Annotated in this window: 106 protein-coding genes (2 of these 106 only partly in view); 43 read left to right on the top strand and 63 right to left on the bottom strand. The window is 71.5% G+C overall.

The annotated features are described in order from the left end of the window. From EIY87_RS27535 to EIY87_RS27520, 4 genes are all read right to left on the bottom strand, one after another. Positions 1 to 777, bottom strand: partial view of an acyl-CoA dehydrogenase family protein gene (locus tag EIY87_RS27535; RefSeq protein WP_125312764.1) — the 5' portion only. It extends 378 nt beyond the left edge of the window; only the first 777 of its 1,155 coding nucleotides appear in the window; the start codon lies at positions 775 to 777; the stop codon falls past the left edge of the window. Continuing rightward, on the bottom strand, positions 774 to 2,759 hold the full coding sequence (locus EIY87_RS27530; RefSeq protein ID WP_125312763.1) for an acetyl-CoA carboxylase biotin carboxylase subunit: 1,986 nt from the start codon (positions 2,757 to 2,759) through the stop codon (positions 774 to 776). Before EIY87_RS27530 ends, EIY87_RS27535 begins: the two co-directional genes overlap by 4 nt. A 2-nt stretch (positions 2,760 to 2,761) precedes the next feature. After that, complete coding sequence (locus tag EIY87_RS27525; RefSeq protein ID WP_125312762.1) at positions 2,762 to 4,375, bottom strand: carboxyl transferase domain-containing protein; 1,614 nt, start codon at positions 4,373 to 4,375, stop codon at positions 2,762 to 2,764. Between the two features lie 144 nt (positions 4,376 to 4,519). Then, positions 4,520 to 5,290: an SGNH/GDSL hydrolase family protein gene (locus EIY87_RS27520; RefSeq protein WP_125312761.1), complete on the bottom strand. Its 771-nt coding sequence runs from the start codon at positions 5,288 to 5,290 to the stop codon at positions 4,520 to 4,522. A 196-nt stretch (positions 5,291 to 5,486) separates the two neighbouring features. Here EIY87_RS27520 and EIY87_RS27515 point away from each other — a divergent pair, with 196 nt between their 5' ends. Continuing rightward, positions 5,487 to 6,077: an SACE_7040 family transcriptional regulator gene (locus EIY87_RS27515; RefSeq protein WP_191984288.1), complete on the top strand. Its 591-nt coding sequence runs from the start codon at positions 5,487 to 5,489 to the stop codon at positions 6,075 to 6,077. Between the two features lie 46 nt (positions 6,078 to 6,123). After that, positions 6,124 to 6,624, top strand: coding sequence for a hypothetical protein (locus tag EIY87_RS27510; protein ID WP_086862767.1), 501 nt, complete (start codon positions 6,124 to 6,126; stop codon positions 6,622 to 6,624). A 6-nt stretch (positions 6,625 to 6,630) separates the two neighbouring features. Here EIY87_RS27510 and EIY87_RS27505 read toward each other — a convergent pair whose 3' ends face one another. Continuing rightward, positions 6,631 to 7,260: a TetR/AcrR family transcriptional regulator gene (locus EIY87_RS27505; RefSeq protein WP_125312760.1), complete on the bottom strand. Its 630-nt coding sequence runs from the start codon at positions 7,258 to 7,260 to the stop codon at positions 6,631 to 6,633. A 69-nt stretch (positions 7,261 to 7,329) separates the two neighbouring features. On the opposite strand from EIY87_RS27505, the gene EIY87_RS27500 reads away from it, so the two are divergent. Both EIY87_RS27500 and EIY87_RS27495 read left to right on the top strand, forming a co-directional pair. Then, entirely contained in the window at positions 7,330 to 8,208 is an 879-nt protein-coding gene (locus EIY87_RS27500) for an AurF N-oxygenase family protein (protein WP_125312759.1), read from the top strand. Between the two features lie 14 nt (positions 8,209 to 8,222). Then, positions 8,223 to 8,480, top strand: coding sequence for a hypothetical protein (locus EIY87_RS27495; protein WP_125312758.1), 258 nt, complete (start codon positions 8,223 to 8,225; stop codon positions 8,478 to 8,480). Here EIY87_RS27495 and metX read toward each other — a convergent pair. Both metX and EIY87_RS27485 read right to left on the bottom strand, forming a co-directional pair. Next, positions 8,431 to 9,546, bottom strand: coding sequence for a homoserine O-acetyltransferase MetX (gene metX, locus EIY87_RS27490; RefSeq protein ID WP_125312757.1), 1,116 nt, complete (start codon positions 9,544 to 9,546; stop codon positions 8,431 to 8,433). The two genes, EIY87_RS27495 and metX, sit on opposite strands and share 50 nt — an antisense overlap. Then, positions 9,543 to 10,853 (bottom strand): bifunctional o-acetylhomoserine/o-acetylserine sulfhydrylase, encoded by a 1,311-nt coding sequence (locus EIY87_RS27485; protein WP_125312756.1) that lies wholly within the window; start codon positions 10,851 to 10,853, stop codon positions 9,543 to 9,545. The genes metX and EIY87_RS27485 overlap by 4 nt, the downstream gene beginning before the upstream one ends. Positions 10,854 to 11,024: 171 nt before the next feature. Here EIY87_RS27485 and rdmE point away from each other — a divergent pair, with 171 nt between their 5' ends. Beyond that, positions 11,025 to 12,557, top strand: coding sequence for an aklavinone 12-hydroxylase RdmE (rdmE, locus tag EIY87_RS27480; protein ID WP_125312755.1), 1,533 nt, complete (start codon positions 11,025 to 11,027; stop codon positions 12,555 to 12,557). Positions 12,558 to 12,563: 6 nt separating this feature from the next. Here rdmE and EIY87_RS27475 read toward each other — a convergent pair whose 3' ends face one another. Together EIY87_RS27475 and EIY87_RS27470 are read right to left on the bottom strand one after the other, a co-directional pair. Then, the gene (locus EIY87_RS27475) at positions 12,564 to 12,965 is read right to left on the bottom strand and encodes a hypothetical protein (protein ID WP_225440063.1); all 402 of its coding nucleotides are present in this window, start codon (positions 12,963 to 12,965) and stop codon (positions 12,564 to 12,566) included. A gap of 288 nt (positions 12,966 to 13,253) precedes the next feature. Continuing rightward, positions 13,254 to 13,874: a class I SAM-dependent methyltransferase gene (locus tag EIY87_RS27470; protein ID WP_125312754.1), complete on the bottom strand. Its 621-nt coding sequence runs from the start codon at positions 13,872 to 13,874 to the stop codon at positions 13,254 to 13,256. A gap of 50 nt (positions 13,875 to 13,924) precedes the next feature. On the opposite strand from EIY87_RS27470, the gene EIY87_RS27465 reads away from it, so the two are divergent. After that, complete coding sequence (locus EIY87_RS27465; RefSeq protein ID WP_125312753.1) at positions 13,925 to 15,481, top strand: PucR family transcriptional regulator; 1,557 nt, start codon at positions 13,925 to 13,927, stop codon at positions 15,479 to 15,481. Between the two features lie 163 nt (positions 15,482 to 15,644). After that, positions 15,645 to 16,559: a zinc metalloprotease gene (locus EIY87_RS27460; protein ID WP_125312752.1), complete on the top strand. Its 915-nt coding sequence runs from the start codon at positions 15,645 to 15,647 to the stop codon at positions 16,557 to 16,559. 296 nt (positions 16,560 to 16,855) lie between these two features. Here the strand turns inward: EIY87_RS27460 and EIY87_RS27455 are convergent, their stop codons facing one another. Next, positions 16,856 to 17,791 (bottom strand): zinc-binding dehydrogenase, encoded by a 936-nt coding sequence (locus EIY87_RS27455; protein WP_125312751.1) that lies wholly within the window; start codon positions 17,789 to 17,791, stop codon positions 16,856 to 16,858. Between the two features lie 172 nt (positions 17,792 to 17,963). On the opposite strand from EIY87_RS27455, the gene ald reads away from it, so the two are divergent. Further along, complete coding sequence (ald, locus tag EIY87_RS27450) at positions 17,964 to 19,079, top strand: alanine dehydrogenase (protein ID WP_125312750.1); 1,116 nt, start codon at positions 17,964 to 17,966, stop codon at positions 19,077 to 19,079. A gap of 1 nt (position 19,080) precedes the next feature. On the opposite strand, the gene EIY87_RS27445 is transcribed toward ald, so the two are convergent. From EIY87_RS27445 to EIY87_RS27435, 3 genes are read right to left on the bottom strand one after another with little or no spacing between them, the layout of a single operon-like run. Beyond that, positions 19,081 to 20,193 carry an acyltransferase family protein gene (locus tag EIY87_RS27445; protein WP_125312749.1) on the bottom strand — a complete coding sequence of 371 codons (1,113 nt, stop codon included), beginning with the start codon at positions 20,191 to 20,193 and terminating at the stop codon, positions 19,081 to 19,083. 45 nt (positions 20,194 to 20,238) lie between these two features. Beyond that, positions 20,239 to 21,591 (bottom strand): sensor histidine kinase, encoded by a 1,353-nt coding sequence (locus tag EIY87_RS27440; protein ID WP_125312748.1) that lies wholly within the window; start codon positions 21,589 to 21,591, stop codon positions 20,239 to 20,241. Beyond that, a complete protein-coding gene (locus EIY87_RS27435; RefSeq protein WP_125312747.1) occupies positions 21,584 to 22,249 on the bottom strand; it encodes a response regulator transcription factor in 666 nt (221 codons plus the stop codon). The genes EIY87_RS27440 and EIY87_RS27435 overlap by 8 nt, the downstream gene beginning before the upstream one ends. A gap of 483 nt (positions 22,250 to 22,732) precedes the next feature. Here EIY87_RS27435 and EIY87_RS27430 point away from each other — a divergent pair, with 483 nt between their 5' ends. The 4 genes from EIY87_RS27430 (at position 22,733) to EIY87_RS27415 (ending at position 29,302) form a co-directional block, all read left to right on the top strand. Next, a complete protein-coding gene (locus EIY87_RS27430) occupies positions 22,733 to 23,770 on the top strand; it encodes an ABC transporter ATP-binding protein (RefSeq protein ID WP_125312746.1) in 1,038 nt (345 codons plus the stop codon). Beyond that, positions 23,770 to 24,651: an ABC transporter permease subunit gene (locus tag EIY87_RS27425; RefSeq protein ID WP_086856912.1), complete on the top strand. Its 882-nt coding sequence runs from the start codon at positions 23,770 to 23,772 to the stop codon at positions 24,649 to 24,651. The genes EIY87_RS27430 and EIY87_RS27425 overlap by 1 nt, the downstream gene beginning before the upstream one ends. Positions 24,652 to 24,749: 98 nt before the next feature. Continuing rightward, positions 24,750 to 28,499: an ABC transporter transmembrane domain-containing protein gene (locus EIY87_RS27420; RefSeq protein WP_125312745.1), complete on the top strand. Its 3,750-nt coding sequence runs from the start codon at positions 24,750 to 24,752 to the stop codon at positions 28,497 to 28,499. Positions 28,500 to 28,696: 197 nt separating this feature from the next. Further along, entirely contained in the window at positions 28,697 to 29,302 is a 606-nt protein-coding gene (locus EIY87_RS27415) for a DUF4291 domain-containing protein (protein ID WP_125312744.1), read from the top strand. On the opposite strand, the gene EIY87_RS27410 is transcribed toward EIY87_RS27415, so the two are convergent. Then, the gene (locus EIY87_RS27410) at positions 29,299 to 29,571 is read right to left on the bottom strand and encodes a hypothetical protein (protein WP_125312743.1); all 273 of its coding nucleotides are present in this window, start codon (positions 29,569 to 29,571) and stop codon (positions 29,299 to 29,301) included. The genes EIY87_RS27415 and EIY87_RS27410 overlap by 4 nt on opposite strands. Before the next feature lie 258 nt (positions 29,572 to 29,829). Between EIY87_RS27410 and EIY87_RS27405 the strand changes: the two genes are divergently transcribed. Further along, on the top strand, positions 29,830 to 33,528 hold the full coding sequence (locus tag EIY87_RS27405) for a multifunctional oxoglutarate decarboxylase/oxoglutarate dehydrogenase thiamine pyrophosphate-binding subunit/dihydrolipoyllysine-residue succinyltransferase subunit (protein WP_125312742.1): 3,699 nt from the start codon (positions 29,830 to 29,832) through the stop codon (positions 33,526 to 33,528). 51 nt (positions 33,529 to 33,579) lie between these two features. On the opposite strand, the gene EIY87_RS27400 is transcribed toward EIY87_RS27405, so the two are convergent. Both EIY87_RS27400 and EIY87_RS27395 read right to left on the bottom strand, forming a co-directional pair. Continuing rightward, positions 33,580 to 34,284 carry a hypothetical protein gene (locus EIY87_RS27400; RefSeq protein WP_125312741.1) on the bottom strand — a complete coding sequence of 235 codons (705 nt, stop codon included), beginning with the start codon at positions 34,282 to 34,284 and terminating at the stop codon, positions 33,580 to 33,582. 55 nt (positions 34,285 to 34,339) lie between these two features. Beyond that, entirely contained in the window at positions 34,340 to 35,881 is a 1,542-nt protein-coding gene (locus EIY87_RS27395; protein WP_125312740.1) for a S8 family peptidase, read from the bottom strand. Positions 35,882 to 36,111: 230 nt separating this feature from the next. Here EIY87_RS27395 and EIY87_RS27390 point away from each other — a divergent pair, with 230 nt between their 5' ends. The 4 genes from EIY87_RS27390 (at position 36,112) to EIY87_RS27375 (ending at position 40,303) form a co-directional block, all read left to right on the top strand. Then, on the top strand, positions 36,112 to 36,630 hold the full coding sequence (locus EIY87_RS27390; protein WP_125312739.1) for a GNAT family N-acetyltransferase: 519 nt from the start codon (positions 36,112 to 36,114) through the stop codon (positions 36,628 to 36,630). A 14-nt stretch (positions 36,631 to 36,644) separates the two neighbouring features. Then, complete coding sequence (locus tag EIY87_RS27385; RefSeq protein WP_125312738.1) at positions 36,645 to 37,604, top strand: LLM class flavin-dependent oxidoreductase; 960 nt, start codon at positions 36,645 to 36,647, stop codon at positions 37,602 to 37,604. 339 nt (positions 37,605 to 37,943) lie between these two features. Continuing rightward, positions 37,944 to 38,549 (top strand): LysE family translocator, encoded by a 606-nt coding sequence (locus EIY87_RS27380; protein WP_125312737.1) that lies wholly within the window; start codon positions 37,944 to 37,946, stop codon positions 38,547 to 38,549. Positions 38,550 to 38,677: 128 nt separating this feature from the next. Then, the gene (locus tag EIY87_RS27375; protein ID WP_125312736.1) at positions 38,678 to 40,303 is read left to right on the top strand and encodes a GTP-binding protein; all 1,626 of its coding nucleotides are present in this window, start codon (positions 38,678 to 38,680) and stop codon (positions 40,301 to 40,303) included. On the opposite strand, the gene EIY87_RS27370 is transcribed toward EIY87_RS27375, so the two are convergent. Genes EIY87_RS27370 through EIY87_RS27355 form a run of 4 tightly spaced genes read right to left on the bottom strand, consistent with a single transcriptional unit; the run spans position 40,293 to position 43,604 of the window. After that, a complete protein-coding gene (locus EIY87_RS27370; RefSeq protein ID WP_125312735.1) occupies positions 40,293 to 41,177 on the bottom strand; it encodes an ABC transporter substrate-binding protein in 885 nt (294 codons plus the stop codon). The genes EIY87_RS27375 and EIY87_RS27370 overlap by 11 nt on opposite strands. Continuing rightward, positions 41,174 to 41,857: an ABC transporter permease gene (locus EIY87_RS27365; protein WP_125312734.1), complete on the bottom strand. Its 684-nt coding sequence runs from the start codon at positions 41,855 to 41,857 to the stop codon at positions 41,174 to 41,176. Before EIY87_RS27365 ends, EIY87_RS27370 begins: the two co-directional genes overlap by 4 nt. Continuing rightward, entirely contained in the window at positions 41,854 to 42,522 is a 669-nt protein-coding gene (locus EIY87_RS27360; RefSeq protein ID WP_125312733.1) for an ABC transporter permease, read from the bottom strand. Before EIY87_RS27360 ends, EIY87_RS27365 begins: the two co-directional genes overlap by 4 nt. Continuing rightward, entirely contained in the window at positions 42,519 to 43,604 is a 1,086-nt protein-coding gene (locus EIY87_RS27355) for an ABC transporter ATP-binding protein (protein ID WP_125312732.1), read from the bottom strand. The genes EIY87_RS27360 and EIY87_RS27355 overlap by 4 nt, the downstream gene beginning before the upstream one ends. 92 nt (positions 43,605 to 43,696) lie before the next feature. Between EIY87_RS27355 and EIY87_RS27350 the strand changes: the two genes are divergently transcribed. Then, positions 43,697 to 45,106, top strand: a complete 1,410-nt coding sequence (locus EIY87_RS27350) for a bis-aminopropyl spermidine synthase family protein (protein WP_125312731.1) — start codon at positions 43,697 to 43,699, stop codon at positions 45,104 to 45,106. A gap of 61 nt (positions 45,107 to 45,167) precedes the next feature. Here EIY87_RS27350 and EIY87_RS27345 read toward each other — a convergent pair whose 3' ends face one another. Then, positions 45,168 to 46,349 (bottom strand): NAD(P)-dependent malic enzyme, encoded by a 1,182-nt coding sequence (locus EIY87_RS27345; RefSeq protein ID WP_125312730.1) that lies wholly within the window; start codon positions 46,347 to 46,349, stop codon positions 45,168 to 45,170. A gap of 358 nt (positions 46,350 to 46,707) precedes the next feature. Between EIY87_RS27345 and rfbC the strand changes: the two genes are divergently transcribed. The 3 genes from rfbC (at position 46,708) to EIY87_RS27330 (ending at position 48,286) form a co-directional block, all read left to right on the top strand. Then, the gene (gene rfbC / locus EIY87_RS27340) at positions 46,708 to 47,313 is read left to right on the top strand and encodes a dTDP-4-dehydrorhamnose 3,5-epimerase (protein WP_125312729.1); all 606 of its coding nucleotides are present in this window, start codon (positions 46,708 to 46,710) and stop codon (positions 47,311 to 47,313) included. A gap of 68 nt (positions 47,314 to 47,381) precedes the next feature. After that, on the top strand, positions 47,382 to 47,855 hold the full coding sequence (locus tag EIY87_RS27335; protein WP_225440062.1) for an SRPBCC family protein: 474 nt from the start codon (positions 47,382 to 47,384) through the stop codon (positions 47,853 to 47,855). Next, entirely contained in the window at positions 47,852 to 48,286 is a 435-nt protein-coding gene (locus tag EIY87_RS27330; RefSeq protein WP_125312728.1) for a MarR family winged helix-turn-helix transcriptional regulator, read from the top strand. Before EIY87_RS27335 ends, EIY87_RS27330 begins: the two co-directional genes overlap by 4 nt. Here the strand turns inward: EIY87_RS27330 and EIY87_RS27325 are convergent. Further along, positions 48,276 to 49,886, bottom strand: a complete 1,611-nt coding sequence (locus EIY87_RS27325; RefSeq protein ID WP_125312727.1) for a GMC oxidoreductase — start codon at positions 49,884 to 49,886, stop codon at positions 48,276 to 48,278. The two genes, EIY87_RS27330 and EIY87_RS27325, sit on opposite strands and share 11 nt — an antisense overlap. Before the next feature lie 137 nt (positions 49,887 to 50,023). Here EIY87_RS27325 and EIY87_RS27320 point away from each other — a divergent pair, with 137 nt between their 5' ends. Beyond that, positions 50,024 to 50,680, top strand: a complete 657-nt coding sequence (locus EIY87_RS27320) for a hypothetical protein (protein ID WP_125312726.1) — start codon at positions 50,024 to 50,026, stop codon at positions 50,678 to 50,680. Here EIY87_RS27320 and EIY87_RS27315 read toward each other — a convergent pair. Next, positions 50,677 to 51,150, bottom strand: coding sequence for a hotdog fold domain-containing protein (locus tag EIY87_RS27315; RefSeq protein WP_125312725.1), 474 nt, complete (start codon positions 51,148 to 51,150; stop codon positions 50,677 to 50,679). The two genes, EIY87_RS27320 and EIY87_RS27315, sit on opposite strands and share 4 nt — an antisense overlap. An 83-nt stretch (positions 51,151 to 51,233) precedes the next feature. Between EIY87_RS27315 and EIY87_RS27310 the strand changes: the two genes are divergently transcribed. Then, positions 51,234 to 51,824: an acid phosphatase gene (locus EIY87_RS27310; RefSeq protein WP_125312724.1), complete on the top strand. Its 591-nt coding sequence runs from the start codon at positions 51,234 to 51,236 to the stop codon at positions 51,822 to 51,824. A gap of 1 nt (position 51,825) precedes the next feature. Beyond that, positions 51,826 to 52,308: a GNAT family N-acetyltransferase gene (locus EIY87_RS27305; RefSeq protein WP_125312723.1), complete on the top strand. Its 483-nt coding sequence runs from the start codon at positions 51,826 to 51,828 to the stop codon at positions 52,306 to 52,308. Here EIY87_RS27305 and EIY87_RS27300 read toward each other — a convergent pair. After that, entirely contained in the window at positions 52,305 to 52,775 is a 471-nt protein-coding gene (locus EIY87_RS27300; protein ID WP_125312722.1) for a hypothetical protein, read from the bottom strand. The genes EIY87_RS27305 and EIY87_RS27300 overlap by 4 nt on opposite strands. A gap of 311 nt (positions 52,776 to 53,086) precedes the next feature. Between EIY87_RS27300 and EIY87_RS27295 the strand changes: the two genes are divergently transcribed. Then, positions 53,087 to 54,013, top strand: coding sequence for a diacylglycerol/lipid kinase family protein (locus EIY87_RS27295; RefSeq protein WP_125313551.1), 927 nt, complete (start codon positions 53,087 to 53,089; stop codon positions 54,011 to 54,013). 274 nt (positions 54,014 to 54,287) lie between these two features. Further along, entirely contained in the window at positions 54,288 to 54,542 is a 255-nt protein-coding gene (locus EIY87_RS27290; RefSeq protein ID WP_072481920.1) for a WhiB family transcriptional regulator, read from the top strand. A gap of 245 nt (positions 54,543 to 54,787) precedes the next feature. Here the strand turns inward: EIY87_RS27290 and EIY87_RS27285 are convergent, their stop codons facing one another. Together EIY87_RS27285 and EIY87_RS27280 are read right to left on the bottom strand one after the other, a co-directional pair. After that, positions 54,788 to 56,308, bottom strand: a complete 1,521-nt coding sequence (locus EIY87_RS27285) for a sensor histidine kinase (RefSeq protein WP_125312721.1) — start codon at positions 56,306 to 56,308, stop codon at positions 54,788 to 54,790. A gap of 2 nt (positions 56,309 to 56,310) precedes the next feature. Further along, complete coding sequence (locus tag EIY87_RS27280; protein WP_125312720.1) at positions 56,311 to 56,523, bottom strand: biotin/lipoyl-binding carrier protein; 213 nt, start codon at positions 56,521 to 56,523, stop codon at positions 56,311 to 56,313. 100 nt (positions 56,524 to 56,623) lie between these two features. Between EIY87_RS27280 and EIY87_RS49285 the strand changes: the two genes are divergently transcribed. After that, positions 56,624 to 56,698 carry a 50S ribosomal protein bL37 gene (locus EIY87_RS49285; protein WP_098515123.1) on the top strand — a complete coding sequence of 25 codons (75 nt, stop codon included), beginning with the start codon at positions 56,624 to 56,626 and terminating at the stop codon, positions 56,696 to 56,698. Between the two features lie 62 nt (positions 56,699 to 56,760). Here EIY87_RS49285 and rsrA read toward each other — a convergent pair whose 3' ends face one another. Further along, complete coding sequence (rsrA, locus tag EIY87_RS27275) at positions 56,761 to 57,081, bottom strand: mycothiol system anti-sigma-R factor (RefSeq protein WP_125312719.1); 321 nt, start codon at positions 57,079 to 57,081, stop codon at positions 56,761 to 56,763. Further along, positions 57,078 to 57,701, bottom strand: coding sequence for a sigma-70 family RNA polymerase sigma factor (locus tag EIY87_RS27270; RefSeq protein WP_125312718.1), 624 nt, complete (start codon positions 57,699 to 57,701; stop codon positions 57,078 to 57,080). The genes rsrA and EIY87_RS27270 overlap by 4 nt, the downstream gene beginning before the upstream one ends. Before the next feature lie 194 nt (positions 57,702 to 57,895). On the opposite strand from EIY87_RS27270, the gene ybaK reads away from it, so the two are divergent. Further along, the gene (ybaK, locus tag EIY87_RS27265) at positions 57,896 to 58,372 is read left to right on the top strand and encodes a Cys-tRNA(Pro) deacylase (RefSeq protein WP_125312717.1); all 477 of its coding nucleotides are present in this window, start codon (positions 57,896 to 57,898) and stop codon (positions 58,370 to 58,372) included. A 282-nt stretch (positions 58,373 to 58,654) separates the two neighbouring features. Here ybaK and EIY87_RS27260 read toward each other — a convergent pair whose 3' ends face one another. Both EIY87_RS27260 and EIY87_RS27255 read right to left on the bottom strand, forming a co-directional pair. Continuing rightward, positions 58,655 to 59,263 carry an alpha/beta hydrolase family protein gene (locus EIY87_RS27260; RefSeq protein WP_125312716.1) on the bottom strand — a complete coding sequence of 203 codons (609 nt, stop codon included), beginning with the start codon at positions 59,261 to 59,263 and terminating at the stop codon, positions 58,655 to 58,657. Continuing rightward, positions 59,260 to 60,006, bottom strand: coding sequence for an SOS response-associated peptidase (locus EIY87_RS27255; protein WP_125312715.1), 747 nt, complete (start codon positions 60,004 to 60,006; stop codon positions 59,260 to 59,262). Before EIY87_RS27255 ends, EIY87_RS27260 begins: the two co-directional genes overlap by 4 nt. 117 nt (positions 60,007 to 60,123) lie before the next feature. Here EIY87_RS27255 and rsgA point away from each other — a divergent pair, with 117 nt between their 5' ends. From rsgA to EIY87_RS27240, 3 genes are all read left to right on the top strand, one after another. Beyond that, positions 60,124 to 61,146 carry a ribosome small subunit-dependent GTPase A gene (gene rsgA / locus EIY87_RS27250; RefSeq protein WP_125312714.1) on the top strand — a complete coding sequence of 341 codons (1,023 nt, stop codon included), beginning with the start codon at positions 60,124 to 60,126 and terminating at the stop codon, positions 61,144 to 61,146. A gap of 100 nt (positions 61,147 to 61,246) precedes the next feature. Then, a complete protein-coding gene (locus EIY87_RS27245) occupies positions 61,247 to 62,131 on the top strand; it encodes a LolA-like protein (RefSeq protein ID WP_125312713.1) in 885 nt (294 codons plus the stop codon). Between the two features lie 70 nt (positions 62,132 to 62,201). Beyond that, a complete protein-coding gene (locus EIY87_RS27240; protein WP_125312712.1) occupies positions 62,202 to 62,948 on the top strand; it encodes a hypothetical protein in 747 nt (248 codons plus the stop codon). A gap of 46 nt (positions 62,949 to 62,994) precedes the next feature. On the opposite strand, the gene EIY87_RS27235 is transcribed toward EIY87_RS27240, so the two are convergent. Next, on the bottom strand, positions 62,995 to 63,486 hold the full coding sequence (locus tag EIY87_RS27235) for a DUF6912 family protein (RefSeq protein WP_103348528.1): 492 nt from the start codon (positions 63,484 to 63,486) through the stop codon (positions 62,995 to 62,997). Beyond that, entirely contained in the window at positions 63,483 to 64,889 is a 1,407-nt protein-coding gene (locus tag EIY87_RS27230; protein WP_125312711.1) for a WS/DGAT/MGAT family O-acyltransferase, read from the bottom strand. Before EIY87_RS27230 ends, EIY87_RS27235 begins: the two co-directional genes overlap by 4 nt. Positions 64,890 to 64,923: 34 nt before the next feature. On the opposite strand from EIY87_RS27230, the gene EIY87_RS27225 reads away from it, so the two are divergent. Then, complete coding sequence (locus EIY87_RS27225; RefSeq protein ID WP_125312710.1) at positions 64,924 to 65,685, top strand: TrmH family RNA methyltransferase; 762 nt, start codon at positions 64,924 to 64,926, stop codon at positions 65,683 to 65,685. Positions 65,686 to 65,689: 4 nt separating this feature from the next. Here EIY87_RS27225 and EIY87_RS27220 read toward each other — a convergent pair whose 3' ends face one another. Beyond that, on the bottom strand, positions 65,690 to 66,064 hold the full coding sequence (locus EIY87_RS27220; RefSeq protein WP_125313550.1) for an HAD-IA family hydrolase: 375 nt from the start codon (positions 66,062 to 66,064) through the stop codon (positions 65,690 to 65,692). 187 nt (positions 66,065 to 66,251) lie between these two features. Between EIY87_RS27220 and EIY87_RS27215 the strand changes: the two genes are divergently transcribed. Then, positions 66,252 to 66,707, top strand: a complete 456-nt coding sequence (locus EIY87_RS27215; protein ID WP_125312709.1) for an Rv3235 family protein — start codon at positions 66,252 to 66,254, stop codon at positions 66,705 to 66,707. 219 nt (positions 66,708 to 66,926) lie between these two features. Here EIY87_RS27215 and EIY87_RS27205 read toward each other — a convergent pair whose 3' ends face one another. The 7 genes from EIY87_RS27205 to mtrA form a co-directional block, all read right to left on the bottom strand. Then, positions 66,927 to 68,129, bottom strand: coding sequence for a cytochrome P450 (locus EIY87_RS27205; protein ID WP_125312707.1), 1,203 nt, complete (start codon positions 68,127 to 68,129; stop codon positions 66,927 to 66,929). A gap of 65 nt (positions 68,130 to 68,194) precedes the next feature. Beyond that, positions 68,195 to 71,077 (bottom strand): preprotein translocase subunit SecA, encoded by a 2,883-nt coding sequence (gene secA / locus EIY87_RS27200; protein WP_125312706.1) that lies wholly within the window; start codon positions 71,075 to 71,077, stop codon positions 68,195 to 68,197. A gap of 205 nt (positions 71,078 to 71,282) precedes the next feature. After that, positions 71,283 to 71,969 (bottom strand): ribosome hibernation-promoting factor, HPF/YfiA family, encoded by a 687-nt coding sequence (gene hpf / locus EIY87_RS27195; RefSeq protein ID WP_125312705.1) that lies wholly within the window; start codon positions 71,967 to 71,969, stop codon positions 71,283 to 71,285. Between the two features lie 668 nt (positions 71,970 to 72,637). Next, a complete protein-coding gene (locus tag EIY87_RS27190) occupies positions 72,638 to 73,402 on the bottom strand; it encodes a ComF family protein (RefSeq protein WP_225440151.1) in 765 nt (254 codons plus the stop codon). Positions 73,403 to 73,469: 67 nt separating this feature from the next. Then, positions 73,470 to 75,179 (bottom strand): LpqB family beta-propeller domain-containing protein, encoded by a 1,710-nt coding sequence (locus EIY87_RS27185; RefSeq protein WP_125312703.1) that lies wholly within the window; start codon positions 75,177 to 75,179, stop codon positions 73,470 to 73,472. Beyond that, on the bottom strand, positions 75,176 to 76,900 hold the full coding sequence (gene mtrB, locus EIY87_RS27180) for an MtrAB system histidine kinase MtrB (protein ID WP_125312702.1): 1,725 nt from the start codon (positions 76,898 to 76,900) through the stop codon (positions 75,176 to 75,178). The genes EIY87_RS27185 and mtrB overlap by 4 nt, the downstream gene beginning before the upstream one ends. A 7-nt stretch (positions 76,901 to 76,907) precedes the next feature. Further along, positions 76,908 to 77,585, bottom strand: a complete 678-nt coding sequence (gene mtrA, locus EIY87_RS27175; protein WP_005150760.1) for an MtrAB system response regulator MtrA — start codon at positions 77,583 to 77,585, stop codon at positions 76,908 to 76,910. Positions 77,586 to 77,920: 335 nt separating this feature from the next. Here mtrA and EIY87_RS27170 point away from each other — a divergent pair, with 335 nt between their 5' ends. Further along, positions 77,921 to 78,706: an IclR family transcriptional regulator gene (locus tag EIY87_RS27170; RefSeq protein WP_125312701.1), complete on the top strand. Its 786-nt coding sequence runs from the start codon at positions 77,921 to 77,923 to the stop codon at positions 78,704 to 78,706. Between the two features lie 50 nt (positions 78,707 to 78,756). Beyond that, entirely contained in the window at positions 78,757 to 79,887 is a 1,131-nt protein-coding gene (solA, locus tag EIY87_RS27165) for an N-methyl-L-tryptophan oxidase (protein WP_125312700.1), read from the top strand. Here solA and EIY87_RS27160 read toward each other — a convergent pair. From EIY87_RS27160 to EIY87_RS27150, 3 genes are all read right to left on the bottom strand, one after another. Then, positions 79,876 to 80,529 carry a dTMP kinase gene (locus tag EIY87_RS27160; RefSeq protein ID WP_125312699.1) on the bottom strand — a complete coding sequence of 218 codons (654 nt, stop codon included), beginning with the start codon at positions 80,527 to 80,529 and terminating at the stop codon, positions 79,876 to 79,878. The genes solA and EIY87_RS27160 overlap by 12 nt on opposite strands. Positions 80,530 to 80,593: 64 nt before the next feature. Continuing rightward, the gene (locus tag EIY87_RS27155; RefSeq protein ID WP_125312698.1) at positions 80,594 to 81,349 is read right to left on the bottom strand and encodes a hypothetical protein; all 756 of its coding nucleotides are present in this window, start codon (positions 81,347 to 81,349) and stop codon (positions 80,594 to 80,596) included. Further along, a complete protein-coding gene (locus tag EIY87_RS27150; RefSeq protein ID WP_125312697.1) occupies positions 81,346 to 81,921 on the bottom strand; it encodes a papain-like cysteine protease family protein in 576 nt (191 codons plus the stop codon). The genes EIY87_RS27155 and EIY87_RS27150 overlap by 4 nt, the downstream gene beginning before the upstream one ends. A 247-nt stretch (positions 81,922 to 82,168) precedes the next feature. Between EIY87_RS27150 and EIY87_RS27145 the strand changes: the two genes are divergently transcribed. The 3 genes from EIY87_RS27145 (at position 82,169) to EIY87_RS27135 (ending at position 86,836) form a co-directional block, all read left to right on the top strand. Beyond that, positions 82,169 to 83,167: a hypothetical protein gene (locus EIY87_RS27145; protein WP_003085563.1), complete on the top strand. Its 999-nt coding sequence runs from the start codon at positions 82,169 to 82,171 to the stop codon at positions 83,165 to 83,167. Between the two features lie 210 nt (positions 83,168 to 83,377). Further along, positions 83,378 to 85,234 carry a hypothetical protein gene (locus EIY87_RS27140; protein WP_125312696.1) on the top strand — a complete coding sequence of 619 codons (1,857 nt, stop codon included), beginning with the start codon at positions 83,378 to 83,380 and terminating at the stop codon, positions 85,232 to 85,234. Between the two features lie 27 nt (positions 85,235 to 85,261). Then, on the top strand, positions 85,262 to 86,836 hold the full coding sequence (locus EIY87_RS27135) for an ABC transporter substrate-binding protein (protein WP_125312695.1): 1,575 nt from the start codon (positions 85,262 to 85,264) through the stop codon (positions 86,834 to 86,836). Here EIY87_RS27135 and EIY87_RS27130 read toward each other — a convergent pair whose 3' ends face one another. The 5 genes from EIY87_RS27130 to ahcY all read right to left on the bottom strand — a co-directional run bounded on the left by EIY87_RS27130 (position 86,837) and on the right by ahcY (position 90,004). Next, a complete protein-coding gene (locus EIY87_RS27130; protein ID WP_125312694.1) occupies positions 86,837 to 87,223 on the bottom strand; it encodes a YjdF family protein in 387 nt (128 codons plus the stop codon). Between the two features lie 129 nt (positions 87,224 to 87,352). Next, entirely contained in the window at positions 87,353 to 87,694 is a 342-nt protein-coding gene (locus EIY87_RS27125) for a VOC family protein (protein ID WP_125312693.1), read from the bottom strand. Further along, complete coding sequence (locus tag EIY87_RS27120; protein WP_125312692.1) at positions 87,691 to 88,140, bottom strand: type II toxin-antitoxin system VapC family toxin; 450 nt, start codon at positions 88,138 to 88,140, stop codon at positions 87,691 to 87,693. The genes EIY87_RS27125 and EIY87_RS27120 overlap by 4 nt, the downstream gene beginning before the upstream one ends. Next, positions 88,134 to 88,421 carry a FitA-like ribbon-helix-helix domain-containing protein gene (locus EIY87_RS27115; protein WP_086858448.1) on the bottom strand — a complete coding sequence of 96 codons (288 nt, stop codon included), beginning with the start codon at positions 88,419 to 88,421 and terminating at the stop codon, positions 88,134 to 88,136. The genes EIY87_RS27120 and EIY87_RS27115 overlap by 7 nt, the downstream gene beginning before the upstream one ends. Positions 88,422 to 88,531: 110 nt before the next feature. Continuing rightward, a complete protein-coding gene (ahcY, locus tag EIY87_RS27110) occupies positions 88,532 to 90,004 on the bottom strand; it encodes an adenosylhomocysteinase (protein ID WP_125312691.1) in 1,473 nt (490 codons plus the stop codon). Between the two features lie 92 nt (positions 90,005 to 90,096). Here ahcY and EIY87_RS27105 point away from each other — a divergent pair, with 92 nt between their 5' ends. Continuing rightward, entirely contained in the window at positions 90,097 to 92,355 is a 2,259-nt protein-coding gene (locus tag EIY87_RS27105; RefSeq protein ID WP_125313549.1) for a hypothetical protein, read from the top strand. 59 nt (positions 92,356 to 92,414) lie between these two features. Here the strand turns inward: EIY87_RS27105 and EIY87_RS27100 are convergent, their stop codons facing one another. The 5 genes from EIY87_RS27100 to EIY87_RS27080 all read right to left on the bottom strand — a co-directional run bounded on the left by EIY87_RS27100 (position 92,415) and on the right by EIY87_RS27080 (position 96,540). After that, the gene (locus tag EIY87_RS27100; RefSeq protein ID WP_125312690.1) at positions 92,415 to 93,128 is read right to left on the bottom strand and encodes an LPXTG cell wall anchor domain-containing protein; all 714 of its coding nucleotides are present in this window, start codon (positions 93,126 to 93,128) and stop codon (positions 92,415 to 92,417) included. Between the two features lie 197 nt (positions 93,129 to 93,325). Then, positions 93,326 to 94,846 (bottom strand): amino acid permease, encoded by a 1,521-nt coding sequence (locus EIY87_RS27095; RefSeq protein ID WP_125312689.1) that lies wholly within the window; start codon positions 94,844 to 94,846, stop codon positions 93,326 to 93,328. Between the two features lie 99 nt (positions 94,847 to 94,945). Then, on the bottom strand, positions 94,946 to 95,863 hold the full coding sequence (locus EIY87_RS27090; RefSeq protein ID WP_125312688.1) for a cation diffusion facilitator family transporter: 918 nt from the start codon (positions 95,861 to 95,863) through the stop codon (positions 94,946 to 94,948). A 96-nt stretch (positions 95,864 to 95,959) separates the two neighbouring features. Then, the gene (locus EIY87_RS27085; protein WP_125312687.1) at positions 95,960 to 96,277 is read right to left on the bottom strand and encodes a helix-turn-helix domain-containing protein; all 318 of its coding nucleotides are present in this window, start codon (positions 96,275 to 96,277) and stop codon (positions 95,960 to 95,962) included. Further along, the gene (locus EIY87_RS27080; RefSeq protein ID WP_125312686.1) at positions 96,274 to 96,540 is read right to left on the bottom strand and encodes a type II toxin-antitoxin system RelE/ParE family toxin; all 267 of its coding nucleotides are present in this window, start codon (positions 96,538 to 96,540) and stop codon (positions 96,274 to 96,276) included. The genes EIY87_RS27085 and EIY87_RS27080 overlap by 4 nt, the downstream gene beginning before the upstream one ends. Positions 96,541 to 96,625: 85 nt before the next feature. Here EIY87_RS27080 and EIY87_RS27075 point away from each other — a divergent pair, with 85 nt between their 5' ends. Beyond that, positions 96,626 to 99,556 (top strand): AfsR/SARP family transcriptional regulator, encoded by a 2,931-nt coding sequence (locus EIY87_RS27075; protein ID WP_125312685.1) that lies wholly within the window; start codon positions 96,626 to 96,628, stop codon positions 99,554 to 99,556. 623 nt (positions 99,557 to 100,179) lie between these two features. Here the strand turns inward: EIY87_RS27075 and manA are convergent. From manA to EIY87_RS27050, 5 genes are all read right to left on the bottom strand, one after another. Beyond that, positions 100,180 to 101,409: a mannose-6-phosphate isomerase, class I gene (manA, locus tag EIY87_RS27070; RefSeq protein ID WP_125313548.1), complete on the bottom strand. Its 1,230-nt coding sequence runs from the start codon at positions 101,407 to 101,409 to the stop codon at positions 100,180 to 100,182. A gap of 54 nt (positions 101,410 to 101,463) precedes the next feature. Beyond that, positions 101,464 to 102,558 carry a hypothetical protein gene (locus EIY87_RS27065; RefSeq protein ID WP_191984286.1) on the bottom strand — a complete coding sequence of 365 codons (1,095 nt, stop codon included), beginning with the start codon at positions 102,556 to 102,558 and terminating at the stop codon, positions 101,464 to 101,466. Next, positions 102,542 to 102,763, bottom strand: a complete 222-nt coding sequence (locus EIY87_RS27060) for a Trm112 family protein (RefSeq protein ID WP_086865627.1) — start codon at positions 102,761 to 102,763, stop codon at positions 102,542 to 102,544. The genes EIY87_RS27065 and EIY87_RS27060 overlap by 17 nt, the downstream gene beginning before the upstream one ends. Before the next feature lie 90 nt (positions 102,764 to 102,853). Continuing rightward, positions 102,854 to 104,209: a phosphomannomutase/phosphoglucomutase gene (locus tag EIY87_RS27055; RefSeq protein WP_125312684.1), complete on the bottom strand. Its 1,356-nt coding sequence runs from the start codon at positions 104,207 to 104,209 to the stop codon at positions 102,854 to 102,856. Positions 104,210 to 104,289: 80 nt separating this feature from the next. Beyond that, on the bottom strand, positions 104,290 to 104,643 hold the full coding sequence (locus EIY87_RS27050) for a DUF3499 domain-containing protein (protein WP_125312683.1): 354 nt from the start codon (positions 104,641 to 104,643) through the stop codon (positions 104,290 to 104,292). Between the two features lie 79 nt (positions 104,644 to 104,722). Between EIY87_RS27050 and EIY87_RS27045 the strand changes: the two genes are divergently transcribed. After that, complete coding sequence (locus EIY87_RS27045) at positions 104,723 to 105,187, top strand: metallopeptidase family protein (RefSeq protein ID WP_158641364.1); 465 nt, start codon at positions 104,723 to 104,725, stop codon at positions 105,185 to 105,187. A 19-nt stretch (positions 105,188 to 105,206) separates the two neighbouring features. Here EIY87_RS27045 and EIY87_RS27040 read toward each other — a convergent pair whose 3' ends face one another. After that, positions 105,207 to 108,491, bottom strand: a complete 3,285-nt coding sequence (locus EIY87_RS27040; RefSeq protein WP_125312682.1) for a glycosyltransferase family 2 protein — start codon at positions 108,489 to 108,491, stop codon at positions 105,207 to 105,209. A gap of 133 nt (positions 108,492 to 108,624) precedes the next feature. Then, positions 108,625 to 108,912 (bottom strand): WhiB family transcriptional regulator, encoded by a 288-nt coding sequence (locus tag EIY87_RS27035; protein WP_163046930.1) that lies wholly within the window; start codon positions 108,910 to 108,912, stop codon positions 108,625 to 108,627. A gap of 263 nt (positions 108,913 to 109,175) precedes the next feature. Here EIY87_RS27035 and EIY87_RS27030 point away from each other — a divergent pair, with 263 nt between their 5' ends. Continuing rightward, on the top strand, positions 109,176 to 109,937 hold the full coding sequence (locus tag EIY87_RS27030) for a site-2 protease family protein (protein ID WP_125313546.1): 762 nt from the start codon (positions 109,176 to 109,178) through the stop codon (positions 109,935 to 109,937). 150 nt (positions 109,938 to 110,087) lie between these two features. On the opposite strand, the gene EIY87_RS27025 is transcribed toward EIY87_RS27030, so the two are convergent. From EIY87_RS27025 to mshB, 3 genes are read right to left on the bottom strand one after another with little or no spacing between them, the layout of a single operon-like run. Further along, positions 110,088 to 110,867, bottom strand: coding sequence for a hypothetical protein (locus EIY87_RS27025; RefSeq protein WP_125312680.1), 780 nt, complete (start codon positions 110,865 to 110,867; stop codon positions 110,088 to 110,090). Continuing rightward, positions 110,860 to 111,249, bottom strand: a complete 390-nt coding sequence (locus EIY87_RS27020; RefSeq protein ID WP_125312679.1) for a hypothetical protein — start codon at positions 111,247 to 111,249, stop codon at positions 110,860 to 110,862. Before EIY87_RS27020 ends, EIY87_RS27025 begins: the two co-directional genes overlap by 8 nt. Beyond that, entirely contained in the window at positions 111,246 to 112,088 is an 843-nt protein-coding gene (gene mshB, locus EIY87_RS27015; protein WP_125312678.1) for an N-acetyl-1-D-myo-inositol-2-amino-2-deoxy-alpha-D-glucopyranoside deacetylase, read from the bottom strand. The genes EIY87_RS27020 and mshB overlap by 4 nt, the downstream gene beginning before the upstream one ends. Before the next feature lie 113 nt (positions 112,089 to 112,201). Between mshB and EIY87_RS27010 the strand changes: the two genes are divergently transcribed. Continuing rightward, positions 112,202 to 113,952, top strand: partial view of an ABC transporter ATP-binding protein gene (locus EIY87_RS27010; RefSeq protein ID WP_191984285.1) — the 5' portion only. It continues 31 nt past the right edge of the window; the window shows 1,751 of its 1,782 coding nt (coding positions 1–1,751); the start codon lies at positions 112,202 to 112,204; its stop codon lies beyond the right edge, outside the window.

Below are 113,952 nucleotides of genomic sequence, written 5' to 3'. Positions count from 1 at the left end.
CTGCGCCAGGCCGACGGACAGCGCGGCGATCGCGACGCGGCCTTCGTCCAAGATGGACAGGAACTGCGCGTACCCGCGGCCCCGCGTGCCGACCAGGTTCTCTACCGGCACCCGGACGTCCGAAAAGGACAGTTCGTGCGTGTCGGAGCAGTTCCAGCCGACCTTCGAGTACTTCGGCGCCACCTCGAAGCCCGGTGTGCCCGACGGGACGATGATCGCCGAGATCTCCTTGCGGCCGTTCTCCATCACGTCCGTCACCGCCGTGACCGTCACCAGCCGCGTGATGTCGGTGCCCGAGTTCGTGATGAACGCCTTGCTGCCGTTGATGACCCACTCGTCGCCGTCCTCGGTGGCGCGGGTGCGGGTCGCGCCCGCGTCCGAGCCGCCGCCCGGCTCGGTCAGGCCGAAGCCGCCCAGCGCCGTGCCGGCGCAGAGGTCGGGGAGCCACTTCTCCTTCTGCTCCTGGGTGCCGAACCGGAAGATCGGCATCGCGCCGAGCGACACCCCGGCCTCCAGGGTGATCGCGACCGACGAGTCGACCCGCGCCAGCTCCTCCAAAGCCAGGCACAGCGCGAAGTAGTCCCCGCCCATGCCGCCGAACTCCTCGGGGAACGGCAGGCCGAACAGGCCCATCTCGGCCATCTTCGCGACGATCTCGTACGGGAATTCTTCCTTCTCGTACAGCTCGCCGATCACCGGCGCGACTTCGGCGTGCGCGAAGTCCTCCACCGTCTTGCGGAGGGCTTCGTACTCCTCGTCCAGGCGGAAGTCGATCACTGCTGCTCCTCTTGGGGCGTCACTACGGCAAGGGTTTCGTCCAGCGCGACCTGTTGGCCGGCCCGGACGGGGAGTTCGCTGACCACGCCGTCGACCGGCGCGGTGACCGTGTGCTCCATCTTCATGGCTTCGACCACCAGCAACGGGGTCCCGGCCTTCACGACGTCACCGGCGGCGACCTTCACGACGAGCACCGTGCCCGGCATCGGGCTGGTGACCGGCCCGGCCCCGGCGGCCTCGCCACGCGACGAGAGCACGAACTCCTGCTCCCCGAAGGGAAAGCTCAGGCCGTCGCGGGCCAGCCAGACGGTCCGGTCGGGCCCGCAGGCCTGGCGGTAGCGGTGGAACCCGCCGTCGTGCCGGATCTCCAGGACGTCGCCGTCGCGCCGGGCCGAGACCTCGACCGGCTCCGCGTCGTCGACGAACACCGTCGCCGCGGCCGGCGTGCCCTGGACGCGGACCACCGCGCGGGCCGCGCCGGACTTCAGCCGGAACGTCACGCCGCCGGAGCCGCCCATCCGCCAGCCGTCCGGCACGTCCCACGGGTCCACTACGGACCCCGACGGCTGCAGTTCCAGGAACCGGTCCAAGGCGGCCGCGACGAAGAACTCCGCGGGCACGTCCGACGACACGAGGTCGGCCAGCCGGCGGTCGACCAGCTCGGTGTCGAGCCGCCCGGCGCGCACGTCGGCGTCGGCCAGCAGCCCGCGCAGGAACGCCGTGTTCGTGCCGACGCCCAGCAACGCCGTGTCCGCCAGCGCCAGGTCGAGCCGGTGCAGCGCCGCCGCGCGGTCCGGGCCCCACGCGATGACCTTGGCCAGCATCGGGTCGTAGTTCGAGCCGATCACCGCGCCGCGCGTCATCCACGAGTCGACGCGGACGCCGTCGCCGGCCGGTTCGTGCACCGCCAGCACCGTTCCGCCGGTCGGGATGAACCCGCGCGCCGGGTCCTCGGCGTACACGCGCGCTTCGACGGCGTGTCCATTGAGGACGACGTCTTCCTGCCTGACGGTCAGGTGTTCCCCCGCCGCGACCCGGACCTGCCACTCGACCAGGTCGAGGCCGGTGACCAGCTCGGTGACCGGGTGCTCCACCTGCAGCCGGGTGTTCATCTCCATGAAGAAGAACTCGTCCGGGTTGTGCGCCGACATGATGAACTCGACCGTGCCCGCCCCGACGTACCCCACCGACCGCGCGGCCTCGGCCGCGGCCGAGCCCATCTTCTCGCGGGTGGCCTCGTCGAGCAGCACCGACGGCGCTTCCTCGATGATCTTCTGGTGCCGCCGCTGCAGGCTGCACTCGCGCTCGCCGAGGTGGACGACGTTGCCGTGCCGGTCGGCCATGACCTGGATCTCGATGTGCCGCGGCGTGGTGACGAACCGCTCCATGAGCAGGGTGTCGTCACCGAACGAACCCTTGGCCTCGCGCCGCGCGGACTCGATCGCGGCGTCCAGTTCCCCGGGCGCGTGCACCAGTCGCATGCCCTTGCCGCCGCCACCGGCGGACGGCTTGAGCAGCAGCGGGTACCCCACGCGAGCCGCGGCTTCCGCGAACCCGCCCTCGGGGATGTCCACATCGGACGCGCCGGGCACGACCGGCACACCGGCCTTCGACACCGTCGCCTTGGCGCGGATCTTGTCGCCCATGGCGTCGATCGCCTCGACCGGCGGTCCGATGAACACCAGCCCGGCCGCCTCGCAGGCACGCGCGAACTCGGCGTTCTCCGCCAGGAAGCCGTATCCCGGGTGCACGGCCTGCGCGCCCGACGACACGGCGGCGGCCACGATGGCCGGGATGGACAGGTAGCTCTTCGAAGCTTCGGCGGGCCCGATGCGGACCGCGGTGTGCGCCTCGCGGACGTGCCGGGCCTCGGCGTCCGCGTCGCTGTACACCGCGACCGCGCGGATGCCGAGGTCCCGCAGCGTGCGGATGACGCGGACCGCGATCTCGCCCCGGTTCGCGACCAGTACTGAGTCGAACATCATCACATCCGGAAGACGCCGTAGTTGACATCGGAAAGGGGTGCGTTGGCCGCGGTCGAGAGCGCGAGCCCGAGCACCGTGCGGGTGTCCGCCGGGTCGATGACGCCGTCGTCCCACAGCCGCGCGGTGGAGTAGTACGGGCTGCCCTGGGCCTCGTACTGCTCGCGGATCGGGTCCTTGAACGCTTCTTCGTCCTCGGCGGACCATTCGCCGCCGCGCGCTTCGATCGCGTCGCGGCGGACCGTCGACAGCACCGACGCCGCCTGCTCACCGCCCATCACCGAGATCCGGGCGTTCGGCCACATCCACAGGAACCGCGGCGAGTACGCCCGGCCGCACATCGAGTAGTTCCCGGCGCCGAACGAGCCGCCGATAACGACTGTTAACTTCGGCACGCGCGCGCAGGCCACCGCGGTGACCATCTTCGCGCCGTGCTTGGCGATGCCGCCTGCCTCGTACGCGCGCCCGACCATGAACCCGGTGATGTTCTGCAGGAACAGCAGCGGGATCGAGCGCTTGTCGCACAGCTCGATGAAGTGCGCGCCCTTCATCGCGGACTCGGCGAACAGCACGCCGTTGTTCGCGACGATGCCCACCGGGTGGCCGTGGATCCGGGCGAACCCGGTGACCAAGGTGGCCCCGTACTCCTTCTTGAACTCGCCGAACCGGCTGCCGTCGACGATCCGCGCGATCACCTCCCTTACGTCGTAAGGGGTGCGCGGGTCGGTCGGGACCACGCCGTACAGCTCCGCCGGGTCGACCGCCGGCTCTTCGGTCGGCAGGACGTTCCACGGCCGCGGCGCGCGCGGGCCCAGCGTGGACACGATGGACCGGACGATCCGCAGCGCGTGCGCGTCGTCGTCGGCCAGGTGGTCGGTGACGCCGGACTGGCGCGAGTGGACGTCGCCGCCGCCGAGCTCCTCGGCCGTGACGACCTCGCCGGTCGCGGCCTTCACCAGCGGCGGGCCGCCGAGGAAGATCGTGCCCTGGTTCCGGACGATCACGGCCTCGTCGCTCATCGCCGGGACGTACGCGCCGCCCGCGGTGCACGAGCCGAGCACCGCGGCGATCTGCGGGATGCCGCGCGCGGACATCGTCGCCTGGTTGTAGAAGATGCGGCCGAAGTGCTCACGATCCGGGAAGACCTCGTCCTGCCTCGGCAGGAACGCGCCGCCGGAGTCCACCAGGTAGACGCACGGCAGGTTGTTGTGAAGGGCGACCTCCTGGGCGCGCAGGTGCTTCTTGACCGTCATCGGGTAGTACGTGCCGCCCTTGACGGTGGCGTCGTTCGCGACGACCACGCACTCGCGCCCCGAGACGCGCCCGACCCCGGTGATGATCCCGGCGGACGGCGCTTCGTCGTCGTACAGTCCGTTCGCCGCCAGCGGCGACAGCTCCAGGAACGGCGATCCCGGGTCCAGCAGCGTGTCGACGCGGTCGCGGGGCAGCAGCTTGCCGCGCTCGACGTGCCGCGTGCGCGCCTTCTCCGGACCGCCCAGCCGGGCGCTCCCCAAACGTTTGCGGAGGTCCTCGACCAGCTCCGCGTGCGATGTCGCGTTGCGGGCGTAGGCCTCGCTGTCCGGGGCAGCAGACGTCCCCAGTGCCGGCGTGTCCATGGGCTCCCTCGAAGTTAGCAGGCGTTAACCTCCGCTCCGATGTTAGCGACCGCTAACACGGGTGTCCAGTCGCCGGAATGCCGTGAAGGCCACCTTGCGGAAGTTGTGCTTCCGCAAGGTGGCCTTCACGAACTCGCGGGGAGATCAGCCGATCGCGGCGCGCAGCGGCGTGTAGTAACCGCCGGACTGTCCGGCCACGGTCGGGTGGTACGACTCGATCACCGGCCAGGTCAGGCTGTGCAGGTAGTCGTCGGCCGACGAGCAGATGTTGTGCCCGACGAACGACGGCCGGACGTCGACGAACGTCGCGCCCGCCGAGGACGCGCGCGACTGGATGACCGACGCCAGCGTGTCCGCGCCGGAGTTGATCGCCGTGCGCTTGGTGTCGCTCAGCCCGACCCAGCAGGAGCCGGGCACGGTGTAGAAGCGCGGGTAGGACAGGACGACGAGCTTCGCGCCCGGCGCCTTGGCCTTGATCGCGTTGTAGGTGTTGGTCAGCAACGCCGGCAGCGTGTTGTTGACGTAGGTCTTCGCCGTGTTGACGCGGTTGGTGCAGTCCGAGTCGCTGCCGAGCGTGCAGGTCTGGATCACGTCGCTGAAGCCGGCGTCGTTGCCGCCGACGGTGACGGTGACCAGGGTCGCGTTGGACGGGATGGAGTTCGCCTGGTTGATCACGTCGCCGGTCTTGGCGCCGGAGCAGGCCAGGAACGTGAACGAGGTGCCGCTGTGGGCGTTGGCCCACAGTTGCGGGTACGCCTTCGAGCTGCGGTAACAGCTCCCGGAACTGCCGTAGCTGCCGGCTCCGACCCCCGAGGAGTAGGAGTCGCCGACCGCGGCGTACACGGTCCCGGCGGCCTGGGCGAGGCCCGTCACGCCGAGAGAAGCAAGGACAACGGCCCCCAGGGCCGTGCTCAACCGTAGAAGGGATCGCCGTAACTTACGGGTGGGAACAGCCATGGGTCACTCCTTTGTGACAGGGCCAGCCCGAATAGGACAGCAGGTGGAGGCTCCACAAGGAACCCCTAGTTACCCGTAGGTAACCCACTCGGCCCACGTCGGAAGGATGGAACGGGTGTTAGCGGTCGCTAACCTCGGGCCTTAATATGGCCAGATGCCGGCCAACTCCACCCCGCTCGTGAACGGCGAGAAGGCGAACAGACGCGAACAGATCATGTCCGCGGCCGCCGAGCTGTTCGCCCACCACGGCTTCCACGGCGTGGGCATCGACGACATCGGGGCCGCGGTCGGCATCTCCGGCCCGGCGCTCTACCGGCACTTCCGCAGCAAGGACGCGATCCTCGGCGAGATGCTGCACTCGATCAGCCGCTACCTGCTCGACGGCGGCACGAAGTGGGCGGCCCGGCCCGGCACGCCGGACGACACGCTGGCCGGGCTCGTGGCGTTCCACGTCGGCTTCGCGCTCACGCACCCGGCGCTGATCACCGTGCAGGAGCGCAACCTCGCGAACCTCACCGACGCCGACCGCAAGCAGGTGCGCGCGCTGCAGCGCCAGTACGTCGAGGTGTGGGTCCGCGCGATCCGGGAAGCCATGCCGGGGCTGGGAGAACGGCAGGCGCGCTCGGCGGCACACGCCGTGTTCGGCTTGATCAACTCGACCCCGTACAACCGCCATCTCGGTGACAGCGAACTCGCCGAACTGCTCGCGCGGCTCGCGCTGGGTGCCCTTCGCGCGGTGGGATGACCGTCCCGGATCAAGGTATCCCCACAACCGGCGCGGCTGGTGTTTGATGGGGCACGTGGAAGCGGACTGGAACGAGCAAAAGCTCGTCGAGAAGGCACAGCGCGCACTGACCGCGCTGAGCCTCGGCGACGACGCGGAAGCCCTCGTCGAGGTCGCGCCGACGGCCGCCGAGCCGCAGGCCCGCGCGGACGAGACCAAGGCGCTGATGCTGCTGCTGTTCGGCGAGTGCAGCACGATGGTCGCCACCCTCGGCGACGGCGGCAGCGCGCCGGTCAAGGTCCAGGTCTTCGACGAGGACGGCGAAGAGGTCTCGATCGACCAGGCCGATCCGCCGGTCCGGACGGCCGTGCGCACGCTGCTGGCGGAGGTGCACGGCAACACGGAGGCGGCGCAGGAGCAGGTGGAGATCGCACTGGCCAACGCGGCGCCGGACGAGGTCGACAGCCTCGTGCTGCAGGCGCTGCGCTGGACGATCCGGCTGTCGGTGGAGTGCCTGGACCGCGACCTGCCGGTGGCTCCCTGGATCTCGGAAGCGGTGTCGGACTAGGGGCCCCTACGCCGGCCGCAGCGACCGCACGATCGGGGCGAGGTAGAGCTCCGCGAGCCGGCGGCGCTGGACGTCGTCGTCGACCGGCAGGACCGTGTCCGGCGTCAGCACCAGCGACACCACGATGCGGATCAGCAGCTCGGCCATCCCGTCGATGTCCTCGGCGGGCAGGCTGAGCCGCCCGGCGGCGATCTCCGCGTGGAAGTGCGCCGCGATCCGGGCACGCGCGGCCGCGAACAGGCCGCCGGCCTGGACCGTCAGGTGCGGCAGGATCAGCTCCGGCTCGGTGCGCAGCAGCCGGTTGAGCAGCCGGTGGCCGCGCAGGTACCCCAGGGAGAAGCTCAACCCCTCGATGAGCTTCTCCTCCGGGGTGGCCTGCGCCTCGACGACGGCGTCGACCTTCGTCAGGAACCGCTTCATCTCCCGCAGGATCAGCGCGCCCAGCAGCTGGTCCTTCTTCGGGAAGTACCGGTAGATCGTCACCCGCGACAGCCCGACGCGGCGCGCGACGTCGTCGACGGTGAACCGGCGCAGACCGAAGTCCTCGGCCTGGGTGAGCGCCGCGCCCATGATCCGTTCGGAGGTCTCGTCGCCGGGCAGTTCGGCTTCGAGCGCGTGCTTCAGGAGGTCGCGCATGCCCCGACTTTACATCTTGACGGAGATTGTTTCATGCGTTCTAGTGTTACACGACACAGGGAGGCCAGCATGGGTGACCGCGAAGCCACCGCCGAACGGCTGCTCCGCTCGAGCGCCCGGCTCTCCTACGACCCGGACGTCGACGTCCACTGGGACGCGCCGCTCGACGAGGACCGGTTCTTCATCCCCGAAAAGCTCGTCTCGCTCTACGGCACGCCGGTGTGGGACGCGCTCAGCCGCGCGCAGCGGATCGAGCTGTCGCGCCAGGAACTGGTGAACACCGTCAGCGTCGGGATCTGGTTCGAGCTGATCCTCATGCAGATGCTGCTGCGCGCGTCCTACCACCAGGACCCGACGACCCGGCACGTGCACTACGCGCTGACCGAGGTCGCCGACGAATGCCGGCACTCCACGATGTTCGCCCGGCTGATCGAGCACGTCGACGGGCGGCCGTACCGCAACAACCGCTGGCTGCAGCGGTCCGCGCAGGCGCTGCCGTCGATCCTGCACGGCCCGGCGATGTGGGTGGCGACGCTGATCGGGGAAGAGATCTTCGACGCGCTGCAGCGCGAGCACCTCGACGACGAAACGGTGCAGCCGGTGGTGCGCGCGGTGATGCGGATCCACGTGACCGAGGAGGCCCGGCACGTCCGGTACGCGCGGGACGACCTGGTCCGCTCGCTGGCCGCGGCGCCCTGGTGGCGCAAGGAGTTCGCCCGGGTGGTGGTCGCGATCGGCGCGCTGCTGATGTCACGGCTGCTGTCCCGGCCGCGGCAGTACCTGCGCGCGGGGATCGACCCCGGCGTCGCGGTGGCCGCCGCGCGGACGAGCCCGCACCGGCGGGCGACGCTGGCCTTCGGGGCCCGGAAGCTCGTCCGGTTCCTCCAGGAGAACGACCTGATCGGCGGCCCGAGCGCGGTGCTGTGGCGCCGCGCGGGGATGCTCTAGACGAAGGGAAAGCCATGGCGCTCAAGGACTTGCTCGCCGCGGGCACCGGCAGGCTCGCCGACCGCATCGCCACCGCGGGCGACGAGGCCGGCGACCGCGCGGACGACGTCGCCTGGCGGGTGGCCAAGCTGTCCGACCGCGCCGCGGAACGGCTCGGCGACTACGCGGCCCAGACGTCCCGGCGGGTCGCGGACACCTTGGTGCGCCTGGGAGAGCGGGTGACTACCCCAGCAGCGCCTTCACCAGGGAAGCGATCTGACCGGACTCGATGAGGAACGAATCGTGGCCGTACGGTGACGAAACCACCGACGGCTCCGCGGTTCCCGGTATCCCGGAAGCGATTTCCGCCGACTGGTACAGCGGGTAGAGCCGGTCGCTGTCGACACCGCCGATGACCGCGCGGGCCGTCACCCGGCTCAGCGCGCCCGCCACCCCACCGCGGTCACGGCCGACGTCGTGGGTGTTCATCGACTCCGTGAGCACGACGTAGCTGTTCGCGTCGAAGCGGCGCACCAGCTTGTCGGCGTGGTGGTCCAAATAGGACTCGACGGCGAACCGCCCGCCGCGCAACGGGTCCTCGTCGCCCTGGTGGGTCCGGCCGAACCGCTGGGCCAGCTCCGGCTCGCTGCGGTAGGTGACGTGCGCGATCCGGCGCGCGATGCCGAGCCCGGCCACCGGCCCGGCGGGCGCCGAGTAGTAGTCGCCGCCGTGGAAGTGCGGGTCGCTGCGGATCGCGTGCAGCTGCGGGGCCGCCCAGGCGATCTGCTCGGCCGACGCGCGCGCGGTGGAAGCCAGCACCAGCACCGAAGCCACCCGCCCGGGCAGCGAAACCGCCCATTCGAGCGCGCGCATCCCGCCCATGGAGCCGCCGACGACGGCCGCCCAGCGGTCGATGCCCAGGTGGTCGGCCAGCACCGCCTCCGCCGCCACCTGGTCCCGCACCGTCACGACCGGGAACCGGCTGCCCCACGGCCTGCCGTCGAAGTCCGACGACGGGCCGGTGGAACCCTGGCAGCCGCCCAGCACGTTCGGCACCACGACGAAGTATTCGTCGGTGTCCAAAGCCTTCCCCGGCCCGATCAGCGCGTCCCACCAGCCCGCGTTCGGGTGCCCGGGCTCGACCGGGCCGGCCGCGTGGCTGTCGCCGGTCAGCGCGTGCTCGACGAGAACAGCGTTGGAGGCACTGGAGTTCAGCGTCCCCCACGTCTCGTACGCGAGCGTGAAGGACGGCAGCACGCCACCGGCCTCCAGCGCGAGCGCGCCGGGGCCGGTGACGAACTGACGGCGGCCTGGCGGATCACCGATCCGCCAGGCCCCGGTGACGGGGTCAACCGTCACAGTTCCGCCTTGGCCGCCCGGAATCCGGCCTCCAGGTCTGCCTTGAGGTCCTCGATCCCCTCCAGCCCGACGGCGAGCCGGACCAGGCCGGGCGTGACGCCGCTGGAGAGCTGCTCTTCCGGGCTGAGCTGGCTGTGGGTGGTCGACGCCGGGTGCACGATCAGGCTGCGGACGTCGCCGATGTTCACCAGCTGGCTGTGCAGTTCGGTGCCGTCGACGAACTTGCGGCCCGCCTCGACGCCACCGCGCAGGTCGAACGACAGGACCGCGCCCGCACCGCGCGGCAGGTACTTCTGCGCGGCGGAGTAGAACGGGCTGGACGGCAGGCCGGCGTAGTACACCTTCTCGACCTCGTCGCGCTGCTCCAGCCACTCGGCCAGCGCCTGCGCGTTCGAGACGTGCCGCTCGAGGCGCAGCGACAGCGTCTCGATGCCCTGCAGGATCAGGAAGCTGTTCAATGGCGAGATCGCCGCGCCGGTGTCGCGCAGGATCTGGACGCGCGCCTTGGCCGCGTACGCACCCGGGCCGAGCGCCTCCCAGTACTTGAGGCCGTGGTAGCTCGGGTCCGGCTCGGTGAAGCCGGGGAACTTCTCCGGGTTCTTGCCGAAGTCGAAGGTGCCGCCGTCGACCAGGACGCCGGCCACCGTCGTGCCGTGGCCGCCGAGGTACTTCGTCGCGGAGTGCACGACGACGTCGGCGCCGTGCTCGATCGGGCGCAGCAGGTACGGCGTCGGCACCGTGTTGTCGACGACGAGCGGGACGCCGGCCTCGTGCGCGACGTCGGCGACGCCCCGGATGTCGAGGACGTTGCTGCCCGGGTTGGCCAGCGTCTCGGCGAAGAACAGCTTCGTGTTCGGCCGGACGGCGGCGCGCCACTGCTCCAGGTCGTCCTGGTCGTCGATGAAGGTGACCTCGACGCCGAGCTTCGGCAGCGTGTAGTGGAAGAGGTTGTAGGTGCCGCCGTAGAGCGACGGGCTGGAGACGAAGTGGTCGCCCGCGCCCGCGAGGTTGAGGATCGCCGCCGTGGTCGCGGCCGAGCCGGACGCGAACGCCAGCGCCGCGACACCGCCTTCGAGCGCCGCGAGCCGCTGCTCCAGCACGTCCTGGGTCGGGTTCATGATCCGCGTGTAGATGTTGCCGGGCTCGGCGAGGCTGAACAGGTCGGCGCCGTGCTGGCTGTCGCGGAAGACGTACGACGTCGTCTGGTAGATCGGGGTCGCCCGCGCGCCGGTCGCCGGGTCCGGCGCGGCGCCCGCGTGGATCTGCTTGGTCTCGAAGGACCACGCCGAGGTGTCGTCCGCGCTCATCGGTTTCTCCTTGCGGCTCAATGGCTTCCGGGGGACTGCCAGCCCGAAGCTACTTGGGCCGAACGGAGCACCCAACCGTTCCCACGCCCTGGGAGTACCACCGGCTTGGCAAACTAATATCTCTGTGGCTAAGATACTTGGACAGGGAGATTCACAGGCATGGAGGTAGTCATGACGGAACGGGTGCAAGTGCTGGTCGTGGGGGCCGGGCTGGGCGGGCTGTCGGCGTCACTGTTCCTCGCGCAGGCCGGAGTGGACGTGCTGACCGTCGAACGGCACGCCGGGACGTCGGTCCACTCGCGGGCCGCGGGGCAGAACTGGCGCACGATGGAGCTGTTCCACTGGGCGGGCATCGACCGCGAAGTGCTGGCGGTGAGCCAGCGCGCGTCGCAGGGGCTGCGGATCACCGTCGCGACCAGCCTGGCCGGCCGCGTGCTGCACCGCATCATCGAGGACGGCAGCGAGTTCGACGTCTCGGCGTCGACCACGCTGCCCGCCGGGATGGCCGGGCAGGACGTCGTCGAGCCGATCCTGCTGGCGCACGCGGAGAAGGCGGGCGCACGGGTCCGCTTCCGCACGGAACTGGTCGAACTGGCACCGGACGGCGACGGCGTCACCGCGACGCTGCGGCACCGCGATTCGGGCGAGGAGACGGTGGTGCGCGCGGACTACGTCGTCGCGGCGGACGGCGGCCGCAGCGGCGTCCGGGCCCGGCTCGGCATCGGGACCACCGGGATGGACGCGCTGAGCCACTGCCTCGGCGTGGTGTTCGACGCCGACCTCGGCGACCGCGTGCAGGCCGGGGTGACCGACCTGTTCTACCTGCAGCACCCCGAATTCACGGCCGGGCTGGTCAACACCGACACGCCGGACCGGTACGTCTTCGCGCCGGACTACTTCCCGGAGAAGGGCGAAAGCCCGGCGGACTTCACCCCGGAGCGGCTGGTCGCGATGATCCGCACCGCCACCGACCTGCCCGATCTCGAACCGGAAATCGTCTGGACCGGCTCCTGGGAGGTCGCCGCGCGGCTGGCCGACCGGTTCCGCGACGGGCGGGTCTTCCTGGTCGGCGACGCGGCGAAGGTGACGCCGCCGACCGGCGGGATGGGCGGCAACACAGCGGTGGGCGACGCCGCGGACATCGCGTGGAAGCTCGCCGCGGTGCTGCGCGGCGAAGCGGGTCCGGCGCTGCTCGACACCTACGAAGCCGAGCGCCGGCCGATCGCGCGGATGGTCATCGACACGTCGCTGCACAACATGAAGCAGCGCATGCACCCCGGCCTCGACGTTTCCGGGATCACCCCGGCGGAGGACCCGCTGGGCATCCTCCTCGGCTTCCGCTACCGCTCGACGGCCGTCCTGTCCGAGGAGCCGGACGACGGCGCGCGCGTCGAGGACGTGCACGCGCCGACCGGGCGGCCCGGGTTCCGGGCGCCGGGCCTGGAGTCCACTTTGGACCTGCTGGGCCGGTCGTGGGTGCTGCTCTGCGCGGGTGACGCCGCGGCGTGGACCCCGGCCGCGGCGGCCGCCGGCATCGACTGCCACGCCGTCGAGGACGCCGTGTTCGCTTCGCGCTACGGCCTTTCGCGGGGCGGGGCGTCGCTCGTGCGGCCGGACGGGATCGTGGCGTGGCGGGCCCCGGAGCCCGTCGAGGACCCGGGAGCCGAACTGCAGCGCGTGCTCGACGCGGTGCTGTCGCGTTAGCCGCCGTTAACCCGCGGCCGGCCGGTGGGCGACGCCGGCGAAGTGCTCGTGCAGTTCCCGCACGTGCTGAGCCCAGAACGCCTGGCGGCCGCCGCGGGTGCGCGGCACCGCCAGGCCCTTCCGGCTCGCGAGCCGGTAGAAGCCGGGTCCGGCGTCGTCCGCGCCGAGGTTGCGGACGAGCGCGCCGAGCAGCCGGCCGCCCGACTCCGCGTACGCCGCCTCGGAGATGCGGTCGAGCAGGTACGCCATGCTCGCGCGGCCGGCACCGGTCGTGAAGTCGAACCCGGCGACGCCCGTGGCGCGCACGAGCGCGGCCGCGAATTCGCCGTACGACGTGGTCCGGTCCGCCACCGCCCTGGCGATCAGGATCGTCCGCCCGGCCGCGATCATCTTTTTCCATTCCGCCACGTCACGTCCGTACAAGCCGATCACCTCACGCTTTCCCGAGCCGTCTCCGCGGACAGGCGCGAGAGAATGCCACAAGATCAAGCGGCGCTTCCACCGGGGTATGCCGTTGTGCCGCAAGGAGATTCACTGCCGGACGGACAGTTCTTTTCGGCCACCCGACGGTCGCGACAGGAATTTTCGGCTGTCTTTCGGTCCGCCATTTCCGGAAACAGCCAGGAGCGCGGTGAGCGAAATGCGAGCGCGGAGACGTGTTCCGGTGGAGCGCTGACCCCCTGAACGCCTGCCGGCTCACCGCCTGCCGAGCACCCAGTGGAACCGCGCCGGCCCTTCCGGTTCCTGGATCGTCACCGGCTCGTCCACCTCGAGCGTGAAGCCCGCGGCTTCGAGTAAACGCCGGTTAACCGCAGGCGCGTGGCTGCTGAAGAACATCGGCGTGCCCAGCCAGTCTGCTTCGACTCCGTTCGCTTCGCTGCAGCCGAGCGCGGCCAGGAACCAGCCGCCGGGGCGCAGCCAGCCGGCGATCCGCGCGAAGAGCGCGCCCTGTTCCTCGCGAGGCACGTGCAGCACGGAGTAGAACGCCGTGACCGCGTCGAAGCTGCCGTCGGGAAAGGACACCGCGGTCATGTCGCCCTTCTCGAACCGTCCACCGGGGACGTTGCGCCGCGCCAGTTCGAGCTGCGTCGCGGAGAGGTCGACGCCGACGACGTCGTGGCGTTCGGCCAGCACCGCCGTGCAGGGGACACCGGCGCCGCACCCGAGGTCCAGCACGCGGGAGCCGTCGGGGAGCCGGCCGGTCAGCTCGCCCAGGAAGCGCATCCGCGGGTCGTCTTCGATGCGGGCGCTCCACTCCAGGTACCGCTCCGCCGAGCTGTCGTAGCCGGATTCGACGATCCGCCGGGCTTCGCTCACCTCGTCGACCCTACCGAGCCGTCCACCGGTTTCTCGGCCAGAATGATCCCGTGGTCTCGGTGCGCAGCGTGGTCGACCGGGTGGGGCCGACGCTGCTCCACGCGCTCCAGGTGCCCGACGACTCCCCCGCGGTCGCCGACGTCGTCATCGCCGAGCCCGGCGGCGCGGTCACGCTGTCGGCCGGGGACCTTGTGCTCGGCGTCGCCACGACCGGTCCCGAAGACGCCGCAGAACTGGTGCGGCAGAGCGCCGCGCAGGGCGCCGCCGCCGTGCTGCTCAAGCCGCCGTTCGCTGCGAAGCCGCCGGTGAAGCGGGCCGCGAAGGCGAGCGGGATCGCGCTGGTGCAGGTGCACGCGGCGACGTCGTGGGCGCAGCTCGTCTGGCTGTTGCGGACGGTCCTGGACGCCCTCGCCGACGAGTCCGAAGACCTCGACCCCGGCTCCGGCGACCTCTTCCGGCTCGCCGACGCGGTCGCGTCCGTCGTGGACGCGCCGGTGACCATCGAGGACACCAACTCGCGCGTGCTCGCCTACTCCGCGCGCCAGGACCTCACCGACCCCGCGCGCGTCGCCACGATCATGGGCCGCCGCATCCCCGACGACGTCCTCGCGCGGTTCCGCTCGCGCGGGGTGTTCCGCGAGCTGTCCCGCGGCCGGCAGACGATCTTCGTCCCGGCGCAGCGCGACGGCACGCTGCCGCGGCTGATCGTGCCGATCCGGATGGGCGGCGAGCTGCTCGGGTCGATGTGGGCGGTGGTCGCCGGGCCGGTGTCCGACGAGCGCGCGGCCGCGTTCGCCGACGCCGCCCCGGTCGTCGCGCTGCACCTGCTGCGGCGCCGCGCGCACACCGACGCGCAGCGCCGCGCGTCCGCGGAACTGCTGCGCGGGGTGCTCGAAGGCCGGGCGAACCCGCGCAAGGCGATGGCGGAGCTGGACCTGTCCGACGAGCCGCACCGCGTGGTCGTCATCGAGGTCACCGGCGGCGACGGGCGCGACGCCGAAGGCCTGCGGCTCGCCCTGCTCGAACGGATCTCCCAGGGCATCGGCAGCCGTCCGGTGGCGACCGAGCTGGGCGGGCTGCTCTACGCCGTGGTCCCGGACCGGCCGGGCCCCGGCGGCTGGGCGGAACTGCGCCAGGCTCTCGTCGCGACGGGACCGTCTCGTCGCACCGGTGCTCCGCGCGCCGCGGCGGGCGCGCCCGGCGAGATCGGCGACCTCTCGGCGTCGCGGGACCAGGCCGACGAAGCCCTCGGCCTACTGCGCGCGGAGCTGCTCCGCGAGCGCGTGATCACGTTCGACGAAGCCTGGACGGCGTTGACGCTGCACCGCGGCGCGACGGCGGCGGCCGGGGCGAAGGTCGCCGAACTCGGCCCGCTGGGCGCCCTGCGCGCGCACGACGAGACGGGCAAGGCCGGCTACGTCGAGACGCTCTACGAATGGCTGCGCCACCCCGGCGACCCGCGCGCGGCGGCGCGGGAGCTGCGGATCCACCCGAACACCCTGCGGTACCGGATGCGGAAGCTCCTGGAGCTGGTCCCGCTGGACCTCGACGACCCCGACGTCCGGCTGGCGCTGCTCATCCAGCTGGTGGCACTGCGCTGGAGCTGATTGCGCCGTTCGGCCCAGTACCCGACGCATGCGTTGCTCCGCATGGATCGCGCCGATCGTCCGGATTGTGTTTTCCAGCCGAAAGGTGGTGGATTCGGGTGATCGCTTGACGCACTTTTCTCTGCATCACCCGGGGTCGCCGGGTCGTCGCAGAGGAGTGTCCATGAGCAGTTCGGAGCGGTTGCGCAGGGCCGTCAAGCTGGGCGCGGTGTCCGCGCTCTCCCTGGTCGCCCTGGTCGTCCCGGGCACCACCACCGGCAGCGCGGTCGCGGCGCCGTCCGCCGACTGCTTCACGCCCACGCACGCCGCGGACCGCAGCAAGGACGGCCACGCCGACAGCCTGTCCCCGGCGGAAGCGGCCCGCGTCGAGGCGGACATGCAGAGCAAGCTCGCGGGCAAGCGCACGTCGTTCAAGGCCGCGGCGGCCGTCTCGATCCCGGTGTACTTCCACGTGATCACGAGCGGTTCGACCGGCAACCTGCCGTCGTCGACGATCACCAAGCAGATCTCGGTGCTGAACAGCGCGTACGCTTCGAGCGGCTTCAGCTTCTCGCTCGTGAGCACCGACTACACGAACAACTCCACCTGGTACAACGGCATCACCGACGGCACGTCCGCCGAGCGCAACATGAAGAACGCGCTGCGCAAGGGCGGCAAGAACGCGCTGAACATCTACACCGCCAACCTCGGCGACGACCTCCTCGGCTGGGCGACGTTCCCCTGGAACTACAACTCCCAGCCCAAGATGGACGGCGTGGTCATCCTCGACGAGTCCCTCCCGGGCCGCTCGGCGACGAACTACAACGAGGGCGACACGGCCACCCACGAGGTCGGCCACTGGATGGGCCTCTACCACACGTTCCAGGGCGGCTGCTCCGGTTCGGGCGACTACGTCTCCGACACCCCGGCCGAGGCGACGGCGACGTCCGGGTGCCCGACGAACAAGGACACCTGCACGTCGACGGGCAAGGACCCGGTGCACAACTTCATGGACTACAGCTACGACGGGTGCATGTACGAATTCACCGCGGGCCAGGGCACGCGGATGAACAGCTCCTGGTCCGCTTACCGCGGCTGACGTTCGGTTGCCGAGGGGCACCTTCATGGCTTTGCGTCCACGAGGGTGCCCCTCAGCCGGCGAAGTCACGGCGGCTTCGACTTTCGCGGCCTGCACGCCGCTCTCGCCGCCGAACTGTCCACAACCCCCGGCCGATGTGGACAACTCGGCCGCGCAGCCCGCGAAACCGCCGGACTGTCAGGGCCCGGCGATAGACTGAGCGGGGCTCGTCCCCCAGGGAAGGGTGGGGCGCGGTGATCGGGTTGCGGCGGCCGGAAAACCGGGGAACGCCAGCTGCCGGGCGGGGAACAGCTCGCTCACGCGACCAGCAACGTCTTTCCCACCGTGGTCCGGGATTCGATCGCCGCGTGCGCGTCCGCGGCCTTCTCCAGCGGGAAGCGCTGGCCGATCACCGGCACCAGCCGTCCCGCCGCCGCCTCCGCCAGTGCCGACTCCGTGAACGCGCGCAGCTCCGCCGCGCCGCCGATCGAGCGCACCAGCGAGACTCCGCGCGCCTCGGCGTCCTCTTCGGACACTTCCGCCCACGAGCCGCTCGCCAGGCCGTAGACCGCCATTCGGCCGCCTCGGCGCAGCAGGCCGAACGCGGCCGCGCCGATCGCGCCGCCCACGCCGTCGAAGACCACGTCGACCTCGCCCACCGATGCCGTCCAGTCCGGGGACAGGTAGTCGACGACGGCGTCGGCGCCGCGGACCCGGGACACCTTCGCCGGGCCGCCCGCCGCGCCGGTCACGGATGCTCCCGCCGCCTTCGCCAGCTGGACCAGCAGGCCGCCGACGCCGCCCGCCGCCGCCTCGACCAGGACTCGATCGCCCGGGCGCACCCTGGTGGCATGCACCAAGCCGGTCGCGGTGCGGCCGTCCGCGAGGACCGCCACCGCCGCGTCGAGTTCCAGGGACGGCGGGACCGCGAACACCGCGGCCGCGTCCACCGCGACGCGCTGGGCGTAGCCGCCGGAGCCGCCGGTCGACGTCACCACCCGCTGGCCGGCCAGTCCCGGGTCCACCCCTTCGCCGACCGCGCTGATCACCCCGCCGACGCCGTTGCCGGGGATCAGCGGCGGCTCCGCCCGGAACGGCCCGGGCGCGCCCGCCCGGAACTGCGTCTCGACGAACGTGGTGTTCGCGAAGGCCACTTCCACCAGCACCTGACCGGGCCCGGGGACGGGATCCGGCGCGTCCCCCGGGACGAGCACCTCCGGGCCGCCGAACTCGCGCAACCAAACAGCTCTCATGCGCCCACGGTGCAACTTCAAGTGAAGTCGAAGTCAACGGTGTTGTCCGCCGAGCACCACGAAAGCCGCGAAGAAATGTCCGCATAGCACGATGACACCGCCGTCCGGGTGGCTCACCGTGAGTGGCAACACCGCACCGATTTTCGACGCAGACCGACCCAGGAGGCCGACCGTGCGTATCGCCGTTCCCCGTGAGATCAAGAAGCACGAGTACCGGGTCGCGCTGACCCCGGCCGGCGTGCACGAGCTGGTCGGGCGCGGGCACGACGTCTTCGTCGAGACCGGCGCGGGCACCGGGTCGTCCATCGCCGACGAGGAGTACGTCGCCGCCGGCGCGAAGATCCTCGCCACCGCCGAGGAGACCTGGGCCGAGGGCGAGCTCGTCCTCAAGGTCAAGGAGCCGATCGCCGAGGAGTACCCGCGACTGCGCGCCGACCAGGTCCTCTTCACCTACCTGCACATCGCCGCCGACCGGCCGCTGACCGACGCGCTGCTGGCCGCCGGCACCACCGCGATCGCCTACGAGACGGTGCAGACCGCCAACGGCGCCCTCCCGCTGCTCGCCCCGATGTCCGAGGTCGCGGGCCGGCTGGCCCCGCAGGTCGGCGCGTTCTCGCTGATGAAGCCCAGCGGCGGGCGCGGTGTCCTGCCCGGCGGCATCCCCGGCGTGCACCCGGCGCGCGTCGTAGTCATCGGCGGCGGCGTGGCCGGCCTCAACGCCGCCCGCGTCGCGCTGGGCCTCGGCTCGGACGTCGAGATCCTGGACACCAACGTCGACCGCCTCCGCCAGATCGACAACGACTTCGGCGGCCGCATCCGCACGGTGACGTCGAACCGCCTGTCGGTCGAGGAGTCCGTGCTGCAGGCCGACCTGGTCATCGGCGCGGTGCTGGTCCCGGGTGCGAAGGCGCCGAAGCTGGTCTCGAACGACCTCGTGTCCCGGATGAAGGCCGGCAGCGTGCTCGTCGACATCGCGATCGACCAGGGCGGCTGCTTCGCCGACTCGCGCCCGACCACGCACGACGACCCGACTTACACCGTGCACGAGTCCGTCTTCTACTGCGTCGCGAACATGCCGGGCGCGGTGCCCCGCACGTCGACCTACGGCCTCACCAACGTCACGCTGCCTTACGCTGTACAGCTGGCCGAGCACGGCTGGAAGGCCGCGCTGCAGGCCGACGCCGCGCTCGCGAAGGGCCTCAACACGCACGCCGGCGCGCTGACCAACGGCCCGGTCGCGGTGGCCCACGACCTGGTGCACACGCCGCTGGACACCGTCCTCGCCTGACCTATCCCACCCGAGCGGGTCCCTGTCGTTCCACGGCAGGGGCCCGCTCCCCTTTTCGCAGCAGCCGGCGCCCGTACGCGATGGCCGGCAGCTCGACCCACTTCCGCAGACCGCACGCGAAGAGCAGCGCGACGGCGGAAGTCGCGACCGCTTTGCCCAGCCCGGTCGGGAACAGCAGCCCGGTCACGCCCGCCGCGCCCGTCTGGGCCAGGTAGAGCGCGTAGGACCGGTCACCGATGAACGTCAGCACCCGGCTCGAAAGCACGCGCCGGACCGGGCCCGCGGACACCACCGCGACGAGCAGAAGCGCCGCCCCCACCGCGTAGACCGGGACAACGAACTGCCAGTTCCCGCCGAACGCCCGTCCCAGCGGCTTGACCGACAGCTGCAGCGCGCCGAACCCGAGCGCCACCAGCACCGCCGCGGCCGGGCTGGTCAACGGGCACAGCACCGCGAACCCGCGCGGGTGGTGCAGCGCCAGCGCGAGCACGCAGCCGACGACCAGCGAGCCGTAGTGCACGGACAGGCTCGCCCACTGGTGCGCGGGCGCGAGCGGCAGGACGCCGAGCACGAACCCGACCGCGCCGGCGCCGATCAGCAGGCGCAGCGCGGTCTTGCCGGTCTTCGCGAACGACGTCAGCACGAGCAGCGCGGGCCAGGCGAGGTAGAACTTCTCCTCCACGCCCAGCGACCACGACGTCGGGTACGGCGTGTTGAAGTCGACGACCTCGTTCAGGAAGGTCAGGTAGTACGGCATCGCGTCGGCGAGCCGGCTGCTCCCGTACGTCCCGGCGAGCGTCACCGCCAGCGCCGTCAGGCCGAGCAGGAGGAAGTACACCGGCAGGATCCGGAAAACCCGGCGGACGGAGAAGTCCCGCAACGAAATCCGGCCCGTGCGGTCCTCTTCGCGCAACGCCAGCGTCGTGATGAGGAAGCCGGACAGCACGAAGAACAGCTGGACGGCGATCCAGCCCTGCAGCCGGTCGACCACCGGGCCGCCGTAGTGGAAGAACACGACGGCCAGCGCCGCGAGCGCGCGCAGGCCGGTCAGGCCGGGGAACCACGACGCCGACCGGTACGCGGCGTGGTCGAGGGGCCGCCAAGAGATGATCATGACGGCAGCGTCGATCTCGCACGCTGAACCGAGCCTGAAGCCGGCTTAAGACGTCTTCAGCTCCGGGAGGCGGACGACGAACCGGCTCCCGGCTTCGACCTCGGCCGTGCCGCCGTGAGCCCGCGCGATGTCCGCGACGATCGCCAGGCCCAGGCCTGACCCGCCGTCGTCGCGGGCGCGGGCGTCGTCGAGGCGGACGAACCGGTCGAACACGCGCCGGCGGTCCGCCTCGGGGACGCCGGGGCCGTCGTCGGTGACCGCCAGCACCGCCCATCCGTCCACAGCGGACACCTCGACGACGACCCGGGACACGGCGTGCCGCCGCGCGTTGTCGACGAGGTTGCGCAGGAGCCGTTCGAGCCGCGACCGCTGCCCGCGCACCACCGGTGCCCCGCGCACCTCGACCTCGGCGCGCCCGGCCGCGACGGCTTCGGCCACTTCGGACAGCGGCACGGGTTCGAGGCGGTCGGGGCCGGCGTGGTCGAGCTTGCCGAGCAGCACGAGGTCGGCGACGAGGTCCTGCAGCCGGGTGACGTCGAGCAGCGCGTTCTCGCAGGCGTGCCGCCAGTCGAGCCGGTCCGGGTGCGCGAGCAGGACTTCGAGCTGCGCCCGCAGCGACGCGAGCGGAGTGCGCAGCTCGTGCGAGGCGTCGGAGGTGAAGCGGCTCTGCCGCGTGACGGCTTCGTCGAGCCGGGCGAGCATGTCGTTCATCGTCCCGGCCAGCCGCGCGATCTCGTCACCGCTGCGCGGGGCGGGCACCCGGCGGCCGAGGTCGTGCGCGCCGATCTCGGCGACCTCGCCGCGGATGGCCTCGACCGGCCGCAGCGACCGCCGCACGGCGAGCCAGGCGATGACGCCGATGAGCACCGCGACCGCGGGAACCCCGAACGTGAGCACGGTCCGGACCGAGTCGACAGCCGCCTGCCCCTCGGGATCGAGCTGCGCACCGGCGTAGACCTGATACCTGCTGTCACCACTGGTGGCGTGCACGACGTGCAGCGTCAGATCGTCATCGAGCCCACGCAGCTCGGGAGCACACCCCACCGACCGGACGTCGGCGCGGTCGAACTCGTACGGCCGCAAGGTGACGTCGGTGTCGTACACTGTAAGGCTGCCTCCGCGCAGCACCGGACAGGACGCAACGGACGCGCCCGCGCGGTCGACGACCTCGTAGATCGAATCCCGCACCAGCAGCGTCAAGTCGCCAGGCGCGGCACCGGTGTTCAGCAGCTGGACGATCGCGTCGGCGTGGGCGTCGGCGAGCTGGGCGGCGGTATTCCGGAGGCGGCTTTCCGCCTGGAGCACGAACCACACGGCGACCGCCCCGAGCGCCACGGCCGAGGCGGCGAAAGCCGTAACCGCGACACGGAAGCGGGTCGAGCGGAAGAACCTAGGCACCCGCGCTCACCACGTGGTACCCAGCCCCACGAACAGTCCGGATGGTCTCGGCACCGAGCTTGCGCCGCAAGGCGCTGACGTGCACCTCGACGAGGTTGGCAGTAGCAGACGAAGCGAAGTCCCACAGGTTGTCGAGCAACTCGGCCTTGCCCACCACCTGCCCCGGCCGCTGCATGAGGTAGGCGAGCAGCGCGAACTCCTTGGTGGTGAGCGCAACGTCGACCCCACCCCGCCGACAGGTCCGCCCAGCCTGATCGAGCTCGAGGTCCCCCAACCGCAGCACCCCCGGCCGGGTAGCACCACCCCGCCGGATAAGCGCCCGCAACCGCGACAACAGCACCCCGTAGGAGAACGGCTTGGGCAGGAAGTCGTCGGCCCCGGTATCGAGCGCCTCGATCTCGTCATCCTCCCCGTCCTTGGCGGTGAGCATGAGAATCGGCGTACTGTCCCCCCGCTCCCGCAGCCGCCGGCAGACGCGATACCCGTTCAACCCGGGCAACATGATGTCCAGCACGATCGCGGCATAGGGATGTTCCCCCGCCAGCCAAAGCGCGTCCCGCCCGTTGTGCGCGACATCAACGGCATACCCCTCAGCACCCAACCCGGCCCGCAGCGCCTCGGCCAGCCGCCGCTCATCCTCGACGAGCAAGATCCGCATCGCGCAACGATGCCACACAACAAGCCCCACCAACCCACCCGACGGGACCACCAGGGAACCACGCGGAACCGGCACAGACGGCACCCACGGGACCACCCCAAGACCACGCTGGGACCGGCGCGCGCCGCACCGTGGGGGCTCCGGGGGCTCGGCCCCCGGGCAAGAGGACAAAGTCGAGCGAAGGGGCGAAGCCCGAAGCAGAGACGAAGGGGCGACCCGCTCAACCAGCCTGGGGGTCACTGGGAGCGGGTCGCCGATACCTAGCTTAGAGGTCTTTGCACGAGTTCGCTGCACCGGGTCGGCAAGTCGAACGAATTCTTTACCAAGTTGATCTGCCGTGTCCCGGAAATCCTCAGGTCACGACGCTCGCCGGTTGCGGAACGTGACGAACGTCGCTCCGTCCGGGTTCGGGAGTTCCGTGCGCGCGAGCGGCACCGGTAGGGCAGGATGACGCCGCATCAGCGGGGAACGTTAGGGGACGGTATGCACGACGGCAGTGGCCGGATTGTGGTGCAGAACCTGAGCAAGCAGTTCGGCGCGGTGAACGCGGTGCAGAACCTCAGCTTCACGGTCGAACCGGGGTCGGTGACGGGCTTCCTGGGCCCGAACGGCGCCGGGAAGACGACGACGTTGCGCATGCTGCTCGGGTTGGTGACGCCCACGTCGGGGATGGCGACGATCAACGGGCGGCCGCACTCGCAGCTGGGGAATCCGGCGCGGGTGGTCGGGTCGGTGCTGGAAAACGAAGGTTTTCACCCGGGCCGGACGGCCCGCAACCACCTTCGGGTCTACGCGGCGGCGATCGGCGTGCCGGATCGGCGGGCGGACGAGGTGCTCGGCCTGGTGGGTCTGGGCAGTGCCGCGGACCGGAAGGCGGGCGGGTTCTCGCTCGGCATGCGGCAGCGGCTGGCGCTCGCGACCGCGCTGCTCGGCGACCCGCAGGTGCTGGTGCTGGACGAGCCGACGAACGGGCTCGACCCCGAGGGCATCCTGTGGCTGCGGAACTTCCTGCGGTCCTACGCGCGGGAGCAGCGGCGGACGGTGCTGGTGTCGAGCCACCTGCTGAACGAGGTCGAGCAGCTGATCGACCAGGTGGTGATCATCAGCCAGGGTGTCACGCGCTACTACGGCCCGCTGGAGCAGCTGCGCAAGAGCCAGCAGTCGCGGGTGCTGGTGCAGCCGGCGGACCCGTCGGCGCTCGTGAAGGCGTTGCAGGAGAACGGCATCACCGGGGTTTCGCCGACGCCGGACGGCCGGGTGGCGGTCGCCGGGTCGACCGTCCAGCAGATCGGTGACATCGCCGCGAAGGCCGGGATCGCGGTCTACGGGATGCAGGAGGACCACGCCGACCTGGAGCGGATGTTCTTCCAGCTGACGCAGGCCCAGTACACGGGGGCGCCGGGTTACCCGCCGCCGCAGCAGCCGCAGTACCAGGGGCCGCCGCCCGGTTACCCGCCGCAGCAGTACCCGCCTTCGGGCCCGCAGCACCAGCAGCAGCACTGGGGAGGACCGCAGCAGTGATGGGCAACCTGATCAAGGCGGAGTTCCGCAAGACGCTGTCGCTGAACACCTGGTGGGTGCTGCTGATCCCGCTGGCGCTGGTGGCGTTCTGGCTGACGTTCGTCTGGGGCAAGATCACCAACGACTTCGCGGACTTCATCGGTTCGAGCGATGCCCGCGAGGTCGCGGGCGCGGTCGGCCTGGACGCGAGCAAGCTGCCGGTCGGGTTGCTGGCGTTCGCGCACGGCGTGAACATCGCGCAGCTGATCCCCGGCCTGTTCGGGGTCTTCGCGCTGGCCGGCGAGTACCGCAGCAAGACGATCACGACGACGTTCCTGACCGCGCCGAACCGGATCGCGGCGCTGACCGCGAAGATGCTGACCTACGTGGCGTGGGGCGCGATCTACGGCCTCGTGAGCTTCGGCGTCTCGGCGGTCGCGGTGATGGCTTCGGTGGACTCCGGCCGGTGGCCCAGTGCGGGCCAGTGGCTGGCCGCGCTCGGCGGGACGATCCTGGCGTCGGTGCTGGTGACGTTGTTCGGCATCGGGTTCGGCGCGGTGCTGCGCAGCGTGCCGCTGGCCGTCGTGCTGTTCCTGGTGTGGTTCCTGATCGTGGAGAACGTGCTGGTCATCGCGTTGTGGGGGCCGGTCGACATCCTGGGCGGGATCCTGCCGAACGGCACCGCCAACGGGATCGTGGGCGGGATCGCGGCGGACGCGTTCGGGATCAACACGCTCAACCTGCCCGGCGGGGTCGACCACTGGTCGCAGCTGGGCCTGCAGCTCGCGGCGGGCGCGCCCGGCGTGATCTCGTGGTGGGCGTCGGCGCTGATCTTCTTCGCCTGGACCATGCTCTTCTTCGGCCTCGGCTGGCTGGGCAACCAGAAGCGCGACATCACCTAGTTTTTCACTCGTTCGTGAAGGCCACCCCGGCGTGCCCGAGGTGGCCTTCACGGCGTTCGCGGAAATAAATTGTCGGTGGCCGCGCTTACTGTCCTGACGTGACCACCGCTCCGCCCCGCTCCCGTCAAGAGCTCCCACCAGCCGGGACAGCCGGCTGGGTCCGACGGCTGTCCGCCGCGGCGTGGGAGCACCGCGCGCTCGTCGTGCTGTCGCTGACCGCCGCCGTCTTCAGCGTCGGCGTGCAGGCCGTGAGCCCGCTGCTGGTGCGCACGGCGGTGGACGACGCGGTGGCGGGGCGGACGGGCGGGCTGCCCGCGGTCGCCGCCTTCTTGATCTCTTTGCAGCTGGTGGCCTTCGGCACCGCGTTCGTGCGCCGGTACGTCGGCGGGAAGCTCGCCCTCGGCGTCCAGCACGACCTGCGGCAGCGGGTCTTCAACGCGGTTTCGCGGCTGGACGGCGGCAAGCAGGACGCGATGCGCACCGGCCAGATCGTCTCGCGCGCGATCTCCGACCTGCAGCTGGTCACCGGGATCCTGATGCAGATCCCGGTGTCCTTCGGTTCGGTGCTCTTCGCGCTGCTTTCGTTCGCGGCGATGCTGTGGCTGTCCCCGGTGCTGACGCTGATCGCGCTGGTCGTCACGCCGGCGGTCGGGATCATCGTGGCGCGCGGCCGCAAGCGGCTCTTCCCGGCGACGTGGTCGGCGCAGCAGCGCGCGGGCGACGTCGCGCAGCAGGTCGAGGAGACCGTCACCGGCGTCCGCGTGGTCAAGGGTTTCGGCCAGGAGGCGCGGGAAGTCGGGCGGCTGCAAGCGACCGCGCGCAAGTTGTTCGCGGAGCGGCTTCGCGCGGCGAAGCTGTCCGCGGTACCGACGGCGACGACCGCGTCCCTGCCCGCCGCCGGCCAGGTCGCGGTGCTCGGCATCGGCGGCGTCCTCGCCATGAACGGGGCCATCACGCTCGGCACGTTCCTCGCCTTCGCGACCTACCTCGCGACGCTGGTCGGGCCGGCGCGGATGCTGTCCAGCCTGGTCGTGCAGGCCCAGCTGACCCGCGCGGGCGCCGAGCGCGTGTACGAGCTGATCGACGCGCAACCGGAGGTCACCGACGCGCCGGACGCGCGGCCGCTGCCGGACGGCCCGCTGGGCGTGGAGCTCGACGCCGTCCGCTTCGGGTACACGCGCAGTGAACCGGTGCTGAACGGGCTTTCGGTCACCGCGCACCCGGGCGAGACCCTCGCGCTGGTCGGCACCGCAGGCTCCGGGAAGTCCACGATCTCGCTGCTGCTGCCGCGGTTCTACGACGTGCACGCGGGCGCGGTGCGCGTCGGCGGGCTCGACGTCCGGGACGTGCCGATGCGGCAGCTGCGCCAGGCGATCGGCGTCGTGTTCGAAGAAGCGTTCCTGTTCTCCACGACGATCCGGGACAACATCGCGTACGGCAGGCCGGACGCGAGCGACGAGGAGGTCTTCGCGGCCGCGCGCGCCGCGGAGGCGGACGAGTTCATCCGCGCGCTGCCGGAGGGCTACGAGACGCTGGTCGGCGAACGCGGGCTGACGCTCTCGGGCGGTCAGCGGCAGCGGCTCGGACTGGCCAGGGCGCTGATCACCGACCCGCGGATCCTGATCCTCGACGACGCCACCTCCGCGATCGACACCGTCACGGAGGCGGCGATCTACGACACCTTGCGTGCGGTCACGGCGAGCCGGACGACGCTGCTGATCGCGCACCGCCGCTCGACACTGGCGCTGGCCGACCGGATCGCGGTGCTGGACGACGGCCACGTCGTCGACGTCGGCACCGAGGCCGAGCTGATGGCGCGCTGCCCGCTGTTCCGCGAGCTGATCGCGGGCCCGGGCGACGGCGTCGAGGAGAAGCACCGGTGCGAGGGCCTGGATCTCGGGCCGGCCGGGGTCACGCCGGCGCTGTGGCCGCGCGACGAGGAGCGCGACGAGGTCGACGAGCTGGCCGACGCGGCGCGCCTGCGCAGCGGCGACCCGAACAGCAGCGGCTTCGTCGGCCGCGGCGGCGCCGGCCTCGACCTGCCGCCGACGCCGGAACTGATCGAGGGCGTGCGGGCGCTGCCGCCGGCCGTCGACGAGCCGCGGCTGTCCGATGTGGACGTCACGGCCCCCGACCCCGGCTTCCGGCTGGCGCGGCTGCTGCGGCCGGTCCGCTGGCCCCTGGCGGTGGTGATCGGGCTGGTGGCGGCGGACGCGCTGGCGTCGATCGCGCTGCCGTCGCTGTACCAGTTCGGGGTCGACCACGGCGTCCGCACCGGCGTCGAGTGGCTGGTCTGGCTGGCGGCAGGCATCGGCGCGCTGGTGATCGCGGCCGATTGGCTGGTCGTGTTCGCGCAGACCCGGCTGACCTCGCGGGTCGGCGAGACGGTGCTGTACTCGCTGCGCGTCCGCAGCTACGCGCACCTGCAGCGGCTCGGGCTCGACTACTACGAGCGGGAGCTGTCCGGGAAGATCATGACCCGGATGACCACGGACGTCGACGCGCTCTCGACGTTCCTGCAGACCGGGCTCGCGACGGCGGTGGTCAGCGCGCTGACGCTGGCCGGGATCGCGGTCGCGCTGCTGGTCACCGACGCCGGGCTGGCGCTGTTCGCGCTCGCGATGGTGCCGGTGCTGGCGGTGGCCACGGTGATCTTCCGGCGGGCGGCGTCGAAGGCGTACAACGAGGCCCGCGAGCGGGTCAGCGTCGTCAACGCGGACATGCAGGAGAACGTCAGCGGGCTGCGCGTCACACAGGCGTACTCGCGCGAAGACCGTTCCGCGGAGGCGTTCGCCTCGCTGAGCGACTCGTACCGGCGCTCGCGGCTGCGGGCCCAGCGCTACGTCGCCACGTACTTCCCGCTGGTGGCGCTGCTGTCCGACCTGGCGACCACGACGGTGCTGGTGGCAGGCGCGAACCGCGTCGCGGCGGGCACGCTGTCGGCCGGTGTGCTGCTGGCGTTCCTGCTGTACCTGCAGCAGTTCTTCTCACCGATCCAGCAGCTTTCGTCGGTGTTCGACGGCTACCAGCAGGCCCGGGTCGGTCTCGGCCGCATCGGCGACCTGCTGCGCACGCCGACGTCGGTCCCGGCCGCCGAGCGTTCCGTCGCGGTGCCGGACCGGCTGCGCGGCGAGGTGGCGTTCAAGGACGTCGACTTCTCCTACACCGGCGTCGAGGCGAAGGCGCTGGAGCAGTTCTCGCTGGACGTCGGCGCCGGCGAGACGATCGCGCTGGTCGGCGCGACCGGCGCCGGGAAGTCGACGGTCGTGAAGCTGGTCGCGCGCTACTACGACGTCACCGGCGGCGAGGTCCGCATCGACGGCACGGACGTCCGCGAGTACGAGCTGGCCGGCCTGCGCCGCCGGATGGGCGTGGTCCCGCAGGAGGCCCACCTGTTCTCGGGCACGGTGGCCGACAACGTCCGCTACGGCCGCCCGTCGGCCTCCGACGCGGAGGTGGAGGCAGCGGTCCGCGCGGTCGGCGCCTTCGACGGCGTGGCGGCGCTCCCGGCGGGCTTCCTGCAGCCGGTCGGCGAACGCGGCCGCTCCCTGTCGGCGGGCCAGCGCCAGCTGGTGGCACTGGCCCGGGCGGAGCTGGTGGACCCGGACGTCCTGCTGCTGGACGAGGCGACGGCGGCCCTGGACCCCTCGACGGAGGCGGCGGTCCTGCGCGCGACGGAGACGGTCGCCCGCCGCCGCACGACGTTCGTGGTGGCCCACCGCCTCGCGACCGCGGCCCGCGCGGACCGCATCGTGGTCCTGGACCACGGCCGCATCGTCGAGACGGGAACCCACGAGGAACTCCTGGCGGCGGAGGGTCACTACGCGAGGTTGTGGGCCTTGGGCTGACCGGAAGCGCTTTCCTGCCCACGTCGGCGCGGCCCAGCCTCACGGAGGCAGCCTCACGACCACGAGCCCCGCGGCCGCCGCCCACACCGCACGCGCGGCCGACCAGCCACCTGAGCCCCACAGGCACGCCCGGCACGGGCGTGCTGAACACCGAAAGTCCGTGGCCGGCCGGCCGGGGCGCTGGGAGCATGGCGGGCATGTTCGAAGAGCAGCGGGTGCCCGACCGGCAAATCCGAGCGGCCCAGACCGAGACCACGCTCCGGGTCTACCAGGCGTACTCGCCGTCGATCGCCGAAGCCGCGCTCGAGAAGCAGACGTTCGTCGAGCCGTTCAAGCGCGACCGGATGACGTGGATCAAACCCTCGTTCCGGTGGATGGCCTACCGCTGCGGCTACGGCAAGAAGCCGGGGCAGGAGCGCATCCTGGCGATCGACATCACCCGCGAAGGCTTCGAGTGGGCCCTCGCGCACGCCGCGCTGAGCCACCCGCGCCGGGACCAGGCCAAGGACGCCTGGCAGCGAGAGCTCAAGACGAGCCCGGTGCGCATCCAGTGGGATCCGGAGCGAGACCTCCACCACAACGCGCAGAACTTCCGGGCCATCCAGATCGGCCTGAGCGGCGAGGCAGTCGACCACTACGTCGACGAGTGGATCACCGCCATCACCGACGTCACCCCGGTGATGCGCGACATCTCCGGCCTCCTGGCCACCGACCAGCTGCACAAAGCGGTGAAGCTCGTCCCCCACGAGCCGCCGTACGAGCTGTCACCCGAGCTGGCCGCCGCCGTCGACGCCACCGGCTAGGGCAGTGCCCGCCACTTCAGCTCGCCCAGCCCGGCCGCCTCCACGTCCGGGCGGGAGGCCCAGCGGACCGTGCCCGGGCGGACGTGGACGCCGGCCCCGACCAGCCAGTCCGGCTCGTCGGGCTCGACCCACTCCATCTCCTCGAAGTCGGCGAGCGTCGGCCAGACGGCCTGGCACGAATCGCACTGGAGCACGACGGTCCCGGACTCGGTGACCAGCGGCCGCACCAGGCCCTGGTCCCAGAACGAAGGACATTCGACCAGCCACATCCCTCCAGTGGAAACCGCGGCGGTGAACGTCCGGCGGCAGCCGGGCGAACCGGGAAAAAAGACACCGCGAACGCTGTACCGGGTCCAGCGCTTAAGGTTCCCTTAGCACATCTTGATCGAGTCAGTGACCGATCCCCTAGTGCGCCACGCCTCACACAGGCCGGTTCCATCACATCGCGGTCACCGAGGGGGTTAGCCTGGTAGGCGCATCAGCGGATTCAAGATCGAGATCGAGACGGATAGAGGCGAGCCCCAGCCGTGTCCAGCAGCAGCCCTGCGTCACAGTTCGGCCCCAACGAGTGGCTGGTCGAAGAGATGTACGACCAGTTCCTCGCCGACCCTTCCTCAGTCGATGCCGCCTGGCACGACTTCTTCGCGGACTTCAAGCCGACGCAGAACGCGCAGGCCAAGGCGGACAACGCCCGGCAGCAGGCGGAAGCCAAGCCCGCCACCAACGGCCAGGCGGCGCAGCCGTCGGCCAAGGCCGTGCGGAACGCGGAGTCGGCGGCCAAGCAGGCCGCGCCCGCGAAGGCTCCCGCGAAGCCGGCGCCGAAGGCCGAGCCCGCGAAGCCCGCCGCGGCGAAGGCCGAGCCGAAGGCCGACGCGAAGAAGGAAGAGCCGGAGTCGAAGCAGCTGCGCGGTGCCGCGGCCGCCATCGCGAAGAACATGGACGCTTCGCTGAGCGTCCCCACCGCGACCAGCGTGCGCGCGGTCCCGGCCAAGCTGATGGCGGACAACCGCATCGTCATCAACAACCACCTCAAGCGCACGCGCGGCGGCAAGATCTCCTTCACGCACCTCATCGGCTACGCCATGGTGCGCGCGCTGAAGGACTTCCCGAACCTCAACCGGCACTACCAGCAGATCGACGGCAAGCCGTTCGCGATCACGCCGGAGCACGTCAACTTCGGGCTCGCCATCGACATGAAGGGCAAGGACGGGTCCCGCAACCTCGTCGTCGCCTCGGTCAAGAGCGTCGAGGACATGACGTTCCTGCAGTTCTGGCAGGCCTACGAGGACATCGTCAAGAAGGCCCGCAACAACAAGCTCACCGCGGACGACTTCGCGGGCACCACGATCTCGCTGACCAACCCGGGCGGCATCGGCACCAACCACTCGGTGCCGCGCCTGCAGGCCGGCCAGGGCGCCATCATCGGCGTCGGCGCCATGCAGTACCCGGCGGCGTTCGAGGGCACCAGCGAGAAGACGCTGGTCGACCTCGGCATCAGCAAGATCATGACGCTGACCTCGACCTACGACCACCGCATCATCCAGGGCGCGGAGTCCGGCGAGTTCCTCAAGCGCATCCACCAGCTGCTGCTCGGCGAAGACGGCTTCTACGACGACGTCTTCACCAGCCTGCGCCTGCCGTACGAGCCGATCCGCTGGGTCGCCGACATCCCCGAGGGCCCGGTCGACAAGACCGCGCGCGTGATCGAGCTGATCGACGCGTTCCGGATGCGCGGTCACCTGATGGCCGACACCGACCCGCTGAACTACCGCCAGCGCAGCCACGCCGACCTGGACGTGCTGTCCCACGGCCTGACGCTGTGGGACCTCGACCGCGAGTTCCCGGTCGGCGGCTTCGCCGGCCAGGAGCGGATGAAGCTGCGCGACATCCTCGGCGTGCTGCGCAACTCGTACTGCCGCACGGTCGGCATCGAGTACACGCACATCCTCGACCCCGAGGAGCGCCGCTGGATCCAGGAGCGCGTCGAGATCCCGCACGAGAAGCCGGACCCCGCGGTCCAGAAGTACGTGCTCTCGAAGCTGAACGCCGCCGAGGCGTTCGAGACGTTCCTGCAGACCAAGTACGTCGGCCAGAAGCGCTTCTCGCTGGAGGGCGGCGAGACGGCGATCCCGCTGCTCGACACGCTGCTCGACAAGGCCGCCGAGCACGAGCTCGACGAGGTCGTCATCGGCATGCCGCACCGCGGCCGGCTGAACGTGCTGGCCAACATCGTCGGCAAGCCGATCAGCCAGATCTTCCAGGAGTTCGAGGGCAACCTCGACCCGGGCCAGGCGCACGGTTCCGGTGACGTGAAGTACCACCTCGGCGCCGAGGGCAAGTACTTCCGCATGTTCGGCGACGGCGAGACGAAGGTGTCGCTGACGGCGAACCCGTCGCACCTGGAGACCGTGGACCCGGTCCTCGAGGGCATCGTCCGCGCGAAGCAGGACCTCCTGGACAAGGGCGGCGAGGGCTACACCGTGCTGCCGGTCCTGATGCACGGCGACGCGGCCTTCGCGGGCCAGGGCGTCGTCGCCGAGACGCTGAACCTGTCGCTGCTGCGCGGGTACCGCACCGGCGGCACCGTGCACGTGATCGTCAACAACCAGGTCGGCTTCACCACCGCGCCGGAGCACTCGCGCTCGTCGCAGTACGCCACCGACGTCGCGAAGATGATCGGCTCGCCGATCTTCCACGTGAACGGCGACGACCCCGAGGCCGCGCACTGGGTGGCCAAGCTGGCCGTCGAGTACCGGCAGGCGTTCCACAAGGACGTCGTCATCGACCTGATCTGCTACCGCCGCCGCGGCCACAACGAGGGCGACGACCCCTCGATGACGCAGCCGGCGATGTACGACATCATCGACACCAAGCGTTCGGTGCGGAAGACCTACACCGAGTCGCTGATCGGCCGCGGCGACATCTCCGTCGAGGAGGCCGAGGCCGCGCTGCGCGACTTCTCGAGCCAGCTGGAGCACGTCTTCAACGAGGTCCGGGAGCTGGAGAAGCACCCGGCGAAGGCGAGCCCCTCGGTCGAGGAGGAGCAGCAGGTGCCGGCGAAGGTGCCGACCGCGGTCACCAACGAGGTCATCGAGCGCATCGGCGACGCGTTCGTGAACGTGCCGGAGGGCTTCACGCCGCACCCGCGCGTCAAGCCGGTCATGGAGCGCCGCCACAAGATGTCCCGCGAGGGCGACATCGACTGGGCGTTCGGCGAGCTGCTCGCGTTCGGGTCGCTGGCGATGGAGAGCCGCCTGGTGCGGCTGTCCGGCCAGGACTCCCGCCGCGGCACGTTCACCCAGCGGCACTCGGTCTTCATCGACCGCAAGACCGGCCAGGAGTACGCGCCGCTGCAGAACCTGGCCGAGGGCCAGGGCCGCGTGATGATCTACGACTCCGCGCTGTCGGAGTACGCGGCCGTCGGCTTCGAGTACGGCTACTCGGTCGCCAACCCCGAGTCGCTCGTGATGTGGGAAGCGCAGTTCGGTGACTTCGTCAACGGCGCGCAGACCGTCATCGACGAGTACATCTCCTCGGGCGAGGCGAAGTGGGGCCAGCGCTCGGACGTCGTGCTGCTGCTGCCGCACGGCCACGAGGGCCAGGGCCCGGACCACACCTCCGGCCGCATCGAGCGGTTCCTCTCGCTGTGCGCGGAGGGCTCGATGACGGTGGCGGTCCCGTCGACCCCGGCGAACTACTTCCACCTGCTGCGCCGGCACGCCCTCGACGGCATCCAGCGCCCGCTGGTCGTCTTCACGCCGAAGTCGATGCTGCGCAACAAGGCCGCGACGTCGCAGGTCGAGGACTTCACCGGCGAGAGCCGGTTCATGTCGGTCATCGACGACACGACGCCGGACCCGGCGAAGATCCGCAAGGTGCTGCTGACCTCCGGGAAGCTGTACTGGGAGCTGGTCGCGGAGCGGGCGAAGCGCGAGGCGCACGACGTCGCGATCGTGCGGATCGAGCAGTACTACCCGCTGCCGAAGAAGAAGCTGGTCGCGGCGCTGGAGCGGTACTCGAACGCGCAGCAGGTCGCGTGGGTCCAGGAGGAGCCGGAAAACCAGGGCGCGTGGCCGTTCTTCGGCCTGAACCTGCCCCGGAAGTTCCCGGAGCTGCTCTCGGGCCTGCAGGTCGTCTCGCGCCGCCCGATGGCGGCCCCGTCGGCGGGTTCGTCGAAGGTGCACGAGGTCGAGCAGAAGGCGCTGATCGCGAAGGCGTTCGACTGATCGCTTGAACGACGAAGGCCCCCGCGCTTCCGGTGCGGGGGCCTTCGCCGTTCAGCTGAGCGATTCGGAAGCCGCCTTCGCCAGGTTGTGGGCGTTGCGGCGGCAGCGGGCGATGTCCCGGTCCGTCTCGTCGGGTGCCGAGACGATCACGATGACGTCGACGTTCCCCTGGTAGAACCGCACCCCGCACTGCAGGGTCCGCCCGCTGTCGAAGTCGACGTCGGCCGCCTTGGTCGCCTGGCCGATGCCCGCGGTGATCGGCTTCGCGCCGTCCTCGACCGCGTTTTCGTAGCCCGCCGCCGCATAGCGGGTACCCGCGCCGGAGCCCTTCTGCTTCGACTCCGACAGGTACATCGTCACCGTGCCCGACGACGAGCCGGACTTCATCCAGGAGCAGCTCAGCGAGGTCATCTCGAGCTGGTCGTCCGAGCCGCCCGCGGGTTCCGGGGCGTCGTCGCGGGTCAGCGGCGGCAGGTTCTTCATCCGGCTGCCGACCTCGCTGCAGCGCGGCAACGACGTGTACTTGTCCGGCTCGCCGGTCGCCGACGTCGTGGGCGGTGCGGCGGTCGAAGGCTTGTCGTCGGCCGTCAGGAGGAAGAACGCGCCGACACCCGCCCCGGCCAGGACGAGCACGCCGACCGCGACCAGCACGACCACCAGCACCGTCTTCCCGCCGGACTTCGGCGGCGGGTAGCCGGGGTACTGCTGCTGGGGGTAGGGCTGCTGCGGGTACGGGTACTGGGGTCCTTGCTGCACGAACCGGACACTAGGCCATTCGTGCTACCGGGGCGGGCCTTTCGGTACAAACCACTCAGACGGTCAGCGACCAGCTGTCGATGCGCCCGGTGTCGAGCGAGGCGACGTCCTGGACCCGCAGGGACCAGGTGCCGTTCGCGGCTTCACCGGAGACGTTCGCGCTGTAGGTCGTGTTGATGTTGTCGGAGGAGTCGCTGCTGGAGTTCTTCAGCCGGTATGCCGACCCGTCCGGCGCGACCAGGTCGATCACCAGGTCGCCGACGTAGGTGTGGACGATGTGGACTTCCACGGCCGTCGTCGCGGACGCGTTGCGGTTGCAGCCCGAGACGCTCACCGAGCTGGTCACCGCGGCGCCGCGGTCGGGGATGGCGACGTCGGTGCCGTTGGTGACGGTGCCGCAGGTCGGCGGCGGCGGGGTCGTGCCGGTGCCGGTGTAGAGCAGGACGTTCGGCGAACCGGTGCCGGCGTTGGTCACCTTGCCCGTGGTGCCGTTCGCGACGAGGGCGTCGCGGACCTGCTGCGGCGTCGCGCCGGTGTTGGTGGCCAGGTACAGCGCCGCCGCGCCGACGACGTGCGGGGTCGCCATCGACGTGCCGCTGATCGTGTTGGTGGCGGTGGAGCTGCCGATCCACGACGACGTGATGCCGCTGCCCGGCGCGAAGATGTCGAGGCAGGAGCCGATGTTGGAGTAGCTCGCGCGGGCGTCGGTGGACGTCGTCGCGCCGACGGTGATGCCCGCCGCGACGCGGCCCGGGGAGCCGTTGCAGGCGTTGGCGCCGTTGTCGTTGCCCGCCGCGAGGCCGTAGGTGATGCCGGCGTTGATCGAGCGCTGCACGGCGGAGTCGAGCGTGCTCGAGGCGCCGCCGCCGAGGCTCATGTTCGCGACGGCGGGCTTGATCGCGTTCGCCGTCACCCAGTCGACGCCGGAGATGACGCCGGCGGTCGTGCCGGAGCCGCTGCAGTTGAGCACGCGCACGGCGACCAGCTTGACCTCCTTGGCCAGGCCGTACTGCGAGCCGCCGATGGTGCCGGCGACGTGCGTGCCGTGGCCCTGGCAGTCGGTGGCGTTGCTGTCGTTGTCGACGAAGTCGTAGCCCGACGTCGCGCGGCCGCCGAAGGTGCTGTGCGTGAGGTTGATGCCGGTGTCGATCACGTACGCGTGCACGTTCGACGCCGTCGTGCTGTAGCTGTACTTCTGGTCGAGCGGCAGGTTCCGCTGGTCGACCCGGTCCAGGCCCCACGACGGCGGGTTCAGCTGGTCGGCGCTCGCCCGCACGACCCTGTTCTGCTCCACAGTGGACACCGCGGGGTCGGCGGCGATGCGCTTGGCCTGGGTCTCGGACATCGTGCCGGTGAAGCCGCGCAGCGCCGCGGAGAACGTCCGCGCGACCGTGCCGCCGTGGCGGCTCGTGACTTCCTTCGCCTTGCTTTCCGCCGCCGTGCCGTCCTTGAACACGACGATGTAGCTGTCCTTGACGGCATCGGCGCCGCCGGCCCCGACGATCGTTCCTTCGCTCGCCGTCGCGACGGCGTTGCCGCTCAAGGCGGTCAACGCCGAAACGGCGGCGACGACCCCGATCTTGGTCACCAGGCGCATGGTTCGTCCCTTTCTGGGCAGGGTCGACCGGGCGGTGCACGGCCGCCGGGTCGCCAGGGGTGAGACGTGAAGCGCGTTCACGTGGAACGTGGACGAACTGTAGGTCGGCCTCACCCAGATCGGTAGATCGTCCGGTTTGGGCAGTTCAAGACCACTCGAACGGTCCCCTACCAAAGTCTGCCCGCGAAAACGATTTCCGCTCGGCCCCGGTTCGCGGCAAGGTGACGGCCATGCTGATCCGTCGCGAGACCCCGGCCGACCAGTCCGCCATTCACCGCGTGCACAGCGAAGCCTTCCGGCGCGAAGCGGGCGTGACGCCGATCGAGGCGCCGCTCGTCGACGACCTGAGAGCCGAGGGCGACCTGATCGACGCGCTGTCCCTGGTCGCGCTCCACGACGGCGAGGTCGTCGGGCACGTCTGCTGCAGCCGCGCCCGGATCGGCGACGACCCGGCGGCCGCGGTCGGCCTCGGCCCGCTCGGCGTGCTGCCCGGGCACCAGGCTCGTGGTGTCGGGTCGGCTCTGATGCACGCGGTCCTCGGCGCGGCGGACGCGCTCGGTCACGGCCTCGTCGTCCTGCTCGGCAACCCGGCGTACTACGCGCGGTTCGGCTTCGTCACCGCGTCGACGCTCTCGATCACCGCGCCGGATCCGGCCTGGGGCAAGTACTTCCAGGCCCGGACGCTGACGGGGTACAAGTCCACCCAGGCCGGCGCGTTCGAGTACGCGCCGGCTTTTTCGCGGATCTGAACAGGAGTCGCCCGATGTACGCACCGACGACGTCCGTAGGCGTCCGGATCAACCGTGAGCAGCCGCCGGCCAAGCTGGTCGAGCTGGCCCGGCAGGCCGAAGCCGCCGGCCTCGACGAGGTCTGGCTCGTCGAGGACTGCTTCTGGGCGGCAGGCATCGCGACGGTTGCGACCGCGCTGGCGGTGACGTCGACGATCAAGGTCGGCATCGGCGTGCTCCCGGCGGTCGCGCGCAACCCGGCGATCGCGGCGATGGAGCTCGCGGCGCTGGCCGAGCTGCACCCGGGCCGCCTGATCGGCGGCTTCGGCCACGGCGTCGCGTCGTGGATGCGCCAGATCGGCGCGTACCCGGCTTCGCAGCTGGCGGCCCTGGAGGAAACGCTGGTCGCGGTCCGCCGGCTGCTGGCGGGCGAGCGGGTCTCGATGACCGGGCGGCACGTCTCCCTGGACGAGGTCGAGCTGGTGTTCCCGCCTTCCTCCGTGCCTCCGCTGCTGGCCGGGGTCCGCCGCCCGAAGTCCCTGGCGCTGGCCGGCGCGGTGGCGGACGGCACGATCCTGGCCGAGCCGTCCCCGCCGGAGTTCGTCCGCACGGCACTGGCGGACATCGCGGCCACCGGTCCCCACGCACTGGCGACGTACAACTGGCTGGCACTGGGCGACCGCGACCGCGCGCGCCGGACGGTGGCGGAGTCGCTGACCCCGGGCGCGCGGGTGCAGGTGGAGGGTTTGCCGTTCGCCGCGGAGCTGCTGGCGCTGGTCGATTCTGCGTCCACAGTGGACGAATTGGCGGCCGGACTGCAACCGGAGTGGCTGGGGAAGCTGGCCGTCTGCGGTTCACTGGAGGAGTGCGTCGCGTCGGTGCGGGCGCTGCACGAGGCCGGGAGCGGGTCGGTGGTGCTGCTGCCGTTGCCGGAGGAACCGCCGGAGCGGGGCATCGAGGACGCGGGCCGGGTGGCGGCGGCTCTGCGCGGCTGAGGGCGTTGTCCACAACCCGGCAGGGCTGTGGACAAGCAAGCGCGATCGCCGCTGTTCCCGGCTTTTCGTCGGCCGGCGCCGATAGACTGGCCAAGGGCACGCCCCCAGGGAGGGCGGGGGCCGCCCGGGCTTGCGGTCCGGCTGGCCGGGCCTCCACGAAGGGTCGCGCAGTCCTCAGTCCTCAGCCCTCGGCTTGAGTACCAGCGGCTCGGCAAAAGTCTTGAATGAGTCATTCAAGACCTCCGAAGACCTGAATGACTCATTCAAGACAACCGCAAGGCTGCGGCTGAGCTCGGAAAAGGAGTTCGCCGCCCGCGGGGAGCGTGTCAGGATCGGCCCATGCCGGTCGATCCGCACCTCCTCCTGGCCTTCGTCGCCACCACGATCATCGCCATGGTGACACCCGGGCCGGACATGCTCTTCATCCTCGGCTGCGGCATGCGCGGCGGGCCGAAAGCCGGGCTGCTCGCCACCGCCGGGGTCGCCACCAGCGAGGCCGTCCACGTCGCCGTCGCCGCGGCCGGGCTCGCCGCGCTGTTCGCCGCGGTGCCCGTGGCCTTCACCGTGGTGCGGATCGCCGGGGCCGGCTACCTCATCTACCTCGGCGTGCAGGCCATCCGGAACCGGAAGCCGCTCGTCGAGCGGAAGTCCGAACGGGCCTACCTCAGCGGGCTGCTCACCAACCTGCTCAACCCCAAGATGGTCACCTTCACCATCGCCTTCCTCCCGCAGTTCATCGATCCGGCGCGCGGGCACGTCTGGTTGCAGTTCGCGGTCCTCGGCGCGATCCTGATCGTCTTCGAGTTCCTCGTCGACGGTGCCGTCGGGGTGCTCGCCGGCCGGATCTGCGGGTGGGTGCGGCGGAAGCGGAACCTGCGCCGGATCGAGGTCGCCACCGGCGGCATCTTCATCGGTCTCGGGGTGCGGCTGGCCGTCGACCGCTAAATCGGTTGCCTCGCCCGGTGCGGTTCTGCTGCACTGGCCCGAACCGACCCCCCAGGAGCTGATCATGCGCGGAGCTTCCGTGTTCTTCCCGTTGGCCGAATTCGCCCGCACCGAGGACATGAAGCTCATTGCCCGCACTCAACCTGGGAATTCTCGCGCACGTCGACGCCGGTAAAACCAGCCTCACCGAACGGCTGCTGCTCGCCGCCGGGGTGATCGAGCGGCTGGGCCGCGTCGACGACGGCACCACGCGGACTGACACCCTCGCGCTCGAACGCGCGCGGGGCATCACCATCAAATCCGCCGTGGTCTCCTTCGAAATCGGCGAAACCACCGTCAACCTCGTCGACACCCCCGGCCACCCGGACTTCATCGCCGAGGTCGAGCGGGTCCTGGAAGTCCTCGACGGCGCCGTGCTCGTCGTTTCCGCCGTCGAAGGCGTCCAGGCGCAGACCCGGCTGCTGGCCAGGGCCCTGGACCGGCTCGGCATCCCGGTGCTGCACTTCGTCAACAAGACCGATCGCCGCGGCGCCGATCCCGGGCGCGTGCGACGGGAGATCGCCGCGAAGCTGCCGCCGGCGCCAGTCTTCGAAGGGTCGGCGCTCACCGGCGACGGCATCGACGAGCTCCGGCGCGCCCTCGTCGAGCTGCTCCCGAAGTCCGAAGAGGACTCCGGTGGGCCGCTGTCCGGCACCGTGTTCAAAGTGGACCGCCGCAACGTCGTGCACGTCCGGATGTTCTCGGGCACACTGCGCGTCCGGCAGCGGCTCCCGGCCGGCAAGGTCACCGCGATCCACGTCTTCGAGCACGGCGAAGCCGTCCGGCGCGACCGGGTCACCGCCGGCCGGATCGCGCGGGTCACCGGCCTCGACGCGCGGGTCGGCGACGCGATCGGGGCGGCGCGGACGTCCGCCGGGCGGCAGTTCGCCCCGCCGACGCTGGAAACCGTCGTCCGCACCCGTGGCGACCGGGGCGCGCTCCACGCCGCGCTGGTCCGGCTCGCCGACCAGGACCCGTTCATCGCACTGCGCGTCGACGGATCCGAGCTTTTCCTTTCCCTGTACGGCGAAGTCCAGAAGGAGGTCATCCAGGCGACCCTCGCCGACGAGTACGGCATCGAAGCCGAGTTCGGCGAGACGACCACGATCCACGTCCGGCGGCTCACCGGCACCGGCGAATCCGCACGGCTCATCGGCGAAGCACCGAACGAGTTCCTCGCCACCGTCGGGCTCCGCGTCGCACCGGCCGAGGACGGCGTGACCTTCGGGCTCGAAGTGGAACCAGGGTCGATGCCCGCCGCGTTCTTCCGCGCCGTCGAGGAGACCGTGCGGGCGACCTTGGCCCGCTGGTCGATCCCGGCCTGCGCCGTCACCATGACGCACTCCGGCTACTACGCGCGGCAAAGCCATTCCCACGGCACGTTCGACAAGAGCATGTCGAGCACCGCGGGCGACTTCCGCGACCTCACGCCGATCGTGCTCCGGGAGGCGCTGGACCGGGCCGGGACCGTCGAGTGCGAGCCCGTGCACCGGTTCCGGCTCGACGTCCCCGCCGACGCGATCAGCGCCGTCACGCAAGCCGTGGCACGCCTGCGCGGCACGCCGCTCCAGACCACATCGGACGGTGCGGAAGCCCGTGTCGAGGGTGATCTCCCGGCCGCCGCGGTGCACGAGCTGCGCCGCCGGCTGCCCGGGCTCACCCGGGGCGAGGGCGTGCTCGAAACGGCGTTCGACCGCTACGAGCCTAGGACTTGAGGTTGTTGCGCGCCAGGAAGTCTTCGGCGATGTCGAGCGGGTTGCGCTTCTCCTCGGTGAACTCGACGTTGAGCCGCGTGAGCTGTTCGGTGGTCAGCGCCGCCGACACGCGGTTCAGCGCGGCGGCCTCGCCCGGTGCCAGCGTGCCGCGGGCCACCAGGGGGACGATGTTCTGCGCCGGGAACATGTTCTTGTCGTCGACCAGCGGCACGAAGCCGTTCGCGGCGATCGTCGACGACGTGCTGAACAGGTCCGCCACCTGGACGTCGCCGGACTTCAGGGCCGCCACCGTCACCGGGCCGCCGGTGTCGGTCGTGCGGATCTCCTTGAACTCGCAGCCGTACAATGACTTGATCTTGTCCTTCCAGCGGCTGCTCCACTGCCCCGGCCCGCCGAACACCAGCTCACCGCAGCGCTTCCCCAGGTCCGAGAACGTCTTCACGCCGGTGGACGCCAGTTGCGGGCCGACGACGAGCAGGTCCTTGTCCTCGGCCGGCGCCTGGTCCAGCACCTCGAACCCCGCCGGGATCTTCTGGCGGAGCTGCGCGTAGACGTCCTGCGGGGTCGTCGCCTGCGTGTCCTTGTCGAAGTACCGCAACAGGTTCCCGCTGTAGTCCGGCACCACCGACAGCGATTTGTCCTGCAGCGCCTTGACGACGACCTCGCGGCTGCCCACCGGCGGCCGGACCGTCACGTTCGAAGCGCCCGCGTCGCGCAGCGCGCCGGCGTAGATCTGGGCCAGCAGCAGGCTTTCGCCGACGTCGGACGCGCCGATGATGATGTCGCCGGTCGCGCCGCCTTCGCCGCCGCCGGCGAGCGGGTTGCCGCACCCCGCGGCCAGGAGCAGGACAGCAGCCGCCAGAAAACGCTTCACTCTGCCACCTTCTTCACGGCCGCCGCGAGCCGGACGCCGCGCGGGACCAACGCGCGGTTCAGCAGCGCGAACAGGAGATCCAGCACGATCGCCAGCGCCGTCGTCAGTAGTGCGCCCGCGATCACCTGGGAATAGTCCAAAATGGCCAGTCCGTCGAGCAGGAACCGGCCCAGGCCACCGAGTCCGACGTACGCGGCCACCGCGGCGGTCGCGACGAGCTGCAGCACGGCGTTGCGGACGCCGCCCAGCACGAGCGGCAGCGAGATCGGCACCTCGACCTTCCAGAGCCGCTGCCAGCCGGTCATCCCGATGCCCTGGGCCGCGTCGACCACGCCGTGGTCGGTCGCCTGCAGCCCGGCGTACGTCCCGGCCAGGATCGGCGGCACGGCCAGCACGACGAGCCCGATGATCGTCGAGGTGACGCTTTCGGTGAAGAGCAGGAACAGGAACGTGACGAGCCCCAGCGTCGGGAGCGCGCGGATCGCGTTGCCCACGCTCACCAGCGCGACGCCACCGCGTCCGGTGTGGCCCACGAACAGTCCTAACGGGACAGCGATGACCAGCGCGATCACCAGCGAAAAAGCGGTGTAGCCCAAGTGTTCCAGCAGCCGCTGCGGCACACCGTCCGGACCGGACCAGTGCGCCGGGTCGCCGAACCAGCGGAAGAGATCGGTGATCATGCGGCGGTCACCCGTTCCCACGGCGTCAGGAGGTTGCGGATCCCCACCAGGACCAGGTCGACGACGAGCGCGAGCAGCAGCGTCAGCACGATGCCGACGACGATCGGCGAGAAGTACTCGCGCTGGAAGCCGTCGGTGAAGAGCACGCCGAGGCCGCCGGTGCCGATCAGCGCGCCGACGCTGACCAGGCTGATGTTGCTCACCGACGCCACCCGCACGCCGGCCGCGAGCACCGGCACCGACAGCGGCAGCTCGACGGCGAAGAACTTGCGCGCCGGCTTGTACCCGACAGCGGTCGCCGCGGCGATCACCGACGGCGGCACCGCGTCCAGCGCGTCGAGCACCGGGCGGACCAGCAGCGCGGTGGTGTAGATCGTCAGCGCCACGACGACGTTGACGCTGTCCAGGATCTTCGACCCGATCAGGCCGGGGATGACGACGAACAGCGCGAGCGACGGGATCGTGTAGAGCAGGTTCGCCAGCACCATGAGGACCTGCCGCGCGGGCTGCCAGCGGTGGCCCAGCCAGCCCGCGGCGATCGCCAGCACGATGCCGAGCACCAGCGGGAGCAGCGCCAGGTAGACGTGGTCGCCCAGGTCACCGAGGACTTCGACGCGCGTGTTCGCGCTGCTCAGGTACTGCCCGAGCTCGTCGAAGAAGCTCATGACGCCTGCGGCGTGGCCTCGATCACGTCCAGGACCTGCCGGGCGACGACGCCGCCGAGCACGCGGTGGTCTTCGTCGACGACCACGCCGAGGCTGGCCGGGGACGACAGGGCGGCGTCGAGCGCGCCGCGGATCGGGGTGCCGTGGACCCACAGCGAGCCGCCCGCCACGAGGTCCGTTTCGGACAGTGCGCCGTCCACTGTGGAGTTCGGCGGCAGCCAGCCGCGGGGCTGCTTTTCGGCGTTGACGCCGAGCCGCCAGCCGTCGCTCGCCGGGGCCGGCGCGCCGATCTCGACCAGGTCGAGTTCCTTGATCTCGACGCCATCGGCGGAGAGGAAGGACAGGCCGCGGTAGCCGCGGTCACGGCCGACGAAGGACGCCACGAAGTCGTCCACCGGGTGGCGCAGGACGTCGGCGGGGGTGCCGTACTGGGCGAGCTTGCCGCCGACGCGCATCACCGCGACCTTGTCGCCGAGCCGGACGGCCTCGTCGATGTCGTGCGTGACGAACACGATGGTCTTGCCCAGCTGGGACTGCAGCCGCAGCAGCTCGTTCTGCAGGTCCTCGCGCACGATCGGGTCGACCGCGGAGAACGGCTCGTCCATCAGCAGCACCGGCGAATCCGCGGCGAGCGCGCGGGCGACGCCGACGCGCTGCTGCTGGCCGCCCGAAAGCTGCGCCGGGTACCGCTTGCCGAGTTCCGCGGGCAGGCCGATGATCTCCAGCAGCTCGGCGGCCCGCTTGCGCGCCTTGCCCTTGTCCCAGCCGGACAACAGGGGCACGGTGGCGATGTTGTCCAGCACCGTCCGATGTGGAAAGAGCCCGGCGTGCTGGATGACGTAGCCGATGCCGCGGCGCAGCAGCGCCGGGTCGCCCTCGGCGACGTCCTTGCCGTCGAGCAGCACCTGGCCGCCGGTCGGCTCGACCATCCGGTTGATCATCCGCAGCGACGTGGTCTTGCCGCAGCCCGACGGGCCGACGAACACGGTGATCGTGCCGTCCTCGACCGTCAGGTTCAGCTTGTCGACGGCGACCGTCCCGTCCGGGTACTGCTTGGTCACGTCGCGGAATTCGATGGTCACTGCCACTCCCCATGTCCCGGTCCGTCCGACCGTAGCCGAGTCGGCGGTGGTTGGCACGCTGTTCCGAAGCGTGGCTACTAGGCTCGGAGTCCGTGAGCGCACTCGACGACGTCCTCGCCGCGCACGGCGTCGGCGTCCGCCCGCTGTACCGCGTCATCGACCTCCTGCGGACCGGCGACCACGACCTCGGTGAGCTGGTCCGGCTGTCCGCGGCGCCGCGGCGCAGCGTGGAGGACGTCCTGACCGCGCTCGGCGACGACCTCGACCGCAGCGGCGACCGGCTGCGGATCGCCCCCGGCGTCGCCGCGGCGTACCTGCGGTACAGCGTTCCCCGCTACGGCGACCCGCTCGACGAAGCCGTCGAGAAGCACGAACTGCTGCCGAAGATCGCCGAGTGGGTGGCGGAGGTGCCGTCGCCGCTGGCCGCGCTCGACCACGTGCAGGCCACGCCGGGCACCGCGCTGCGCCGCGCGCTGTGGCTGGACGCGCAGTACGACCTCGCCTCCGCGCGGGTGCTGTTCCTCGGCGACCACGACCTGACGTCGCTCGCGGTGCGCGCGGTCTGCCCGGCGGCGTCGCTCACGGTCGTCGACCTCGACGAGCGCGTGCTCGCCTACCTCGACGACCGCGGCGAGCGCGCGATCGCGACGGCCCACGCGGACCTGCGCGTCGGCCTGCCCCCGGCGTTCGCCGGCCGGTTCGACCTGGTGTTCAGCGATCCGCCGTACACGCCGGAAGGCATGGGGCTGTTCGCCACGCGCGGGGTGCAGGCGCTGCGCGAGCCGAGTGAGGGACGGCTGCTGCTGGCCTACGGCTACAGCCCGCGCCACCCGGCGCTGGGCGCGCAGGTGCAGCGCGCGCTGGCCACGCTCGGGCTGACGTTCGAGGCGATCCTGCCGGGCTTCAACCGCTACTTCGGCGCGCAGGCGATCGGCAGCGCGGCGGACCTGTACGTCTGCCAGCCGACGGCGAAGGCGAAGAAGGTGCGCGGGGCCAAGGCGATCTACACGCACGGGCCGCAGTCGGTCGAAGCGGCGGGCACGAAGCCGGCGCTGCTGGAGAAGCTGAAGGAGATCGCGGCCGCCGGCGGGCTCGCGCTGGAGTCGCGGCCGGTGGACTGGTCGATCTCCGGTCCCGAGGGCGACGCGGTCGCGATGGACCTCACCGGCGACCCGGGCCCGTGGCTGCTGCGGACGCTGCTGGGCACGAACGCCCGCCGGCTGGCCCTGCTCGTCCCGAACGCGCACCCGGACCTCGCGGACCAGGCGTCCCAAGAAGCGCTCGCGTCACTCGTCCGGGGGAAGTACGCGCTGCGGTACCTGCGCAGCACGCCGGACAACCGGCACGCGGTGGTCGTCGCGGACGCGGTGGAACACCAGGACGAGGTCCTCACCCGCGCCCACGCCCGGCTGGCGAACGTCTCCCTCGACGTCCCCGAAGACCTCGTGGACCTGCGCCTGGTCGACGTCCCCCGCCACCGCCTCACCCAGCTCCTGGGCTGAAGTGCCGTTAAGGCCACCTTACGGGCGTCTGACGCCCGTAAGGTGGCCTTAACGGCATTGGTCAGTCGGTGACGCCGTCGGCCTCTGCGGCCTTCGCCACCGCCGCCGCGACCTCCGGGGCCACCCGCGGGTCGAGGGGGCTGGGGACGATGCGGTCCGGGCCCAGGTCGTCCGTCGCCACCGACACGATCGCCTCGGCGGCCGCCAGCTTCATGTTCTCCGTGATCGCCCGCGCGCCGGAGTCCAGCGCGCCGCGGAAGACGCCCGGGAACGCCAGCACGTTGTTGATCTGGTTCGGGAAGTCGCTGCGGCCGGTGGCCACGATCGACGCGTAGCGCGCCGCGACGTCCGGGTGGACCTCCGGGTCCGGGTTCGACAGCGCGAACACGATGCCGCCGCCCGCCATGCGGCCCAGCAGCGACTCGTCGATCGTCGCGCCGGACAGGCCCAGGAAGACGTCCGCGCCTTCGAGCGCCTCGGCCAGGCCACCGCGCAGGCCGGCCTTGTTCGTCGTCTCGGCCAGGCGCTGCTTGACCGGGTTCAGGCCGTCGCGGCCGTCGTGGATGATGCCGCGCGAGTCGAGGACCGTGACGTCGCCGATGCCGGCCTCCTGCAGGATCTTGGCGCAGGCGACGCCCGCCGCGCCGGCCCCGGAGACGACGACGCGCTGGTCGGCGATCGCGCGGTCGAGCACCAGGTTGGCGCCCCGCAGCGCGGCCAGCGTGACGATGGCCGTGCCGTGCTGGTCGTCGTGCATGACCGGGCAGTCCAGCGCCTCCTTGAGCTTGTCCTCCAGCTCGAAGCACCGCGGCGCGGAGACGTCCTCCAGGTTGACGGCCCCGAAGGACGGCCGCAGCCGCACCAGCGTCTCGACGATCTCGTCGACGTCGGTGGTGTCCAGGACCAGCGGGATCGAGTCGAGCCCGCCGAACGTCTTGAAGAGGACCGACTTGCCCTCCATGACCGGCAGCGACGCGCTCGCGCCGATGTCGCCGAGGCCGAGCACCGCCGTCCCGTCGCTGACCACGACGACGAGCCGGTCCGCCCACGTGTACCGCTTGGCCTTGGCCGCGTCTTCGGCGATCGCGCGGCTCACCTTCGCCACCCCGGGGGTGTAGGCGATCGAAAGGTCACGCGGGCTGGAGATGGGGCGCGTGGCCGCCACCGAGAGCTTGCCGCCCTCGTGCCCGGTGAAGATCTCTTCGTCGGTGACCGGCGCAACGGCGCCGGTGGGGTCGCTCATGGGGTTTCCTGTCGTCGTTTCCGTCATTCGTCCAGTGGGAATGACGGAACTCGCGGATCGAACGTGTGTCACTGGAATTTCTCCTGGGCCTGCGAGCGGGGGACCACGGCTGCAGGGGGACACCGTGGTGATTCCCGGCACGGCAGCCCAGCGCGGTAGCGCCGGCCTGTCGGCGAGGCGTCACGTCGGCCATCGGTGCCGTGGGTCTGGCGATGGCCGCGGACGCGGCGGTCCGGTCATTGTGACAGGTCCGGTCGTGCCGTGGACCCCTCGGTGCGGTTGATGTCACACCGAAGCCCAATTCCGGCAATTCCCAAGACGTCTGTCCGGTTTTCTTGGCACCCGATATGATGAACTCATGCAATTCCGCCGGCTGCGCGTCCCGGACGCCTTCGAGTTCTCCCCCCGGGCGTTCCCCGACGAGCGGGGCCTGTTCGTGGCGCCGTTCCAGGAGGAGAGCTTCCGCGCCGCCGTCGGCCACCCGCTGCGCCTCGGCCAGTCCAACCACAGCGTGTCCCGGCGCGGCACGATCCGCGGGATCCACTTCGCCGACACGCCACCCGGCCAGGGCAAGTACATCTACTGCCCACGCGGGTCGCTGCTCGACGTCGTCGTCGACCTCCGCGTCGGGTCGCCGACGTTCGGCGAGTGGGACGCGGTCCGGCTCGACTCGAGCGAGTACCGCGCGGTCTACGTCGCCGAGGGCCTCGGCCACGGCTTCGTCGCCCTCGAGGACGACACGGTGATGGCCTACCTCTGCTCCGAGCCGTACACGCCGACGGGCGAGCACGGGATCAGCCCGCTCGACCCGGCGCTGGACCTGCCGTGGCCGGCCGAGCTGGAACCCGTCCTCTCCCCCAAGGACCTCGCCGCGCCCACGCTGGCCGAAGCCCGCGAGAGCGGCCTGCTGCCGGTGTACGAGGACTGCGTCGCCTACTACGACAAGCTGCGCTCGATGAACTGAGGCCCGCCCGCCGGGCTCGGCCGCGAAGCCGCTTGCCCATTTAGTAAGCGCGCATATAGTCTGTCCGCATGGCACTTTACGAGTACGAGCACAGCGAGACCTCCACCGCGCCCGCCGCCGCGATCTGGCCGCTCTGGGCCGACACCGCGCGCTGGCCGGAGTGGGACGCCGGCGTCCGGTCGGTCGTCCTCGACGGCCCGTTCGCGGCCGGGACCAGCGGCACCATGACGATGGACGGGATGCCGCCGATCCCGTTCACGCTCACCGACGTCACCGAGGGCCGCGGCTTCACCGACGAGACCCGGCTGCCCGACGCGTTCCTGCGGTTCGAACACCTCCTGACCGACGTCGAAGGCGGCACGAAGATCACCTACCGCGTCACCATCGACGGTCCCGAGGGGTTCGGCCCGCAGGTCACCGAGGACACTCCCGACGCCATGCGCGCGCTGGCCAAGCTGGCTGAGGCTGATACATCCGGGGCTTCGCCCCAGGCCGGGGGCTCCGCCACCCGGAACCCCCGAAGGGCAGGATCACGGGTATGACGGCTCCCGAGTCCCGCCTGCCCGGCCCCGAGCGCAGCCCCGGCTTCCTGCTGTGGCGCGTGACGCTGGCCTGGCAGCGGGCGATGCGGGCCGCGCTGGCCCCGCACGACCTCACGCACGTCCAGTTCGTGCTGCTGACCACGACGTGGTGGCTCACCCGCTCGGGCGAGCCACCGTCCCAGCGGCAGCTCGCCGAGCAGGCGGGCACCGACACGATGATGACCAGCCAGGTCGTCCGCAAGCTCGCCGAACGCGGCCTGCTCGCCCGCGCCGACGACCCGGCCGACGCCCGCGCGAAGCGCCTGGAAATCACCCCGGCCGGCCTGGAGCTGGTCGCGAAGGCGCTGAAGGACGTCGAGGCCGCCGACGCGACCTTCTTCGAGGGCGTCGGCGACGGCTTCACCGAGTCGCTGGCCCGGCTCAGCCCCTAACGTCTTCGGCGAGGACGCGCTCGATGTTGCGCTCGGCCAGCGCCGTGATCGTCACGAACGGGTTGACGCCGGTGCTGCCGGGGATCAGCGAGCCGTCCGTGACGTACAGGTTCCGGTAGCCCTTCACCCGGCCGTAGCCGTCGGTCGCCTCGCCGAGCACCAGCCCGCCCAGCGGGTGGTAGGTGAAGCGGTTCTCGAACGTCCGCGTGTCGCCGAAGAGGTCGTAGCGGTAGATCGTCTTGTTCGCCCGGTTGACCTTGTCGAACAGCGCTTTCGCGGCGTCGATCGACGGCTGGCCCTGCGACGCCGTCCAGCGCAGCTTCGCCGAGTCGGTCGCCGCGTCGTACGTGAAGTGGCCGCGTTCGGGGTTCTTGGTGATGGCCAGGTACAGGCTGACCCACGTCTCGAGCCCGGCGGGCACCGGCGCGATCTCGGCGAAGGCCGGGTGCACCGGGTCGGCCCAGTTGTCGATGCCGAGCGCGGGCATGCCGGACTGCAGGCTGCCGGTGGTGTCCCAGACGTGGTTGGCGCGGCCGAGCATGACGTTGCCGTTGGTCCCCCAGCCCCGGCCGACCGCGTCGGTCAGCTCGGGCAGCCTGCCGGTCTCGCGGGCGCGCAGCAGCAGCTCGGTCGAGCCGAGGCTGCCCGCGCCGAGGAACAGGTGCTTGGTCGTCACGTGCTTGGTGGCGAGGACCGTCCCGCGGTCGTCGATTTCGCGCACGACCAGCGTGTACATCCCGTCCGGCTGGTGGCTGATCTCGCGGACCTCGTGCAGCGCCTGGATGGTGACGTTGCCGGTGCCGAGCGCGGCGGCGAGGTAGGACTTGTCGAGCGAGCGCTTCCCGTGGTTGTTGCCGTAGATGACCTCGGACGCGTCGGCCGAGCGCGGCACCGTGCCCGCCTCCTCGCGCCGCAGATAGTCCATGTCGTAGACGCTGGGCACGAACACCGTCTCGAACCCCGCCTTGCGGGCGGCCTTGCGCGAAACGCGGGCGTACTTGTAGGAGCGGCAGGTCTCGAACCATTCCGGGTCGACGACGTTGACGCCCAGCTGGGCGCGGGCCCGCGGGAAGTACTTGGCGTACATCTCGTCGGCGTCGACCCCGGGCAGGATCTCCTCGAAGTAGGCGCGCTTCGGCGTCACCGCCATCGCGCCGTTGACCAGCGAGCCGCCCCCGACGCCGCGGCCGAGGTACACCGCCATGTCGCCGAAGTTCACCCGGTCGAGCACGCCGGCGTAGCGCCCGATGTCGCGGTTGGCGAGGTCGAGCCAGAGGAAGGACGCGAGCGGCGCCTCGGTGCGGTCCTTGAACCACATCGAGCGCTCGTCCGGGGTGAGCATCGGGCAGAACACCTTGCCGTCGGCGCCCGGCGTGGTCCACAGCCTGCCCATCTCGAGCATCAGCGTCGGGACGCCGGCCTCGCCGAGGCGCAGCGCCGTCACGGCGGCGCCGTAGCCGGTGCCGATCACCACCGCCGGGACGTGCTCGGGCAGCGTCGTCGCGGCGGCGGGCCGGGTCGACACCGTCGTGAGCCCCAGTGCGGCGGCGGAGTTCAGTGCGGCGAGGCCGAGGAAGCGGCGGCGGGAGAAGGCAGACATGCGCCCGATCATGACCCAATTGAGTGAACAGTGTTAACTATTTGGAACACGTTTCACCCAGTCGAGGGAAATCCTCGGGTCTCCCCTGGGGGCGATCCCGGATGTCGCGGCCACGCGGGGCGAGCAAGCTCACCGGCATGAAACTTCTCGCACTGGGGGCGGCCGCGGCCGCTGTCGCCGCACTGGGGGTCGTGCCGGGGACGGCGTCCGCCGACGAGCTGCCGACGTTCGACTTCTCGGACTGCCCGGCACCGCCCGCGAACGCCGACCCGGGCACGTGGCGCTGCGAAGCCTTTGTCTCGCAAGGGAAACTGACGATCCACGGCACCGAGCTGCCACTCGGGGAAATGCGCCTGACGTTCAGCGAAGGCCGCGTGAACGGCGAGTACGCGCAGGTGTTCGGCGCGCTGCGGCACGAGCCGGTGCGCGTCCCCGGCCTCGCGGGCACGACGCTCCAGCTGCACTACGGCGGCTATTCGGACTTCCAGAGCAACGACGAGCGGCGCGGCGAGCTGGACGTCTACGCCACGCTGCGGCACCCGTTGCTGGGCAAGGACTGCCGGATCGGGGTCATCCACACCGTCGTCCACGACGACCCGGCCGTGCCGCCGACGGTGCTCTCGACGAACCCGACGACCGTGCACTTCGGCGTCGTGGACCGGGATCTGGCCGTGCCCGCGACCACCGGCTGCGGGCCGCTGGGCCGGCTCGTCGACCGGCGGCTCGGCCTGCCGTCGCCGTCTGGCGAGAACACGTTCCACCAGACGACGTACGTGCGGTACAAGCCGCTCTAACGCTTCTTCGGCGTCACCCAGATGGTGATCGTCCCGGTGACCACGGCCTTGCCGTTCGCGTCCGAAATGGTCACCGGGACGGGCAGCTCGAAGCCCTCGTCCCCGAAGTCCGGCAGCTCGGGCAGCGACGCCACCGCACGCAGGCCCGTTTCGGCCTTGGCGACGTACTGGACGTTCATGCCCTTCGGCAGCCAGCGGTGCGTGGCCGGGACGGTCGCCTCGGCGAGCATGCCCATCGCGATCTCGGCGAGGTTGCAGGCGGCGATGGCGTGGAACGTGCGGATGTGGTTGTAAACACCCCACCACTTCGGCGCGGTCACCTCGCAGTGGCCGGGCCGCAGCTCGCGCACCGAGGGCAGCACCGTGCGGAAGTACGGCACGCGCACGCACATCGCGGCGCTGAACAGCTGCTTCCCGCCCGGCTTCGCGGCCAGCTTGTGCCACAGCGCGAACGACGGCGTCTCGGACATGCGGTTCTCCTCGAACTAAGCTACTGGTCAGTAGCTAAGCAGACGACCTGCTCGCGCGCAAACGGCCGGGTATGTTCGGCCGCGTGGCGAACCGTCTCTTCCTCCTCCGGCACGGGCAGACCGAATGGTCGGTGAACGGGCGGCACACCGGCCGCACCGACATCCCGCTGACCCCGGCAGGCGAAAGCCAGGCACTGGCCGCCGGCGGCACGCTGCGCAGCCTGGTCGGCGGCCCGTCGCTGGTGCTCTCGAGCCCGCGCGCCCGCGCGCTGCGGACCGCCGCGCTGGCCGGGCTGCGCGTCGACGAAGTCACCGAAGACCTGGCCGAGTGGGACTACGGCGACTACGAAGGCGTCACCACGCCGCAGATCCGCGAGACGGTGCCGGGCTGGACGGTCTGGACGCACCCGATCCCCGGCGGCGAGAGCGCCGACGAGGTGTCCGCGCGTGCGGACCGCGTCCTGGCACGAGCCCGCCGCGACAGCGAAGCCGGCGACGTCATCCTGGTCGGGCACGGCCACTTCAGCCGCGTGCTGGTGGCCCGCTGGCTCGCCCTCCCCGCGACCGCGGGCGTCCACTTCGGACTCGACGCGGCCGGCATCGCGGTGCTCGGCGACGAGCGCGGCGAGCCGCAGATCGAACACCTCAACCTGCTGCCCGCCCTGGAGGACTGACGTGCCCGACGACCGCATCCGCCGGATCAGACCCGACGACGTCGAGGCCGCCGTCGCCCTCGCGTACGCGCTGGCGGAGTACGAGCGCGCGCCCGACGAGTGCCACCTGACTTCCGAGCAGTTGCATTCCGCGTTGTTCGGCGAGGCGCCGAAGCTGTTCGGGCACGTGGCCGAAGTGGACGGCGAGATCGTCGGCTTCGCCGTGTGGTTCCTCAACTTCTCCACCTGGCGCGGGGTGCACGGGATCTACCTGGAGGACCTGTTCGTCCTCCCCGCGCACCGCGGCTCCGGCCTGGGCAAGGCCCTGCTGGCGGCGCTGGCGGCCGAGTGCGTCGCGAACGGCTACGCGCGGCTCGAGTGGTCGGTGCTGGACTGGAACCCGGCCACGGAGTTCTACAAGGCGCTCGGCGCGGTCCCGATGGACGAGTGGACCGTCAACCGCCTCACCGACGCGCCCCTGCAGGCACTGGCGGCGCAGGCTTAGTCCTCTTCGCGGCCTTCACGCTCGGCGCGGCGACCGGCCAGGCCGCCGCGCTCGGCGGCTTCCGTCTCCGTCTCGCCCTCGCGCAGGCCCAGTGCCCACTCGCGGGCCGGGCGGCGGAACAGCAGCGCCAGCGCGGCGATGCCGAACAGCGCGACCGGCACGCCCCACGCCGGCTCGCCGGACGGGCCGAGCAGGTACCAGCCGAGCCCGATCACGATCAGCGCGATCACCACGCCGGGCGAGCGCGCCCACGTCTGGCCGAGGACCAGCCCGCCGGACGCGGCCAGGAACGCCAGCGCCACCACGATGAACGTGCCCGACTCGACGAAGACGTTGTTGCCCGGCCGCGTCGGCGAGCCCAGGCCGTTCACCAGCACGACCACCCCGAACACCAGCAGGGCGAGCGACGGCACCGCGGTGACGACGCCGGCCAGCCGGACCTCACGGGGAGCGGGCGAGAGCTTCACAGGGCGCCTTCCGGAAGATCTTTTCGCGGGAGCACAGTGGACCAGACCAGGGCGGGTCACGGTGCGTGAGCTGATTCGATCGTATGCCACCCGGTCGGCCGTTTTCGCGGGACCGCCCGGGCGCTGAGAATTCAAGGGTCGTCGATGAGCGGGCGGTCGGCCCGGGTGCACTTGTCACGACGAGCGGACGCCGCACGTGAAGGAGGGCCGCCCGCCACAGGGACGAGAAGGTGCTGTTCGCCGGGGTTGCGCCGGTCACCATGCGGGTCCGGAAGGTTCTCGGGCCGCCGGAAGTCACCTACCCTGCGGTAGTGCGCGCAATCCTCGTCGTGAACCCCCAGGCCACCTCGACCACCGCCGGTGGCCGGGACGTGCTGGCGCACGCGCTCGCCAGCCAGGTCAAGCTCGACGTGGTCGAGACGGACTACCGCGGCCACGCGATGGCCGTCGCGCGCTCGGCCGCGCGGGACGGCATCGACCTGGTCGTGGCGCACGGCGGCGACGGCACGGTCAACGAGGTCGTCAACGGCCTCCTGGCGGACGCGGACGGCGATCCCACGCAGATCGGCCCGGTGCCGGCGCTGGGCGTCGTGCCCGGCGGCTCGGCCAACGTGTTCGCGCGCGCCCTCGGCATCTCCTCGGACCCCGTCGAAGCCACCCACCAGCTGCTGTACGCGCTGGAGCACGACGGCTCGCGCCGGGTCGGCCTCGGCCTGGCCGACGGGCACTGGTTCACCTTCAACGCCGGCCTCGGCTGGGACGCCGACGTCGTCGGCCGCGTGGCGAAGCGCCGCGGCAAGCAGACGACCGCCGGCCTCTACCTGCGGGCCGCCGTCCGGTCCTACTTCCGGCCCCCGCTGGGCCGGCCGGTCCTCACGATCCGCGTTCCCGGTCACGAACCCGCCGAAGCGCTGACCGCTTTCGTGTCGAACACCGATCCGTGGAGCTACCTGGGCGAGCGTCCGGTCCACCTCAACCCGGGCTGCTCGTTCGAGACGGGATTGGGCTTGTTCGCGTTGAACGGTCTGGGGTTGCCCACGGTGTTCAAGCATGTACGGCGTGCTTTGGCTACGAAGAGCAACCAGAAAGGCCGACGTCTCGTGCGTCACGATGACCTGCCGATGATCCGCATCGACGCAGCTGAACCGGTAAACTTCCAGGTGGACGGCGACCTCGTCGGCCAGCGGAATCGCGTGGAGTTTTTCAGCGTCCCGGATGCACTCACCGTAATCGTGTGACTTCGAGACCGCTGATCGCCTGCGGCAAAGTGCAATCTGCCGTTCGTCGACGCAGAAGCTCCACTCAGCGCATCAGCCTTCCCCCAGGCGGGCTGTTTCGGAGAGAAACCGCAGGTCAGAAGCGTAGCTCGGCCGGGTGAGCTGACTCACCGATCTTCCGCAAACCCTTGTCGAAAGCGGTGCTTCGTGAAAGCATTCACAAGCACCCAAGAACACGACCGCCATTGACGACTGTGGCGCGGCCCTCCCGCGTCATGTGAAGGAGCTCACGAACATGGACTGGCGCCACGACGCGGCCTGCCGAGACGAGGACCCCGAGCTGTTCTTCCCGGTGGGAACCAGCGGGCCCGCTCTGTCGCAGGTTGCTCAGGCGAAGGCCGTGTGCCACCGCTGCACCGTCGCTTCCGACTGCCTGGCCTGGGCTCTGGCCAGCGGTCAGGACGCCGGCGTGTGGGGCGGCATGAGCGAGGACGAGCGACGCGCGCTCAAGCGCCGCCGTACGCACATCGGCACGCGTACCAACGCCTGATTTCCCCAAGTTCCACGGATCCACCCGAGCCGAGCAGGAATTTCACCCGGCGGGCATTTCTCGTGCCCACGCCGTCTGGGGCGATACCTACCCGGCTCAAGCTTAACAACCGAGGCGAAACCACCTGGCGACGGGTGTGCTGAAACCTCACCGGGACTTCAAGTCCTCCCGCAAAACGTTGAACGGCCCGGCACCTGTGCACCTGGTGCCGGGCCTTCAACGTGTCCGGGTCCGAACGCGACTGTCTAAAGCCGACGCGAGAGCGGGATGCGCAGCGCCGCTTCGGTTCCCGTCACCCGGGTCGACGACGCCTCCACGCGCACCTTCCGCAGCGAAAGCGATCCGCGCAGCTCGGATTCCACCAGCGTCCGCACGATCTGCAGGCCGAGGCCGTCCGAGCGCTCCAGCGAGAACCCCGAGGGCAACCCTCGGCCGTTGTCGCGGATCACGACGTCCAGCCAGCGCGCCGAGCGCTCCACGATCAGCTCGACCTTGCCGGAGCGGCCCGCCGGGAAGGCGTGCTCGACGGCGTTCTGCACCAGTTCGGCCAGCACCATCACCAGCGGCGTCGCGATCTCCGCGACGACCACGCCGAACGAGCCCGTGCGCTTCAGCCCGACCTGCGACTCCGCCGTGGCGACCTCGCCGACCATCGGCAGCACGTTGTCGAGCAGCTTGTCGAGGTCGACGCGCTCGTCCACCGAAATCGACAGCGCCTCGTGCACCAGCGCGATCGACGTCACCCGGCGCACCGACTCGGCCAGCGCGAGCCGCGCCTCCTCCGACGACGTCCGGCGGGACTGCAGGCGCAGCAGCGCGGCTACCGTCTGCAGGTTGTTCTTCACCCGGTGGTGGATCTCACGGATCGTCGCGTCCTTCGAAAGAAGCGCGCGGTCGCGCCGCTTCACCTCGGTGACGTCGCGGACCAGCACCAGCGCGCCCGCCGCCTGCCCGGCCGGGCGCAGCGGCAGCGCGCGGAACAGCACCACGGCGCCGCGCCGCGAATCGGCCTCCGTGCGGCTCGACGGCTTCCCGTCGAGCGCCTCGATGATCCGGTGGGACACCTCGGTCGCGTCGAACGGGTCGCGGATCAGCGAGCGCGTCAGCGGCGCCAGGCGGGTGCCCACCAGGTCGGACTCGTGCCCCATCCGGTGGTAGGCGGACAGGCCGTTCGGGCTGGCGAAGACGACCGTGCCGCTCGAGTCGAGCCGGATCAGCCCGTCCCCGACCCGCGGCGAGGTGTGCGTGTCGGTGGCGTTGCTGCCGCTCGGCGGGAACGTGCCGTCGACGATCATCTGGCACAGGTCGCCGGCGCTGCCGAGGTAGGCGATCTCCAGCGGCGACGGCACGCGCGGCGCGGCCAGGTTCGTCTCGCGGCTCATCACGGCGACGACGTCGTCGTGGAAGCGCACCGGGATCGCCTCGCGCCGCATCGGCAGGTCGCGGTACCAGTGCGGGTCTTCCTCGCGGCAGATCCGCACCTCGCGCATGGCCTTCGCCAGCTGCGGGTGCTCCTCCACCGTGAACCGGGTGCCGACGACGTCCTCGGGGTGCGCGGTGGGCGCCGTCGTCGGCCGCGCGTGCGCGACGCAGACGAAGTCGCCGCCGTCCGGCTGCAGCTCCTCGGTCACCGGGACCCAGAGCAGGAAGTCGGCGAAGGACAGGTCTGCCAGCAGCTGCCACTCGGCGACGACGGTCTGGAGGTGGTCCGCCGCCTCCCCGGGGAGGCCGGTGTTCTCGGCGAGCAGTTCGGCGAGCGTCGACACGGCTACTCGACCGTCCCGAGCACGTCACCCTGCTGGACGCGGTCGCCCTTCGCCACGGCGAGGCTGGTCAGCGTGCCTGCCTTCTCGCTCACGGCGGGCAGCTCCATCTTCATCGACTCCAGGATCAGCACGGTGTCGCCGGCGTTCAGCGCGGCCCCGGGCGCCGCGACGACCTCGAGCACGGTGCCGACCATCTCCGCCCGGATCTCGGCCATCGCCACCCCTCCTCGTGCTCGCCCGACCACCCCATCCAACCAGAACGGGACGTCATGACACACTTGAGAGGTTGACCAGCTTCGCCGACGAGGAGTGAACATGTCGAAGCGCGCCCGCAAGCGTCGCGACCGGAAGAAGAACGGCGCGAACCACGGCAAGAAGCCCAACGCCTGAGCGTTCGGCATGCCGAAGGCCCCCACACCGAGGTGCGGGGGCCTTCGTCGTGCTCGGGCGCGTTATTCGGAGCGCTGCTCGAGGGTGATCTCGGTGCGTTCGACCGTCACCCCGCCGCGGGAGGCGACGGTCTGGCGGATCGACGCGCGCAGCCGGCTCTTCAGCTCGGCGGGGGCGTGGTCGCCACCGCACTTGCGGGCCAGGAGCTGCTTGATGTGCTCGTCGATGCCGTACTCCTCGAGGCACGGCGGGCAGTCGTCGATGTGGGCGCGCAGCGCGGCGTCCCGCTCGGGGCTGCACTCGCGGTCGAGCAGCAGGTAGATGTCGGCGAGCGCTTCTTCGCACCGGACCTTGTCGGACGCGCCTTCGCACATGTCGCTCATCGCCCGGCCACCTCCTCCTTGGCACCCCGGATGAAGCCGCGTTCCCTCGCGACGTCGGCGAGCAGGTCGCGCAGCTGGGCGCGGCCGCGGTGGAGGCGGGACATCACGGTGCCGATGGGGGTGTCCATGATCTCGGCGATCTCCTTGTACGCGAAGCCCTCGACGTCGGCCAGGTAGACGGCCAGCCGGAACTCCTCGGGCAGCTTCTGCAGCGCGGCCTTGACGTCGGTGTCGGGCAGGTTGTCCATCGCCTCGACCTCGGCCGAACGCAGCCCGCTGGAGGTGTGGCTCTCCGCCTTGGCGATCTGCCAGTCGGTGATCTCCTCGGTGGGCTGCTGCACGGGCTGCCGCTGCCGCTTGCGGTAGCCGTTGATGTAGGTGTTGGTCAGGATGCGGTACATCCAGGCCTTGAGGTTCGTACCGGCCTTGAAGGACGCGAAGGCGGCGTACGCCTTCAGGTAGGTCTCCTGGACCAGGTCTTCGGCGTCAGCGGGGTTGCGGGTCATCCGCATCGCGGCCGAGTACAGCTGGTCGAGCAGCGGCATGGCGTCCCGCTCGAAGCGCTCGGCGCGCTCGGCCTCGGTCGCTTCCTCCGGCGCTGAGTTCTGCGTGCTCGGCAAACCGTTCCCTTCCCGCTCGGCGTCGATGCGCGTGCGCGCATACGGCAGACCCGAGTTTACGCGGGGGCCGGGCACGCCGCGGTTCGCCGGTGCATCGGGACGACGACGGCTGCGAGAGCGTGTGGTGGCGAGCGTTGGTGTCACGTCCCCTACAACCGATCGGGGCAGGCGGGCATTCCCTAGACTTCCGGCCCATGGCTGGCAAGGGCACCCCGGCGACGGCGTTGTTGGGCAAGCAGAAGGTGGCGCACACGCTGCACGCGTACGACCACGACCCCCGCGCGGAGTCGTACGGACTGGAGGCGGTCGAGGCGCTGGGCCTGGACCGGGCGCGGGTGTTCAAGACCCTGGTCGCCGAAGTCGACGGCCGGCTCGTGGTGGGCGTGGTCCCGGTCACGGGCCAGCTGGACCTGAAGAAACTGGCCGCGGCGGCGGGCGGCAAGAAGGCGAAGATGGCCGACCCGGCGGCGGCCCAGCGGGCGACGGGGTACGTGCTGGGCGGGATCTCGCCGTTGGGCCACCGGAGCCGGTTACCGGTGGTGATCGACGCGTCGGCTTCGGCGTTCGAGACGGTGTTCTGTTCGGCGGGACGCCGGGGGCTTGAGGTGGAGCTGGCGCCGGGTGAGCTGATCCGGCTGACGGGTGCGGTGGTGGCGTCGATCGCGGCCTGACCAGCGTGTTGACCGGTCGCCAGCGGCCCAAGGCGGCCTTGAGGTTTTCTCAGTAGCGGCTGCGCTCGCCTCTTGAATCCGGCGCCGGGACCCGGCAAAACTCGCGCCGGCGAGCGGGTGACCTGCGGCAGAGTCGCTGGGCCGTATGTTTGTCCGGCGTCGCGGCGATGTCGTGAAAGGGTCGTTCATGTCGTCTGGCGAGGTGAACGACCCTTTCATGACATCGCGGACCGCCGGACCGGCCCGACCTCGCCGAGATGCCGCCGATGGGGGCGACCAGCGTCAGGCCAGCGGGCGCAGCACCCGCGACAGCCACTCCGTCGCCGCCCGCGAGACGCCCTCCAGGTCCTTCGACAGGCTGTGGTCGCCCTCGACCACCACGATCTCGTGGTGCGGCCCCGCCGCGGGCCGCCCGAACGGGTCGTTCTCCCCCTGCACCACCAGCACCGGCACCTCGACCGCGTCCAGCTCCGGCTGGCGCGTCTTCTCCGGCTTGCCCGGCGGGTGCTCCGGGAACGCCAGGCACAGCACCGCCACCGCCTGGCCCTGCGCCGCCGTCCGGCAGGCGACCCGGGCGCCCGACGAGCGGCCGCCGAACACGAACGGGAGGTCGTCGAAGCGCGCCGACAGGTCGTCCGCGATCGTCAGCCACGCCGTGTCCAGCTGGTTCGCCGGGGCCGGGGCGCGGCGGCCCGCCACCCGGTACGGCTGCTCGACCAGCGCCACGTGCACGCCGGCCGCCTGGGCCGCGCGCGTGACCGCCACCAGGTCCTTCGCGCCGAGGCCGCCGCCCGCGCCGTGGCCGAGCATCAGCACCGCCGCGCCCTCCTCGGCGCAGTGCAGGTAGGCCCGCGCCGGGCCGTAGGCGGTGTCGATCTCGAGGGCCGTCATGAGAAGAGGGTGCCCTCGTGCGCCGGCTCGACGCGCTCCAGCAGCTCGGGCCCGTTGTTGCGGACGTTGTTGACCAGCGTCGAAACCGGCCGCAGCTCCAGCGACGCGACGATGTCGTCCGGCGTCGGCACCAGCAGGTCCGTGACGTCCTCGCGGTCCGGATCGAGCCAGCCGTCCCAGTGCGACTTCGGCACGATCAGCGGCATCCGGTGGTGGACGTCGGTCAGCTGGCCGGCAGCGTCGGTCGTGATGATCGAGAACGTGATCAGCGGCGGCGCGTCCTTGTCGTCCTTCGGGTGCCAGCTCTCCCAGATCCCGCCGAACGCGATCGACGAGTCGTCCGGCGCCGTCATGTAGAACGGCTCCTTCTCCTTGCCGGTCCGGCGCCACTCGAACCAGCCATCGGCCGGCACCAGGCAGCGGCGGGACACCAGCGCGCGGCGGAAAGCGGGCTTCTCGGCGGCCGTCTCGGCGCGGGTGTTGATCATCCGCGAGCCGACCGACGGGTCCTTGGCCCAGAACGGCACCAGGCCCCACTTCATGATCCGCAGCGAACGCTCGGCCGGCTCGTCCTCGAGGACGTGGCCGTCCGCGTCACGCGGGTGCCGCTGCACGACCGTGACGACGTTCTTCGTCGGCGCGACGTTGTGGTCGGCGCGCGCGTGCCCCTCGGTGAGGTCGATCGCCTCGAACTCCTCGATCAGCTTCGCCGGGTCCTTCGTGGCGGCGTAACGGCCGCACATGCGCCAACCTCCTCGTGCCGGAAACGTCCGGGGACGCCATCGTTACACGCAGGCCAGGGCCGTGGCGAGCGGCGTGGGATCATTCGAGTGGCACCGGAGCACGAGAGGACGGCGGGTTTGGCGCGCAACGACTGGAGCAGGCTGGACGAGTCCGACGTCCGCGTGCGTCCGGGCAAGGGCACCCGGCCCCGCAGCAAGCGCCGTCCCGAGCACGCCGACGCCGTCACCGCCATGGTCATCGGCAAGGACCGCGGGCGCTGGACCTGCGCGATCGACGCCGATCCCGAACGGGTGGTCACCGCGATGCGGGCCCGGGAGCTGGGCCGGACGCCGGTGGTCGTCGGCGACCGGGTGGGCATCGTCGGCGACGTCTCCGGCAAGCCGGACACGCTCGCGCGCATCGTCCGCGTCGACGAGCGCACCAGCTCCCTGCTGCGCACGGCCGACGACACCGACCCGTACGAGCGGCTGGTCGTCGCCAACGCCGAGCGCCTGCTGATCGTCACCGCGCTGGCCGACCCGCCGCCGCGCACCGGCTTCATCGACCGCTGCCTGGTCGCCTGCTACGCGGGCGGCGTCGAGCCCGTGCTCTGCCTGACGAAGGCCGACCTGGCCAGCCCGGACGAGCTCCTGGCCGGGTACGCGGGCCTCGACGTCCCGGTGATCGTCAGCCGGTTCGACGAACAGCCCGAAGGCCTCGACGAGCTGCTGAAAGACCGCGTGACGGCGCTCGTCGGGCACTCCGGTGTCGGCAAGTCGACATTGGTGAACCGGCTGGTGCCGGCCGCCGAACTGGCCGTCGGCGTGGTCAGCGCGGTCGGCAAGGGCCGGCACACGTCCGTCGCGGCGGTGGCGCTGCCGCTCCCGGACGGCGGCTGGGTGATCGACACTCCCGGCGTGCGGTCGTTCGGGCTGGCCCACGTCACCGCGGACGACATCGTCGACGCCTTCGAGGAGTTCGCTGCGGCCGCCGAGGAGTGCCCGTCGGGCTGCGGCCACCTCGGCCCGCCCGAGGACCCGGACTGCGCGCTCGACGACGTCGTCGCCGACGGCACGGCGAGCCCCGAGCGGCTCACGTCACTGCGGCGCCTGCTGGCCTCGCGCGGCGGGCACGACGTGACCCGCCCCACGGAGTCCTGAGGCAACGGGAACCGATCGCGGATCGTCACCGTCACAGAGGTAATGATTCGCCCGTTCGGGCGATATGCCCAGCGGAAGCTCCAATCCTGAGGGGATGTACATGCGCAAGACCACCCTGGTCGCGGCCGGTGCCGCGCTGGTTCTGACGCTGACGGCGTGCAGCGGCAACTCCACCACGGGCACCGCCGCCCCGGCCGGCGAGCAGGCCGGTGGCAGCAGCAGCGGCCTCGCTTCGCCGTTCACCGACGCGTTCCAGCTGGCGTCGGCGTCGAAGCAGGGCACCGAGAAGTCCAAGTCGGCGAAGTTCACCATGGAGGGCGCCGCCGCCGGCCAGTCCCTGAGCGCGACCGGCGCGATGGCCTTCGACGGCGCGAACACGAAGTTCTCGATGACCAGCACCGCGGCCGGCCAGACCACCGAGATGCGCATGGTCGACAAGGTCATGTACCTCAAGCTGCCCGCCGACCAGCAGAAGCAGATGGGCACCGACAAGGCGTGGGCCAAGATCTCGGCCGACGGCACGGACCCGATCTCGCAGGCGATGGGGAGCGCGCTGTCGCAGTCGGCGGAGCAGAGCGACCCGAGCAAGATCCTGGAGCAGGTCTCCAAGGCGGGCCGGATCATCTCGTCCGACCAGACCGAGCTGAACGGCGAGCAGGTCAACCACTACAAGGTCGAGCTCGACGTGGCCAAGGCCATCGACCAGTTCACCGGCCAGGTCCCGGCCGCCGCGCGCGACCAGATCAACGAGAAGCTCAAGGGCAAGGACCTCAAGATCCCGGCCGAGCTGTGGCTGAACAAGGACAACCTGCCGGTGCAGGTCACCATGGACCAGGGCCCGATGATGCAGGCGCTGGGCGCGCCGGCCGGCGACGCGAAGTTCACGATGAAGTACAGCGACTGGGGCACCCAGGTCGACGTGGAGGCCCCGCCGGCCGACCAGGTCGTGGACCTCGGCGAGCTGATGAAGAAGGCCGGTCGCTGACCGGAAAACTCTGAGTAGCAGCGGCTCCCCCGAACGGGTTCGGGGGAGCCGCTGTGTTTTTGTTGGCGCCATGCGCAAAGCCGCCGTAGTGCTGCTGTTCCTCCTGCTCTCCGCCTGCTCCGGCCCACCGTCGCCGCCCGCGTTCACCGACGCGCGGGCGCTGGCCGACGCCGCGACGGCGGCCACCACGGGCAGCGGCTCGGCGAAGTTCGCCACGGACGTCGCGGTCGGCGAGGTCCGCTCGAAGGGCACCGGCCAGGCGCGCTTCGCCACCGCCGGGACGTCCCAAGTGATGACGACCGACTTCATCGGCGAGCCGATGGAGCTGCGCCTGGTGGCGGGCAAGCTGTACGCGAAGGTGCCGGAGGGGTCGCGCGACGAGGTCGGCACGGGGAAGCCGTGGGTACTGGTCGCGGCGGACGGCGGCGACCCGTTCTCCCAGGTGCTCGGCGGCAGCCTGACGCAGCTGGCGGCGCAGAACGACCCGGCGCACACGCTGGGCGAAATCCGGACGGCGGGCACGATCGTCTCGTCCGAGCGCGCGCAGCTGGACGGCGTGGCGGCGGAGCACTACCGCGTCGAGCTGGACCTCGCCCGCCTGGGCACGGACCTGCCCGCGGGCCTGCCCCCGGAGTCCGCGGGGCGGCTGGGCAAGTTCCCGGTGGAGCTGTGGCTCGACGACGCGCACCGGCCGCTGCGGATCGTGCTGGACCTGACCCCGATCCTCCAGGGCTCCGACGCGCGCATCACGACGCGGTATTCGGACTGGGGCAGCCCGGTCGACGTCCAGCCGCCGCCCCCGGGCGAAGTGGGGTAGTCACGGCTCCGCGGGTTGCCCACAGGTGAACCCACCTGGGGACAACTCAGAGCAGCTCCAGCAAGAACGGCAGTTCCTGCGGCGCGTACCAAGCCAGTTCGTGGTCCTCGGCGTCGCCCAGGGTGAACTCCGCGTCCGGGTCACCGAGATCCGCCGCGTCGATCACCGCGGCGGCCGCCGATACCGCTTCGGCGGCCTCGGGCGCGTCCACGTGGATCGCCGCCACCGCCTTCAGCGGGATCGGGCCCCCGATGCGGACGACCGGGGCGTCCAGGTCCGGGCGCAGCGTCACGCCCTCGACGTCCGCCGACACCACCACCCGGCGTGGCTCGCCCTTCTCCTCCGCCGCGATCAGCCGCAGCGAAGCGCGCGCCGCGTCCAGCAGGGCCGCGTACTCCAGCTCCTCGTCGGACCCGCTCACGTACGCCTCGCGCAAGGCCGGCGTCAGCGCGAACGCCGTTCCGCTGCGGGCGCGGAACTCCCCCGAGGACTCGAGGTCGCGAAGCATCGCGATGGTCGCAGGCAGATAAACCCTCACCAGTGCGCACCCTTCAGCTCTTCCAAGGATTCTTCGATCATCCCGGCCAGCAGGTCGACGTCGAAAGCGGCCTTGCGGTCGCCGTTCAGTCCGAAGTAGACGCCGCCGTGGTAGGACGTCACCCCGATCGCCAGCGCCTGGGTGCGCATCAGCGGCATCACCGGGAACATCTCGACCAGTCTGGCCTCTCCCGCGTACATCGGCACCTGCGGGCCCGGCGAATTGGTCACCATGACGTTGAAGATGCGCCCCGACAGCGACCCCGCCGCCCGCGCGCCGAGCGAATGAAGCGTAGCGGGGGCGAAGCCGCCGACCTTGAGCAGGCCGCGCGCCGCCACCGAACGGCCCGAATCCCGGTGCTCGGCCATCGCGTGGCCGATGTGCTGCAGGCGCAGCACCGGGTTGGGCTCGCCGACCGGCAGGTCCACCAGGTACGCGGCCACCTGGTTGCCGACCAGCCCCGGCGTCGAGTACCCGGGCGTCTCCTCGTCGCGGACCGCCAGCGGCACCAGCGCGCGGACCGTCGTGTTCGGGGTCAGTTGCTCCTCGCGCGAAAGCAGCCATTCGCGCAGCGCGCCGGTGATGGCCGCGAGGACGACGTCGTTGACCGTGCCGCCGTGCGCCGCGCGGATCTTGCGGAAGTCCTCCAGCCGCGTCCGGACCACGGAGAACACGCGGCCGCCGGACACGCGGACGTTCAGCGGGCCGGTCGGTGCCGGCCGCACCAGCGTGCGCAGCGTCGACGCCACGCCGCCGACCGTCTCGGCGAACTTGCCCGCCGCCGCGAACGCGTCGTTCGCCGCCGAGCGGACGTTCTCGACGACCTCGCCCGGCCGCTGGACGCCTTCGCTGACCGCGTCCAGCACCAGCTGCGTGCGGCTCGGCTCGCGCCGCGGCGTCCAGATGTCCTCGAAGGGTTCCGGCTCGGCCGGCGTCGGGTCGAGGATGAGCTGGCCGAGCTCGATCGTGCCGACACCGTCCACAACGGACTGGTGGGTCTTCGTCACCAGCGCGACGCGGTCGCCGGCCAGGCCCTCGATGAAGTACGCCTCCCAGAGCGGCCGCTCCGGCGCCAGCCGCCGCGACATCAGCCGGGCGACCAGGTCGAACAGCTGCTCGTCGCTGCCCGGGTGGGGCAGCGCCGAGCGCCGGACGTGGTAGTTCAGGTCGAAGTCGACGTCGTCCACCCACACCGGACGCGCGAGGTGCCCGGGCACCTCCGCCACCCGCTGCCGGTACCGCGGCAGGTACGCCAGCCGCGCGCCGACGAGGTCCAGCAGCTGCGCATAGCCGAACCCGGACCGGGGCCGCTCGAAGATCGCCACCCCGCCGACGTGCATCGGCGTCGCGTGGTCCTCGAGGTAGAGGAACGAGGCGTCCAGCGCGGAAAGGCGGTCGGGCATGGGCCGATCCTTACACAATGCGAGACTGCCGGGTGTGGGTGATGAGTCGACTGTCTCGCCGAAAGACCGCTTCCTGACCGTGTACGGGCGCAAGCCGGTGCTCGAGGCGCTGGCGGACGACGCCCTGCGCGTGGACAAGGTGATCCTCGCCGACACCGCGCGCGGCCCCGGCGCGGCCGAGATCCAGCGCGCGGCCAAGGCGGCCGGCGTGGTGGTGCAGCGCGCCAGCGCGCACCGGGTCAAGGTGCTCGCCGGCAACGGCAAGCAGGACCAGGGTGTGCTCGCCGACGTCGTCGCGCCGCGGATGCGCGCGCTTTCCGCGGCGCTGGCCGACCGGCGCCCGCCGTCGCGGGTGCTGCTGCTGGACGGCATCACCACCCCCGCGAACGTCGGCATGATCCTGCGGACGGCGACCGCCGCCGGGCTCGAAGGCGTGATCGTGCCGCGCCGCGGCGTCGCGGCGCTGGACCCGCTGGTGGTCAAGGCTTCGGCCGGGGTCGCGTTCCGCGCCCCGGTGCTGCGCTGCGGCTCGGCACGCGAAGCGGCGGAGATGCTCACCGAAGCGGGCTACGCGCTTTACGCGCTGGGCGCTTCGGCGCGCACCACGGTGTTCGACGTCGACCTGCCGCAGCGCGCGGCGTTCGTCCTCGGCGGCGAGACTGCGGGCGTCGGCGAAGAAGTCGGCGAGCTCGTCACGGAATGGGTGTCGATTCCCATGCCCGGTGAGGTCGAGTCGCTGAACGTCTCGGCCGCCGCGGCGGTCTTGTCGTTCGAATTGGTGCGCCGCGCGCGCTGACTACTCAGCCGTCAGGGAACAACACGCTCAGTTCCGTCAGGGTCTCTTCGACCGAGCGGTGGTGCACACCGACCATGCCCGCCTGCACGGCGCCGCGGATGTTCGTCACGGAGTCGTCGACGAACGCGCACCGCACGGCGGGCAGCCCGAGGCGGTCCGCCGCGATCAGGTAGACCGCCGGGTCCGGCTTGGCCACGCCGACCTCGCCGGAAAACACCAGAGCGTCGAAATAGTCGAACATCGTGTTCTTGACCTCGGGCGACGCCCCCGGGGCGTTCGAGAGGAGCGCGGTGCGGACGCCTCGCTCGCGCGCGGCCGCCAGGTAGTCGTAGAACCGGCCGGCGTCGGGGTCGGTGAGAACTCCGGCGAAATCGACCAATAGCCCTTTCAGCACCCGGCACACCATAGCCGGGCCGCAACGCGCTGTCTCGCATAGCGCAACACTGCCGGGGAATCCCACGGTTCGGCGGATCTCGCCCGGATTGTGCGATTCCCGTCGCCTTTCCGGCCCGTTCCTGCCTCTAAGCGGCGGAGGTGGGGAAATGCCGAGTCCAGGAGGGGACGAAATGATCGAGCAACACCGCCTGCGAACGCTCATCCACTGCGAAGCGGCGCGGCGGGCGGACCCGCCGCCGTCGGTGACACCCCTGGAACACCGCCGCGGCGGCACCCGGTGTCCAGAGCCGCGGCAGCTCGAGGCGAGCGAGGTCGGCCGCGTGCTGAACATGCTGCTGGAGGCCTACGACGGCCGCCGCCCGGCGGCGCAGGTCCGCGCGCTGGTGGCCCCGGAGGTGTACGCGGGGTTCAGCAGTCCCAGCCGGACACGACCGCGCCACCGCACGCAGACGATCCACACGTGCACCCCGGCCCCGGACGTGATCGAGGCGTGCGCCCGCGTGGAGGCGGACGGCCGCTCGTTCGCACTGGCGGCCCGCTTCACGCGGACGCCGACGGGGTGGCGTTGCGTGCGCTTCGCGCTGCTGAAGCCGCGCCCGGGCCGAGCCCTGCGGCGCGCGGCGTGAGGGAGGCGGGGGTGGCGCGGCCGCCGCCGGGGTGACGGAGCAGGGCGGGCCCGGTGAACGCACCCAATGTGGCGTTGGGTGCGCTGGACGCACCCAATGTGGCGTTCGGTGCGTCAGACGCACCCAACGCCACATTGGGGCGCTGGGAACCAAGCCGCGATCAGGCAGCGTCGGAAGCAGGTGCCCCAGTGCGGGTCCGCGCTGACCCGACTTTCCGCGTCAGCGTGCGACCGGCAAGGTGGCCAGGCCGCGCAGGGTGGTTGTCGGGTTCCACTCCGGGGTGCCTGCCAGCCGGAGGTCCGGGAGGCGCCGGGCCAGTTCGCGGAGCACGATGCGGCCCTCCAATCTCGCCAGCGGCGCACCCAGGCAGAAGTGGATTCCCTGGCCGAACGCCAGGTGGCGGGCCGCCGGCCGGGACGGGTCGAACTCGTCGGGATCGGGGCTCGCCGCCGGGTCGCGGTTGGCCGCGCCGAGCAGGACGATCGCCTGGCTGCCCGCCGGGATCGGGACCTCGGCCAGCGTCGTGTCGCGCAGGGCCGTGCGCGCGGTCAGCTGGACCGGGGAGTCGTAGCGCAGCACCTCCTCCACCACCCGGTCCGGGGCGTCCGCCGCGGCGCGGAGACCGTCCGGGTGGTGCAGGAGCGCCAGGACGCCGTTGCCGATCAGGTTCGTCGTCGTCTCGTGGCCCGCGATCAGCAGGAGCGTGAGCGTCACCAGCAGCTCGCCCTCGGTGAGCACGTCGCCCGCGTCCGAGACCGCGACCAGCGGGGACAGCAGGTCCTCCCCCGGCTCGCTCCGGCGCCGGGTCGCCAGCTCGCGGAAGTAGCCGACGAACGACTGCCGGGCCTTCACCGCGGGCTCGATCGTCTCCGGGCGCTGCAGGAACGGCGGGTCCAGCGCCCGCGCCATCGCGTGCGACCACGCCGCGAACTGCTCGCGGTCGTCCAGCGGGACGCCCAGCAGCTCGGCGATCACCTCGACCGGCAGCGGCTTCGCGAGCGACGTCATCAGGTCGAAGGCATCGCCGGCGCTGTCCAGGAGCGACGCCGTGAGCTCCTCGATCCGCGGTGCCAGCCGCTCCACCATCCGCGGCGTGAACGCCTTCGCCACCAGGCGCCGCAGCCGCGTGTGGTCGGGCGGGTTCAGCGAGAGGAACGCCCGGACCACGCGTCCTGACTCGTCGACCGGCTGGTCCGGGAGGCGGTCCGCCGGATCCAGGTACTCGGGTTCCGGGTGCCCGAACGCCGGGTCGCGCAGCACCTGCGTGGCTTCGGCGAGGCCGCTGACCGCGAACATCTGCGGGGCCAGCGCGGCGACCGGCCACCGCTCACGCCACCGCGCGTAGTGCGGGTACGGGTCGGGCCGGCGGTCGGCGCCGAACAGCGCGAAGAACTCCTGCGGCTCGGCCGCGACCTGCGTCATGAGAACCCCCGTTCACGACAGCGGGGCGCGTGGCTCGGCCACGCGCCCCGCTGTGCTCACCCACGTCAGCGACGCGGGCCCTTCTTGCCCTTCTTCTGCGCGTCGCGCTGCGCGGCGCGGCGATCCCGGCGGGTGCCCCCGCCGCCGCCCGCGGCCTGCGCGCCGCCCTCGGCGTGGGACTCGACCTCGCCGTCCTCGCCCGGGCCGGACAGCGTCACGCCCGGCTGCCGGCCACCGCCGCCGAGGCCCTTGCCGCGCAGCGCGGCCGGGACGGACTCGGTGTCGGTCGTCGGCGGCTGCGGCGGCGCCGGCCGCGCGTGACGGCCTTCGGTCGCCTGGCCGTTGCCCGAGCCGACGCCCGTCGGAACGGCGGCCGCGGCCTCCGCCGGCGGCGCCTCGGCCCGCTCGACCTGCAGGTTGAACAGGAAGCCGACGGCCTCCTCCTTCAGCGAGTCGAGCATCGCGCGGAACATGTCGAAGCCCTCGCGCTGGTACTCGATCAGCGGGTCGCGCTGCGCGAGCGCCCGCATGCCGATGCCCTGCTTGAGGTAGTCCATCTCGTAGAGGTGCTCACGCCACTTGCGGTCGAGGACCGTCAGCATCACCTGGTGCTCCAGGGTGCGCATGCCGTCCGGCCCGACGAGCGCGTTGATCTCCGCTTCGCGCTTGTCGTAGGCGTTGCGCGCGTCCTGCAGCAGCGCCTCGCGCAGGCCCTGCGCGTCGAGGTCGCCGTCCTCCATCAGGTCGTCCCAGTCGAGGCTGACCGGGTAGAGCTGCTTCAACGCCGTCCACAGCTTCTCGTGGTCCCAGTCCTCGGCGTAGCCGTTGGCCGTCGCACCGTCCACATAGGCGTTGACGACGTCCTCGAGCATGCCCTCGATCTGGTCGCGCAGGTTCTCCCCGGCCAGGACGCGGTGGCGCTCGGCGTAGATCACCTTGCGCTGCTCGTTCATGACCTCGTCGTACTTGAGGACGTCCTTGCGCTGCTCCATGTTGATCTGCTCGACCTGGGTCTGCGCGCTCTTGATGGCCTTGGAGACCATCTTGTGCTCGATCGGCACGTCGTCGGGCAGCCGCATGGTCGTCATGACGCGCTCGACCATGGTCGCGTTGAAGCGGCGCATGAGCTCGTCACCGAGCGAAAGGTAGAAGCGGGACTCGCCCGGGTCGCCCTGGCGGCCGGAACGACCGCGCAGCTGGTTGTCGATGCGGCGCGACTCGTGCCGCTCGGTGCCCAGCACGTAGAGCCCACCGGCCTCGCGGACCTCTTCGGCCTCGGCCTTCGACTCCGCCTTGACCTGCTCGAGGACCTCGGGCCAGGCGGCCTCGTACTCCTCGGAGTGCTCGACCGGGTCCAGGCCGCGCTCGCGCAGCACCTGGTCGGCGATCAGGTCGGGGTTGCCGCCGAGCACGATGTCGGTACCGCGGCCCGCCATGTTCGTGGCGACCGTGACGGCGCCCTTCTGGCCGGCGCGCGCGACGATCAGCGCCTCGCGGTCGTGGTGCTTCGCGTTCAGCACCTCGTGCGGCACGCTCAGCTTCACCAGCAGCTTCGACAGGTGCTCGGACTTCTCGACGCTCGTCGTGCCGACCAGGACCGGCTGGCCCTTCTCGTGCCGCTCGGCGATGTCCTCGGCGACGGCCTCGAACTTGGCCTGCTCGGTCTTGTAGATCAGGTCGGCCTGGTCGACCCGGATCATCGGCCGGTTCGTCGGGATCGGCACCACACCCAGCTTGTAGGTCTGGTGGAACTCCGCCGCCTCGGTCTCGGCCGTACCGGTCATGCCGGAAAGCTTGTCGTAGAGCCGGAAGTAGTTCTGCAGCGTGATCGTCGCGAGGGTCTGGTTCTCGGCCTTGATCTCGACCTTTTCCTTGGCCTCGATCGCCTGGTGCATGCCCTCGTTGTAGCGGCGGCCGACCAGGATGCGCCCGGTGAACTCGTCGACGATCATGACTTCGCCGTTGCGGACGATGTAGTCCTTGTCGCGGTGGAAGAGCTCCTGCACCTTCAGCGCGTTGTTCAGGTACCCGACCAGCGGCGTGTTCGCGGCCTCGTACAGGTTGTCGATGCCGAGCTGGTCCTCGACGAACCGGACGCCCTTCTCGGTGACGGCGACGGTGCGCTTCCGCTGGTCGACCTCGTAGTGGTACTTCGAGTTGATCAGGTTCGTCTTCTCGGTGCGCTCGCGCGAGCCCATCGTGGTGGTGTCGATGCCCTGCATCAGCGGCGCGAGCCGGGCGAACTCGACGTACCAGCGCGACGACTGGTCCGCCGGGCCCGAGATGATCAGCGGGGTCCTGGCCTCGTCGATGAGGATCGAGTCGACCTCGTCGACGATGGCGAAGTTGTGCCCGCGCTGCACGCAGTCGTCGAGGCTCCACGCCATGTTGTCGCGCAGGTAGTCGAAGCCGAACTCGTTGTTCGTGCCGTAGGTGATGTCGGCGTTGTACTGGGAGCGCCGCACGTCCGGCTGCTGCTCCGAAAGGATCACGCCGACCTCGAGGCCGAGGAAGCGGTGGATGCGGCCCATCCACTCCGAGTCGCGCTTGGCCAGGTAGTCGTTCGTCGTGACGACGTGGACGCCCTTGCCGGGAATGGCGTTGAGGTACGCCGGGAGGACGCAGGTGAGCGTCTTGCCCTCACCGGTCTTCATCTCGGCGACCTGACCGAGGTGCAGGGCGGCGCCACCCATCAGCTGGACGTCGAAGTGCCGCTGGCCGAGCACCCGCTTGGCCGCCTCCCGGACGACCGCGAAGGCCCCCGGCAGCAGCTCGTCGAGGGACTCGCCTTCGCCGTTCCGCTTGCGGAACTCCTCGGTCTTGGCCCGCAGCTCGGCGTCGGTCAGGTCCTTGACGTCGTCTTCGAGGGTGTTGATGTGATCGGCGATGTTGCGCAGCCGCTTCACCATCTTGCCCTCACCCGCGCGGAGCAGGCGGTTCAGCACCATCCGGTCGACCTCACTAGCTGAATATGAGCGCGCCCGGGCCGGTCCCGGGCAGGTTCTCCCGCGGCGGCGGCCGTGTTCGGCGCCACCTTCCCACCCCATCGTAGGGAACAGGGGCCGCCGTGTGCACACGCCGTAGGTCCTGACATGCGGAGGGCCCGCACGCGAGCGCGTGCGGGCCGTCCGCGAAGGCCTCCTTAGGAGCGGCTCAGCCGAGCCGGATCACGCCGTAGTCGAAGCCTTTCCGCCGGTAGACCACGCTGGGCCGGCCCGCTTCGGAGTCGTTGAAGAGGTAGAAGTCGTGGCCGACCAGCTCCATCTCGTAGAGAGCCTGGTCCACCGTCATGGGCTCCGCGGTGTGCTGCTTCTCGCGAACGACGCGACCGGGCTGGTGACCGAGGTCGTCGTCGGCCCAGCTCTGCTGCTGGGGCAGGTGTATCTCCTCGGCACTCGCGAAGCCGTTCGTCTGCGGCAGGGCTTCGGGTGCCTCCAACACCGCGGTACGCGCGGCGGGACTGGCTGCGGCCGGGGATCCACCACCGGGCAGCGTCGAGGTCGCTTCGGCGACCGATTCCGGGCGGCTGCGCCCGTAGTGCACACGCCTCCGGTCGTGTGTCCTCCGCAGCCGGTTTTCCAGCTTGGTGACTGCGGAATCAAGCGCTGCGTAGAAGTCGGCGGCACACGCTTCCGCGCGCACGGCCGGGCCTCGCCCCTTTCCGGTGATTTCGACGCGCTGGCAGCTCTTGGCCTGGCGCCGGTTGGGTTCGTGGAACAGTTCCACGTCGTACCGGATGACTTTCCTGTCGTAGCGCTCGAGCCGGGCCAGCTTTTCGCTGACAAGCGCCCGATAGTGGTCGGGCACCTCCACGTTGCGGCCCTTAACGACGATGTCCATACACGACCTCCCTCGCTTCGATGACTGCGAGCTGTTGTGTTTTCACACGGCGCCGGTATTGCGGGGACGGAAGCCCGGATCGCGGGCTGAGAAGGAACTCGGGAACGGTTCACGACGTCTCGTGCCGGGAGCCCGAGCGCGGACTCAGCGCACCTCCGGCGCCAGGGACATGGGCTCGTCACCTCCCTGCCTGCGGGGATTGCTGATAGCGGAGCACGTTAGCTTCCTCACGCCCGTTGCAACAGCCCCCGAGCCGGGGGATGTCGAGGAATGAGACTCCGTCACCCCGCGCAGTGATCGCGGAGTGAACACCAGAAAACACCCGCTGGTCGGACGCGGTGCACGGAGCGTGCTTTCACACGGACGGCGCATCGCTTCCTCCAGGTGGACGCCGAGGGTGACGGCCTCGTCCGGCACAGCCGCCACCCCGGTGGAGTGGTGTGGCGGCCGAGTGGTCGTGATCGGCACCCTCATGCCCGGACAACGGGCGCCGGGGCGTTCGCGTTCCCGGGTGACATCACTCGTGTAGGTGATGGGTGGGTTCACCCGGGTGCGGACGTCGTTCCGGTGGAACCGGTACCGCGACCGGGGTGCGGTTTGTCCGGCGCGGTGCCATGGTGGGGGCATGGACCCCTCCGAGGCGCCGGGTGGCTGCTTCGGCCGGGACTTCACCCGGCTGAGAGCAGGGTCAGGACGGCGGAGACCGTGACGCCGGCCGCGGCCAGCGCGCGGGCGCACGCTGCCGCGGTGGCTCCGGTCGTCACCACGTCGTCCAGCACCACGACGGGGTGACCCGGGGGCGGGCGGCCTGCTTCGCGGAACCTCAGGCGGCCGGAGAGGTTGGCGAGTCGTTCGGCGCGGTTGAGGCCGACTGCGTCTCTTGCGCCGCCGGCGAGTTCGAGGGCGGGGGCGACTGATGCTTCGATGCCGTGGGTGGCCAGGATCCGCGCGGTGGCGTTCGCGAGGCGCTCGATGTGCGGGCCGCCGCGTACTCGCGATGCCGAGGGGCGGCTCGGGGCCGGGACCAGGCAGATCGAGCGGGATGGAGCCGCGAGCTGAGCCAAGCCGCCGGACGCAGACCCCCGCGCCGGGAGAGCGACCGAACCCGATGGGCCGACCCGAGCGGCCCCGGCCGAAGCCGCCACCTCCGCGCGGGCCGGACCGAGCGGCAGCTCCACCAAAGCCTCCGCCAACGCCCGCCCCAGCGAAGGCGCCAGATCCCGCCGCCCGCGCTCCTTGTACGCGATCAGCAACCTCCGCCCCACGCCCGAGTACCGGGCCAGGGCGAACACCCGCACCACCCCCGCCGTCGGCACCCGCCAGACTTCCCGGACCGCACCCCAAACCCTCCCGCACCGGGCACAGCACGGCTCGCCGCGCGCTCCGCAAGCGGCGCAGCGGCGGGGGATCACCAGATCAAGCAGTTTCTCCAGCACACGGACAGTCTCACGACCACCACCGACAGTTTCGAACACCCAGCCGCCACCCACACGAGTGAAATCAGCCCGGGTAGAACGGATCCGCGTCCTTCATCGTGTGGGCCTGCGGCCGCCACACCTCGCCGAGTACCGAAGCCGTCCACAGGCCGCTCATGTCGGCCACCACGATCTGGCGGCCCGGGGCCGCCGTCACGCCGTGGACCGGTGGCGTCAGGTTGGAGCTGTTGAACGCGTCCATGCGCTGGCCGTCCACCGTCACGCGGACCACCGGCTGGGAAGTCGACTTCGTCACCGCCACCAGGTTGTCCTGGGCGACCCAGTCGACGTCGACCACGTCCTCCAAGTCATGGGGCTGGAGGTGGCGGGGCTCGCGCAGCGAAACCGAGTCGCCGACGCCGACCACCGAGGCCACCCACAGCTCGCCCTTGATCACCGCGGCCACGCGGGCGCCGTCGCGGGAAAACCTGAGCTCCGAGATCTCGCCCTGCTGGTTCAGGTCCGTCGCGTTCACGCCCAGCGCCGTCCAGACGCCGTTCTGGTTGACCACCATCCGGCCCACCGACAGCTGGTCGACGACCGTCCACACCTCGCCGGTGCCGGGGCGCCACGTCGGGCGGCTCAGCGTCGTGCCGCCGAGGGCCACCTGGGACAGGTCGTGCCCCATGTCGCCGATCCGCAGGCGGACACCACCGCCTTCGCGCTCCACCACCGCCAGGCGCTTGCCGTCGAGGGACTGGGCCGCGCTCACCACGTCGTAGCCGCCGTTGCCCGCCGGGCCGGGGACCGGGGAGCCGTCGCCGAGGGAGCGGACGCGGCCGCCGACCGTCATCAGGCCCTGCAGCTCCAGGCTCGGCGACAGCGTCGAGCCGTACGCCGGGAGGTCGTTCAGGCGCCAGTCCGGGTGGTTCGGCACCAGCGGGGCGCCGTCGGCGAGGATCCGGATCCGCGCCGACGTGACGTACTGGAGCGAAAGGACGATCTGCGCGGCGATCAGGTTCCGGGTGTCGTCGGACACCCCGGCCAGCCCGGTCAGCGGCACCACCAGCGTGCCGTCGTCGAGGCTCTTGACGTTCGTGTCGATCTCGACCGGCTCGCCGAGGAAGTTCTTCACCGCGCCGGAAAGGCTCGTCGACGGGCCGCTGACCAGCAGGTCCATCACCCGCCCCGGCAGCCCGGACTGCGGTTTCGCGACGACGTAGCGCCGGTCGGGGACGAAGGTGTTCGACGACTCCGAGTAGAAGCTCACCGGGACCGGCGTGTAGTTCTCGCTGAAGTCGGACTCGGTCGCGTACAGGTCGGCCGGCGGGTCGACGATCCGCCACTGGCCGGTCGGCTGCTTGCGCACCTTGACCTGCAACAGCGCCGAGCTGAAGTCCGGCACGAACGAGTTGTTCTGGTCCAGCGTGCCGATGTCGCTCCCGCGCACGTTGACGACCTGGGTGTTCGGGTCGGGCTGCGGGTTCGTGTCGTAGACCGTGCCGAAGGTGTTCTGGATGATCGTCAGGCTGCGGCTCGGCCGCCAGCTCGCCCGGCCGGCGTCATCGAGGTACGCGCGGGCGGCCGCGTTGTTCTGGCCCGGCTTGAGCGTCGCGCGGACGAACTCCCGGACCAGCGTCAGCGGGTCGAGGTCCGGCCGCGGCTCGGCCACGACGTCCCCCGAACCCTGTCCCTGGCGTTCACCGGGCACCACGACGGGCTGCGATTCCAGCGGAACGTTCGCGCAGCCGGCGAGCAACACAAAACACAGCAAGGACACCAGAAGCCGTTTCACTGACCGATTTCCTCACGTTCCGCCAAGATCGCCTCGGGAGCCGGCGTGACTTCGATGATCCCGAGCGGCACCTCACCCGAAACGTGGTCCGGTGGCGGCAGCGCCAGCGGCGGGTCGCCGGCCGGCACGTCCTGGCGGCGCGGCAGCACCAGCCGGAAGCAGGCGCCGTAGCCCGGCTCGCCCCACGCGTCCAGCTCGCCGCCGTGCAGGCGCGCGTCCTCCTGGCTGATCGCCAGGCCGAGCCCGGTGCCGCCGGTGCGCCGGTTGCGCGACGGGTCCGCGCGCCAGAACCGGTTGAACACCAGGTCCGCCTCACCGGGGCGCAGGCCGACGCCGTGGTCCCGGACCGTGATGGCGACGGCCGTCTCGTTCGCTCCGACGGTGAGCACGACCGGCCGGCCTTCGCTGTGGTCGACGGCGTTCGCGAGCAGGTTGCGCAGGATCCGTTCCACGCGCCGCGCGTCGACCTCGGCGATCACCTCGTCGTCGGGCAGCACCAGCTCGACCGAGCTGCCCGCGTTGCCGGCGATGACCCGCACCTGCTCGACCGCGCGGGTCGCGATCGGGCGGACGTCGATGAACTCCGCGGCCAGCTCCTCGACACCGGCGTCCAGCCTGCTGATCTCCAGCAGGTCGCCGAGCAGCGCTTCGAACCGGTCGAGCTCGTCGACCAGCAGCTCGGTCGAACGGGCCAGCCCGGCCGGGAACTGCTCGCGGGACGCGTGCAGCACGTCCGCGGCCATCCGGACGGTGGTCAGCGGCGTGCGCAGCTCGTGCGAGACGTCGGAGGTGAACCGGCGCTGCAGCCCGCCGAACTCCTCGAGCTGGCGGATCTGGCGCTGGATGCTCGCGGCCATCCCGTTGTAGGACACGGCGAGCTTCGCCAGGTCGTCCTCGCCGAGCACGGCGAGCCGCTGGTCGAGGTCGCCGCCCGCGAACTGCTCGGCCGCCGCGGCGGCCTGGCGGACCGGGCGCACCACCTGCCGGGTCACCAGGTTCGTGATGCCGGCGAGCAGGAGCAGCAGCACCAGCCCGCCGACGAGCAGCGTGTTCTGCACGGTCGCGACGGTGTTCTGCTCGGTCGTCAGCGGGAACAGCAAGTACAGCTGCAGCGGGCTCGCCACGGTGTTCAGCGGGATGCCGACGATCAGGTACGTCGTGCGCCCGCCCGCGGTGTCCGGGACGGTGTGCTCGAGCCAGCTCATCTGGTCGGCCTCGACGAACTGGCGCAGCCGCGGCGGCACGTTCTCGTACGGGCCCGCGGACGCCGGCTCGTCGCCGGACTGGTCGTGGCCGCCGCTGGCGAGCACCGGGACGAACGTGCCCGCCGCCGACCCGGCCGCGTCCTGGCTGGTCGGCGTGATCGCGATCTTCTTCAGCGCGTTCTCGAGCCGGTTGTTCATCGCGTCGCGCGTCTCGCCGCCGAGACCGACCAGCTCGCCGGCCGCCGTCTCGGCCGCGGCGCGGGTCTGCGCGATCGCCGCGTCGCGCTTGGTGTCCAGCAGCCGTTCGGTGATCTGGTTCTGCAGGACCATGCCCAGCACGAACACCACGGCGGAGGACAGCGCGAGGGTCGACACGGTGACCCGGAACTGCAGCGAGTGCTTCCACAGCTCGTTGAACGCGACCGCGCGGCGGCGCGCGAAAACGACGACACGCCGCACCAGGCGTGCCGTCGAACGCGCGAACGCGGGGAGCCGTCTGCCGGTCTCCGTGCTCATCGACTCATCACGGGGGGCCGGCCTTGTACCCGACGCCGCGAACGGTCAACACCACCTCGGGGTGCTCCGGGTCCTTCTCCACCTTGGACCGCAGGCGCTGGACGTGCACGTTCACCAGCCGGGTGTCGGCCGCGTGCCGGTAGCCCCAGACCTGCTCCAGCAGCACCTCGCGGGTGAACACCTGGCGCGGCTTGCGGGCGAGCGCGACCAGCAGGTCGAACTCCAGCGGGGTCAGCGGGATGGCCTTGCCCTCGCGGGTGACCTCGTGGCCGGGCACGTCGATCGCCAGGTCCCCGATGGTCAGCGACTCCGCGGGTTCGGCCTCGGTGCGGCGCATCCGGGCGCGCACCCGCGCGACCAGCTCCTTCGGCTTGAACGGCTTGACGACGTAGTCGTCCGCGCCCGACTCCAGGCCGAGGACGATGTCGACGGTGTCGCTCTTGGCGGTGAGCATGACGATCGGCACCCCGGACTCGGCGCGGATCGCCTTGCAGACGTCGATCCCGTTCATCCCGGGCAGCATCAGGTCGAGCAGGACGAGGTCGGGCTTCAGCTCGCGCAGCGCCGGAAGCGCGCGTGAGCCGTCGGCGACCACCGCCGTGTCGAACCCCTCCCCACGGAGCACGATGGTGAGCATCTCCGCGAGTGCGGGGTCGTCGTCGACCACGAGAACACGTGCCTTCATGTCCACATATTCGCACTAGTTCCGGCGCCCGCACGCGCGACCCGCGTGTTTGACCACCAGAAAGATCAAGATCGCGACCCGCCCCTGCTCCATCCGGGTGCCGGTACCGGCGGCTTTGGACGGTCCGTGGAGGCCGCGCGGGTTTCCGGCGCGGCCTCCACGGACCTGCGAGGCGAGTTCAGGGAAACGGCTGGCCGGATGTCGCGGCAGTGCGTGAAGGTTGCGCACTGCGCTACTCCGTGCCCCGTGCGCAACAATCGGGCCTGGCGGCCGGTCCGTCAAGGGATTCGCCCACTCAGCCGATGGGAAACGCACGAAACGGATAGTGTTGCGCTATGCGGAACCAGGACTCGGGCAACGCAACTCAAAGCCAGGTGCAGTCGGTCGACCGGGCGATCAGCGTGCTGGAACTGCTCGCCCGCCACGGCGAAACCGGCATCACCGAGATCGCGGGCGAGCTGGGCGTCCACAAGTCGACGGCGTCGCGGCTGCTCAGCGTCCTGGAGTCCAGAGGCCTCGTCGAACAGCTCGGGGAACGCGGGAAGTACGCGATCGGGTTCGGGGTCGTCCGGCTGGCCGGCGCCGCGACCGGGCGCATGGACCTGGCGAAGCTCGGCCGCGCGAGCTGCCTGTCGCTCGCCGAGGAACTGGGCGAGACGGTGAACATCGCCATCGCGGACGACGGCGTCGCCATCAACATCAGCCAGGCCCGCGGTTCGGCCGCGATCACCACCCAGAACTGGACCGGCCAGCGCACCCCGCTGCACGCGACGTCCAGTGGGAAGGTCCTGCTGGCGTACATGGGCGAAGCCGAGCGAAAGCGCGTGCTGAAGCGGAAGCTGGAGCAGTACACGCCGCGCACGACGGTCGAACCCGAAGAGCTGCTGTCCGAATTGGAGCGGGTGCTCGCGGACGGCTACGCGGCTTGCTACGAGGAGCTGGAACTCGGCATGCACGCGGTCGCCGTGCCGATCCACGGTCCCGGCGGTGATGTCGTCGCCGCGATGAGCGCTTCCGGTCCGGCGTACCGGCTTTCGAAGCAGCGGGTGAAGCAGGTCGTGCGCCCGATGACCGAGGCGGCGGAGGAACTTTCCGCGCAGCTCGGGTACTTCCGGGACTAGGCGGGTTCTCCGCGCACGTTGCTGCCGAAGACGCAACTTCGGAGGGTGCCATGACGCACTACGACGTGATCGTCGTCGGGCTCGGCGGCATGGGCAGCGCCGCCGCGTACCGGCTCGCGCAGCGCGGGCAGCGGGTGCTGGGCATCGACCAGTTCGCGCCGGTGCACAACCGCGGGTCGAGCCACGGCGGTTCGCGCATCACGCGCCAGGCGTACCTCGAAGGCCCCGAGTACGTGCCGCTCCTGCTGCGGGCGCACGAACTCTGGGCCGGTCTCGAACGCGACAGCGGGCGGCGGCTGTTCACCCGCTGCGGTGGGGTCATGGTCGGCACGGCCGGTTCGCGCACGATCACCGGCAGCCTGGCTTCGGCCGAGGCCTTCGACATCCCGCACGAACTCCTGGACGCGCGGGAAGTCCGGCGGCGGTTCCCCACCATGGCGCCGTCGCCGGACGAAGTCGCGCTGTACGAACCGGGCGCCGGGCTGGTGTCGCCCGAAGGCAGCGTCGCCGCGCACCTGCAGCTCGCCGCGCGCCGCGGTGCCGAACTGCACCACGAGGAGAAGGTCTTCACCTGGAGCACCATGGCCGGCGGCGTGCGCGTCGGGACCTCGCACAACTACTACACGGCGGACCGGCTGGTGCTGTGCCCCGGCGCGTGGGCCGGCGAGCTGCTGCGCGACTTCGGCGTCGCCTTCACCGTGCGGCGCCAGGTGCAGTACTGGTTCGCGCCGTCGGGCGGGGTCGCGCCGTACCAGCGGCACCCGGTCTACATCTGGGAAGGCGACGGCTACACGTTTTACGGTTTCCCGGCGCACAACGCGCCCGCGGACGGCGTCAAGGTGGCGTTGCACAGCGGGGGCCGCGTGTGCACCCCCGACGGCATCGACCGCGCGGTGACCGGCGACGAGGTCCACGAGATCGCGACGGTCGTGGAGCGGCACCTGCCGACGCTGCCCGGCGCGTTCCTCCGCGCGGCGACGTGCATGTACACCGACACCGCCGACGAAAGCTTCGTGCTGGCGCCGCACCCGGACGAAGAGCGAGTGGTGCTCGCCTGCGGGTTTTCCGGCCACGGCTTCAAATTCGCGCCGGTGGTCGGCGAGGTCCTCGCGGATCTCGTCGTCGACGGCACCACCGCGCACCCGATCGCGCGGTTCGACCCGGCCCGGTTACTGGCCTAGCAGCGTCGTCGCGAGGGCTTCGTGGTCGACACCCGCGACGCCGTCCAGGACGTGCCACGGCGCGAGCCAGCCCGCCGCGGCCAGCTCGTCGTACACGGCGGCGCAGCGCCGCTGGAGGCCGTCGTCGGTTTCGAAGGCGTCGCGCTCCCGGCCGGTTTCGGTCACGGCACGGCGTTCGGCGCGCTCGGCCGCCACCGCGGGCGCGACCCGCAGCAGCAGGTGCGCGTCCGGGCGGGGCAGCCCGAAGCGGTCGACTTCCAGCTCGTACACCCACTTCACGACGTCGCCGGTCGCGTCCTGGCGCAGGCGCGCGGCGGCGTACGCGGCGTTGGAAGCGACGTACCGGTCGAGCAGGACGACGTCGTGGGTGTCCCGCAGCGCGCGGATGTCGTCGGCGGCGCCGCTGCGGTCCAGCGCGTAGAGCACGGCCATGCCGTACACCGAATCGGCGAGGTCGCCGTGCCCGCGGTGCAGCGCCTCCCGCACGAGGTCGGCGTGCACGCTCTTGCCGTAGCGCGGGAACGCCAGCGACGCCACGCTCGCGCCCTTGGCGCCCAGCGCCGCCGTCAGCCCGTCGGCCAGCGTGCGCTTGCCCGCGCCGTCGAGCCCTTCGATGACCACCAATCGACCCACGCGCGTCACAGTAGCGGGGTGGTTGACCGGCGGGCTCGGTGGAAGGGGATCGACGCCGAGCCCGCCGGTTCGTCTACGCGGCGTGCCGCCGCAGGTGGAAGACGTAGCCGGCGCCGCTGACCGCGAGCACGCCGACGAGGATCAGCAGCGGCACCCAGCCGGTGTCGTGGCTCGGCGCCGCCGGGCCGCCGTCGCCGCGGGGCATCACCTGGGACGTGGCGTCGTAGCCGCCTGCCTCGCCGTTGCGGGCGTAGGCCGAGCCGGGCAGCTTGTCCGCGTAGCGCGCGCCGACGGTCCGCTGGTAGTCGGCGACGGTGACCGCGGTCCCGCCGTCCAGCGGGGTGAGCCGGCCGTCCCGCACCGCGTACCAGGCGTCGACCTGGGGTTCGTGCAGGAGCTGGGCCCCCGCGGGCAGCTGCCGGGCGTACGCGCCTTCGACGTCGCCCGAAGCGATGTTGCCCACCTGCCAGGCGCCGTCGTCGCCGCGCACCGACCAGAGCGTCGCGGTCCGGCCGTCCGAAGCCTGGGCGGGGACGGCGAAGTAGGCGAAGTCACCGGGCGCCGCGCCCGGCTTGCCCGTGACGAAGTCCGCCGACAGCTCGTAGACGGGGTAGGCGTCCGGCGCGACCCGCACCGTGACCGGGCCCCTCGAATCCGGGGCCTGCGCGAAGAACCGGACCAGGGTGTCCTGGAGGTTCGCGGCCGCGGTGTGCGCGGCCGCGGCGTCGGCGCTGCTGATGCCGGCGGACTGGGCCGCGCCTGACACCGGTGCCGTCATCAGCAGCGCCGCGCCGGTCAGCACGGCGAGGACCACCACTCGCCTGCTCATCGGGCGATCCCGGTGAGCGTGTGCGTCCAGGAGAACGACGAATTGCGCGTGTAGAAGCCGTAGGTCGACCAGTTGTAGCGCTTGGCCGGTCCCGGATCGCCCCAGAACACCCAGTCGCCGCCGGTGTCGTAGCCGTAGACGACGTGCGAGTGCCCGCCACCCGAGCGGAAGCCGACCCGGGTCTCGAGCGGCCGGCCGGCCGCGGTCTGGGCCCGGATCGCCGCGTAGGTGATCGGGCGCTCGAGGTAGCGGCCCGGCGAGCGGAACCCGAGCCGGGCGAAGGCGCGCTGCGGGTCGGCGAGCGTGCCGGGGAGGTTGGCGCAGTCCTGGCCGGACTCGCCGTGCGCGAGCCGGCAGAACTCCTGCTGGCTCGAGGTGGCCCCGTGGTAGGCGGCGATGGTGTTGCCCGCGCCGGCCCAGCACCACTGGTTCTTCTGCTGCGCCTGCATCACGATCTGGTTGCGGTAGGTCGAAGGCACTCCGGGCGCGGCTCCGGCGGTGACCGGCGCGACCAGGCACATCATCAGGCTCAGAGCCAGTACGGCGTGAACCTGGCTCGACTTCACCAGCACGGACGGCCTCCTGCTCGAACGTGGGCGAACCAGCGGTGGTCACAACGGTGAACAACGTGGTCACCCGGAGCAAGAACGCCATCCGGCGGAACGGACCGTTCCGGGGGACAGCCGGAACGCGGAACAGCCACCATTACGTGGCCAACCACCCTGAACGGGGGTCGGCGGGGGCACTCTACGCTGCTAACGTGAACGTTCCGCGGTGTTCACGCCCAGCGCACACACTGGTCGGGTGAAGGGACGAGCGGTGGCACAAGACGGGAACCTCCCACTGATCATCGATGGCGCCCGCACGACCCGGGCATCGGTCGCCGAGTTGCCGAAAGAGCTGACCGAGGCGCTCCGCACCGGCGAGTTCCACCACGCGCTGAGACTGGCGATCGCCTACCGCGGCCTCTCGCTCGCCCGGCTGCGCGCGCACCTGGCGCTGCGCGGCGTCCAAATCGGACAGTCCACGCTGAGCTACTGGCAGCGCGGGCTCCGCCAGCCCGAGGTGCCGAAGGCGCTGCCGGCGGTCCGGGCCCTGGAATCGGTCCTCCAGCTGCCCGCGGACGCCCTCGTGGTGCTGATCGGGCCACGCCTGGTCCGGCGCGGCCACCAGCCGGCGGCGTCGTTCCACGACCTGCGCTCCGGCGACATGGGCTCGATCGTGGAGGACCTGCTCGCCGAGCTCGGCGCGTACCCGTCGTCGAACCACTACAACGCCGACCTCGAACTGCTGTCGGTGCACGACACCATCACGTTCGACGCGGAACACCGCCAGGTCAGCCTGCGCACGCGCTTGGTGACGCGGGCGCGGCGGCACGGGCCGGACCGGTACCTGACGGTGTACAACGGCGACCCGGGCTGCCGCATCGACGACGTCGAGCTGATCACCGACGAGGGCTGCCGCGTCGGGCGGATGCGCCGCAACCCGGACGCCGACACGATGGCGACCGAGCTGCTGTTCGACCGCAAGCTCGCCGAGGGCGACATCCACGTGTTCTGCTTCGAGGTCCGCGACGACTCCGGCTCGGCGTCACCGGGCTACTACCGGATGCTGCGCGACCGGTGCGCGAGCTACCTGGTCCAGCTGCGGTTCGACCGCAACGCGTTGCCGGCCCGCTGCACCCGCCAGGTCCGCGCGCGCGACGACGCCCTGCCGGTGGTGGCGGAGGAGCTGGCGTGCGACATGGGCGGGGTGAGCAGCGCGTTCTTCAGCGACGCCGGGCCGGGGCTGGCCGGGGTCGCGGTGGAGTGGAACTGAAAACGCGGATCACGGTTCGATTTCACGCACCGTGAACCCGGGCGGAACAACGCGTGAAACTCCCCTTGCGTGTCCCTTTTTTGTCTCACCCTAACGAGTGAATCGACGCCGGAGCCGACTTCGTTTCCGACCCCTCGTGATCGGGGTCACAGGAAGGCGTTTACAGTACAGCCCTCCGGTCGGGGGTGACCGGATCGCGAGGGAGCGAACGTGCGCCTGAACCTGCCCGAACCGATCACCGAACTGTTGGCTGTGCAGGCAACCGGCCTGCCCACCTCGCCGGTCCTCGCCGTGGAGGGGCCCGGCGGTTCCGGCAAGTCGGAATCGCTGCGCGAAGCACTGGAGAAATGGCGGCGCGAGACGCCGACCGCGCTCGTCCGCCCCTCGGAAACCGTCGATTCCGCGAAAAACACCGTGCTCGGCGTGCTGACCGCGGTAATGATCGGTTTGTCCCCCGGAATCCGCGGTTATCCATTGAAATTCGAACGCACGCTGATCGCGCACCTCGCGATCCGCGAGGACTTCTCGAAGCTGACCGCGACCGACGCGCTGAACCGGTTGAAGCAGGTGCTGACCGCCCACCGCGATCCCGCCGTGCTGCTCGCTTTCGTCCGCAGCGTGGTGCGGGCGGCCGGCGGGCTGGCGGCGGCCATCGCGGGCCCGCCGGTCTCGGCGGCCGCGCCCGAGGTGGTGGACCAGCTCGCCGAAGCCGTGGTGTCGGGCCTGCGCAGGTGGCGGTGGTGGCAGCAGATCGACTGGGCGGGCCCGGTGGCCTGGTTCGGCCACCAGGACCGGGGCTTCGACTTCAACCCCCTGCAGACGCTGATCGACCTCAGCGACTGGGCGCGCAGCGAACGCCCGTCCCTGCGCGAGGAGGCGGACGACCTGCTGGTCGCCGCCCTGCTGGCCGACCTGCGGCGCGCCCGGGCGGAGGCGGGTGGCGACGCGCCGGCCGTGCTGGTGCTCGTCGACGACGGCGACCTGCCCGCCGCATCGGCGTTCACGAGTTCGCTGATCCGCGTTCGCGGCCAGCTGGCCGCCGCGCGGACCGAGCTGCCGCCGGATCCGCTGAACCTGGTCGTCGCCACGACGGGCGCGGTGGCGGACGCGCTCACCACCGCCACCGGCTGCACCGGCGAGTCCGGCTGGGCCGGGCCGTGGGTGCGGATCCCGGCAGGCGACCTCGGTCCGGACGAGGTGCGCCACCTGGCGGAGTCCTCCAGGTGGGGCAACGGGCACCTGCACGGCCCGGTGGCCCACCGGCTCACCCGGGGCCACCCGGAAGGGACGGCCATCGTCCTGGCGGAACTCGCCAAGGACCGCGAGCCCGGCACCGACGTCGACGCCCTGCTGCGCCGCCCGGCGCCCGGGGGCACCACGGTCGAGCGACGGCTGCTGGAACCGTTCGTCCGCGGCCTCAACGCACGCAAGCACGTCGAGGAGCCGCTGCTCGAAGCGCTCGTCACCCTTTCCGCCGCCCGCGACCGGCTCGAGGCCGAACGGCTGCTCCCGCTGCTGCCGCACCCGGTGCGGCACGACTCCCCCGTGTTCACCTCGCGGACGCTGTGGTCACCCGCCGGGGCGGACGACGGGCGGCTGCACCCGCTCGCCCGCTACCTCGGCCTGCGGGCCCTCGCCGCGCGGGACGATCCCGCCACCGGCTGGACGGCGGCGTTCCGGAAGCTGCGGGACCGCGCCGGCGACCGCGCCGGGCAGCTGCACCACGAGCGCCTGCTGAGCGGCAAGGAAGGCGTCGCGGAGGAGCTGGCCGGCCTGCTGCCCGAGCTGCCCCCGGCCGAGTGGCTCGCCCTGCTCGAGGAGGTCGTCGCGACGCCCGATCCGCGCGAGCGCGACCTGGCGCGCGTCCGCGGCCCGAAGCAGCCGTCGACGGCCGCCGACCACGTCGTCGTCCTGCTCGGCGTGCTCCCCGCGCTCGACCACGACCCGTGCTTCACCGACGAGCACGCCTTGGCGGAGCTGCGCGAACTGGCCAAGGACAGCCTTCGCCGGCTGTCCAAGCACGCCCGCGAACGCGGTCCGTTCCTCCTGCGGGCGAAGAGCTACTGAACCGTCCCACCTCCCGGAAGGACTCCCTTGTCCTCGCGCCACTACGCGGGCATCTGGCCCCGACGCTCCCGGTTCCCGAAACTGTGGACCGACTGGATCCCTCTCGCGCTGGTGGTCACGCTGCTGGTCGGCGCCGGCGGCGTGGCCGTGTTCCGGCAGGGCCTCGGCCGGCTCCTCACCTGCAACGACGGCTGGCCGGGCGACTCCGCCTGGTCCGCCGGCGGCGAGTGCGTCGGGCTGTCCGACGGCGAGTACGACTTCGGCCTCGACCGGTTCACCGCCGTGCTGAAGGTGATCGACGAGCAGAACACGACGGCCGCCGACCGCTGCGACCCGCAGGGCACGGCCGTGACCGTCGGCGTGCTGACCACCATGACCGACCGCTACACCGGCGGCCGCGCGGTGCACGAACTGGAGGGCATGGCAGCCGGGCAGCGGCGCGCCAACGGCACCGGCTGCGTGCACCCGATCCGCCTGGTCGTCGCGAACATCGGCGCCTACGGCCCGGACAACGAGGGGCTCGACGTCGCACGGGAGCTGGCCGACCGGGGCGTCGTCGCGGTCGTCGGCCTCGGCCTGAGCCAGCAGCGCGCCGCCGAGACCGCGGACCTGCTGGCCGCGGCGAAGATCCCGATGGTGTCCGACCTGATCACCGCGGAGGGCTTCGACCAGACCGGCTCCCGCGGTGACCAGCCGCAGTTCGATTCCTGCGACCCGGAGGCCACCTACCAGCGCGGGATCGGCCGGGACTACTTCTACCGCGTGGCCTACCGCAACCGCGTGCAGATCGACCGGCTCGCCGCCGTGGTCCCCGCGCGACCGGACTTCATCATGGTGCCCACCGGCGGGTCCGACCCCTACACCTGCACCGCGCTGCCGATGATGCAACGGCAGTTCGGCGGGAACGTCACCGAGGTGAAGTTCGACGCCGACGAGTCCAGCACGGTGCTGCAGACGGCGCGGCGGATCTGCGGCGCCGCCAAGGACGTGACCCTGTTGTACATCGCCCGCGGCAGCGACCTGGCGCGGCTCCTGTTCAGCCTCGACGAGGCGTTCGGCAGCGGGCAGTGCGCGGCGACGTCGGTGACGGTGGTGAGCACGTCGGACGGCCAGCGGGTGCGCGCGGTCGAGGACAACCCGATGCTCGAAGACCTCCGGCTGCGCGGCCTGCGGTCGGCGAGCTTCACCAGCGGCCGGATCCGGCTGCTGACGACCCTCGTCGCGGGCGCCGACCAGCGGCTCGGGAACAACCCGGGGTTCGCGGACCTGGAAGAGGCGTTCACCGGCGCCGGGTTCGACCTCGCGCACACCGACGACGGCTGGGCGGTCAACGCGTACGACGCGATGTCGGTGGTGTCCGAGGCGTTGCGCACCCTGCCCGCGGCCAAGGCCGTGCAGCGCAGCCAGGTCAACACGGCGATCAGCGGGTTCTCCACGACGGGCCAGGCGGTCCGCGGCGCGGGCGGGATGATCACGTTCGACAACAGCGGCAACCGCGCAGACGCCGGCCCGCCGGTGGTCCGCGTCTGCCCGCTTCCGCCTGGTGCGGGCACCCGAACCAGGAGCGTCATCGTGACCCCGGGCGCCCCGGCGGAGTGCTGATCACCGGCCGCGGTGCTTGGCGCGTGACTTGGCTTTGGCGAGGGCACGGCGGCGGGCGGCTTCGGCGGCGGCACGGCGTTTGCGGGCCGCTTTGTTTTCGGTCGCCCGCTCGGTGACGGCGTGCTTCAACGCGCGCTGGGCGGCGGTGCCGATGCCTTCGTCGTCGTAGCTCCGCTTCGCCCGCTTGTGCACTGGAACCGGCGGCGCTTCACGGGCTTCGTCGGCGAGCCGCACGAAGTCGCGCCCGGCCGCGAAGGCCGCCAGCTCGGCGTTGTTCGGCTCGGCGCCGAAGACGTGCCGCGCGGCCCGGACCAGGCCGTCCTCGTGGATTTCGTAGACACCGACCCAGAACCGGCCGTCGTGGTACAGCGTGAACACCCCGCTCATCGGGAAACCTCCAGGCGTGACGGATCAGCCTGGCGCCACCGGTTTCCCTTGCGGGACAACGAGCCTGTATCGGCCGCCCGGACTACCTACCGGGCCGTGAGGTTCGTGAAGCCAAGAACGTGTTCGAGGTTACGCGGGTCCGCCGCCGATGCCGAGTTCGTTTCCTTCGGGGTCGTGGAAGAGGAACTTGCGGACGCCGTTGTCGTAGGTTTCGAGGTCGGTGGGTTCGATGCCGCGGGCGGAGATCGCGGCGACGCGCTCGTCGAGGTCGTCGACGAAGAGGGTGTGGAAGGCGTGGCCGGCCCGATCGGGCCGCAGTTCGACGACGACCGAGCCGTGCGGGGTGATTTCCCAGAGGGCTTCGGTGTCACTGACGACGTAGGTCGGCGGGGAGCCGAAGAGGCGCTCGTACCAGGCGAGCGCGGCGGGGTAGTCGCGGACGGCGATGCCGGCGAAGAGGTTGACGCTCACAGCACCTCGAACCCGTTGGCCTTGGCGGCGTCGGCCTGGCGCTCGTCGCGGGTGACGAAGGTGACCGGCTCGCCGCCGGTCAGCTCGGCGGTGTCGTGCATGGCGACGGCGATGTGGATCGCGTCGAGCGTGCGCACGGGGTAGTTCTCGGTGACCAGCCGCCGCGCGGCGGGAATGATCCGGTTCGGGTTGAACGGGATGAGCACCAGATCCCCGTCCGGAGAGGCGAGGTGATCGAAGTGCGCCAGCGCCACCGCGGGATCGGGAATCCGGCCGGTCCGCTTGGCGGCCGTCATGGCACCGGCGAACTCGATGCGGGTGAAATCGCTGCTCACGACCGGGGAATCGCCTTCGAGCAGCAGCTTGCGGAACTTGTCGTGCTCCGGCTCGTCCGACAGGTAAGCCGTGACCAGCGCGCTGGTGTCGACGTACAGCACGGTCACCACTCCCCTCGGGTCCAGTCGAGCGCTTCACTCACAGCCGTGCCCCAGCCTCGGGACAGGTCTTCGATCTCGTCCAGGGTCGGCACGTGAGCCGGCGGCTCCACGTGCACGACCTTGCCTTCGGCGATCAGTCGCCGTTTCCATTCCGCGCGGGTTTCGGTCTTCGCCACAACGCCCCTCAACGCTTCCGTGACCAGGTCGTTCATGCTGCGCCCTTCGGCTTCGGCTCGTGCCTTCAGCCGGGCGTGCAGCTCGTCGTCGATCCTCGTGATCAACTGCTTCACACCCCCATGATAACACGTCACCCAATCGTGCTATCACTGTTCAGAGCGCAAAACAAAGGGCCGCCCCGAACACTTTCGGGGCGGCCCTCACCAGCGAAAACGCGGAAACCTCAGTACCGGTAGTGCTCCGGCTTGAACGGCCCCTCGACGTCCACGTCGATGTACTCCGCCTGCTCCTTGGTCAGCTTCGTCAGCTCACCGCCCAGCGCGTCGAGGTGGATCTTCGCGACCTTCTCGTCGAGCTTCTTCGGCAGCCGGAACACCTCCTTGTCGTACTCCTCGTGCTTGGTGAACAGCTCGACCTGCGCGATCACCTGGTTGGAGAAGCTGTTCGACATCACGAACGACGGGTGCCCGGTCGCGTTGCCCAGGTTGAGCAGCCGGCCCTCGGACAGCACGATGATCGTGTTGCCGTTCGGGAACACCCACTCGTCGACCTGCGGCTTGATGTTGATCTTGCGGATGCCCGGGTAGCGCGCCAGGCCCGCCATGTCGAGCTCGTTGTCGAAGTGGCCGATGTTGCCCAGGATCGCCTGGTGCTTCATCTTCGCCATGTGCTCGACCAGCACGACGTCCTTGTTGCCGGTCGTCGTGATGACGATGTCGGCTTCGGGGAGCGCGTTCTCCAGCGTGCGGACCTGGTAGCCGTCCATCGCCGCCTGCAGGGCGCAGATCGGGTCGATCTCCGTCACGATCACGCGGGCGCCCTGGCCGCGCAGGGACTCGGCCGCGCCCTTGCCGACGTCGCCGTAACCGCAGACGACCGCGACCTTGCCGCCGATCAGGACGTCGGTGCCGCGGTTGATGCCGTCGATCAGGGAGTGGCGGATGCCGTAGCGGTTGTCGAACTTCGACTTCGTCACCGCGTCGTTGACGTTGATCGCCGGGAACAGCAGCTCGCCCGCCGCCGCGAGCTGGTACAGCCGCAGGACGCCGGTCGTGGTCTCCTCGGTGACGCCGCGGACGCCTTCACCGATCTTCGTCCACTTGTCCTTGTCCGCCGCCACCGAGGCGCGCAGCAGCTCGAGGAACACGCGGAACTCGTCCGAGGTGTTCTCGTCCGGGGTCGGCACGACGCCGGACTTCTCGTACTCGGTGCCCTTGTGCACCAGCATGGTGGCGTCACCGCCGTCGTCGAGGATCATGTTGGGACCCTCGCCGTCCCAGGTGAGCATCCGCTCGGTGCACCACCAGTACTCCTCGAGCGACTCGCCCTTCCACGCGAACACCGGGACGCCCTTGGGCTCCTCGGGCGTGCCGTGCGGGCCGACGACGACCGCGGCGGCCGCGTGGTCCTGGGTCGAGAAGATGTTGCAGGAGGCCCAGCGCACCTCGGCACCCAGCGCGACCAGCGTCTCGATCAGCACCGCGGTCTGCACGGTCATGTGCAGCGAGCCCGACACGCGCGCCCCGCGCAGCGGGTAGACCTCGGCGTATTCGCGCCGGAGCGCCATCAGCCCCGGCATCTCGTGCTCGGCGAGGCGGATCTCCTTGCGGCCGAACTCGGCGGCATCGAGGTCGGCGACGGCGAATTCGATGCCGTTGCGGGTCTCGTGCCGCTTCGCAACGCTTTCGGGGGGCATAGTGGCGATTCCTCCAAGACTCGATGACACCGGAACACTACCGTTGTCCGCTCGACCTTCCCTAGAGCGGTTAGGAGACCCTTACCGTGCCGATGCCCGGCCCGGACACCCGAGTCGTCGAAATCCGCGTCGCCGGCCTCGTGGGCACCAGCGGGGAAACCCTGCTCGACGCGGTTTCGACCGTCGACGTCGCCGGCGACGGGCTGGGCCGGGTGATCCGCCCGGCCGACCGGCTGCGCCGGCCCGCCCCCGGGCCCGTGCTGCCGGCACTGGGCCGGACGATCCCGCGGACCCTCGAAGGCTACCTGTGGCACGGCATGACGTCCGGCGGCGCCGCCAAGGCCACCTGGGCGCTGCTGTTCCCGTTTTCGCTGGCCAACGTCGCCTTCTGGATGCTGCCCCCGATCCCGCCGGACCGCCGCCTCCCGCGCTTCCTCGGCGCCGTGTGCCGCGGCCTGCTGCGCGTCGGCGCCCTGCTGCTGACCATGCTGCTGATGGGCCAGCTCGCGGCGATCGCGCTCGACCTGTTCGCCACGCAGTGCCTCGCGCCCGGCTCGGGCTGCCTGCCCGTGGTCCCCGACGTGCTCCGCACGGTGCCCGCGCGGATCGCGCTCGGCGTCGTCCCGCTGCTCGTGGTGATCTTCGTGCTGCACCGGATCTCCTCGGCGACGTGGGCGGTGCACGCCGACGGCGACCTCACCGGCGGGCCGCTGCGGATGCGCGCCGACCCGGAGACGCCGGCGCTGCGCTGCCTGCACACCGTCGCGGCGCTGGCGTCGGTCGCGTTGCTGCTGCTCGGCGGGCCGTTCCGCGTGCCGGGTGACACGTTCGGCCTGGTCGTCTGGATCATCACGCTCGCCGTGGTGCTCGCGGTCGTAGTCGCGGCCGCGATCGGCGTCGACACCGGCCGGTTCGCCCGGCCCGGCGTGCTCGCCTTCGCGAGCGTGCTCGTCGTCGTGGCCGCGGTGCGGCTGCGGCCCGGCACCGGCCCGCTGCCGGGCACGAACGGCGTCGTCGAAGGCCTCGGCGCGGCCCTGGTCGCCGTCACGGTCCTGTTCGCGCTGTTCCTGCTCCCGGCCGCGCTGCTGGCCCGGCCCGGCTGGGCGCACAAGCCGCGCCGGCTGCGGCCGTGGCTGGGCGGCTGGGCAGCCGCGCCCGTGCTCGCGCTGGCCGGGCTGCTCGGCGGCGGGTTCGGCGCCGGTCTCGCCGAGGCGCTCCGGCGGCTGTCCGGCGCGGAACTGCTGCAGGTGCCCGACACGTACTTGCTGGTCACGGTGCTCTGGGGCGCTGGCCTCGCGCTGGCCGCGGTGCTCGGCGTGCTGGGCTTCGCGGTGGCTGTCCCGCTGCGCCGGCTGCGGCGGGGCATCCCGGAGATCGTCGAGCTGATGGAGCACGACGAGCGCCAGGAGGCCCAAGCCGCGGCGGCGTGGGCGCGCTCGGCGTGGGAACGGCGGCACCTGCACCACCTCGCGCTCGCCGTGGCGTCGGCGATGTCCGCGGGCGGTGCGGCGCTGCTCGTGCTGCGGTTCGGGTTCGGGCTGGTCCCCGGCTGGTTCAAGCCGCTGTCCGCGATCGGCGTGGTCGCGCTCGGCGCGCTGGCCGCGGGCCTGCTGCGCGTGGTCTACACGGCCGCGCGGACCCCGCAGCGCAGCCGCCACCTCGGCGCGCTGGCCGACCTCGTCTGCTTCTGGCCGCGGGCCGCGCACCCCACGGTCCCGCCGTGCTACGCGCTGAAGGTGGTTCCGGAGCTGGCGGCGCGGGCCCGCGAGCACCTCGCCGAACCGGGGACGCGGGTGGTGCTGTCCGGCTACAACCTCGGCAGCCTGCTCACGATCATGGCGGCCGCCCGGCTCGCGGCCGAGCTGCCGGCGGCGGACCTCGAACGCGTCGGCGTGCTCACCGCCGGCTCCCCGCTGCAGTGGGGTTACCAGCGGGCGTTCCCCGCGCTGCTGCCGCAGGAGGCGCTGGAAGAGCTCTTCGCCGACCTCGACGGCCGGTGGCGCGCGCTCTGCCGCGGCACCGACATCTTCGGCGGCGGCGTGACGACGTGGCGGCACGAGGTCTCCGACCGGCAGCTCTTCGGCGTCGGTTTCCAGCCGGAAGGCGGTTCGGGGCCGTTGAAGGCGAAGGCGGACGAGAACGGCGTCCTCATCCTCGGCGGCGACCACTGGCTGCCGGACCCGCTGCGCGGCCCGACCGGACGGCACCGTTGGGCGCCGGGGGTGCTCCGGCACCAGGACTACGTGGTCGACGCGGAGTGGGACCACGCCGTCGCGATGGCCGCCGGCCTCGGCAAACCTTCCAACGGCGAACAGGGCCTGCTCTTCGGCGACTTCCCCGGAAAGCCGTGAAGGCCTCCTTACCGGCTTTTATGACCGGTAAGGAGGCCTTCACGGAACTTCGCTGAGGCTTACTCGGAAGCCTTGCGGCGGAACTTCAGGAGCGCGAGCAGACCGCCACCGGCGACCAGCAGCAGGGCCGCGACCCAGATCAGCCAGCTGTTGTCGAAGCCGGTGTTGGCCAGGCCGCCACCAGTGCCCGACTCGTTGCCCGCCGGGACGGCGGCCGGAGCGGTGGTGCTGGTCGGCGAGACCGAGGTCTCCGAGGTCGCCGGAGCGCTCGGCTTCGTGGTCCCGGTGGCCGGGGTGGACGGCTTCGTCGGCGCCGTCGTCTCGCTCGGCGGGGTGTCCTTCTTGCTGCCGCAGACGAACCAGTGGCTGATGGTCGGGACCTGGCGGCCGCCGTTCAGCGGCGACTTGAGGTCCTGCCACGGCGGGGTCTCGGACAGGCCCTTCTTGCCCGGCACGTACAGGTTGTACCCGTCGCCGCCCTTGACCACGATCGCGGTGATCGTGACGCCCTCGGCGACGCTGGTGATCGTCAGGGTCTTGTCCTTGTCCGGCACCCCGCCGGTGAACTCGATCAGGTCCGTCTTGTCCCCGGACTTCACCAGCGTGTCGCCGGGAACCTTCGCGTCCGCGCAGTTGCGGATCTTCGGGTTCGGCACCGCGGTGGCGTGGTCGTCCGACGGGTAGCAGGCCAGCGCGGAGCCGGCGGTGCCGATGAGGGCCGCGGTGGTCAGCGCCATGACTGCAACGGCGCCGCGGAAGGTACGTCTGCGCATAGGGGAACTCCTGTACCGGCGGGGGAGACAGCACTTCGAAATCCGTGGTCGCGGCACCACCGAGCGTGTAACCACACTGCTGTAATTCACCCGTCAGTGGCACGCGGAGGAACGAAAGGTATCGCACGTCACTCCCCCGCTTACCCGGGGTCCCCTTTTTAACCCGTTCGTGACCTACCGCCGGCGACCTGGGGAAATCAGGCCGGCTTCACGGGATCGCCGGTTCCGTCGGCCTGCCGTTTGCCGAGCAGGGAATGACGGCGGCTGTAGGCGAAGTAGATGACCACGCCCAGCACCATCCAGGCGATGAACCGCAGCCAGGTCAGCACGGTCAGGTTCAGCATCAGCCACAGGCAGGCCAGGATCGCCAGGATCGGGATGACCGGCATCAGCGGCACCTTGAACGCGCGCGGCAGGTCCGGGCGCGTCCGGCGCAGGACCAGCACCCCCGCCGAGACGAGCACGAAGGCGAACAGCGTGCCGACGTTGACCATTTCTTCGAGCTTGTCCGCCGGGAAGAAACCGGCGGCGAGCGCGACCAGGCCGCCGACGATCAGCGTCGCGCCCTTCGGCGTCCCGTGCTCGCCCGTCTTCGCCAGCCCGCGCGGCATCAGGCCGTCCCGCGACATCGCGAAGATGATCCGGACCTGCCCCAGCATCAGCACCATGACGACGGTGGTCAGGCCGGCCAGCGCGCCGAAGGAGATGATGTTGGCCGCCCAGTCGACGCCGTTGTCGGAGAACGCCGTGGCGAGCGTCTTGTGGCTGCCGTCGCCGGCCGAGGTCGCGAGCTGCTTGTAGTTCGTCATGCCGACGACCACCAGCGACACCGCGACGTAGAGCACCGTGACGATGGCCAGCGAGCCCATGATCCCGCGCGGCACGGCCTTCTGCGGGTTCTTCGTCTCCTCGGCGGTGGTCGCGACGATGTCGAAGCCGATGAACGCGAAGAACACCAGCGACGCGCCCGCGAGCAGGCCGAACACGCCGAACGAGCTGCTCGCGCCGCCCGCGATCAGCGAGAAGAGCGACTGGTCGACGCCGGTCTGGCCGGCCCCGCCGCTCTCGCCCGGCGGGAGGTACGGCGTGTAGTTGGCGCCCTTGATGTAGAAGAGGCCGAGGATGATCACGAACAGCACGACGGCGACCTTGATGCCGGTGATCACCATCGACACCCGCGACGACAGCTTCGTGCCGAGCACCAGCAGCGTCGTCAGGACCGCGACGACGAGCAGCGCGCCCCAGTCGACGGTCACGCCGCCGACGTCGAACGTCGTCGCGGCGCCCTTGCCGAAGAGGGAGCCGAGCACCGTCGCGAGGTAGACCGACCAGCCCTTGGCCACCGCGGCGGCGCCGACGGCGAGCTCGAGGATCAGGTCCCAGCCGATGATCCACGCCATGAACTCGCCGAAGGTGGCGTAGGAGAACGTGTACGCGCTGCCCGCGACCGGCACGGTCGAAGCGAATTCCGCGTAGCAGAGGGCCGCCAGCGCGCAGGCGATCGCGGCGAACACGAAGGCCAGCGAGACCGACGGGCCGGCGTAGTCACCGGCGGTGCGCGCGGTCAGCGTGAAGATGCCGGCGCCGATGACGACCGCGACGCCGAACACCGTGAGGTCCCACGCACTGAGGTTCCGCCGGAGCTTGGTGTCCGGCTCGTCGGTGTCCGCAATGGACTGTTCGATCGATTTAGTGCGCCACAATCCCGTTCCGGGCACCGTTGACCTCCTGCGGCTGAACTGCGTGTATCGCGGTACGTCACCCTAACGGGTCACGTCCGTGACGGCTCGCCGAGCGCCCGGAAGTGGATCTTGGAGCTAGTTCGCCAGGCTGCGGTCGAGGTCCGGCTCGAGGTAGATGAGCTTCGCGACCGGCACCTTGGCGCGGACGCGGGCCTCGGCGTCGTCGATGGCCGCGGCCAGCGCGGCCGTGTCGAGCCCGGGCACCATCGCCAGCTTGGCCGCGACGAGCAGCTCGTCCGGGCCGAGGTACTGGGTGCGGATGTGGATGACGCGCTCGACCTTCCCGGCGGCGAGCTCGTCGACGATGGTCGCGAGCACCGGCGCGGTGGCGCCTTCCCCGATGAGCAGGCTCTTCATCTCGACGATCAGGATGATCGCGATGACCCCGAGCAGCGCGCCGATGGCGAGGGTGCCGATGCCGTCCCAGACCGGGTCGCCGGTGCCGACCGCGAGCCCGACGCCGGCGAGCGCGAAGACGAGCCCGAGCAGCGCGCCGGCGTCCTCCAGCAGCACGACCGGCAGCTCGGGTTCCTTGGCCTGGCGGATGAAGCCCCACCAGCTCGCGTCACCCTTGATCTTCCTCGACTCGCCGATGGCGGTGTAGAAGCTGTAGCCCTCGAGGCAGATCGCGACGACCAGGATGATCACCGCGACGATCGGCGATTCGAGCGGCTCGGGGTGGCTGATCTTGTGGATGCCTTCGTAGATCGCGAAGGCGGCGCCCAGGCTGAAGAGCATCAGGGCGACGATGAAGGAGTAGAAGTACCGGTCGCGGCCGTAGCCGAACGGGTGCTCCTGGTCGGCTTCCCGCTTGGACGTCTTCTGCCCGAGCAGCAGCAGGCCCTGGTTGGTGGTGTCGGCCAGCGAGTGCACCGACTCGGCCAGCATCGACGACGACCCGGTGACGAGGAAGCCGGCGAACTTCGCGACCGCGATCCCGGCGTTCGCCCCGAGGGCCGCGATGATCGCCTTGGTTCCGCCTCCAGCTGACACGACCGCTCCCCTGGTAGGTCCTGAATGTCCGGGTGGAGCGTAATGGGCGCGGTCCGGCCGGGTCCCCACCGCCCGTACCTTCGCCCGCGGTTCCGTTCAGACGATGGTGGCGACGTCGCCGTCGTCGAAGGAGATCGCCTGGTGCAGCCGCCCTCCCAAAGCAGCGGCGTAGCGGGCGAGCACCTCGAAGCCGGCGATCTGACCCTGCTCGATCTGGGACACCCGTCCCTTGGTGACCCCCATCCGTTCGGCCAGCTGCTGCTGAGTCAGTCCACGGCCGCGGCGGATCTCGGCGAGGCGGTGGCCCTGGACGGTGGCGAGCAGCTCCTGTTTTCCCGCCTCGACCGCTTCCTCGCCGCCGGCCCGCTCGACGTGCGCCGCGCGAACGTCCTTCCAGCGCTTGTACTCCGTCACGGTCGGCTCTCCTCTGCCTGACGTTCCTTCAAATAGCGGTCGTACCGGTCCTCGGCCAGCGGGATCGCTTCCCGGTACCAGGCGTTCCACTGCCCGGCTTTGTCCCCGGCGACAAGCAGCACACTCGACCGCCAGGGGTCGAAGACGAACAGGATTCGCACGCTACCCGGCCGCAGCTCCTTCAGGTTCTGGATCTTCGACCCGACGATGGTGTCGACCAGCGGTCGATCCAGACCGGGACCACCTTCCGCCAGCGCACCCAAGAGCCTGGATCCGACCGCCGGCGGCGGCCCGTTTCTGTCGGACCCCTTCGCTACGGTGGCCGTTCCGGTACTCGGGAGGGCGGACATGGCTCACTTCGGCGTGCTCGGGCCGCTCGCCATCGAAGGGCCGCCCGGGCACTGGGTCGCGCTGCGCGGCGAGCGGCAGCGCACGCTGCTGGCCGTGCTGCTGGTCAACGCCAACCAGCACGTCCACGTCGACGTGCTGGTCGAAGCGCTGTGGCCGGGCGGGCCGCCGAAGTCCCACGCGTCCAACCTGCACACCTACCTCTCGCGGCTGCGGGAGCGGATCAACGGCCTGCGCGTCGAGCACGGGCCGCTCGGCTACCGGCTGCACGTCGAGCCCGGCGAGCTCGACCTGCTGGTCTTCCGGGCGGCCGTCGCCGAGGGGAAGCGGGCCGGGGACGCCGTCGCGGCCGCGGGGCACTACCGGCGGGCGCTCGCGCAGTGGCGGGGGCCGGTGCTGGCCGGGCTGCACGTCCCGCGGCTCGACGCCGACGTCGCGCGGCTGGAGTCCGAGCGGCTGGCCGTGTTCGAGGACTGCGTCGACGCCGAGCTCACCGCCGGGCGGCACGGGGAGCTGACCGGCGAGCTGCAGGCCATGATCACCGAGCACCCGCTGCGCGAACGGCTCGCCGCGCAGCTGATGATCGCGCTGCACCGGGCGGGGCGGCAGGGCGACGCGCTCGAGGTCTACCGGCGGCTGCGGGCGACGTTGATCGAAGAGCTCGGCGTCGAACCCGGCGCGGAGGCCCGCCGGGTGCACGCGGCCGTCCTGCGCGGGGAAGACCCCGTGCCGGGTTCGACGCCGCCGGTCTGGCCGGTGTGCCAGCTGCCGCCGGACATCGGGGACTTCACCGGCCGCGACGCCGAACTCGCGGAGCTGACCGGCGTGCTGGGCGACGAGCGGGGCGTCCCCGTCGCCGTGCTCAGCGGCGAGCCGGGCGCGGGAAAGAGCACCCTGGCCGTGCGGGCCGCGCACCGGCTGCGCGCGCGGTTCCCGGACGGGCAGCTGTACGTCCCGCTCGCCGGCCGCGACATCGGCGAGGTGCTGGCCGACCTCCTGCGCGCGCTGGGCGTACCTGGCCCGGCGGTGCCCGACGACGTCCGGGCACGCGCGGCGGTGTTCCGCGGCCGGCTCACCGACCGGCGGGTCCTGGTGGTGCTCGACGACGCCGCCGACCCCGGCGACGTCCGCGCGCTGCTGCCGGGGACGCCGGGCTGCGCGGTGCTCGTGACGAGCCGGCGCCGGTTGAGCGGGCTCGCCGGCGCGTACCGGCTCCCGCTCGGGCCGATGTCCGGCGCCGACGCCGCCGAGCTGCTGAACCGGCTCGCCGGCGCGCGGGTCGACCGGGAGCGGGCCGACGCGGAGCGGATCATCGCGGCGTGCGCGCGGCTGCCGCTGGCCCTGCGGATCGCCGGCAGCCGGCTGGCCATCCGCCCGCACCTGCGGCTCGGCGAGCTGGCCGGGCGCCTCGAAGACGAGGTCCGCCGGCTCGACGAGCTGACGGTCAGCGACCTGGCCGTCCGCAGCAGCATCGCGCTGAGCTACGAAGGCCTGCGGCCGCCCGCACAGCGCGCGTTCCGCCTGCTCGGCCGCTGCCGCCTCGCCGACCTGCCGGCCTGGGCGGTGACGACGCTGATCGGCACCCCGGACGCCGACGAAGCCGTCGAAGAGCTCGTCGAGGCGAGCCTGCTGGAGGCGCGCGGCGTGGACGAGGCAGGCGAGGGCCGCTACCGGATGCACGACCTCGTCCGGTTGTACGCCGCCGAACTCGCCGAAGACACCGGCGGCCTCCGGACGGTGCTGTCCGCGACGCTCGCTCTCGCCGACGCGGCCGCGGCCCGCTTGCCGCGCACGGTACCGATCCCGCCGCCGGCCGCCGCGCCGCTGCCCCAGCCGTTGCCCGACGAGCTGGTGGCGCGGCTGCTGGCCCGCCCGGACGACTGGTTCGCCGCCGAGCGCGCCAACCTCGTCCTGCTGATCGGGTGGCTGCCCGCACCGGAAGCGTTGCGGCTGCTGGACAAGCTGAGCGTGTACTTGTACCTGCACGGCCAATACGCGGAGATGCGCGCGGCGTACGAAACGGTGCTGGCCAAGGCGGACGACCCGGCGGTCACGCTGCTCGCCGAGGCGAACCTCGCGCTGCTGCGGCACGAACGCGGTCAGTACGAGGAAGCCGCGGCCGCGTACCGCCAGTGCGCGAAGGAGCTGGAAGCGCGTGGCGACCACCGCACCCACGCCTGGGTGACGGCCGGGTTGGCACACTGCCTGATCGGGCTGGGCCAAGCCGAAGAAGCGTTGGAGACAGCGGCCCACGCGCGCGAACTGTTCAAAGTGGACGGTCAACCGGAGCCGATCCGCGTCCGCGCGGCGGAGTCGGCGGCCCTGCTGCGGCTCGGCCGGGTGGCGGAAGCCCGCGACGTCGACCGCGTCGCCCTGACCGCGGCCCGCGAAACCGGCGACACCCGCCAGATCGCCATCGCCCTGCACGGCTTCGCGTGGTCCTCCCTCCTGACCGGCGACGACCGCGAGGCGGCAGCGGCGATCGCGGAGTCGGTGGACCACCTCCGCCCGGCACCGGCCCGCTCGGAGCTGGCGAAATCCCTGCGTACGTCGGGCGCGATCGCCGCGGCGACGGGCGATCGCGAGAGCGCGATGGCGGCGTTCGGGGAAGCCCGTGAGCTGGCCCGTGAACTGGACGAGCGGCCACGGGAGCTGTCCTGCACCCGAGCACTGGCGGCGGGCTGGATCGGCGAAGGCCGTGCGGCACAGGCGATCCCGGTCCTGCGGCAGTGCTTGACGGAGTTCCGCGAGATGGGCGGCCGCTCCGCGACGGGGTTGACGTGGCTCGTGCTGGGCCGCGCGTGCGAAGCGGTGGGCGACGTGGAGGGAGCGGCATCGGCGGCCGCGGAGGCGGCGCGCTACACCGACCCCCGCGACGCCAGCGCGGCGGCGGTGAGGCGAGCGTTGCTGGCACTGACCGAGCGAATTTGAGCCGCCGCGGCCTGGCCGCCAACACCGCTCGCCAGGTTCGCCGCCGACGACCCCTGTCCGCTCGCCAACGCCGCCAAGCCGACGCTCGCTCCCAGCAGCACCGCCGGATTCCCGGGCCAACCGGTGCTCGCCCCGGGCCGCACCGTCAGGCTCCCCACTCGGCTGTGCTTGCCCCGGCGGCACCGCCGGGCTCCCCTCCGCAGGCAGCGCTCGCGCTGGTAAGCGACCGAACTCCCGCTCGGCCAACGCTCGCCCCCGGCAACACCGCCAGGCCCCGCCCAACCCGAGCCCGCTCGCCCCGGCCACACCGCCGAACTCCCCCGCCCAGCCGGTGCTCGCCCCCCGGCAGCACCGCCGCCCCGCCCCTCAAACCCGCGCCCCGAGTCCTCCCCGGCTCGGCTGCGCGTCCCCCGGGCCCGGTGATGCCGCCCCCTCGCGGCACCACCGGCAGGCCCATGGGCGCCGGGCGGGAAACCCGACCGGCGCCACCCCCAGCGGACCGGCAGCGCGCGCCACCGCACCAGGGTCCCCCCGTCGGGTTGATACTCACCCACGCCGCCACACGGAACGCACACAAAACAGCGGGGGCCCCGAAGAGCCCCCGCCGAACCACTACAGCTACCTCAGTCTTCGCAGGTCCCCGCCGTCGCGCGGAACAGCTGGGCCCGCTCCCCGCCCAGCGCGCGCACGTGCACCGGGGGGTCCGCCGCCGGGAGCCACACCGACTGGCCGCGGCGCAGCTCGACCTTCTCGCCGTCGTCCGCCGTCACCAGCAGGTCGCCCGCCGTGCACAGCAGGATCTGCGGGCCGGCGCTGTCGAGTGAGATTTCGTCGTCCTGCCCGGCAGCCCACTCGACGCGCGACAGCTCGAACTCCGGCGCGTCCGTGCGGTACACCGACACCCGCTCGCCGCTGTCGCCGCACTGGACCGGCATCTCGCCGCACGCGAAGTCGACCACGCGCAGCAGCTCCGGGACGTCCACGTGCTTCGGCGTCAGCCCGCAGCGCAGGATGTTGTCCGAGTTCGCCAGGATCTCCACGGCCGTTCCGTGCAGGTACAGGTGCAGGTTGCCGGCCGGCAGGTAGATCGCCTCGCCCGCGCGCAGCGTCAGCCGGTTCAACAACAGCGCCGCCAGCACGCCCGCGTCGCGCGGGTGCGCTTCGCCCAGCTCCAGGATCGTCCGGCACTCGACCGCGAACTCGCCGTGCTCCTGGACGTGCCGGACGCACGAGTCGAGCACCTCCGGCAGCAGCGAGTCCAGCGCGGACTGCGGCAGCGTGATCCACGTCGTGAACAGCGCGCGCAGTCCCGACGGGTCCGGCTGCGCCTCGATCAGCCCGGTGTACTTCGCCAGCCCCGGCGTCTCGATCGCCTTGAGCAGTTTCACCGTGCGGTCCGGGGCGCGGAAGCCGGCCAGCGCGTGGAACTCCGTCAGCGCGCAGACCAGCTCCGGCTTGGCCGTCGGGTCCGGGTAGTTGCGGTTCGCGGCGTCGCGCGGGATGCCCAGCTGCTCCTCGCGGGCGTGCCCCTCCGCGGCCTGCGCCGCCGACGGGTGCGCCTGCATCGACAGCGGTTCCTCCGCCGCGAGGATCTTCAACAGGAACGGGAGCCGCCCGCCCCACCGCTTCGCGCACTTCTCGCCGAGCTGCGTCACCGGGTCGGCGTCCACCAGCTCCAGCAGGCTTCGCTCGGTGCCGTCCGGGCCGATGACGTGGGACGGGTCGCCCGGGTGGGCACCCATCCACAGCTCGGCCTCGGGGTGCGGCGCGGGTACCGGGCGGCCCAGCAGCTCGGGGATCGCCGTCCGCGATCCCCAGGCGTAGGGCCGCACCGCGTTGCGCAGCAGCTCCACTGTCACCTCAACTCCACTCCTTCGGCACCGGCCGGGGCCGGTGCTCGGCGGGTCTCACGCCGTCGCGGGCGCGTAGCGGCCTGCGCCGCCGATGCTGCCCGCCGCCAGCCCGAGATAGACCGCCGCCAGTTCGAACCGCAGCGCCAGCACCGCGGCCCGCACGATTTCGTCGGCCTCGATCTCCTCGGCCGGTGCGATGACGTCCGCACCCGGCAGCAGGTCCTCGGCCTGGTACCGCGCCGCGTCCGTCGCGGGACCGGTGCGCACCGAGAGCAGCAGCACCCGGGTGGGGATGTCACCAGAGGGATCGTCCGGGTCGGCGAAGATGTCACGCTCGGAACCCCCTGATTGCGCCGCCCGCCGCAATGCGGGCCGCGCCAGGGCCTGACGATAGTCCTCGACGTCGCAGACCATGGCCGCGTGCGCGGCGAACGCGTGCGCCGCGTGCTCGCCGACCGCGACCGCGACCGGGTCGAGCCCCCACAGCAGCGGCACCCGCTCGGCGACGCGCAGCGCGAGCGCCTTCGCCGGGTTCGCGAACGACTCCCGGGCCAGGTAGTCCTTCTCGGCCTCCAGGTCGAGCTGGTCGGCCAGCACCTGGACGTCGGAGATCAGCAGTCCCAGCGCGTTCGCCGTGAGCAGCCCGGCGGCCAGGCCGCGCGGGAACGCCAGCTCCGGCGGCACCGGGACGCGCGGCGCCAGCAGCAGGCCCTTGCCCGCCACCGCGGCCGCCACCGGCCCCTCCGACGGCGCGGAGAGCACCACCGAAGCGCCGTAGCGGGCGGCGCGCTCCAGCGACGCCGCGAGCTCGCGGTCGCCGGGGTCGTCGGTGTGCGCGAAGACGACGTCGAGCGCGCCGATCCAGCTCGGCACGACCTCGGCGACGACCACCGGGACCGGGCACGACGGCGTCAGCAGCGCGGCCAGCAGCCGCGTGAGCGTGCGGGACACGCCCGGCCGGTCGAGGAGCACGACGGCGCGCGGGCGCCCCATGTCGAGCCGCTCGGACAGCTCCAGCTCGGCGGCGAGCTCGGCGGTCGCCCGCACCTGGGCGCCGGCCATCGCGGCGGCCCGCAGCAGCCCCGCGCTGTCGGCCTCGGCCAGCCGCGCCGGGTCGTCGAGCAGGGTGTCGTCAAGCACTGTCGGCATCGGAAGTTCCGTTGGTACCGGGCTGCGTCGCCTCGTCGAGGAGCAGCACCGGGATCCCGTCACGCACCGGGTACACCCGGCCGCACTCCGTGCACGTCAGCGCGTCGGCCTCGGGATCGTCCGGTGCGCCGGGGCGCAACGGGGCGTGATCCGGCGACGGGCACGCCAAGATCTCGAGGAGCTGGGCGTCGAGCGTGATGGCCATGGTTCCTCCATACCACGCGGGGGACTGTGGTGAAGAGCACTTCAGGACACAGTTCGGCCCCTACGCACCCTTCTTAGGGGTGGGGTGGGGTCAGTTGCGGATGATCGCGAGCACTTCGTCCACCAGGCCCTGCACGGCCTCGGCGTTCGCGGCCTCGACGTTCAGCCGGAGCAGCGGTTCGGTGTTCGACGGGCGCAGGTTGAACCAGGCGCCGCCCGGCAGCTGCACGGTGAGGCCGTCCAGCTCGTCGACCTCGACACCGGAGCGGGTGCCGAAGGTGTCCTTGACCGCCATCATCTTCGCGACCTGGTCGTCGACCGTGGAGTTGATCTCGCCCGAGGCGGCGTAGCGCGAGTACGCGCTGGTCAGCTCGCTCAGCGGGCCGCTCTGCTCGCCGAGCGCGGCGAGGACGTGCAGCGCCGCCAGCATGCCGGTGTCGGCGCGCCAGAAGTCGCGGAAGTAGTAGTGCGCCGAGTGCTCGCCGCCGAAGATGGCGCCGGTCTTGGCCATCTCGGCCTTGATGAACGAGTGGCCGACGCGGGTGCGGACCGGCTTGCCGCCGTGCTCGGCGACGATCTCCGGCACGCCCTTGGACGTGATCAGGTTGTGGATGATCGTGCCGCCCGGGTCCTTGGCCAGCTCGCGGACGGCGACCAGCGCGGTGATCGCGCTCGGCGAAACCGGCTCGCCGCGCTCGTCGACGATGAAGCAGCGGTCCGCGTCGCCGTCGAAGGCGACCCCGGCGTCGGCGCCGACCTCGCGGACCTTCGCCTGCAGGTCGACGATGTTCTTCGGGTCGAGCGGGTTGGCTTCGTGGTTCGGGAAGCTGCCGTCGAGCTCGAAGTACATCGGGACGATGTCGATCGGCAGCCCGGCGAAGACGGTCGGGACGGTGTGCCCGCCCATGCCGTTGCCGGCGTCGACCACGATCTTCAGCGGCCGGCTGCCGGACAGGTCGACCAGGTTGCGCAGGTAGGCGGCGTAGTCGGCGAGGACGTCCCGCTCGGTCACCGAACCGCGCTGGCCCTCGAAGCCGGGGACGCCCTGCTCGACGGTGTCGCGGATCTCGGCGAGGCCGGTGTCCTGGCCGACCGGGGACGCGCCGGCGCGGCAGAGCTTGATGCCGTTGTACTTCGCCGGGTTGTGGCTGGCGGTGAACATCGCGCCCGGCAGGTTCAGCGAGCCCGACGCGAAGTAGAGCTGGTCGGTGCTGGCCAGGCCGATGCTGACGACGTCGAGGCCCTGCGAGGTGACGCCCTCGGCGAAGGCCGCGGCCAGCCCCGGCGAGGAGTCGCGCATGTCGTGGCCGATCACCACCGACGGCGCCTCCGGCTTGATGAGCAGGGCGAACGCGGCGCCGAAGTCGCGAACGAGGTCCGCGTCGAGCTGCTCGCCGACCACGCCGCGAATGTCGTAGGCCTTCACGATGCCCGAAAGGTCTGGCACGCCGTCTCCCCGCGATTAGTCGTCCTGGCGCCCGCTGCGCCGCGCGGAAAGCCTACCGGCGGTGGTCGCGGGTTACGCGCTCAGGCGCGACCCGGGAGCACGCGCAGGTGACCGCGGCGCCCGGAGGGGCCGTCCGGCTCGGGCGCGGGAGCGGGTTTGTCGGAACGGCCGGCCTCACGCACGGCCTCGGCCAGCGCCGTCAGCTCGTCGGCCGACGGGTCCGGCGCGGCGAACGCGCCTTCGTGCCGGACGACTTCCCAGCCCTTCGGGACGGTCAGCCGCAGCGCGTGGGCTTCGCAGAGGTCGTAGGAGTGCGGCTCGGAGGCGGTGGCCAGCGGGCCGACGACGGCGGTGGAGTCGCTGTAGGCATACGTCAGCGTGGCCACAGCCGGCTCCAGGCAGCCGGTACGCGAACACTTCCGTACGTTCCGCACGATCCGAAACGATAGCGCGTCGCCGCAAGGTAGGAGGAGCGACACGCGCTGGGACGCGCCGACCGCATAGACTTCCGGAGTGGCGACGGCTCGTGACTACCGACAGCGGCGGCGCCTGCGACGGGACCGGCACGGCCGGGGCCTGCGCGGGACGCTGTACCCGGCGACCCTGCCCGCCGCCGCGAGCCGCGCGGAGCGGTTCGACGCGCTGGTGCTCGACGCGCTCGAACCGATCGAGGCCCGCTGGCGCCACGAGCTGACGAAGCTCGACGTGGCGGTGGACGACGTCCCGGAGATCCGCGAGAACGGCCACTCCCCGGCGGACGGCGTGCTCCACGACGGCGCGGTGCCGCTGTCGCGCCTGGTCCCGGCCGGTGTGGACCGCACGGGCCTGCCGACCCGCGCCCGGATCGTGCTGTACCGGCGGCCGCTGGAGGCGCGGGCGAAGGACCCGTCGGAGCTGGCCGAGCTGGTGCACGACGTGCTGGTGGAGCAGGTGGCGGGGTACCTGGGCGTGGAGCCGGACGTCATCGAAGGCGAGTAGCGCCCGGCCCAGAGCCGGGTCAAGGGCGGCGCCGGGCCGGGACCGCCGTCAGCACCGTGAACAGGACCGCCGCCAGCTGGGCCAGCAACAGCAGGTTCCGCTCCGTCCCCGGGTACTCCACCGTCACCTCCGACGACGCCGGCGGCACCGACACCGACACCTGGTGCCCCCACGCCGGCACGATCGGCACGCTCTTGCCGCCGACCGAAGCCTTCCAGCCCGCTTCCTGCTCCGCCGCCAGCACCAGCAGGCGGCCGGTCGGGCCGTCCGACACCCGGACGCGCACGTCCGGAAGACCCGCCTGCACCGGCGCCACGCCCGGCGCCAGACCCGGTGCGCCGCCGCCCGTGACCGCTGCCTTCGCCTGCTCCGGCGAGATCAAGATCACCTGGCCCGCCGGGGCGAGCAGGCGGAGCACGCCGCGGCCGTCCGACGTCGGGGCGGCCACCGACACCAGGTCCTTCGCCAGTGGCGGGTACGCCCGCGGGTCCGCGCCCGGCGGCAGCACCACGTACTCCACGCCGGCGGCGGCCGCGGCCGCGAACGTGCGCTGGACCGCCGCCGCGTCGCCCTGGCCGAGGTCGCGGCGCCACGCCGCCAGGCGGGCCGGGGTGCCGGGGGTCGGGGCCAGTTCGTCGTCGCCGTAGTGGGGCAGGCGGCCGCCGATCTGGCGGGTCGCGTCGGCCGCCAGGTCGAGCACCGACCGGCCGGACGCCGACAGCTCCGCCGCGACTTCGGGGGCCAGCGCGGGCCGCGAGCCCGCGCGCAGCGGGCCCTGGCCGCCGACGGCGACGGCGCCGCCCGCCAGCGCCAGGAACACCACCACGCCGGCCACCGCCATCACCTGCGGCAGCCACGGCGACGGCACGCCCGCCGAACCGCCGCGCTGCCACGAACCCAGCACGACCCACAGCAGGCCGGCGCCGATGATCAGCAGCGGGACGCCCGCGTAGCCGTGCGCCGCCGCGCCGCCCTGCATCGGGGGCGCCGTCACGAGCCGCACCAGGACCAGGCCGCCCGCGCCCAGCGCCGCCAGCGCGAGGCCGCCCGCGGCGAGCTTCGTCGGGCGGACGACCACCGCCACGAGGGCCGCGGCGATCACCGCGACGCCGATCGGCCACGCGCCGGGCCCGCCGGGGTCGAGGCCGGCCAGGTCGGTGCCGGACACCGCCGCGGCCGCGCCGCCCAGGCCCTGGACGAGCAGTTCCGGGTGCCGCAGCAGCACGGTCGGCCACGGCAGCAGCAGCGCCAGCGGCAGCAGCACGACGATGCCGACCGACGCGATCCGCCGGGCCAGTCCCGTCGGGGCCGGCAGCACGACGAACCCGACCAGCAGCCCGGCGAGCGCGAGCCCGTGCGCCAACGGGGAAAACGCGCCGAGCAGCGCCACCCCGAACGCCGACAGCGCGGACACGTGCAGCCAGCGCGTGTCCGCGTGGACGAGCAGCCCGGCGATGCCCGCGGCCACCAGCGGCAGCACCAGGTGCACCACGACGACGTCGAGCCGGCCCTGCGCCACCCCGGCGGTCGCGGCGGGCAGGAGCGCGTACGTCGCCGCGACGACCGCGCGAACCCAGCGTCGGACGCGAAGCCGCCTCGTCGCCGCGTACGCGCTCAGCGCCGCCAGGGGGATGTCGCCGAGGAGCAGGATCGCGACGAGCGCGGCCGGGCAGCCGAGCGGGGCGAAGACCGCGCCGAGCGTGCCGAGCACCGGCAGCGTCGCCGACGCCGGAGCGCCGGTGCCGCCCGCGATCGCGTGCCACGGCGCGAGGTACGACGACCACAGCTCGCCCAGCCCGCCGACCGGGAGCAGCTTGCCGCCGAAGAGGTCGAGGCCGAGCCGGGCGCGGTTGACGACCAGCCCCAGCGCGGTCATCACGACGAGCAGCACCACCGGCGGCGCGAAGATCGTGGCCGCGAGCACCCGCCGCCGGTTCACCTCGACGAAGACGAGTTCGGGCTCGGCCGCTTCGTCGGAAACCGGTCCGTCGGAAGCCGGTTCGGCGGAGACCGGTTCCGGCGCCGGGGTTTCCGGCAGCGCGACGGCGACGAGCGTGCCCGGCCGCCGCAGCCCGGACCCGCGCGAGCTGAGCCCGCGCAGCGCGCCGGCCGGCAGCGCGCCGGGCCCGACGGGACGGGTCTCGCGGGCATCGAGCGCCTCCGGCGTCACCCACGCCGACTCGGTTTCGACGGTCTCGGGGACCCGGCCGAGCGCGACGTCGCTCTCGACGCCCCGGCGCACCAGGCCGACCACACCCGCGCGGAAAGCGTTGCGGAGCCGGGTGACGCGTCCGGTGAAGAGCCCGCGAACCGTGCCCGGCCGCGGATTCCGCCGCCGGCGGGCACGGGCGGCGCGCAATCCGCCGCGTCCACTGAGGAGGTACGCGGCCGCGGCGAACTCGGCCCGCGCTTCGCCGGTGCGGCGCAGCAGGACGAAGGCGAGCGCGCGCAGCACCGAGAGCACCGGGAGCCGGATCATCCCCAGCCAGAAGGAAAACGGCGAGCAGTTCACCAGGAAGACGCGCAGGCCGTGAGCGCGGTTCGTGGCGGACAGGGACGCGGTGACGGCGTCCGCCGCGCGCCGGCCGGTCGTGACGGCGCGCGCGTGCCGCACCCGCGCGGTCGGCACCGAGAGGACGAGCCCGCCGGCGGCGTTGGCGCGCCAGCCGAAGTCGAGATCCTCGCGCAGCAACGGGAATCCGGGGTCGAAGCCGCCGAGGTCGTCCCAGGCGTCGCGGCGCACGAGGGACCCCGCGCTGGGCACGGCGAGCACCTCGGCCGGTTCGTCGCCGAGCGCGGCGATCTGCTGGCGGTGCCCGGACGCGTCGGTGGACAGGCCGGCTTCGACGATCAGCCGTGGATCGGTCCAGTCGAGCCCGAGCGCGCCGAGCACGGTCGCCGACGGCGTTTTCGTGGCGACGCGCAGGAGTTCGTCGAGGCAGTCCGGCTCGGGCGCGCAGTCGTCGTGCAGCAGCCACAGCCACGACCCGGGGTCGCCCCAGCGTTCGGTCGCGTGCTCGACGGCTTCGGCGACCGCGGCGGCGAAGCCGGTGTCGCTCGAAAGTGTGATGACCCCGGACAGCACGGGAGAAGAATCCGACCCGGCGTCCTCGGCCGCTTCGGCGAGCAGCCGCGGGGTCGCGTCGGTGGATCCGGTGTCGACGGCGAGCACGTGCCGGGGCCGGACGGTGCTGCGGCGCAACGAAGAAAGCGCCAGCGGCAGCCAGTTCTCACCGTTGTGACAGACCACAATGGCCAGAACGGGCGCGGTGCGCAGGACGGGCGGCGCGGCGGTGCGGGGCAACGAACGCTCCAGATCAGGCGGCGGGTCGGTGCGGCCACCCTACGGCCCCGGTCCGTCACCCGGTGGTGAACCCACGCCGAGCGTTCACCACGTGGAATCACCGGTGACGCGACGCATCACCGGTGACTCCCCCTCAAACGACGCGTTTCTTCAGCTTGCGGCGCTCCCGCTCGGACAGACCGCCCCAGATGCCGAAGCGCTCGTCGTGGGCCAGCGCGTACTCAAGGCACTCGTCCTTGACCTCGCAGCCCAGGCAGATCCGCTTGGCTTCACGGGTGGAGCCGCCCTTCTCGGGGAAGAACGCCTCCGGGTCCGTCTGCGCGCACAGAGCGCGTTCCTGCCAATCCTGCTCTTCCTCGGTGGCATCGATGAGCTCGGTGAGATCTCCCAGAGCCTGCTCCGGGATCTCGCCCCAACCCATGACGTGCCCCCATTCCTTACCATCGGCTTCCAACCGCACGTCCGCCTCCTCGCTCCCTAGCACTCCCCAGGCTGGCGGTGGTGAAACGACACTCGCCGCCCCCTCTGGCGGCGAATGACATCACTGTGATTACACCCGTGTAGTGCGGTCAGGTCAAGCGGAGTAGCGAGTTCGGGGGACGTCGGAGCCCGATCGCGCAAGGGGACACGCCGGTAACTTCACACCGGGCATACGGAAGACTGGGACTCGTGCAGAAGTCAGCAGTGCGCCCCAGCCCGGTCTTCCTCGGCATCCTCGCGCTCACCGTCGCCGGCGGGGCGATGGCCGCGTTCGGTGACATCAACACCGTTTTCGTCCGCGACCGCGACCCGCTGCTCATCGCGGGCGTCGTGATCTTCGTCGCCGCCGGCTGGGTGGCGTCGCTGTCGCTGCACGAGTTCGGCCACGCGATGGTCGCCTACCGCGGCGGCGACTACAGCGTCGCCCACAAGGGTTACCTCACCCTGGACGTGCGGAAGTACACCGACCCGGTCCTGTCGATCGTCCTGCCGCTGATCTTCCTCATCATCGGCGGCATCCCGCTCCCCGGCGGCGCGGTCTGGATCAACCGCGGCGCGCTGCGCTCGCGCGGGACGTCGTCGTGGGTGTCGCTGGCGGGCCCGCTGAGCAACCTCGCGGTCGGCGCGGCGCTGGCACTGGTGGTCGCGCTGGTCCCGATGGCGGGCGGCCTGGTGATCGCGATGTCCTACCTGGCGCTGCTGCAGATCGTGACGTTCATCCTCAACATCCTCCCGATCCCCGGCCTCGACGGCTGGGGCGCGATCGAGCCGTACCTGCCCCCGCGCGCCCGGGAGATCGGCGCGCAGGTCCGCCCGTGGGCGCCGATCATCCTGTTCGCGATCCTGTGGTTCATCAAGCCGGCGAACGCGCTCCTGTGGAACGCCTCGTACTCGATCTTCGGCGCCTTCGGGGGCTATGTGGACGGTGCGCAGATCGGGTTCAGCGTCTTCCAGTTCTGGAACTGAGGTTTGGCGGGAGCACCGCGCGGGAAGCTCAGGTGCGGTGCTCCGTCAGCTCGGTGCGCCGCGACCAGTGCTCGGTGATACAGGCCGGATCATCGCCGCGAGGCGCGTGATGCAGGCGGCATCATCGACCCCACCACCCCGCGGGGAAGCTCAGGCACGGTGCTCCGTCAGCCAGACGTGCGCGCGTTTCCACGCCACCCGCAACCCCGACCGCTCGCCGAGGTAGTCGCCCGCCGCGCCGACGACCGGCAACATCCCGATCGCACGGTGCAGGAAGTTGCCGCGCGGGCGCTTCTCCAGTTCCCCGGTGATCCCGAGCAGCCCCCGCCCGAGCCGCCACAGCGTGCGCCCGGCCGCCTTGATCGTCGCCTTGCCGTGCTTCTTCTCCGACGCCGTCAGTTCCTCGGTCAGCTTCGCGGCTTCGTCCGCCTCGGCGGCTTCGTCGTGCTCCGCATGCTTGCCCGCCGCGAGGTCCGCGTCGATGTCGCGCTCGAAGAGCACCCAGGCGATGAGCCGCACGCGCGTACCGACGTCCGTGACGCCGTACTCGCCCGCGATGGCGCACAGCAGCAGCCCCTGCGACGCCGCGCCCAGCGCGTCCTGCACCGGCAGCCGGTCGGCCAGCGCGCCGCCCAGGCCCGGGATCGACGTCAGCAGCGCCGTGAAGCGGCCGACGCGGTTCATCCACCAGCTCGACCGGTCGTAGCCCGTCATCCGGGCCCACGCCGCCGTGCCGGGGACCTTCACCGACGTCACGCCGTGGATCAGCTTCGCCTTCAGGCCCGACTCGACCTCGACCAGGTCGTCCGCCGCGCGAGCCTGGAGGCCGAACGGGTCGGACTCGCGCAGCGCGTCCAGCATCGGCCCGCACGCGCGCACGAACGGCCGCAGCACCGCCACGACCTGATTGTCGGAGATCGCCTCAGCCACGTCCCGCTCCCCTTCCCACCGCACGGCCCAGCCCGCCGCCGAGCACCAGCGCGCCCGGCAGCGCGCTCGCGCCGAGCAGCAGCAGCGCCCGCCAGTCCTGGATCAGCACCAGGTCACCGCCTGGCCCCAGCATGCCGACCCCGAACACGACGAGCACCCACACGGCCAGGGGTACCCACGAAAGAGCGGGCCGCACCAGCTTCCCCGCGGTCGACACCAGCCACGGCGTGGTGACGGCGCCGACCAGGACGGTCACCGGCAGCGGCACGACCCCGATCCGCAGCGGCAGGAAGAACAGCTCGAGCAGCGCCAGCAGCACCGTGTCGAAGCCGAGCAGCAGCAGGAACAGCCGTTGCTCCCAGGTCAGCGGCTCCACGGTCACAGTCCGCCGAACAGGTCGTCCGCCGCACCCTCGCGGGGGCCGTGCGCCAGGACGAAGAAGTCCTGCGCGGCGATCGGCTGGGCGACCTCGTTCGTCAGCGCGAAGTACGGGACGAGACCGTCGACGACGGCGAGCTGCGTCGCGTGCGCGCGCAGCGCCGCCACCTTCGCCGGGAGGTGCGCGGCGACGTCGAGCACCGTCGTGATCTCTTCGTCCGGCGTCGTGGGCAGCTCTTCGTCGGCCGGGACGCCGTATTCGGGCGCGCCGGCACGCAGCGCGCTCAACCCGGTGCGCACCGCGTTCTTCGACGCCACCGTGTGGAACACCCGCGCCACCGACTCCGCCCGCGGGGCCGCCGCCATCGTGATCTCGTGCGCGCGGATGTGGTCGGGGTGGCCGTAGCCGCCGAACGCGTCGTAGGTGACGACGACCTGGGGGCGCACCTCGTCGAGGATCTCCGCCAGCTGCGTGGCCTGCTCTTCGGCGCTGCCCCCGGTGAACGCCCGCGGGTGCGACGCCGACGGCGTGCCCGCCATGCCCGAATCGCGCCACCGGCCGATCCCGCCGAGGTAACGGTGCCGCGTCACCCCCAGCGCGGCGCACGCGGCCTTCAGCTCGCTGACGCGGTAGCCACCCAGCTGGTCGGCGGCCCAGGCGCCCAGCCCGGACAGCTCCGCCAGGCCGGGCATGATCTCGCCTTCCTCACCCAACGTGCAGGTCACCACGGTCACCTCGGCGCCTTCGGCGGCGTATCGTGCGATCGTGGCGCCGGTGGTGATGCTCTCGTCGTCGGGATGGGCGTGGACGAGCAGCAGCCTGCGCGGTACCGGGGAGATCACGGGTTGAGCGTAATTCCCGTGCTCCGACCTTCGTCGGGGACACCCTCGGTTATCCTCGCGCGAGTCGCGACCGCCGCGTCGCGATCGTCTGTACCCCCACGAAGGGCATCTTGGTGAGCACTGAAGCAACTTCGGCGGACGTCGCCGGCGTGTCCGGATCCGTTCTGTCGATCTCCGACCTCAGCGTGTCGTTCCAGACCGAGGACGGCGTCGTGAACGCCGTCAAGGGCATCGGGTTCGACGTGCAGCCCGGCGAGATCGTCGCCGTGGTCGGGGAGTCCGGGTCCGGCAAGTCCGTCACGTCGATGTCGGTGCTGGGCCTGCTGCCCAAGACCAGCCGGATCGCCGGCGAGCTGCGCCTCGGCGAGCGCAACCTGGCGGATCTCAAAGAGAAGGAAATGCAGAAGATCCGCGGCAACCAGGTCGCGATGATCTTCCAGGAGCCGATGACCGCGCTGAACCCGGTCTACACGGTCGGCTGGCAGCTGCGCGAGTCCCTCCGCTCGCACCTCGACATCTCGAAGGCCGCCGCGGACAAGCGCGCGGTCGAGCTGCTCGACATGGTCGGCATCCCGAACCCGGAGCTGCGGTTCAAGCAGTACCCGCACCAGCTCTCCGGCGGTCTGCGCCAGCGCGTCGTGATCGCCATGGCGATCTCCTGCGACCCGAAGGTCATCATCGCCGACGAGCCGACCACCGCGCTCGACGTCACGGTCCAGGCCGAGATCCTCGGCCTGCTGCGCAAGCTGCGCGACACGCTCGACACGGCGATCGTGCTGATCACCCACGACATGGGCGTCGTCGCCGACATGGCCGACCGCGTCATCGTCATGTACCAGGGCGAGATCGTGGAAGAGGCGCCGGTGCGCGAGCTGTTCGCGTCGCCGAAGGAGGACTACACCCGGCGGCTGCTCGCCGCGGTGCCGGTGCTCGGCCAGCGCCCCGAGGGCCGCCGGCTGCTCGACGACACGGGCATCGACGCCGACAGCACCGAGGCCGCCAAGATCGCCGAGGAGATCCGGCTGGCCGACGCCGAGCTGGAGGCCGTGATCGAGGAGGCCGCGCCGGCCCTCGAGATCAAGAACCTCGTGCTCGAGTACCCGGGCCGCCGCGGCCAGGCCAAGAACCGCGCGGTGGACGACGTGTCGCTGACCATCGCCAAGGGCGAGATCGTCGGCCTGGTGGGCGAGTCGGGTTCGGGCAAGTCGACGGTCGGCCGCTGCGCGATCCGCCTGCTCGACCCGACCGAGGGCACGGTGTCCATCGCGGGCAAGGACATCACGAAGATGTCGGCGAAGGAGCTTCGCCCGCTTCGCCGGTACTTCTCGATCGTGTTCCAGGACCCGGCGTCCACGCTGGACCCGAAGATGACGATCGGCGAGTCGATCGCCGAGCCGATGGTGCTGCACAAGGTGCTCTCCGGCAAGGAGCTGTCGGCGCGCGTGCGCTCGCTGCTCGACAAGGTCGAGCTGGGCGGGCACTACATGAACCGCTACCCGCACGAGCTCTCCGGCGGCCAGCGCCAGCGCGTGGCCATCGCCCGCGCGCTGTCCCTCGACCCGGCCCTGCTCATCGCGGACGAGCCGACCTCGGCGCTGGACGTGTCGGTGCAGGCCCGCGTGCTGGACCTCTTCCTCGACCTGCAGCAGTCGCTGCAGTTCGCGTGCCTGTTCATCAGCCACGACCTCGCGGTGGTCGACCTGCTCGCCGACCGCGTCGCGGTGATGCAGCACGGCAAGCTGGTCGAGGTCGGTACCCGTGACCAGGTGCTGCACTCGCCGCAGCAGGAGTACACGAAGCGCCTGCTGTCGGCGGCGCCCGTGGCGGACCCGGTGCTGCAGGCCGAGCGCCGCGCGGCCTGGGA

The sequence above is a fragment of the Amycolatopsis eburnea genome (genome assembly GCF_003937945.1).
In the GTDB taxonomy this organism is placed as follows: domain Bacteria; phylum Actinomycetota; class Actinomycetes; order Mycobacteriales; family Pseudonocardiaceae; genus Amycolatopsis; species Amycolatopsis eburnea.
This window is presented reverse-complemented; position numbering and strand designations above follow the sequence as displayed.

Bases quoted from the DNA above. Each gene is read 5' to 3' on its own strand.
- rsrA (WP_125312719.1), bottom strand. From the start codon at position 57,081: ATGAGCGACATGTGCGAAGGCGCGTCCGACAAGGTCCGGTGCGAAGAA.
- EIY87_RS27430 (WP_125312746.1), top strand. From the start codon at position 22,733: ATGCACGACGGCAGTGGCCGGATTGTGGTGCAGAACCTGAGCAAGCAG.
- EIY87_RS27500 (WP_125312759.1), top strand. From the start codon at position 7,330: ATGGGTGACCGCGAAGCCACCGCCGAACGGCTGCTCCGCTCGAGCGCC.
- ahcY (WP_125312691.1), bottom strand. From the start codon at position 90,004: ATGCCCCCCGAAAGCGTTGCGAAGCGGCACGAGACCCGCAACGGCATC.
- rfbC (WP_125312729.1), top strand. From the start codon at position 46,708: ATGCAATTCCGCCGGCTGCGCGTCCCGGACGCCTTCGAGTTCTCCCCC.
- EIY87_RS27075 (WP_125312685.1), top strand. From the start codon at position 96,626: ATGGCTCACTTCGGCGTGCTCGGGCCGCTCGCCATCGAAGGGCCGCCC.
- EIY87_RS27460 (WP_125312752.1), top strand. From the start codon at position 15,645: ATGAGCAGTTCGGAGCGGTTGCGCAGGGCCGTCAAGCTGGGCGCGGTG.
- ybaK (WP_125312717.1), top strand. From the start codon at position 57,896: ATGGCTGGCAAGGGCACCCCGGCGACGGCGTTGTTGGGCAAGCAGAAG.
- EIY87_RS27100 (WP_125312690.1), bottom strand. From the start codon at position 93,128: ATGCGCAGACGTACCTTCCGCGGCGCCGTTGCAGTCATGGCGCTGACC.
- EIY87_RS27260 (WP_125312716.1), bottom strand. From the start codon at position 59,263: ATGACGGCCCTCGAGATCGACACCGCCTACGGCCCGGCGCGGGCCTAC.
- rdmE (WP_125312755.1), top strand. From the start codon at position 11,025: ATGACGGAACGGGTGCAAGTGCTGGTCGTGGGGGCCGGGCTGGGCGGG.
- EIY87_RS27395 (WP_125312740.1), bottom strand. From the start codon at position 35,881: ATGCGCCTGGTGACCAAGATCGGGGTCGTCGCCGCCGTTTCGGCGTTG.
- EIY87_RS27155 (WP_125312698.1), bottom strand. From the start codon at position 81,349: ATGAGCAGGCGAGTGGTGGTCCTCGCCGTGCTGACCGGCGCGGCGCTG.
- EIY87_RS27130 (WP_125312694.1), bottom strand. From the start codon at position 87,223: ATGAGCGGGGTGTTCACGCTGTACCACGACGGCCGGTTCTGGGTCGGT.
- EIY87_RS27360 (WP_125312733.1), bottom strand. From the start codon at position 42,522: ATGAGCTTCTTCGACGAGCTCGGGCAGTACCTGAGCAGCGCGAACACG.
- EIY87_RS27280 (WP_125312720.1), bottom strand. From the start codon at position 56,523: ATGGCCGAGATCCGGGCGGAGATGGTCGGCACCGTGCTCGAGGTCGTC.
- EIY87_RS27455 (WP_125312751.1), bottom strand. From the start codon at position 17,791: ATGAGAGCTGTTTGGTTGCGCGAGTTCGGCGGCCCGGAGGTGCTCGTC.
- EIY87_RS27245 (WP_125312713.1), top strand. From the start codon at position 61,247: ATGCGCAAGACCACCCTGGTCGCGGCCGGTGCCGCGCTGGTTCTGACG.
- EIY87_RS27290 (WP_072481920.1), top strand. From the start codon at position 54,288: ATGGACTGGCGCCACGACGCGGCCTGCCGAGACGAGGACCCCGAGCTG.
- mtrA (WP_005150760.1), bottom strand. From the start codon at position 77,585: ATGAAGGCACGTGTTCTCGTGGTCGACGACGACCCCGCACTCGCGGAG.
- EIY87_RS27205 (WP_125312707.1), bottom strand. From the start codon at position 68,129: ATGACGCAGGTCGCGGCCGAGCCGCAGGAGTTCTTCGCGCTGTTCGGC.
- EIY87_RS27385 (WP_125312738.1), top strand. From the start codon at position 36,645: ATGTACGCACCGACGACGTCCGTAGGCGTCCGGATCAACCGTGAGCAG.
- EIY87_RS27530 (WP_125312763.1), bottom strand. From the start codon at position 2,759: ATGTTCGACTCAGTACTGGTCGCGAACCGGGGCGAGATCGCGGTCCGC.
- EIY87_RS27105 (WP_125313549.1), top strand. From the start codon at position 90,097: ATGCCCGGCCCGGACACCCGAGTCGTCGAAATCCGCGTCGCCGGCCTC.
- EIY87_RS27345 (WP_125312730.1), bottom strand. From the start codon at position 46,349: ATGAGCGACCCCACCGGCGCCGTTGCGCCGGTCACCGACGAAGAGATC.
- hpf (WP_125312705.1), bottom strand. From the start codon at position 71,969: ATGGACATCGTCGTTAAGGGCCGCAACGTGGAGGTGCCCGACCACTAT.
- EIY87_RS27525 (WP_125312762.1), bottom strand. From the start codon at position 4,375: ATGGACACGCCGGCACTGGGGACGTCTGCTGCCCCGGACAGCGAGGCC.
- EIY87_RS27505 (WP_125312760.1), bottom strand. From the start codon at position 7,260: ATGCGCGACCTCCTGAAGCACGCGCTCGAAGCCGAACTGCCCGGCGAC.
- EIY87_RS27435 (WP_125312747.1), bottom strand. From the start codon at position 22,249: ATGCGGATCTTGCTCGTCGAGGATGAGCGGCGGCTGGCCGAGGCGCTG.
- EIY87_RS27415 (WP_125312744.1), top strand. From the start codon at position 28,697: ATGTTCGAAGAGCAGCGGGTGCCCGACCGGCAAATCCGAGCGGCCCAG.
- EIY87_RS27485 (WP_125312756.1), bottom strand. From the start codon at position 10,853: ATGAGCGCGGACGACACCTCGGCGTGGTCCTTCGAGACCAAGCAGATC.
- EIY87_RS27425 (WP_086856912.1), top strand. From the start codon at position 23,770: ATGGGCAACCTGATCAAGGCGGAGTTCCGCAAGACGCTGTCGCTGAAC.
- EIY87_RS27320 (WP_125312726.1), top strand. From the start codon at position 50,024: ATGAAACTTCTCGCACTGGGGGCGGCCGCGGCCGCTGTCGCCGCACTG.
- EIY87_RS27230 (WP_125312711.1), bottom strand. From the start codon at position 64,889: ATGCCCGACCGCCTTTCCGCGCTGGACGCCTCGTTCCTCTACCTCGAG.
- EIY87_RS27365 (WP_125312734.1), bottom strand. From the start codon at position 41,857: ATGATCACCGATCTCTTCCGCTGGTTCGGCGACCCGGCGCACTGGTCC.
- EIY87_RS27325 (WP_125312727.1), bottom strand. From the start codon at position 49,886: ATGTCTGCCTTCTCCCGCCGCCGCTTCCTCGGCCTCGCCGCACTGAAC.
- EIY87_RS27390 (WP_125312739.1), top strand. From the start codon at position 36,112: ATGCTGATCCGTCGCGAGACCCCGGCCGACCAGTCCGCCATTCACCGC.
- EIY87_RS27035 (WP_163046930.1), bottom strand. From the start codon at position 108,912: ATGGGTTGGGGCGAGATCCCGGAGCAGGCTCTGGGAGATCTCACCGAG.
- EIY87_RS27240 (WP_125312712.1), top strand. From the start codon at position 62,202: ATGCGCAAAGCCGCCGTAGTGCTGCTGTTCCTCCTGCTCTCCGCCTGC.
- EIY87_RS27255 (WP_125312715.1), bottom strand. From the start codon at position 60,006: ATGTGCGGCCGTTACGCCGCCACGAAGGACCCGGCGAAGCTGATCGAG.
- mtrB (WP_125312702.1), bottom strand. From the start codon at position 76,900: ATGAGCACGGAGACCGGCAGACGGCTCCCCGCGTTCGCGCGTTCGACG.
- EIY87_RS27495 (WP_125312758.1), top strand. From the start codon at position 8,223: ATGGCGCTCAAGGACTTGCTCGCCGCGGGCACCGGCAGGCTCGCCGAC.
- secA (WP_125312706.1), bottom strand. From the start codon at position 71,077: ATGGTGCTGAACCGCCTGCTCCGCGCGGGTGAGGGCAAGATGGTGAAG.
- EIY87_RS27445 (WP_125312749.1), bottom strand. From the start codon at position 20,193: ATGATCATCTCTTGGCGGCCCCTCGACCACGCCGCGTACCGGTCGGCG.
- solA (WP_125312700.1), top strand. From the start codon at position 78,757: ATGACGCACTACGACGTGATCGTCGTCGGGCTCGGCGGCATGGGCAGC.
- EIY87_RS27510 (WP_086862767.1), top strand. From the start codon at position 6,124: ATGGGGCACGTGGAAGCGGACTGGAACGAGCAAAAGCTCGTCGAGAAG.
- EIY87_RS27315 (WP_125312725.1), bottom strand. From the start codon at position 51,150: ATGTCCGAGACGCCGTCGTTCGCGCTGTGGCACAAGCTGGCCGCGAAG.
- EIY87_RS27215 (WP_125312709.1), top strand. From the start codon at position 66,252: ATGATCGAGCAACACCGCCTGCGAACGCTCATCCACTGCGAAGCGGCG.
- EIY87_RS27380 (WP_125312737.1), top strand. From the start codon at position 37,944: ATGCCGGTCGATCCGCACCTCCTCCTGGCCTTCGTCGCCACCACGATC.
- EIY87_RS27065 (WP_191984286.1), bottom strand. From the start codon at position 102,558: ATGCCGACAGTGCTTGACGACACCCTGCTCGACGACCCGGCGCGGCTG.
- EIY87_RS27060 (WP_086865627.1), bottom strand. From the start codon at position 102,763: ATGGCCATCACGCTCGACGCCCAGCTCCTCGAGATCTTGGCGTGCCCG.
- EIY87_RS27330 (WP_125312728.1), top strand. From the start codon at position 47,852: ATGACGGCTCCCGAGTCCCGCCTGCCCGGCCCCGAGCGCAGCCCCGGC.
- EIY87_RS27410 (WP_125312743.1), bottom strand. From the start codon at position 29,571: ATGTGGCTGGTCGAATGTCCTTCGTTCTGGGACCAGGGCCTGGTGCGG.
- EIY87_RS27515 (WP_191984288.1), top strand. From the start codon at position 5,487: ATGCCGGCCAACTCCACCCCGCTCGTGAACGGCGAGAAGGCGAACAGA.
- EIY87_RS27170 (WP_125312701.1), top strand. From the start codon at position 77,921: ATGCGGAACCAGGACTCGGGCAACGCAACTCAAAGCCAGGTGCAGTCG.
- EIY87_RS27335 (WP_225440062.1), top strand. From the start codon at position 47,382: ATGGCACTTTACGAGTACGAGCACAGCGAGACCTCCACCGCGCCCGCC.